Here is a 114442-nt window from a genome sequence, read left to right on the forward strand (position 1 = left end):
TTCACCGAGCAGGACTTCCTGGCCCGCTTCAAGGCTGCCGCCGACGCTGGTTTCAGCGGCGTCGAATACCTCTTCCCGTATGACTTCAGCGCCGCCGACATCAAGCAGCAGCTGGAGGCCAACGGCCTGACCCAGGTGTTGTTCAACCTGCCGGCCGGCGACTGGGCCAAAGGCGAGCGTGGCATCGCCTGCCACCCGGACCGCGTCGCGGAATTCCGCGCCGGGGTCGACAAAGCCATCGAATACGCCAAGGTGCTGGGCAACACGCAGGTCAACTGCCTGGCCGGCATCCGCCCGCAAGGCTTGCAGTGCGCCGATGTGCGCAAGACCTTCGTCGACAACCTGAAGTTTGCCGCTGACAAACTGAAAGCCGCCGGCATCCGCCTGGTCATGGAAATGATCAACACCCGCGACATTCCGGGCTTCTACCTGAACACCACCCAGCAAGCCCTGGATATCCAGGCCGAGGTGGGCAGCGACAACCTGTTCCTGCAATACGACATCTATCACATGCAGATCATGGAAGGTGACCTGGCGCGGACCATGGAAGCCAACCTGAAGCTGATCAACCACATTCAGCTGGCCGACAACCCGGGCCGCAACGAGCCCGGCACCGGCGAGATCAACTACCGCTTCCTGTTCGAGCACCTGGACCGCATCGGCTACCAAGGCTGGGTGGGCGCGGAGTACAAGCCGCTGACCACTACCGAAGCGGGTCTGGGCTGGCTGAAAACGCATGTGGGAGCGGGCTTGCCCCGCGAAAGCGCCCGCAAAGACACCACCACTGCCTGAGCTATCGCATTCGCGGGACAAGCCCGTTCCCACAGGGCAGGCCCGCAGTCAGGTTAAACAAATACAAAGAGGCACATTGTCATGGCTAAAATCGGTTTCCTCGGCACCGGCATCATGGGCAAGCCCATGGCGCAGAACCTGCAGAAAGCAGGTCACAGCATCTTCGTTTCCACCCACCACGACGCGGCCCCGGCCGACCTGATCGCCGCTGGCGCAGTAGCCCTGGCCAACCCGAAGGAAGTGGCCCAGGAAGCCGAGTTCATCATCATCATGGTGCCGGACACCCCCCAGGTCGAAAGCGTCCTGTTCGGTGAGAACGGCGTGGCCGAAGGCGTAGGCCCGAACAAGGTAGTGATCGACATGAGCTCGATCTCGCCGACCGCGACCAAAGCCTTCGCCGAGAAGATCAAGGCCACTGGCGCTGCCTACCTGGACGCCCCGGTGTCCGGTGGTGAAGTGGGTGCCAAGGCCGCGACCCTGAGCATCATGGTCGGTGGCTGCCCGAAGGCCTTCGAGCGCACCCTGCCGCTGTTCGAAGCCATGGGCAAGAACATCACCCGCGTAGGTGGCAACGGCGACGGCCAGACTGCCAAGGTGGCCAACCAGATCATCGTTGCCCTGAACATCCAGGCCGTGGCCGAAGCCCTGCTGTTCGCCGCCAGGAACGGCGCCGACCCTGCCAAGGTGCGTGAAGCGCTGATGGGTGGCTTCGCCTCGTCGAAGATCCTCGAAGTGCATGCCGAGCGCATGATCAAGGGCACCTTCGACCCAGGCTTCCGCATCAACCTGCACCAGAAGGACCTCAACCTGGCCCTGCAAGGCGCCAAGGAACTGGGCATCAACCTGCCCAACACCTCCAATGCCCAGCAAGTGTTCAACACCTGCCAGGCCCTGGGCGGCGGCAACTGGGACCACTCGGCGCTGATCAAAGGCCTGGAGCACATGGCCAACTTCTCGATCCGCGACGACCAGTAAGACCTTACCGGCCTCTTCGCGGGTAAACCCGCGAAGAAGCCAACGCCGATGAACCTGCGACCACAGGTTCATGGGTGAAGCCGAGCAACACCCGCCCCTGGTTCGGCCTGCACGGAGGCAGTTCCAGGGGCGTTCTTGATTGTGCAGAACAACAATAAACTGGGAGCCTGCCATGTCGGTCGATCCGCAACAACTTCTCCGCGAGCTGTTCGACACAGCCATCGCCGCCGCCCACCCGCGCCAAGTTCTCGAACCCTGCCTGCCCGCCGACCGTAGCGGCCGGGTCATCGTCATCGGCGCCGGCAAGGCCGCCGCTGCCATGGCCGAAGTGGTCGAGAAAAGCTGGCAGGGCGAAGTCTCCGGCCTGGTCGTCACCCGTTACGGCCATGGCGCCAACTGCCAGAAGATCGAAGTGGTCGAAGCGGCCCACCCGGTCCCCGATGCCGCCGGCCTGGCCGTGGCCAAGCGCGTGCTGGACCTGGTCAGTAACCTCGGCGAAGACGACCGTGTCATCTTCCTGCTGTCTGGCGGTGGTTCAGCGTTGCTGGCCCTGCCTGCCGAGGGCCTGACCCTGGCCGACAAGCAGCAGATCAACAAGGCGCTGCTCAAGTCCGGCGCCACCATCGGCGAGATGAACTGCGTGCGCAAGCACCTCTCGGCGATCAAGGGCGGCCGCCTGGCCAAGGCCTGCTGGCCAGCTACGGTCTATACCTATGCCATTTCCGATGTACCCGGCGACCTCGCCACGGTGATTGCGTCCGGCCCCACCGTGGCCGACCCGAGCACCTCGGCCGATGCCCTGGCCATCCTCAAGCGCTACAACATCGAGGCCCCCAAAGCGGTCATCGACTGGCTCAACAACCCGGCCTCGGAAACCGTCAAGGCCGATGACCCGGCCTTGGCCCGCAGCCACTTCCAGCTGATCGCCAAGCCCCAGCAGTCGCTCGAAGCCGCTGCGGTCAAGGCGCGCCAGGCCGGGTTCAGCCCGCTGATCCTCGGCGACCTGGAAGGCGAGTCGCGCGAAGTGGCCAAGGTGCATGCCGGCATCACCCGGCAGATCGTCCAGCATGGCCAGCCGCTGAAGGCGCCATGCGTGATCCTCTCCGGCGGCGAGACCACCGTCACCGTACGCGGCAACGGCCGTGGCGGGCGCAACGCCGAATTCCTGCTCAGCCTGACCGAAAACCTCAAGGGCCTGCCAGGGGTGTATGCCCTGGCCGGCGATACCGACGGCATCGATGGCTCGGAAGAAAACGCCGGCGCCTTCATGACCCCAGGCAGCTATGCCCGCGCCGAAGCGCTGGGCCTGTCGGCCAGCGACGAGCTGGACAACAACAACGGCTACGGCTACTTCGCCGCGCTGGATGCGCTGATCGTCACCGAGCCAACCCGCACCAACGTCAACGACTTCCGCGCCATCCTGATTCTCGAGACTGCCCAATCATGACGCCTGATAAGAAAGTGAAGATCCTCGCCACCCTCGGCCCTGCGATCAAAGGCATCGACGACATCCGCCAACTGGTCAAAGCCGGGGTCAACATCTTCCGCCTCAACTTCAGCCACGGCGAACACGCCGACCACGCGCTGCGCTACCAGTGGATTCGCGAAGTCGAGCAGCAACTGAACTACCCGCTGGGCATTCTCATGGACTTGCAAGGGCCGAAGCTGCGCGTCGGCCGCTTTGCCGAAGGCAAGGTCCAGCTGCAGCGCGGCCAGGCCCTGCGCCTGGACCTGGACAAGGCCCCGGGCGACAGCCGCCGGGTGAACCTGCCGCACCCCGAAATCATCGCTGCCCTCGAGCCAGGCATGGACCTGCTGCTCGACGACGGCAAGCTGCGCCTGCGCGTCACCGCCAAACACAGCGACGCCATCGACACCGAAGTGCTGGCCGGTGGCGAGCTGTCCGACCGCAAAGGGGTCAACGTGCCACAAGCGGTACTCGACCTTTCGCCGCTCACCGAGAAAGACCGCCGCGACCTGGCCTTCGGCCTGGAACTGGGCGTGGACTGGGTGGCCCTGTCGTTCGTCCAGCGCCCGCAAGACATCACTGAAGCACGCCAACTGATTGGTGACCGCGCCTACCTGATGGCGAAGATAGAGAAGCCCTCGGCGGTCGAGCAACTGCAAGCCATCGCCGAGCTGTCGGACGCGATCATGGTGGCCCGTGGCGACCTCGGCGTGGAAGTGCCGGCGGAAAGCGTGCCGCAGATCCAGAAGCGCATCATCGGCACCTGCCGCCAGCTGGGCAAACCGGTGGTGGTCGCCACGCAGATGCTCGAATCCATGCGTTTCTCGCCAGCGCCGACCCGTGCCGAAGTCACCGACGTGGCCAACGCGGTGGCCGAGGGTGCCGATGCGGTGATGCTTTCGGCCGAGACCGCTTCCGGTGATTACCCGCTGGAAGCCGTGCAGATGATGAGCAAGATCATCCGCCAGGTGGAGAATGGCCCGGACTACCAGGCCCAGCTCGACGTGGGCCGGCCGAAGGCCGAAGCCACCGTGTCGGACGCCATCAGCTGCGCGATCCGCCGGATCAGCGGCATCCTGCCGGTGGCGGTGCTGGTCAACTACAGCGAGTCGGGCGCCTCGACCTTGCGAGCTGCGCGCGAGCGGCCGCGGGCACCGATCCTCAACCTGACACCGAACCTGAACACCGCACGCCGCCTGAGCGTGGCGTGGGGGGTGCACTCGGTGGTCAACGATCGCCTGCGCCAGGTGGACGAGGTGGTTTCCACTGCCCTGGAGATTGCCCAGGCGCAAGGCATGGCCAGCCGTGGCGACACGTTGCTGATTACCGCTGGTGTGCCGTTCGGCAAGCCGGGGTCGACTAATACGCTGCGGATCGAAACCTTGATCTGAGAGTTTTGGGGGCGCTTTGCGCCCCTTTCGCGGCACAAGGCCGCTCCTACAGGGATCACGCAAGCCTGAAGGTGTCGCGGTCCCTCTAGGAGCGGCCTTGCGCCGCGATCGGAGGGCGCAGCCCTCCCCAACACCGAAATACCTGACCGGCGGAAAACCCGAGGCCCAAAGAGGCCCACCGCGCCCCATCAACCTCACTGACTGCCCCGATGTACACCAAAAATTTCGTCAACCCGTGCCCCGACTGGGCCACGGCGCTGCTCAACGGCTTCAGCCAGGTGCTGCTGCTGCGCAACCCCCTGTGCGGCCTGTGCTGCCTGCTGGCCATCCTGCTGACCGCCCCAGACCTGGTCGGTGGCGCCTTGCTCGGCGCCCTCGCTGGCCTGCTCACCGCCCAGGCACGCGGCTACGACCGTGCCGACCGCCAGGCCGGCCTGTACAGCTACAACGGCGTGCTGATCGGCATCCTGATCAGCGCCGTGCTGCCCTGGTCGGCCATCCTGCCACCACTGATCATCGCCGCCGGTGGCCTGTCCAGCATCATCACCCACCAATGGCGCAAGCGTGGCGGCAAGCTGCTGGTGGCCTATACCGCCCCCTTCGTGCTGCTCGGCTGGGCCACCCTGCTGATCGCCAGCCCCGCGCCCGGCGGTTTCGTCGAAGCCGACCCGCTGCACGCCCTGACACGCGGGGTGGGGCAGATCTTCCTGCTCGACCGACCGCTGGCCGGCCTGCTGATCATCGTCGGCATGTTCATTGCCAACCCCTATGCCGCCCTGTGGGCAGTGCTCGGTTCGGCCATCGGCGGCGGCCTGGCGCTGCTCACCGACCAGGCACAGGCTGCGTGGCTGGGCCTTTACGGCTTCAACGCTGCACTGGCAGCACTGGCCTTCAGCAGGCAAGGCGAAAAGCCCTGGGTGACGTTGCTGGCAATCGTCCTGGCCCTGTTGATGCAACCCCTGTTCAATTGGCTGCCGCTGCCCGGCCTGACCGCGCCCTTTGTCACCGCCTGCTGGCTGATGCACCTGGGCAGCCACCTGGCCCAACCCAGGCAACGCAACGCCAGCCGCTTGCACAGCTGAAAGGCAACCCCTAGGCTCAGCCCATCGCAATTTTGGAACGAGCCCATGAACAACCCCGCGAGCCTGCGCGAGCGGCTCTTCGTCATCGTCTTCCAGACCGACACCGTGGCTGGAAGACGCTTCGACAAGATCCTCCTGCTGATCATCCTGGCCAGCCTGGTCACGGTCATCCTCGACAGCATCGACGAAGTCCACCAGGGCTACGCCGGCCTGCTGGCCGCTATCGAATGGGGCTTCACCGCGATCTTCCTGGCCGAGTACCTCACACGCCTGTACTGCTCGCCCAGGCCGCTGCGCTATGCCTTCAGCTTCTACGGCCTGGTCGACCTGCTGGCGATCGTGCCGGGGATCATCGCCCTGTACTACAGCGACGCCCAGTACCTGCTGATCATCCGCGTGATCCGGATGCTGCGGATCTTCCGTGTGCTCAAGCTCAGCCCGTACCTCAAGCAGGCGCATTACCTGATCGATGCACTGCGCGGCAGCAAGCAGAAGATCATCGTGTTCCTGGTCACCGTCTCCACCCTGGTGACTGTGTTCGGCACCCTGATGTACGTGATCGAAGGGCCGCAGCACGGTTTCACCAGCATTCCCAAAGGTATCTACTGGGCCATCGTCACCCTGACCACCGTGGGCTTTGGCGATATCGTGCCGAAGACACCGCTGGGGCAGGTGATTTCGTCGCTGGTGATGATCATTGGTTATTCGATCATTGCCGTGCCGACCGGGATATTCACCGCCGAACTGGCCAATGCCATGCGCGGTGAGCAGCTGCAACACGACTGCCCTGTCTGCAGCAAGAAAAACCATGAACCGGCGGCGGCGTTCTGTTCCCGCTGTGGCAATGCGCTGTTTACCAAACAATGATGGTGGCTGTTCCGGCCCTGGCGGCAGAGCAGCAGAAGCATAACCAAAGTGTTTTTTGTTCTTTATCCGCCGCGGAGCTGCCCGCTATAGTCGCAGGCAAATTGCCAACACCTTCTCGATAACAAGGAAGCCACGTGAAAAAACTCTTCACCGCCTCGCTGCTCGCCGCAGGCCTGGCCCTGGGCAACCTGGCCCACGCCGCCCCCACCCTGCTCAACGTTTCCTACGACGTGATGCGCGACTTCTACAAGGATTACAACCCGGCCTTCCAGAAGCACTGGGAAGCCGAGCACAACGAGAAGGTCAATGTGCAGATGTCCTTCGGCGGCTCGAGCAAACAGGCGCGTGCAGTGATCGACGGGCTGCCCGCCGACGTCATCACCATGAACATGGCCACCGACATCAACGCCCTGGCCGACAACGGCAAGCTGGTGCCGGACAACTGGGTCAGCCGCCTGCCGAACAACAGCGCGCCGTTCACCTCGGCCACCGTGTTCATCGTGCGCAAAGGCAACCCGAAAGCCCTGAAGGACTGGCCCGACCTGCTCAAGGACGGCGTGCAGGTGATCGTGCCCAACCCGAAGACGTCGGGTAACGGCCGTTACACCTACCTGTCGGCCTGGGGCTATGTGCTCAAGCAGGGCGGCGACGAGAACAAGGCCAAGGCATTCGTCGGCAAGCTGTTCAAGCAGGCTCCTGTGCTCGACACCGGCGGCCGCGCCGCGACCACCACGTTCATGACCAACCAGATCGGTGACGTGCTGGTGACCTTCGAGAACGAAGCCGAGATGATCGCCCGCGAATTCGGCCGCGACCAATTCGAAGTGGTCTACCCGAGCGTATCGGCCGAAGCCGAGCCGCCGGTGAGCGTGGTCGACAAGGTAGTGGCGCGCAAAGGTACCCAGGCAGTGGCCGAGGAATACCTGAAATACCTCTGGTCGCCAGCGGCCCAGGAAATTGCCGCGCAGAACTACCTGCGCCCGCGTGATGCAACGGTACTGGCCAAGTACACTGACCGCTTCCCGAAAGTGGACTTCCTGTCGGTGGAGAAGACCTTTGGCGACTGGCGCACAGTACAGAAGACCCACTTCAATGATGGTGGGGTGTTCGACCAGATCTACACCAATCAGTAATTGATGCAGGCCTGGCCGGCCCTGCCGCCGGCCAGTGCAGGCAACCTCACATCTGGCGGAACACCAAGGCCTTCAGCCCACCCGCCGGGTCCACATCAGGAAACTCGGGTGGGTTCTCCAGCCGCTCGACAAATGCCAGCGACGGCGCCTGCTCCGCCATGCCCTCGATCAGGAACTCGGGCCCGATCCCTGGGTCATTCACGCAAGCCAGCACCGTCCCGCCCTGGTTCAACAGCTCCGGCAAACGCCGCAGGACCTTCGCGTAGTCCTGGGTCAGCACGAAGCTGCCGCGCTGGAAGGTCGGTGGGTCGATGATGATCAGGTCATACGGCCCGTACTTGCGCACCTTGCCCCACGACTTGAACAACTCGTGCCCCAGGTACGCCACGCGCGACGCGTCATGGCCATTCAGCCGATGGTTGTCGCGCCCGCGCGACAGTGCCGACTTGGCCATGTCCAGGTTCACCACCTGCTCGGCGCCCCCGGCAATTGCCGCCACCGAAAAGCCGCAGGTATAGGCGAACAGGTTCAGCACGCGCTTGCCCGCCGCCTGCTCGCGCACCCAACGCCGGCCGTAGCGCATGTCGAGGAACAGGCCGTTGTTCTGCCGTACGCCCAAGTCCAGCAGGTAGGTCAGGCCGTCTTCGATCACTTCGCGTTGCTGGCACGGCTCGCCCAACAGCCACTGGCCCGGGCTGTCTGGCAGGTAACGGTGCTGGATGAGAATGGCCTGGCCGGTCCACTGTGGGCGCTCGGCGAGGCTGCGCAGCATGGCTTCCAGTTCGGCCAGCTGGCCTGCGGGCGGCTCGCGGAACAGAGCCACCGACAGTACCCCCTGCAGCCAGTCGACCGTGACCTGCTCCAAGCCTGGCCAGCAGCGGCCACGGCCGTGGAACAGGCGGCGGGTTTCCTGCGGGGCAGGGTCGAAGGCGGTGAGCAGCTGTTGCTCAAGAGTGTGGATTGGCGAAGTCATCGGGGGTCGCAAGCTGGCAAAAGCGGAATTCTACCCCCTTAGGGCGCTTTGCGTACGGGGCCTGAACCACCAGCCCTGCTGCATCCCCGCCGCCGCCAGCAGGATCAGCGCCACCCCCAGCCATTGCAGCGGCGCCAGACGATGGCCAAAGGCCACCCAGTCGACCAATATCGCCGCAATCGGGTAGATGAACGACAGCGCCCCGGTCAACGCCGTGGGCAAACGCTGGATGGCGCTGTACAGCAACACATACATCAAGCCGGTGTGCACCATGCCCAAGGTCAGCAGGCTGGCCAGCGCCGGCACTTCGCCCGGCAGCCCGCCCAGCTCGACCCAGGGCGCCAGCAACAGCACGCCGGTAGCCACCTGGATCAATGCAATCAGGTGCGGTGGGGTGCCGCTCAGGCGTTTGATGATCAGTGCCGCGATGGCATACAGGAAGGCCGCCCCCAGCGCCAGGGCAATGCCCAGCAGATAGTCGTCGCCACCGCCCTGCCCGCTGCCATGGGCACTGACGATCGCCAGCATGCCGAGGAACGCCACGCTGAGCCAGGTGACCTTGGCCAGGGTGATCCTTTCGCCCAGGAACACGGCCGCCAGCCCCACCAGCATGAATGGCTGCACGTTGTACACCGCCGTGCCGATGGCAATCGATGCCCGCGAATACGACGCGAACAACAGCACCCAGTTGCCGACGATGGCCACACCGCTGGCAATCGCCAGCAGAAATGCCGTGCGGCTGATCACGCCCGACCGCAAGAAGCCAAAGCCTGCGCAAATGACCAGCAAAGTCACTGCACCGAACACGCAACGCCAGAACACCACTTCCAGGACCGGCTGGCCAGACACCAGCACGAACCAGCCGATGGTCCCGGAAATCAGCATGGCGCCGACCATTTCCAGCGAACCACGGCGCAACGAACTGTCCATCTCACACCTCCTGACGATAATGGCAACAGTATGCAAACGTTTCCGGGTCGCCTTCCAGCGGATATCGAAGGTAGATTTGCTCAGCCACCTTTACTATCAAGGCAAATCATCCGAACGACCTTATGAGGTGAGTATGACCGATGCCATCGACCAATTGCTGATCAATGCACTGATGGAAGACTCACGCCGTTCGCTCAAGGCCCTGGCGCAGATCAGCGGGTTGTCAGCGCCCAGCGTCAGTGAACGCTTGCGCCGCCTGGAGCAGCGCGGTGTGTTGCGCGGTTACACCGTGGAGGTCGACCCGCGCGCGTTTGGCTACCAGTTGCAAGCGATCGTGCGCATCCGCCCACTGCCCGGGCAACTGCAGGAGGTGGAGCGGCAGATCATTGCCATCCCCGAGTTCACCGAGTGCGACAAGGTCACCGGCGAGGATTGCTTCATCGCTCGGCTGCATGTGCGCTCGATGGAGCAGCTCGATACCCTCCTTGACCGTCTGAATACGTTGGCCGAAACCAATACCGCAATCATCAAGAAAAGCCCGGTGAAGCGGCGCTTGCCGCCGATGAATTGAGCCAAGTCGGAGCCGGCCTCTGCGCAAGCAAACCGGCGACGGGGCCAACTCAGATAAAAGCTGACTATTTTTTTGTACACAGGAATGTCACCATAAGTGCCATTTTTGTGTGCACTTTTCTATTCAACGCCCCGATACGTTACACGAAACCCACCTAAAAGCTTGACCAATCGATCAACTAAGCAGTCCGAAAAAAATTTAAACCTGTTCAATTGGTCAAATTATATTTTTCGTATTTCATAAAGTTATCCGCAATAGCGCCTGATTCAAGATAATGGCACCTGCCTGGTTGGTTTTCATGTGGCACGGAACTCGCTTTTGTGTGTTCGTGTTTTGTATACAAGTTGAACAAAACATAAATACACAAGAACCCGCGACGCCGCCCCAATAGCGGCCGCCGCGCCCTGAACCCAGTGATGCCAACGCTGCACCGACGAGATGGCGAGCCCGTGCGCATGCCCGCTCATCGCAGTCCACGTGCATCAGGAGCCCGCCGGAATGAGTACCAGCCTCGACCTAGCCCCTGAACTATCCGTCGCCAGCACCCACCCTGCCTCGCCACTCGCCGACAGCCAGCCGACACTGGCCCTGAGCCCACGCCTGCATAATCGCGACCTCGCCCCGACGCGCCTCCACGGCCGCCGCTGGGGCCGCTACAGCATCTTTGCGCTGTGGACCAACGATGTGCACAACATTGCCAACTATTCGTTCGCCATGGGCTTGTTCGCCCTCGGCCTGGGCGGCTGGCAGATATTGCTGGCGTTGGCCATCGGTGCAGCGCTGGTGTACTTCTTCATGAACCTGTCCGGCTACATGGGGCAGAAAACCGGCGTGCCATTTCCGGTCATCAGCCGTATCGCCTTCGGCATCCACGGCGCGCAGATTCCAGCGCTGATCCGCGCGATCATCGCCATCGCCTGGTTCGGCATCCAGACCTTCCTGGCATCGGTGGTGCTGCGGGTGCTGCTCACTGCCGTGTGGCCGCACCTGGCTGCCTACGATCACGACAGCATCCTCGGCCTGTCGAGCCTGGGCTGGGTGTGCTTCGTGGCGATCTGGCTGGTGCAACTGGTGATCCTGGCCTATGGCATGGAGATGGTGCGCCGCTACGAGGCCTTCGCCGGCCCGGTGATCCTGCTGACGGTTGCCGCCCTGGCGGTATTCATGTACGTCCAGGCCGACGCCCGCATCGCCTGGTCAGTGGCCGCGCCGCTGAGCGGCTACGAGATGTGGCGCAACATCTTTGCCGGCGGTGCCTTGTGGCTGGCCATCTACGGCACCCTGGTACTGAACTTCTGCGACTTCGCCCGCTCTTCGCCCTGCCGCAAGACCATTCGCGTGGGTAATTTCTGGGGCCTGCCGGTGAATATCCTGGTGTTTGCCATCATCACTGTGGTGTTGTGCGGTGCGCAGTTCCAGATCAACGGCCAGGTCATCGACAGCCCGACGCAGATCGTCGCCAGCATCCCCAGCACACCCTTCCTGGTGCTTGGCTGCGTGGCATTCCTAATCGTCACCGTGGCGGTGAACATCATGGCCAACTTCGTCGCGCCAGCCTTTGTGCTCAGCAACCTGGCGCCGCGCCACCTGAACTTCCGCCGTGCCGGGCTGATCAGTGCCACCCTGGCGGTGCTGATCCTGCCGTGGAACCTGTACAACAGCCCGCTGGTGATCGTGTACTTCCTGTCCGGCCTGGGCGCGCTGCTCGGCCCGTTGTACGGGGTGATCATGGCCGACTACTGGTTGCTGCGCAAAGGCCGCATCAACGTGCCGGAGTTGTACACCGAGCACCCGGCCGGGGCCTACCACTACAGTAAGGGCATCAACCTGCGCGCCGTGGCCGCCTTCGTGCCGGCCGCATTGCTGGCCATCGTCCTGGCCCTGGTGCCCAACTTCCATGGCATCGCGCCGTTCTCCTGGCTGATCGGCGCCGGCATCGCCGCTGCGGTGTACCTGCTGATCGCGCCGCGCAACCGCCAATACCACGATGTCAGCGGCGAATGCATCGCCGTCGACCACAGCAGCCACTGACCAGGGAGGGCTACACATGCGTATCCTGATTGCCAACGTCAATACTACCGAAGCCATCACCGAAGCCATCGCCGAACAGGCCCGCAGCGTGGCCGCGCCCGGTACCGAAATCATCGGCCTGACCCCATGGTTCGGCGCCGAATCGGTGGAAGGCAATTTCGAAAGCTACCTGGCCGCCATCGCCGTGATGGACCGGGTGCTGGCCTATGAGGGCCGCTACGATGCGGTGATCCAGGCCGGCTATGGCGAACATGGCCGCGAGGGCCTGCAGGAGTTGCTGGACGTGCCGGTGGTGGACATCACCGACGCTGCCGCCAGCACCGCAATGTACCTGGGCCACGCCTATTCGGTGGTCACCACCCTGGACCGCACCGTGCCGCTGATCGAAGACCGCCTGAAGCTGTCCGGGCTGTATGAGCGCTGCGCCTCGGTGCGCGCCAGTGGCCTGGCGGTGCTGGAACTGGAAGCCGACCCGCAGCGCGCCGTGGCGGCGATCGTCGAGCAGGCCGAACGCGCCGTGCGTGACGACAAGGCCGAGGTGATCTGCCTGGGTTGCGGCGGCATGGCCGGGCTGGACGAGCAGATCCGCCTGCGCACGGGCGTGCCGGTGGTGGATGGCGTCAGCGCGGCGGTCACCGTTGCCGAAGCACTGGTGCGCATGCGCCTGAGTACCTCCAAGGTGCGTACCTATGCCACGCCGCGGGCGAAAAAGGTGCTGGGTTGGCCGATGCGCTGCGGTCGTTGAGCTGGCTTGCCTGTACCGGCCTGTTCGCGGGCAGGCCGCGAACCGGCCGGTACGGTCAGCCCACCACTTGCGGCTCAGGTCGGGCAGCCACGATCCCGACCATCCAGCCCCTGGCGCACGTTGCGGCTGAGCAGGCTGGCCTTGCCGTCGCGCCAGGTCAGCTTGAGCACGTAGAGGGTATCGAAATCGTCACCGTGCCAGTCCTCGGTGATCACCCGCTGGTCGCCCAGGGCCTTGCCGGCCACAGTGTTGATCAGTTCGGGGAGGTAGCCGTGCGACCAGGCGGTGTAGACGGTCGCGTTGCGGTACTTGTTGCGCAGCAGCTCGTCGGCAAGCGCTTCGGTGTCGTTGGCGCCGTAATCGATGTTCACCGGCAGGCCCAGGCGAATGGCGCTGGGGGTGATGGTCATCAGCGGGCGGATGTAGCTGTAGCTTTCCTCCTTGCTACCTTCCTCGACATGTCGCGAAGGGTTGGCGGCAAACACGTAGTCGGCCTTGCCAAAGCGTTCGGGCAGCACGCTGGCCAGATCCAGCGCTCGGTTGAGGCCCTGGCAGTTCAATTGGCCCAGGCCCTCTTCCGGCTTCTCGGCGTGGCGCAGGAACACCAGGGTTTGCGTGCCATTTGCCGGTTGCGCGCGGCTTTCGACAGCCTCCAGCACCAGCGGCACGGTGGCGGCGCTAAGCACCAGGCCCAGCAGCGGATGACGATGACGGTAAAAGAACCTAGGCAACTTGATCAAGGCGAGACACCCTTTGTAGTGGGTGCCATCCTTGGCAACGAGTGAGGGTCAGAGTGCCCTGAACCCGTTTGGTTCCTCCTTGAAGTCAGGTGCCGTCCCTGGGCTAGGCCATATTAGGAAATGGGTGTTGCCGAATTGTGTAGAGCAAAAGAACCTGCGGTTGCATGCGCCTGGCCGGTAGCCGAGTGCTTTCAGTCATCTCGCGTCAGCACTTCCAACAACTCGATCTCGAAGGTCAGGTCCGAATGCGGCGGGATCGCGCCCACGCTGCGTTCGCCGTAGGCCAACTGCGCCGGCACCTGCAGCCTGCGCTTGCCACCCACGCGCATGCCCATAAGGCCTTGGTCCCAGCCTTTGATGACCCGGCCGGTGCCGATCACGCACTGGAACGGCTTGCCACGCGACCAGGACGAGTCGAACTCGCTGCCATCGGCCAGCCAGCCGGTGTACTGGGTGATGATCAGGGCGCCTTTGACGACGGCCTTGCCGTCGCCTTCGACGAGGTCGGTGATCTGCAGTTCTTGGCTCACGGGGCACTCTCCAACACTGGAAACAAAGCCGCCCTTTTCTCAGGAATGCGCCGGTTTGGCAAGTTCGCATGGCATCGATGTCAGCGCCCCCGCTGCCACAAGCGTGGATCAGCCGAGCTGCTCGAAGGCCTGCTGCCCGGTCAATTCCCTGGTTTGGTTGGCGAAGCAATACCAGGCGGGTTTCTGTTCGACAAAAATCTGCAGGTCGAACGCCCATTCCTGGTCACCGTCAAGCAGGCCGACCGGCACCGCATGGAAGTCGTTGGCCTTGAGCCGGTAATACAGATGTGTGCCGCACTGACCGCAGAAACCGCGCTGAGCCCAATCGGACGAATCGTAAACACTGGGCGCACGCCCTTCGATTACCGGTGGCTGGCTGCAGTGCACCACCAGCAGCGGGCCGCCGGTCCACTTGCGGCACATGCTGCAATGGCAGGCGCTGATGTGGGTGCTTTCGACGATAGCGGTGAGCCGGGTGGCGCCGCACAGGCAGGTGCCGTGTTTTTCCAGGGACATGGCTGGCTCCTTCAGCTGAAGATGGGCCAGCAATTATAGACGCCTGTGCCGGCCACATCGCTGACACAGGCAGTGCAAGGCGGATGCCAGGGTCAGATGTACACCGTACCACGCAGGTACAATGCTGCCCGCCCGCTGATGATGACCCTGCCGTTGCCCGGTACCTCGCATTGCAGGTGCCCTTTGCGCGCACCACCCTGCTCGCAGCTGAGCAGCTGCTTGCCCAGGCGCTCGGCCCATATCGGCGCCAGAGAGGTGTGCGCCGACCCGGTCACCGGGTCTTCGTTGACGCCCACTCGCGGGCCGAACCAGCGGGTAACGAAATCAAAGCCGCGGCCTGCCGCCGTCACTGCGATGCCGCGCACGTCGAAGCGCGCCAGGGCGACGAAGTCCGGCTTCAAGCGATCGAGCAACAAGGCATCATCGATTACCACCACATAGTCATCGCTACGGAACACTGCCTGCGCCTGGCTCAGCCCAAGCGCCTGCAGCAGGCCCGCGGGAAGGTCTACGGCAACCGGCTGCCTGGCTGGAAAGTCCATGGCCAGCAGACCGTTGGCGCTGCGGCTGACCCGCAGTTCGCCACTGCGGGTGTTGAAGCGCAGCACCTGCGCCTGCTCACCCAACTGCTCGAACAGCACATAGGCCGACGCCAGGGTGGCATGGCCGCACAGGTCGACTTCGACCGTGGGGGTGAACCATCGCAGGTCGAAGGTTTCACCGTTACGCACGAAATAGGCAGTTTCCGACAGGTTGTTCTCTTCTGCGATGCGCTGCAGTACCTCGTCCGGCAACCAGCTTTCCAGCGGAATCACAGCGGCCGGGTTGCCACCGAAGGGCTCGGCGGAAAAAGCATCGACCTGGAAAATCTCGAGTTGCATGCAAACGCTCCTTATGGGCCGGGCAGTGCCGGAGGTATCGAATGGGTCAAGGTAGGACGGGGGTGAGCACCGGCTCACCGGCAAAGAACGCCTGCAAGTTGCGCAGCACCAAGGTTACCGTGTCGCGTGCCGCCTCTGGCGACTGGCCGGCCACATGGGGCGTGAGCACGGTATTGGCAAGGGCCTTGAGCGCATCCGGCACCTGTGGCTCGTCATCGAACACATCGAGCGCGGCACCGGCCAGTCGGCCCTGCTGCAGCGCGACAAGCAGCGCCTGGGTGTCGACTACGCTGGCGCGGGCGATGTTGACCAGGTAGCCCTTGGCGCCCAGTGCATCGAGCACCCGGGCATCGACCAGATGGCGGGTATCGGCACCGCCGGGGGTGGCCACCAGCAGGATGTCGACGGCCTCGGCCAGGTGCAGCGGGCTGTCGTACCAGGTGTAGGGCAGATCCTGGCGTGGCGTGCGGCTGTGGTAGCTGATGGGCATGTCGAAGCCCTGATGGGCGCGCCTGGCGATGGCCTGCCCGACCGCACCGAGGCCGAGGATGCCCAGGCGTTTGCCGGTCACCGAGGGGCTGATCACTCGGTTCCATTCGCCGTGGCGGATACTGGCATCGGCGCGGGGAATGTCACGCAGCAGCGCCAACAGCAAAGCCATGGCATGGTCAGCGACCGCGCTGGCATTGGCCCCGGCACCATTGGTGACAGTGATGCCGCGAGCGGCCGCGGCGGCCAGATCGACCTGCTCGTAGCCGGCGCCGATCACACAGATGATCTGTAATCTGGGCAGGGTCTGGATTTCGGCGGCAGTCAGGCCCAGCGGGCCGCGGGTGAGCACGGCATCGATTTCATTGGCGTGGTGTCGAATGGCTTCGGCGCGCAGTTGCGGTGAGGGGGCACGAATCAATTGGTAGCCAGCCTGCTCCAGCAGGGGCAGGTAATCGTCGACGGTTTCTACCAGAACCAGGACTGTCTTGCGCATGCCACCTCCGGATCAGTTCGAAGTGGCATTATGCGGAATCACTGACCAGTACAGTCAACCGAAATAATCAGGCACAACTGCACTGTTCTGCTCAGCACGGCTTCCTGCTCTTGCTTCTGCTCTACTGGGCGAATGCGCGCCCCAAACCACCCGGTACACCACTGCTGTCCGTTTCCTGCCATGGCCCGTTCGGGCTCAGCGACCAGCTCCAGCCGTTATCGTAGCGATAATAGGTACGCTGGCGGTAGAAGGTATTAGGTTGCTTCTCGAGCACGTATACACCCAGTTTCGGGTCCCAGTGGCTCGCTCCACCAGGCGGTGGCGCAAAGCTGGCCGAAGTGCGCGGCATCGGTTTGGGGATGGCCGCCGGCTTGCCTGGCGCAGTGGACGGTTGCCCACCCGGCGCCGGCTTGACCACCGGCCCCTGCTGCGGCAACCGCTCGATCGGCGGCTCCGGCTGCTCGTACGGCTCATGCACCGTACACGCAGACAAACCCAGGGCCAGGGTGATCAGGGTCAGGCGGACGGTGCTGTGCATGGCATTGCTCTCTTACGGGTCGGGGCTGTCGATGGTCAGGTGCTGGGTGGCCTGCGTGGCGCTGGGCAGTGGCACGCCCTGGCCAATCCACTCGCCATGGGTAGGCTGGCCTGCACGCGAGACCCGTGCAACCAGTTGGACTTCGGCAAAGTCGGACAGTTTCATCTGCGGCAGCATCGCGTCAGCATCGGACAACTCCACCTCGATCGGCAACTGCGCCACCGTCACCCGCTTGGCCGCCAATGGCATCGGCGGCCCGTTGCTGGCGCGGGCAAAGATGAACACCGTGTCGTCCGCCCTGACCTTGTCTTTCAACGCCGCCGCCAGCTCCACCCGCACCTTCAGACGCGCCGCCACCGGCGCAGGTTGCGCAGCCTGCCCCGACGAGCCGCCCAGGCGCTCGGCAGCGCGATTGATACCGCCCTGCAACGCCTCACGCGATGCGTCACCTTCCGGCAACTGGGCCAGCAAGCGCTTCCAGTAATCGATGGCCTCCTGGTAACGCTCGCCCTCGAAAGCGGCGATGCCACGCAGCCCCAGGCTGGTCACTTCATTGGGGTCGGTTTTCAGTGCCTCGTCAGTCAGCGCTTGCAACTGCGGGTTCCATTGCTTGCCTGCAGCGAAGTACAGCGCCTGGGCCCACTGCCCCAGCAGCTCGGGCTGGCGCCCGGCCAGGGCCACGGCGCGCTCGAAGGTGCGTGCCGCATCGGCAGGACGCTGTTCGGCCATGTAGGAACGCCCCAGGTAATACACCGCCTCGGCCGAGTCCGGCTGGGCTTGCACCACCCGTTCCAGGCGTGCCGTCATCTCCTCCATCGACTTGGGCGCCTCGGCGAACTCCTGGGTCAGTTCCACCCTGTCCGCCGCACCAAAATGCAAGTACAGCCCCAGTGCCATCAGTGGCACCAGCACCGCCGCCAATACTGGCAGGGCTTTGCCCAGGTGGCCCTGGCGGGCGACTTCGGCACCTTCGGTATCCGCCAGCAACTCGCGCGCGGCTTCGTCGCGGCCCTTGGCCATCTGCGCCTCGTCAAGCACGCCAGCGGCCTGCTGCGCCGCCAGTTCGTCGACACGCTCCTGGTACAGCGCCACGTTGAGGGCGGTGCGGTCTTCTTCCTGCTGCTGGCGCCGGCCACGCAGGATAGGGATCAGCAGGAAACCAAGGGCAGCGAGCAACAGCAGGCCCGCACTAAGCCAGAATTCAGTCATGGGTCTGTTCTTTTTCCAGCAGTTTGGCGAGACGCTCGCGTTCTTCGAGGGATAGCTCTGGCGCAGCCTGGGTGGCCGAGCCACGACGACGGCGGACGATCAGCGCCAACACCACGAAACCGCCGACCAGCAGAATCCCGGGGCCGAACCACAGCAACCAGGTGCGGCCACTGAGGGCCGGCTTGTAGCGCACGAAGTCGCCATAGCGGTCGACCATGAAGTCGACGATCTGCTGGTTGCTCTTGCCTTCGCCGAGCATGCGGAAGATTTCGCGGCGCAGGTCGGCGGCGATCGGTGCGTTGGAGTCGGCGATGTCCTGGTTCTGGCACTTGGGGCAGCGCAGCTCCTTGGTCAGTTGCTGATAACGCTCACGCTCGGCGTCGTCGCGGAACTGGTAGGTATCGATGGCCGCCTTGGCCACACCGGCCAGGCTGATGCCGAGCACGGCTGCTGCCAACCAGCGCTTCATGGCCTGGCCTCGTCAACCAGGCCCTGGTACAGCGGGGCGAGCTGCTGACGCCAGACATTGGCGTCGACGATGCCGACGTGCTTGTAGCGGATGATGCCCTTGGCGTCGATCAGGAAGGTCTCCGGCGCGCCGTAAACGCCCAGGTCCAGGCCCAGGCTCCCCTGCTCGTCACGGATATCCACCTGGTACGGGTTGTGGAATTCCGCCAGCCATTTCTGTGCGGCGGCATTGTCGTCCTTGTAGTTGATGCCGTGGATCACCACGCCCTGCTCGGCCAGCTGGTTGAGGTAAGGGTGCTCGACCTTGCACGACGGGCACCAGGTCGCCCACACGTTGACCAGTGCCGGGCGGCCCTGCAGGTCGGCCTGGGTCAGGGTGCGGTCGCCCTGGGTCGAGGCCAGGGAAAACGCCGGGAACGGCTTGCCGATCATTGCCGACGGCAGTTCGTCGGGCTTGAGGAACAGCCCCTTGTAGAGCACAACTGCCATCAGCAGGAACACCACCAATGGCACCACCATGATCCAACGCTTCATGCAGCTGCTCCAGACACGCCCAGGGCTTCACGCACCCGGGTCTTGACCTTGACGCGGTAACGCCGGTCGAGGGCCGCCAGCAATCCGCCCAGGCCGGTCAGCAGACCGCCCAGCCAGATCCAGCGGACATATGGCTTGATATGCACGCGCACTGCCCAGGCGCCGTTTTCCAGTGGCTCGCCAAGGGCGACGTACAGGTCGCGGGTGAAGCCGGCGTCGATGCCGGCTTCGGTCATCATCGACTGCTGCACGGTGTAGAGGCGCTTTTCCGGGTGCAGGGTGGTCACCTCACGGCCATCGCGGCTGACCACGATGGTGCCCTTGTCGGAGATGAAGTTAGGCCCTTCGAAGTGCCTCGCACCTTCGAACAGGAAGTGATAACCGCCAAGCTCGACGCTTTCGCCCGGGGCCATGCGCAGGTCGCGTTCGGCGCTGTTGTTGCTCGACAGCACCACGCCCAGCGCGCACACCGCCAGGCCCAGGTGCGCCAGCTGCATGCCCCAGTAGCTGCGCGAAAGGCCCAGCACGCCTTTGACCAAGCCCTTGTGGCGGGTCTTGTCGAAGATGTCGCGCAACCCGCCGAGCACCACCCAGGCAGCCAGGGCGAAGGCGCTCAGCGAGGGCCAGTCGAAATCATCGACGATGAAGCCGGCGACCGGCGCCAGCACTGCGCTGCCGATCAGTACCGGGGTCAGCATGCTCGCCAGCCATTTGCCGGGGGTGTCTTTCCAGCGCACCACCACGCCCACGCCCAGCACCACCATCAGCAGTGCCATCAACGGCAGGAACAAGGCATCGAAGTAAGGCGGGCCGACCGACAGCTTGGCCCCGCTGAGGGCGTCGAGTACCAACGGGTACAAGGTGCCGAGCAGGATCATCGAAGCAGCCACCACCAGGATCAGGTTGTTGGCCAGCAGCAAGGTTTCCCGCGACCACAGGGCAAAGCCGACCTGGCTCTTGACCACCGGCGCACGCACGGCGAACAAGGTCAGCGAACCGCCAACCACGAACAGCAGGAAGATCAGGATGAACACACCACGCGCCGGGTCGGCGGCGAACGCGTGCACCGAGGTCAACACGCCGGAACGGACCAGGAAAGTGCCCAGCAGGCTCAGCGAGAACGCGGCAATTGCCAGCAGCACCGTCCAGCTCTTGAACACCCCGCGCTTTTCCGTCACTGCCAGCGAGTGGATCAGCGCGGTGCCCACCAGCCAGGGCATGAACGAGGCGTTCTCGACCGGGTCCCAGAACCACCAGCCGCCCCAGCCCAGTTCGTAGTAGGCCCACCACGAGCCCAGGGTGATCCCGACGCCGAGGAAGGCCCAGGCGACGATGGTCCACGGCCGCGACCAGCGCGCCCAGGCGGCGTCCAGGCGCCCGCCGAGCAGTGCGGCGATGGCGAAGGCAAAGGCCACCGAGAAACCGACGTAGCCCATGTACAGCATCGGCGGGTGCACGATCAGGCCGAAGTCCTGCAGCAGCGGGTTGAGGTCGCGGCCATCGGTCGGTACCTGAGGCAGCAGGCGCTGGAACGGGTTGGAGGTGATGATCAGGAAGCTCAGGAAACCGACGCTGATCATGCCCATCACCGCCAGCACACGGGCCAGCATCGGCTGTGGTAGCTGGCGCGAGAAGATCGACACGGCGAAGGTCCAGCCGCCGAGGATCAGCGCCCAGAGCAACAACGAGCCTTCATGGGCGCCCCAGACGGCGCTGAACTTGTAATACCACGGCAAGGCGCTGTTGGAGTTGCTGGCCACATAGGCGACCGAGAAGTTGTCGCTCATGAAGGCGTGGGTCAGGCAGGCGAAGGCGAAGGCCAGGAAGGCGAACTGGCCCCAGGCCGCCGGGCGCGCCAGGCTCATCCACAGGCTGTCGTTACGCCAGGCGCCGAGCAGCGGCAACGTAGCCTGCACGGCAGCAAAGCAGATCGCCAGGATCATGGCCAGCTGGCCGAGCTCGGGTATCATCAGCGCCGCGTTCATGGCCTGGCCTCCATGCCGCCAGCCGCCTGGCCGCTTTCCTTCAGCGCCTTGGTGACCTCGGGCGGCATGTACTTCTCGTCGTGCTTGGCCAGCACTTCATCGGCCACCACCACGCCGTCGCCATTGAGCTTGCCGAGGGCGACGATCCCCTGCCCTTCACGGAACAGGTCCGGGAGGATGCCGCGGTAGGTGATCGGCACGGACTTGTTGAAGTCGGTGACCACGAAGCGCACGTCGAGCGAATCGGCAGAACGTTGCACCGAGCCCTTCTCGACCATGCCGCCAGCGCGAATGCGCGTGTCCAGCGGTGCCTCGCCGTTGGCGATCTGGGTCGGGGTGTAGAACAGGTTGATGTTCTGCTGCAGTGCGCTCAAGGCAAAGCCGACGGCAACCCCGACGCCGACCAGCAGGCCGACGATGAGCAACAGGCGTTTCTTGCGCTGCGGATTCACTGGTTGTTCTCCCGGCGCAAACGGCGCGCCTCATCTTGCAGGTAGCGACGGCGGGCCAGCACGGGGGCGGCAACATTCAGCCCCAGCACTGCCAGGCAGATGCCATAGGCCGTCCACACGTACAGGCCATGGTGGCCCATGGCGAGAAAGTCACCGAAGGTGGCAAAACTCATCGTGCGGCCCTCTGCCCCAGGCTGTTCAATACTTCCTCCTTGACCCAACTGGCGCGGGCCTCGCGCTTGAGCACTTCGAGGCGCATGCGCAGCAGCAGCACCGCACCAAAGAAGCAGTAGAAGCCCAGCGCCGTGCACAGCAACGGCAGCCACATTTCTGCAGGCATCGCCGGTTTTTCCGTGAGGGTGAAGGTGGCGCCCTGGTGCAGGGTATTCCACCACTCCACCGAATACTTGATGATCGGGATGTTTACCACGCCGACAATCGCCAGCACCGCACAGGCCTTGGCCGCACTGTCACGATTACTGATCGCCTGGCCCAGCGCAATAATGCCGAAGTACAGGAACAACAGTATGAGCATGGACGTGAGGCGGGCATCCCAGACCCACCAGCTGCCCCAGGTCGGCTTGCCCCAGATGGCGCCAGTGACCAGCGCCACGGCGGTCATCCAGGCGCCGATGGGCGCGGCGCACTGCAGGGCGACGTCGGCCAGTTTCATCTTCCACACCAGCCCCACCACCCCGGCCACGGCCAGCAGCACGTAGCAGGATTGCGCCAGCATTGCCGCCGGCACATGGATGTAGATGATGCGGAAGCTGTTGCCCTGCTGGTAATCCTGCGGGGCGAAGGCCAGGCCCCAGGTGATGCCGACCAGCAGCAGCAGCACGGCAGCCCCTGCAAGCCACGGCAGCATGCGGCCGCTGATGGCATAGAACCATTTTGGGGAGCCCAGCTTGTGGAACCACGTCCAGCTCATTTTCATCAGGGTACATCCAGGGTATTGGCCGGGCTTGAAAGCCCGGGACTCGTTATTCGCCGACGCTGATCTTCAGGCCGGCCGCTATCGCAAAGGGTGCCAGGGTCACGGCCAGCGCCGTGAGGCTGGCCAGCCAGAGCAGGTGGCCGGTTGCCGGCATATTCTGCAACGCCGCTTGCAACGCACCACTGCCCAGGATCAATACAGGGATATACAACGGCAGAATCAGCAATGCCAGCAGCAAACCACCGCGCTTCAGCCCTACTGTCAGCGCCGCACCTACCGCGCCCAGCAGGCTCAGTACCGGCGTGCCCAGCAGCAACGAACCGAGCAGCACCGGCAGGCAATGACTCGGCAGGCCCAGCATCAGCGCCAGCAACGGCGCCAACAATACCAGCGCCAGCCCGGAAAAGATCCAGTGCGCCAGCACCTTGGCCAGCACCAGCAAGGCCAGTGGATGCGGCGACAGCACCCATTGCTCCAGCGAGCCGTCCTCGAAATCGCTGCGGAACAGGCCGTCCAGCGACAACAGTACCGCGAGCAGTGCCGCCACCCAGACCAGCCCTGGCGACAAGGTTTGCAACAATTGGCTTTCCGGGCCGACCGCCAGCGGGAACAACGCCACCACGATGGCAAAGAACACCAACGGGTTGGCCAGCTCGGCCGGGCGGCGGAACAGCAGCCGCGCTTCGCGGCGCAACAACAGGATGAATACGCTCATGCCGCCCATTGCCCCAGGTTCAGTTCACGGTAACCGGAGGGCTTGCGTACCAGGGTATGGTGGGTGGTCAGCACCACCGTACCGCCCTGCTCGCAGTGCGCCGCCAGGTGGGCTTCAAGCTGCGCCACGCCTTGCTTGTCCAGGGCGGTGAAGGGTTCGTCGAGAATCCATAGTGGCGGGCTGGCCAGGTACAGCCGGGCCAGCGCCACGCGGCGCTGCTGGCCAGCCGACAGGGTGTGGCAGGACACGTCTTCGAAACCGCGCAGACCCACCGCTGCGAGTGCCGCCCAGATGGCATCGGGGGTGGCCGGCTGATGCAGCGCGCCGAGCCAGCTGAGGTTCTCCTCGGCGGTGAGCAGGTCCTTGATGCCCGCCGCATGGCCGATCCACAACAGGATGCTGGCCAGAGCATGGCGCTGCTCGCCGAGCGGCTGCCCGCCCAGCAGAATCTGCCCGGCGGTGGGCTGCATCAGCCCGGCCAACAGGCGCAGCAGGCTGGTCTTGCCACTGCCGTTTGGGCCGCTGATCTGCAGCATGTCGCCGGGGCGTAGCTCGAAATCGAGGTGCTCGAACAGCAGGCGCAAGTCGCGCTCGCAGGCCAGGCCCACGGCTTGGAGGTGAAGGGTCACGGATTCGCCTTATCTAGATGCTTCTCAAGTCGCCCCCCTTGCTGCCGTTATACTGGCTATGGCGGGCGACCTGCATTATTGCATGTGCGGCCACGCTGCCAAGAGGGCGGGCTCCACAGGTTGTATACAATCATGACTGAAATCAATAGTCTTGGCGCACAAACTGCGGTCAATGCGCAGGCACTCAAGGCCCAGATGACCGCCGCACTGCTCGACCTGGCCCAGCCCCAGCCGGGCCTGCTCAAGCCCGGCGAAACCGCTCAGGCCGAGGTATTGTCGATGCGCCAGAGCGGAACTGCCTTCCAGCTGGTGCTGCAGGTGATCCAGGCCAACGGCAGCCAGACCCAGCTCCAGGCTACCACCAGCCAGCCGATTCCGCAGGGTAGCCAGGTCACGGTCAGCCAGCCTGAAAGCAATCGCCTGGCCATCCTCTTGCAACAGGCCAGCGCCAGCAATGTCGCCACCCTGACCCGGCTCGACACCAGCCAGGTGGCAGTCGGTACCCTGCTGCAAGGCAAGGTGCTGACCAACCAGCCACTGCCGGTGCACCCCGGCGAAACGGCCAGCTTCCGCTCACTGGTCAGCCTGCTCAACAGCGCCCAGGCCGGTGCCATCCTGACCATCGACAGCCCGCGCCCGCTGCCGATCGGCAGCCTGCTCAGCGCCGTGGTCCAGGGTGACCAGTCACTGCGCTTCGTACCGCTGAGCGGTCGCCAGGAACAATTGAACATCGCCCAGCAACTGCTTACCCAGCAAGGCCGCCAGGCGTCCCTGCCCGGCCTGCTGAACGCCTTGCAACAGATTGCCAACGGCCAGGGCAGCGACAGCGCGCTGCGCAGCACCGCCAATAACCTGCTCGCCAGCCTGGCGGATGCCCGCCAGCTCAGTGACGGCAAAGCGCTTGCCCAGGCCATCAACAACAGCGGTACCTTCCTCGAGGCCAAGCTGCTCGGCGGCCTGAGCGCGAGCGTCGCCACCGACCTCAAGGCGCAACTGGTGCGGCTGGTAGCCCAGGCATCGGTCAATGCCCCGGCCAACCCGGTAATCGCCACAACGTCCCTGGCCCAGGCATTGCCGGCCATGGCTCGCAGCGCGTTGGGCATGCTCGACCGGGTCAGCCCACGGACACCGCCGGGTGCCTTCCCGCTGCCATCGCGTTTGCTCCAGGCCATGGAGAACGAAGGCGACCTGCAACAATTGCTGCGCCTGGCCGCTGCTGCCATCTCGCGACTGCAGAGCCACGCGCTGAGCAGCCTGCAACAATCCGGTACGTTGGAAAACGGCAACCTGCAGACTACCTGGCAGACCGAAGTCCCGGTCCGCCACGGTCAGGAGTTCATCCCCCTGCAAGTGAAGCTGCAGCGCGAAGAAACCCCGGAGCAACAGGCCGAACGCCAGCAGCGTGAACAGCCCGACCCGCTGCAGGCACTATGGCGGGTGGACCTGGCCTTCGACCTGGCCCCGCTGGGCCCGCTGCAGGTCCAGGCGCAGTTGGCACAGGGACGCCTCTCTGGCCAGTTGTGGGCCGAGCGTGAACAGACCGCGCGGCTGATCGAGAGCCAGCTCGGCGACTTGCGCGCCCGCCTGCTGGCACGTGGCCTGGAGGTCGGCGACCTGGAGTGCCAGCCGGGCATCCCGCCACAAGGCCCGCACACGCGGATAGAACAGCGCTGGGTAGACGAAACCGCATGATCGACAGACAACCGCGCCAAGCCATCGCCTTGAGCTACGACGGCGAGCGAGCCCCGACCCTGACCGCCAAGGGTGACGACGACCTGGCCGAGGCCATCCTGGCGCTTGCCCGCGAACATGAAGTGCCGATCTACGAAAACGCCGAACTGGTACAACTGCTGGCGCGCCTGGAGTTGGGCGAGCAGATTCCCGAGGCCCTGTACCTGACCATTGCCGAGATCATCGCTTTCGCCTGGCAGTTACGCGGCAAAGTACCCGCCGGCTTCAGCGACGAACCCGGCGCGCCCCGTGACATCACCCCGGTAGCCGCCCTGTTGCCTGCTGATCAGCGCCGGTAGTTATCTACCACCTCTGCCGGCGCCAGCCGTTCAGCCTTGCCGTTCTTTCCAACGAGCAAGGCGAATAGCATGCCCACCAGCCGCATCAACACCGCCGGCGTGAACTACGTCCGCGAGCATCTCAACCACATCCCCCGCCCGGACCGCGAAGCCAACCGGGCAATCCGTCAATGGCTCAAGCAGCAAGGCCATGACGTCGACCCCGAACAGGTCGATGTCGTGACCCTGCACTACCGCCCCGATGCCAGCGGCGGCCACCTGGCGGCCATTACCCAGTGCCTCGGCTTGCCGCAAGCATTGTTGAGCAATTGGCAAGGGGAGTCCGACAACGACCTGTTCGGTGCCCTGCTTGGCGCCCCTTGGGCTGGCAGGCTGCCCGAGGGCCCGCTGCAGCTGGTCGACACGCTGCCTGCGCCCGGCATCAATCACTATGGCGCCGCCTACTCGGTGTTCAATGGCCTGTTCCGCCGCACCAAGCCACAACGTTATGACGCCTCGACGCACCTGCCGATCGCGGCCGAAGCCTTTCAGCGCTTCATCCACGACCTGGATTTCCATGCGCCGTTCAAGGCGCAGCTCGACCGCTACTGGCGCGACCACTTGCCCGATCACCGCCTGGTCAGCAAGCTCAACTTCATTGCCGCCTGCAACAAGCAGGTCGCCGAAGGCAGCCTGAGCGAAGCGGCCAGGAAACTGGCATGGCAAGCCGCAGGGCTGATGCCGCGCAGCGAAAAGCTGCGCCTGAGCACCCTGAGCATCTATGGCTACGCCGCTACCGACATCCTCTATCTGAATGCCAGGGCCAGCGACCTGACCCTGTTGTACATTCCCGGCAACAGCTCACCGCTGCTGGAATTCGCCAGCGAAAATGCCATGAAGGACTGGGTCGGACAACAATGCAAGGAGCCCGCCAGGCGGTTGGCCCTGAAGCAGCACTTTCGCCTGGCCGACTGCCCGCAAGGCCTTGACTTCAGCGGGCTGGATACCGCCCTGGAAGGCCTGGCGGAATACCCCGCCAGCCATCGGCTGCCACCCGAGCACGGCTATTTCAACGACGACGGCACCTGGCCACCACGAACCTACGTCAACTACCGCCCTCGCAAGTACAACCCGAGGATTACCGGCGACCTGTTCCAGGCGTTGGCCGAACGCCAACGCCAGCGCAGTTACGATGATGCCGACTTCCTCATCACCCGTGATAGCCAGGTCAGCAAGGCCCGATGGCTCGGTTACCTGACCACTACGCTCAATCTGCTGGCACCGCTGTGCCTGGTAGTGCCAGGCCTGGCACCGCTGTTGGCCGTGGGTGGCATCGCGCAGCTGGGCCTGGGGTTGGACCAGGCAATCAACGGCAAGTCGCTGAAGGACCAGGAAGCCGGTGTCGGCAACATCACCTGGGGCCTGTTCAATGCCGTGCCGCTGGCCATCGCCGGTGCCAGCAGGGCCAAGGCACTGTTCGAATTCAAGACCGACGGTTTCGTACCGCCAGTACGGCTGAACGAGCAGATCGGTTACCCATTGAGCCCAGTCTCGCCACCCCGGTTCCCCGAGCCTGAAGGGGCGCGCTACTTCCATACCCCTGAGCCCATCGCGCCATTGCCGGGAGGCGACCAGGCCATCGCCGATTCGGTTATCCGCACGCCGCTCTACACCGGTGATGTCGATAATTTCGATGCCAGTATCGATACCTATAATGCACGGGTGGTCTACGACCTGGAGCGCGATGTATTCATTCGCGAGGAGGATCTGAATGAGGTCGAGCCAGTCGGCTACATAGCAACGGTTGGACAGCGGGACCTGCAGCCTGTGCGCAGCCCTCGTACAGTCACCCACGCCATGCGCAGCCGCAGCCTGCGCGCACTGGGCATTGACCTGGCACTGCCCGTGGAGATCCCGAGCTTGGCCAGCGCAAGCCAGGCGATTCCCAAGCAGGTTAGCTGCCTCTGGGTCGGCGACAAGGTCATCGCCCCGGAACTGCTGGCCAACCTGGGCAAGAATGCAGCCAGGATCAGAAACAGCGAGTACACCCTGCGCCTGTTTCTTTCCAGTGCCGTGCCTGAAACCTATGCCGAAAACCTGCGCCTGCTGGCTGAGCAAGCCCCGGATCTGCAAGTACTGCCACTGGAAGAGCAAGCGTTTTTCCGGGCGTTTCGCCAAAGCCGGTACTACGCCCAGTACGACGCTGCGCTGGATGGCAACGGGGGCATTGCCAGCAACTACTCATCTGCCTCCGACGTTCTACGCTACCCGATGCTGCATCACGAAGGGGGGCTGTACATGGATGTCGACGACACGCTGTTGGACACTGGCGAAACCATCGACCAGGTCGAACTGCGCACCACCCAAGACGGCTTGCTGCTGGCCCCCCCGATGTCCAACGAGAAAATGGGCATGAATTGCCTGTACAACACCAGCCTGATCGGCAGCCACGCCGGCAACCCGACCCTGGAAGCCATCTCCGAGGAAATGCTTGCACGGTACCAGCTCAACCAGGATTTCTACGACAGCAGGCCCAGCCTGGCCGATGACCCGGCGAACTTCTACCGGTATGCCAACCGCCTCAGTCACATGACCGGCCCGGCCATGCTCAGCGATGTGGTCGATCGCCATCTGCCGGCGCTACGCACCTTGCGCCAGGTCGTCAACCTGTATGGCATGCCGCGGATCAACGCCTACCGCTTCGTCGACCTGCCGCAAAGCCAGGCGGCAATGCGCACGCTGCTACCGCTCAACCGCTTCGCCGAGGTGGGTGGCAATCATTCGTGGAGCAGGCCGTAATCGTGAAAAAACGGGCGGCTTGCGTCGCCCGCCTCATCAACCGTTGCGGTGCAGCTTGCTCATCAGCTCGGCCTCGGCCTGCGTCAGGCCACAGCTTTCAGTCAGTTCGGCGACGCTGGCGCCCATGCCCACCAGCTTGGCGGCCTGGGTGAAGGTGACGTTACCGGGGTCGCGTTGCTCAAGCTGCTGGATCCGGTCCGGCAGCGGGGCCACCGACAGGCTCAACGCATGCAGCGCCTCACCCATGCGCACGGTACCGTTCTGGTAATCGTCCAGGCGCTTGGCCAGGTCCTTGATGCGCTGGTCACGCAGCGCATCACCCACGGCCTGCTGCGCGGCAAGCTCGCGTTGGCGCTTGCTGTAGTTGAGGAAAAACCACAGGCTCACAGCCCAGACCAGCGCCAGGAAGATGACAGCAACCTCTAGGATCAACTCAGATATTCTCCAGCTCGGACCACTCTTCCTCGGTCATCATCTTGTCCAGTTCAACCAGGATCAGCAGCTCACCGTTCTTGTTGCACACGCCCTGGATGAACTTGGCCGACTCCTCATTGCCCACGTTCGGCGCGGTCTCGATCTCGGACTGGCGCAGGTACACCACCTCGGCCACGCTGTCGACCAGGATACCGACCACTTGCTTGTCGGCCTCGATGATGACGATGCGGGTGTTGTCGGTGACTTCGGTTGGCATCAGGCCAAAGCGCTGACGGGTATCGATCACCGTTACCACGTTGCCGCGCAGGTTGATGATACCCAGCACGTAGCTTGGCGCACCCGGCACCGGGGCGATCTCGGTATAGCGCAACACTTCCTGCACCTGCATCACGTTGATGCCGTAGGACTCATTGTCCAGACGGAAGGTAACCCACTGCAGGATCGGATCTTCGGAACCTTGTGCAGACGACTTTTTCATTCCCCTACCCTCAAAATCCGCCACTGGCGGTGTGTTCGGTGTCATTGCTGTTTTGCGTGCAGCTGCTTGACCGCGCCGCTGGCGATCAACTCTGCCAGTGCGGCGACGTCAAGCAGTGCACACATGTGTTCGATAACCGTGCCGGCCAGCCACGGGCGCTGGCCGCGCTGGCTGCGCCACTTGATCTCCGACGGGTCCAGGCGCAGCGAGCGGCTGACCTGGTGCACGGCCAGCCCCCATTCGTAGCCCTGCACGGAGATCACGTACTGCAGGCCCTGGCGAAAATCGTCGCGGTAGCGGTCAGGCATCACCCAACGCGCCGTGTCCAGCACCTTCAGGTTGCCGGCCTGGCAGGTCAGGATGCCCAGGAACCACTCAGGCTGGCCGAACAAGGGCGTCAGCTCCTGGCCGGCCAGCGAGTAGATCGAGCCCAGGCATACCAGTGGCACCGCCAGGGTCAGGCCGGCGACATCGAACAACAGGCATTCGAATGGCTCGGCGGCCCAGGCCGGGCGGCCATCGACGCTGGCCGGCGGCACGGGCGGGTTGGGCGCCGGCAGGTGCACATCCACCAGTGGCATCGCCACCGCGGGATGCTCTTCGACCAGTACCGGGATGCTGGCCTCGACCAAGATCTCACGCTCGACCACCGACACCACCGGGGGCTCCACCGGTACCACGCTGGGCAACACCGCTGGCGCAGGCTCGGCGAACGGCCGTTGCGCGGGGTTTGCAGCAGCCTCGACCAACACAGGCCTGACCTGCTGGCGGGCATCGCGCGCCTGTTCTTCCCGCACCGCTGCAGCGAACTCGTCTGCCGCTGCTGGTGCAGCGAACAGTTCTTCGGCCTCGGTGGCGTCCTGCAGCAGGCCGTCAAGGTAGGATTGCAGGGCCATCTGTGGCCGGCTGCTGGTTTGCCGTGTCTCGCTCATCAGGCCACCTGCGCCGCAGTCTTGTAGGTAAGCAGGTGCTTGAGCAGCGCCCGGTAAGCCACCAGACCGCGACTCTTGCTGTCGAATTGCGAGGGCGTGACGCCCTTGCGGCTGGCATCGCGCAGGCGTGTGTCCACCGGGATATAGCCCGGCCACACATGCTGGCCGTAGCTGTCACGCAGTTGCTTGAGCGTACCCAGCGAGGCCTGGGTACGGCGGTCGAACAGGGTCGGCACAATCTGGTACGGCAACGCCTGCTTGCGGGAGCGATTGACCATGGCCAGGGTGCCGACCATGCGCTCCAGGCCCTTGACTGCGAGAAACTCGGTCTGCACCGGAATCACCAGCTGCTGGCTGGCAGCCAACGCGTTGACCATCAGCACGCCGAGCAAGGGCGGGCTGTCGATCAGGGCGAAGTCGAAATCCTGCCACAGCTGCGCCAGACTCTTGGCGATTACCAGGCCGAGGCCGTTCTGCCCCGGCGACTGGCGTTCCAGCACGGCCAGCGCGGTGCTCGACGGCAACAGCGAAATGCGCTCGTCACTGGTGGGCAACAGCAATTGCCCGGGCAGGCCCTCGGGCACCGCGCCCTTGTGCAGGAACAAGTCGTAGCAGCTGTGTTCCAGGGCATCCGGGTTGTGCCCGAAGTAACTGGTCATCGAGCCGTGCGGGTCGAGGTCGACGACGACCACACGCTTGCCGGCCTCGGCCAGCAGGCCGGCCAGGGCGATGGTAGTGGTGGTCTTGCCGACGCCACCTTTTTGATTGGCTACTGCCCAGACTCTCATAGGACAACTTCTATCTCGTTGATTTTGCAAGCGGCTGTGGGAGCGGTACCCGTTAACACCGGCCTGGCCGGTGCCATGCACCGTGCAGCCGTTTTCGCGGGTGAACCCGCTCCCACAGCGGCGGCAATTTCGCGAACCTGTTTACAGTGACAGAGAATTGACGAGTTACTGCCCCGCCACCGTTGCTGGCGTTGAAGGTGCACTTTGTGTGCCAGCCCGGCGCAATGCCGCATCCGGCTTGGCATTGGCGCTACCCGAGCCGGTCAGGCTGCGGCGCACTTCGAGGTTGCGGGAAATCACCAGCACCACCCGGCGGTTGCGCGCGCGGCCTTCAGCCGTGTCGTTGCTGGCCACCGGCTGGTACTCGCCGTAGCCCACCGAAGCCATGCGCGCCGGGTCGACGCCTTCCATGGCCAGCAGGCGCACGATGCTCGCCGCCCGTGCCGACGACAGCTCCCAGTTGGTCGGGTACTGCGCGGTGCGAATCGGCAGATTGTCGGTAAAGCCTTCGACGTGCACCGGGTTGGCGAACGGTTTGAGAATGCCGGCCACCTTCTCGATGATGGCGAATGCCTGATCGCTGGGCATGGCATCGCCGCTGCCGAACAGCAACGAGGAATTGAGCTCGATCTCGATCCACAATTCATTGCCGCGTACGGTCATCTGGTCGCTGCTGATCAGGTCGCCAAAGGCATCGCGCACGTCATCGCTGATGGTCTTCAGCGGGTCGCTGCTGGTCGCCGCCAGGCCCGCTTCGGTCTGTTCGCTGTCCTTGACCAACGGCTCGGCCGGGCGAACGCTCAGCGGCCGCTCGTCGCCAATGGGGATCGGCTTCATGCTGCGCTCGGGGTCGTTGAAGACGCCGAGCAAGGCCTGGGAAATGACCTTGTACTTGCCCTCGTTGATCGAGGAGATCGAGTACATCACCACGAAGAAGGCGAACAGCAAGGTGATGAAGTCGGCGTACGACACCAGCCAGCGTTCGTGGTTTTCGTGTTCCTCGGCATGACGACGGCGACGCATGGTTTACTCCATGAAGCCTTGCAGCTTCAGCTCGATAGAGCGCGGGTTCTCACCTTCGGCAATCGACAGCAAGCCTTCGAGCAGCATCTCACGGTAACGCGACTGGCGCATGACGGTAGCCTTCAGCTTGCTGGCGACCGGCAGCAACACAAGGTTGGCGCTGGCCACGCCGTAGATGGTGGCGACGAAGGCCACGGCAATGCCGTTGCCCAGTTGCGACGGGTCCGCCAGGTTGCCCATCACGTGGATCAGGCCCATCACCGCACCGATGATGCCGATGGTCGGTGCATAGCCCCCCATGCTCTCGAACACCTTGGCGGCCTGGATATCACGGCTTTCCTGGGTCAGGAAATCGACTTCGAGGATGCTGCGGATGGCCTCCGGTTCAGCGCCGTCCACCAGCAGCTGCAGGCCCTTGCGGGCATACGGGTCGGGTTCGGCATCGGCCACCCCTTCCAGCCCCAGCAGGCCTTCCTTGCGTGCGGTCAGGCTCCAGTTGACCACGCGGTCGATGCCGCCGGCCAGGTCGACCCGTGGCGGGAACAGGATCCAGCGCAGGATCTGCAAGGCGCGCTTGAACGATGCCAACGGCGACTGCAGCAAGGCCGCCGCCAGGGTGCCGCCCAGCACGATCAGCGCCGCCGGGCCATTGATCAGCGCGCCGACATGGCCGCCTTCGAGGAAGTTGCCACCAACGATGGCAACAAAAGCGAGGATCAGGCCGATCAGGCTCAGCACGTCCATCAGACGCACGCCTCCACCAGTTGCTTGCCGATTTCGTCCAGGCTGTACACCGCGTCGGCAAGGTTGGCCTTGACGATGGCCATGGGCATGCCATAGATCACGCAGCTGGCTTCATCCTGGGCCCAAACCGTGCTGCCGCCCTGTTTGAGCAGGCGCGCACCTTCACGGCCATCGGCGCCCATGCCGGTGAGCACCACCGACAGCACCTTGTCGCCATACGACTTGGCCGCCGAGCCAAAGGTGATGTCCACGCACGGCTTGTAGTTCAGGCGCTCGTCGCCGGGCAGGATCTTCACCGCGCCACGGCCGTCGATCATCATCTGCTTGCCACCCGGCGCCAGCAGTGCCAGGCCGGGGCGCAGCAGGTCGCCGTCCTCGGCTTCCTTGACGCTGATGCGGCACAGCTTGTCCAGGCGTTCGGCAAAGGCCTTGGTGAACGCCGCAGGCATGTGCTGGATCAGCACGATCGGGGCCGGGAAATTGGCGGGCAGCTGGGTCAGCACACGCTGCAGGGCAACCGGGCCACCAGTGGAAGTACCAATGGCCACCAGCTTGTAAGGCTTGCGCTTGGGCGCCGGTGAATGCGCTGATGCCGCAGCCGGGGCGGTCACCCGGGCAGGCACGGGAGTGCGCGCCGGGGCCGGGCTGGCGAAGCTGCTGGCAGGCGTCGGCGTAGCCACTGGCGCTGGGCTGGCGTAGCTGCCAAAGCGGCGGTTGCTGCGGGAAATGGTATGCACCTTCTCGCACAGCAGTTGCTTGACCTTGTCGGGGTTGCGCGAGATGTCCTCGAAGTTTTTCGGCAGGTAATCGACCGCGCCGGCGTCCAACGCATCGAGGGTGACACGGGCGCCTTCATGGGTCAGCGACGAGAACATCAACACCGGTGTCGGGCAGCGCTGCATGATGTGCCGCACCGCCGTGATGCCGTCCATCATGGGCATTTCGTAGTCCATGGTGATGACATCGGGCTTGAGCGCCAGCGCCTGGTCGATTGCTTCCCTGCCGTTGGTCGCGGTACCCACCACCTGGATCGTTGGATCCGCCGCGAGGATTTCCGAGACGCGGCGGCGGAAGAAACCGGAATCATCCACCACCAGGACCTTGACTGCCATAAACACTCCGTTAGGCGGCGCAACCGGCCAGGGTGCGCCACCGAAATCAAATACGCCGTGCGGCGTAACGCTTGAGCATGCTCGGGACGTCGAGAATCAACGCGATGCGACCGTCGCCGGTGATGGTGGCCCCGGACATGCCCGGGGTGCCCTGCAGCATCTTGCCCAGCGGCTTGATTACCACTTCTTCCTGGCCAACCAGTTGATCGACGACAAAGCCGATGCGCTGGGTGCCGACCGAGAGGATCACCACATGGCCTTCGTGCTGCTCTTCGTGCACCTGGCCCTGGACCAGCCAGCGCTTGAGGTAGAACAGCGGCAATGCCTTGTCGCGCACGATCACCACTTCCTGGCCGTCGACCACATTGGTGCGCGACAGGTCGAGATGGAAGATCTCGTTGACGTTGACCAGCGGGAAGGCGAACGCCTGGTTGCCCAGCATCACCATCAGGGTGGGCATGATCGCCAGGGTCAGCGGCACCTTGATGACGATCTTCGAACCCTGGCCCTTGGCCGAGAAGATGTTGATCGAGCCGTTGAGCTGGGAGATCTTGGTCTTCACCACGTCCATGCCGACACCACGGCCGGACACATCGGAAATCTCCGTCTTGGTCGAGAAGCCCGGGGCGAAGATCAGGTTGTAGCAGTCCGACTCGCTCAGGCGCTCGGCGGCGTCCTTGTCCATCAGGCCCTTCTCCACGGCCTTGGCACGCAGGATGTTGGGGTCCATGCCCTTGCCGTCGTCGGAAATCGACAACAGGATGTGGTCGCCTTCCTGTTCGGCCGACAGCACCACCCGGCCAGTACGCGGCTTGCCAGCGGCCTCGCGCTCCTCAGGCATTTCCACGCCATGGTCGACCGCGTTGCGCACCAAGTGCACCAGCGGGTCGGCCAGGGCTTCGACCAGGTTCTTGTCGAGGTCGGTATCCTCCCCGACCAGCTCCAGGTTGATCTCTTTCTTCAGCTGCCGGGCCAGGTCACGCACCAGGCGCGGGAAGCGGCCGAAGACTTTCTTGATCGGCTGCATGCGGGTTTTCATCACCGCGGTCTGCAGGTCGGCGGTGACCACGTCGAGGTTGGACACGGCCTTGGACATGGCCTCGTCGCCGCTGTTCAGGCCCAGGCGCACCAGGCGGTTACGCACCAGCACCAGTTCGCCGACCATGTTCATGATCTCGTCCAGGCGCGCGGTGTCGACCCGCACAGTGGTTTCCGCTTCGCTGGCAGCGTGCTTGTCGGCAGCCGGGGCCGCAGCGCGTGGCGCCGCGGCAGGCTTGCTGGCGGGCGCAGGTGCGGCAGCTGCAGCAGGCTTGGCCACCGGCTGGCTGTCAGCCTTGGGCGCAGCCGGCGCCTGCACCTTGGCTGCGGCAGGGGCTTCGGCAGCGGCCACCTCGCCGCTGAACTTGCCCTTGCCGTGCAACTGGTCCAGCAGCGCCTCGAACTCGTGCTCGCTGATTTCGTCGCCACCGGCAGCGGGCTCGGCAGCGGCAGGCGCAGGGGCCTTGGCCGCCGGCAAGGCATCGGCCTGGAACGTGCCCTTGCCATGCAGCTGGTCGAGCAGCGATTCGAATTCGGCGTCGGTAATTTCGTCGCCGGCCGCTTCCGGCGCGCTGGCGACCGCTGGCGCGGCAAGTTCGGCACTGAACTGGCCTTTGCCGTGCAACTGGTCGAGCAACGATTCGAACTCGGCATCGGTGATTTCGTCACCTTCAGCGCTGACGGTCTCGCCGTGCAGCTGCTCGTCGGCCGCTGCCTGGGCCTTGACCGCATCGAGCGAATCGAGCAACTGCTCGAACTCGCTGTCGGTGATGTCCTGCTCCGCGGCGGCAGCCTCGACCACCGGCTCCGGCGTCGCCGCAGCAGGCGCTTGGGCTTCTTGCGCAGCGCCCGGCTCGGCCAGACGCGACAAAGCCGCCAGCAACTCGGGGGTGGCCGGGGTCACTTCGCTGCGCTCGCGCACCTGGCCAAACATGCTGTTGACCGTATCCAGTGCCTCGAGCACCACGTCCATCAGTTCCGCATCGACCCGGCGCTCACCCTTGCGCAGGATGTCGAAGACGTTCTCGGCGATATGGCAGCACTCCACCAGCTCGTTCAGCTGGAGGAAGCCGGCGCCCCCTTTAACAGTGTGGAAACCGCGAAAGATCGCATTGAGCAGGTCGGCATCGTCGGGTCGGCTTTCCAGCTCGACCAGTTGCTCGGACAGTTGCTCAAGAATTTCGCCGGCTTCTACCAGGAAATCCTGGAGGATTTCTTCATCGGCGCCGAAGCTCATCAAAGGTGCTCCTTAAAAACCCAGGCTGGACAGCAGATCATCGACATCGTCCTGACCGGACACGACGTCTTCACGCTTATCGGCATGAATCTGCGGACCTTCACCCCGAGTCGGATGTTTTTCTCGATCTTTTTCTGCGCGCAGTTGATCGTGGTCATGCTGGATGCCGGCAAAGCGGTCGACCTGGCTGGCCATCAGCACCAGTTTCAGCAGGTTGCTTTCCACCTCGGTCACCAGCGCGGTGACACGTTTGATCACCTGGCCGGTCAGGTCCTGATAGTCCTGGGCCAGCAGAATGTCGTTGAGGTGGCCGGCGACCTTGCGGTTACCTTCCGCGCTGTGCGTCAGGAAACTGTCAACGCGTTTCACCAGGTCACGGAACTCCGGCGCAGCGACCTCGCGACGCATGAAGCGTTGCCAGTCACTACTCAGGGCCGTGGCCTCGCTGGCCAGGTCGTTGAGCACAGGCGTGCTTTCCTCGACCAGGTCCATGGTGCGGTTGGCCGCGCCTTCGGTAAGCCTGACCACGTAGGACAGGCGCTCGGTGGCGTCGGTTATCTGCGACACCTCCTCGGCCTGCGGCATGGTCGGGTCGATCTGGAAACTGACGATGGCGCTGTGCAACTCGCGGGTAAGCTTGCCGACTTCCTGGTACAGGCCACGGTCGCGGGTCTGGTTCAGTTCGTGGATCAGCTGTACCGCCTCGCCGAAACGGCCGTGCTCGAGGCTCGCGACCAATTCCTGGGCATGCTTCTTCAGGGTCGATTCGAACTCGCCCAAAGACGTTTGTGATGAATCCATGGCGCCCCCCTGACGTGACTCAGCCGTTGACGCGTTCGAAGATCTTCTCGATCTTCTCTTTGAGCACCTGGGCGGTGAACGGCTTGACCACATAGCCATTGACGCCGGCCTGGGCCGCTTCAATGATCTGGTCGCGCTTGGCCTCGGCGGTCACCATCAGTACCGGCATGGCTTTCAGTTTGTCGCTGGCACGGACTTTACGCAGCAGGTCGATGCCGGACATGCCGGGCATGTTCCAGTCGGTCACCAGGAAGTCGTAATGGCCGTTTTCCAGCATCGGCAGCGCCGTGGTGCCGTCATCGGCTTCTTCGGTGTTGGTGAAGCCCAGATCACGCAACAGGTTCTTGATGATCCGCCGCATCGTCGAAAAGTCGTCAACGATGAGGATTTTCATGTCTTTGTTCAAGTAGACCTCCAAGCAGTCTCAAACACGCCCGGCTGCGAGCGCGCATTCAATCAAATCGGTGCAACATGGAAAACGCACGTGGAAAACGACTGCAACGACACCGGGTTCAACGCGCCCGCCATTCCCCAAGGCGGCTGCGCAGGCGCGCGGCACACTGGCTGTGCAACTGGCTGACCCGCGACTCGCTGACCCCAAGCACCTCACCGATCTCCTTGAGGTTCAGCTCTTCGTCGTAGTACAGCGCCAGCACCAGGCGCTCACGCTCCGGCAGGTTGGCAATGGCCTCGGTCAGGGCAGCCTGGAAGCGCTCGTCCTCCAGGCCACGTGCAGGCTCGACATGGCCGCTGGCGCCATCTTCATGCAGCCCTTCGTGCTCGCCGTCCTGCAACAGGTCGTCAAAGCTGAACAGGCGGCTGCCCAAGGTGTCGTTCAAGATCCCGTAGTAATCATCGAGACTCAACTGGAGTTCGGCAGCAACTTCATGATCTTTAGCGTCACGCCCGGTTCTGGCCTCCACGGCACGCATCGCGTCACTGACCATGCGCGTGTTGCGGTGCACCGAACGCGGTGCCCAGTCACCCTTGCGCACCTCGTCGAGCATGGCCCCGCGAATACGGATGCCGGCGTAGGTCTCGAAGCTGGCACCCTTGCTGGCGTCGTACTTGTTGGCCACTTCCAGCAGGCCGATCATGCCGGCCTGGATCAGGTCCTCGACCTGCACGTTGGCCGGCAAGCGCGCCAACAGGTGGTAGGCGATACGCTTGACCAGCGGGGCATAGCGCTCGATCAGCTCGTACTGGGCGTCTTTCGATGCTCGGCTGTACATCTTGAAACCACTCGCATTCATAACACAGGTCCCGCGCTGGTGGGCTGCACCAGGCGCTCGACAAAGAATTCCAGGTGACCACGCGGGTTGGCCGGCAGCGGCCAGCTGTCAACCTTCTGCGCAATCGCCTTGAATGCCAGGGCACACTTGGAGCGCGGGAAGGCTTCGTAGACGGCGCGCTGCTTCTGCACGGCCTTGCGCACGCATTCGTCATACGGCACGGCGCCCACGTACTGCAGGGCGACATCGAGGAAGCGGTCGGTGACCTTGGTCAGCTTGGCGAACAGGTTGCGCCCTTCCTGCGGGCTCTGCGCCATGTTTGCCAGCACCCGGAAGCGGTTCATGCCGTAGTCGCGGTTGAGCAGCTTGATCAGGGCGTAGGCATCGGTGATGGATGTGGGTTCGTCGCAGACCACCAACAGCACTTCCTGGGCGGCGCGGACGAAGCTGACTACCGAGTCACCGATACCGGCAGCGGTGTCGATGACCAGCACGTCGAGGTTGTCGCCAATTTCGCTGAACGCCTGGATCAGCCCGGCATGCTGGGCCGGCGCCAGGTGCACCATGCTCTGCGTGCCCGAGGCCGCCGGCACGATGCGCACGCCGCCAGGGCCCTGCAGCATCACGTCACGCAGCTCGCAGCGCCCTTCGATGACATCGGCCAGGGTCCGCTTGGGGGTGAGGCCAAGCAGCACGTCGACGTTGGCCAGGCCCAGGTCGGCGTCAAGCAGCATGACCCTGCGGCCAAGCTCGGCCAGCGCCAGGGACAGGTTCACTGAAACGTTAGTCTTGCCGACGCCACCTTTGCCACCGGTCACGGCGATCACCTGTACGGGATGCATGCTACCCATGTCTGTTATTTACCTTGTCTCGCTGGGACCCAGGCCACACGTGGGGCAATTCTGCGTACCCCTTGGCATAGCTACCTTGCACACGCTTCATCATCAACCCGCTCGTCGTGGGTTGTGATAGAGATCAGCGAACATTTCGGCCATGGCCTCTTCGCTGGGCTCGTCCTGCTGCTGCACATTGACCGCGCGAGTGACCAACTGGTGCCCGCGCGGCAGGTGCAGGTCGTCAGGAATGCGCGGCCCATCGGTCAGGTAGGCCACTGGCAGTTCATGACTGATGGCAAGGCTCAAGACGTCACCAAGGCTTGCCGTTTCATCGAGTTTGGTCAGGATGCAGCCGGCCAGGCCACAGCGCTTGTAGCTGTGGTAGGCGGCGGTCAGCACCTGCTTCTGGCTGGTGGTGGCCAGGACCAGGTAGTTCTTCGCGGCGATGCCGCGCCCGGCCAGGGTTTCCAGTTGCATGCGCAGGGCCGGGTCGCTGGCCTGCAGGCCGGCGGTATCGATCAGCACCACGCGCTTGCGCAGCAGCGGCTCCAGCGCTGCAGCCAGCGACTGGCCCGGGTCAACGTAAGTCACCGGCACGTTGAGGATGCGACCCAGCGTCTTGAGCTGCTCCTGAGCACCGATGCGGAAGCTGTCCATGCTCACCAACGCCAGGTTCTGCGCGCCGTACTTGAGCACGTAACGGGCGGCCAGCTTGGCCAGGGTGGTGGTCTTGCCCATCCCGGCAGGGCCGACCATGGCGATCACACCGCCCTCCTCGATCGGCTCGATCTCGGGGATTTCGATCATGCGCGCCAGGTGCGCCAGCAGCATGCGCCAGGCCTGGCGTGGCTCATCGATGCCAGCGGTCAGGTCCAGCAGTTCGCGGGCGATCGGGCCGGACAGGCCGATGCGCTGCAGGCGCCGCCAGAGGGTGGCCTGCTGTGGCTTGCTACCTTGCAGCTGGTTCCAGGCCAACGAGCCGAGCTGCACTTCCAGCAGCTCGCGCAGGCCGGACAGCTCGGAGCGCATGGCATCGACCAGGCGCGCATCGACCGGCGCCGCAGCCGGGGCTGCAGCAGCAGGCTCGGGGGCGTCGACGTGCGGTTCGATCAACGGTTCGGCAGCAGTCAGCGACTGCCCGGCGAACAATTGGCGGTTGTTGTCGCTGCTGTCCGGGCGCGGGTCGAGCTCGGCGCGGGCAGTGGCGATGCGCGTATGGGTCTTGCGCAGCTCTTCTTCCAGCTCGGCATTGGGCACCCGCGGGGCCAGGGCGGACAGCTTGTAGTCCAGCGCAGCCGTCAGCTCGACACCTCCGGCGATGCGGCGGTTGCCAATGATGGCGGCGTCAGCGCCCAGCTCATCGCGGACCAGCTTCATGGCCTGACGCATATCGGCGGCGAAAAATCGCTTAACTTGCATTATCCACTACCTCAGCCGTTAGGGCCCACGGTGGCAACGATGGTGACTTGCTTGTTGTCCGGTATTTCCTGATACGCCAACACATGCAAATTCGGTACGGCCAGGCGACCGAAACGCGACAGCATGGCGCGGATCGGGCCGGCCACCAGGAGGATGGCCGGCTGGCCCTGCATCTCCTGGCGCTGCGCCGCTTCGATCAACGAACGCTGCAGCTTCTCGGCCATGCTCGGCTCCAGAAGAACACCGTCTTCCTGACCTTGCCCGGCCCTTTGCAGACTATTGAGCAAGATCTGTTCCAACCTTGGCTCCAGGGTAATCACTGGCAGCTCCGACTCAATGCCGACAATGCTTTGCACGATGGCGCGACACAATCCGACGCGCACTGCCGCCACCAGCGCGGCGGTATCTTGACTCTTGCTGGCGTTGTTCGCGATCGCCTCGGCAATACTGCGAATATCACGCACCGGCACTTGTTCCGACAACAGCGCTTGCAGCACCTTGAGCAAGCCCGACAAGGAAATGACACCCGGCACCAGCTCTTCTGCAAGTTTAGGCGATGCCTTGGCCAGCACTTGCAGCAATTGCTGGACCTCTTCGTGGCCGATCAGTTCGTGGCAATGCTTCTGCAGGATCTGGTTGAGGTGGGTGGCCACCACGGTACTGGCATCGACCACGGTGTAGCCCAGCGACTGCGCCTGGGCGCGCTGGCCGACGTCGATCCATACCGCTTCCAGGCCAAACGCCGGGTCGCGCGCGGCGATCCCGTTGAGGGTGCCGAACACCTGCCCCGGGTTGATGGCCAGTTCGCGGTCCGGGTAGATCTCGGCCTCGGCCAGGATCACCCCCATGAGGGTCAGGCGATAGGCGCTGGGTTGCAGGTCGAGGTTGTCACGGATGTGCACGGTCGGCATGAGGAAGCCGAGGTCTTGCGAGAGCTTCTTGCGCACCCCCTTGATCCGCGCCAGCAACTGGCCACCCTGGTTGCGGTCGACCAGCGGGATCAGCCGGTAGCCGACCTCCAGGCCGATCATGTCGATGGGCGTGACGTCGTCCCAGCCCAGCTCCTTGGTCTCCAGCGCGCGCTGCGGCGAAGGCAGCAGGTCCTGCTGGCGCTGCGCCTCTTGTTGCGCTTCGAGCTTGGCCTTCTGCTGCTTCTTCCACACCAGGTAGGCGCCACCGCCGGCCAGCAGGCCAAGGCTGAGGAAGGCGATATGCGGCATGCCCGGCACCAGGCCCATGACGATCATCAGCGCGCCGGACACTGCCAGCGCCTTGGGCGAATCGAACATCTGCCGGTTGATCAGCTTGCCCATGTCCTCGGAACCCGAGGCGCGGGTGACCATGATCGCGGCGGCGGTGGACAACAGCAGCGAAGGCAGCTGCGCCACCAAACCGTCACCGATTGTCAGCAAGGCATACACCTTGCCAGCATCACCGAAGCTCATGCCGTGCTGCAGCATGCCGATCAGCATGCCGCCGATCAGGTTGATGAACAGAATCAACAGCCCGGCGATGGCATCACCGCGGACGAACTTGCTGGCGCCGTCCATCGAACCGTAGAACTCGGCTTCCTGCGCCACTTCGGCACGGCGGTGCTTGGCCTGGGCCTGGTCGATCAGGCCGGCGTTGAGATCGGCGTCGATCGCCATCTGCTTGCCGGGCATGGCATCCAGGGTGAACCGCGCGCTCACTTCCGAGATTCGCCCAGCGCCCTTGGTCACCACCACGAAGTTGATGATCATGAGAATGGCGAACACCACGGCACCGACCACGTAGTTACCGCCAATAACCACCTCGCCGAATGCCTGGATCACCTTGCCGGCAGCGCCGTGGCCTTCCTGGCCATGCAGCATTACCACGCGGGTGGAGGCCACGTTCAAGGCCAGGCGCAACAGCGTGGCCACCAGCAGGATGGTGGGGAACGCGGCGAAATCGAGTGGGCGCAGGGCGTATACGCACACCAGCAGCACCACGATCGACAAGGCGATGTTGAAGGTGAAGAATACGTCGAGCAGGAACGGTGGTATCGGCAACATCATCATTGCCAACATGACCAGCAACAACAGCGGTACACCCAGGTTGCCCCGACCGAGGCCGGCCAGGTTGTGACGGGCGTTGCTGATTAACTGAGTGCGATCCACCACGAGTCCTCTTGATGCAAAACTTTGACGCCCCGGGGGCGCCTGGGCGTGGCTTTGCAAGAAGCCTTCCAACTTTGCCCGGCTTCAGGCGCTAATGCTTCAAGACGGGCATCTGTCAGCTGTCACGCCGCAGGTCCGGCGGAATCGGCAGATCCTCCTTCAACGGCTCAGGCCGCTTGCCCTTGCCAGCCCGGTACTGGCGAATCTGGAACACATAGGCCAAGACCTGCGCCACCGCCAGGTACAAGCCGGCAGGAATTTCCTGCTCCAGCTCGGTGGAGTAGTAGATCGCCCGCGCCAAAGCCGGCGACTCAAGAATCTGGATCTTGTGCTCCACGCCAATTTCGCGAATCTTCAAGGCAATGAAATCGGTGCCCTTGGCCAGCAGCAAGGGCGCCGCCCCGCCCTTCTCCGGGTCATACTGCAAGGCCACCGCATAGTGCGTGGGGTTGGTGATGATCACGTCGGCCTGTGGCACCGCGGCCATCATCCGCCGCTGCGAAACTTCGCGCTGCAACTGGCGGATCCGCTGCTTGACCTCGGGCTTGCCTTCGCTGTCCTTGTACTCGTCCTTGACTTCCTGCTTGGTCATCTTCAGCTTGTTGTACGCCTGCCACAGCTGGTACGGCACGTCCGCCGCGGCAATCAGCAGCAGCCCGGCCGCCATCCACAACGCACTCCAGCCCACCACCTGCAGGCTGTGGATGATCGCCTGCTCCAGCGGCTCGTTGGCAATCGCCAGCAGAGCCTGGCGATCGTTCATCAACACCACTATTGCAATCACCAGGATGACGAAGAACTTGGCTAGCGCCTTGATCAGCTCGGTCAAGGCATTCATCGAGAACATCCGCTTGATCCCCGCCAGCGGGTTCATGCGACTGAACTTTGGCTGCAGCAGGCTGCCGGAAAACAGGAAGCCGCTCAGGGCAATAGGCGCTACGAACGAGACCACGAACAGCAGGATCAGCACCGGCTGCGTCGCCCACAGCGCCATCTTGCCCGAGGCCAGCAGCAGGGCGGTCATGGCCCGCTCGTCGACGATGGCGTCGCGGCTCAGGCTGAAGTTCATGCGCATGATCGCCAGCAGCGTTTCCGCCATGTAGCCACCAAATGCCAGCAGGCCACCGGCGCCAGCCAGGGTCACCGCCACTGTGTTCAGCTCCTTGGAGCGCGCTACTTCGCCTTTCTCGCGGGCATCGCGCTTGCGCTTGTCGGTGGGGTCTTCTGTCTTGTCCTGACCGCTTTCGCTTTCCGCCATGTTCAGCGCGCCCTTGCCAATTCACGCAGCCATTGCAGCGCTTCGCTGGCCAATGCCTGGTAGTGGGACAGGATATCGGCCAGGCCGATCCAGAAAATGCCCATGCCAAGCACCAGGGTCAGCGGGAAACCGATGGAGAAGATGTTCAATTGCGGCGCCGCACGGGTCATCACGCCAAAGGCGATGTTCACCACCAGCAACGCCGCGATCACCGGCAGGACCAACAGCAGCCCGGCGCCGAACACCCACCCCAGGCGCCCGGCCATTTCCCAGAACTGGTTGACTGCCAGCGCACTGCCCACCGGCAAGGTGGTGAAGCTTTCGGTGAGCACTTCGAACACCACCAGGTGGCCGTTCATCAACAGGAACAGCACGCTCACCAGCATGGTCATGAACTGGCTGATGACCGCGACGTTGACGCCGTTGGCCGGGTCGACCATCGACGCGAAGGCCATGCCCATCTGCACCGCTACCACCTGGCCGGCGATCACGAACGCCTGGAACAGCAGCTGCAGGGCGAAGCCGAACAGCGTCCCGACGATGATCTGCTCGGCGCACAACAGCAGGCCACGCAGGCTCAACGGGTCGAACTCGGGCAGCGGCGGCAGCGCCGGAACGATCACCACGGTAATCGCCACCGCCACATACAGGCGCACCCGCGCCGGCAACATGCGGGTACCGAGAATGGGCATGGTCATCAGCACCGCAGTCACCCTGAACAAGGGCAGGATGAAGGTGGCGACCCAGGTGCCAATCTGCGTGTCGGTCAATTCCAGCATCGCCGCCTCAACCGATCAGGTGCGGGATGTTGGTGTACAGGCCGGTGATGTACTCCATGAACTTCTGCACCAGCCACGGCCCGGCAATGATCAGCGTGACCAGCATCACCAGCAGGCGCGGCAGAAAGCTCAGGGTCTGTTCGTTGATCTGCGTGGCGGCCTGGAACATCGCCACCACCAGGCCCACCAGCAGGCTCGGTACCACCAGCACGGCCACCATCAGGGTGGTCAGCCACAAGGCATCGCGGAACAGGTCGACAGCTACTTCCGGGGTCATCGGCGGCTCTCCTTGACGGCGTCAGACGCCGCCGAAACTGCTGGCCAGGGTGCCCATGATCAGCGCCCAGCCATCGACCAGCACGAACAGCATGATCTTGAACGGCAACGAAATGATCAGCGGCGACAGCATCATCATGCCCATGGCCATCAGCACACTGGCCACCACCATGTCGATGATCAGGAACGGGATGAAGATCATGAAACCGATCTGAAACGCGGTCTTCAGCTCGGAGGTGACGAACGCCGGCACCAGGATCGCCAACGGGACCTGGTCCGGGCCGGCGATGTCGGTGCGCTTGGACAGGCGCATGAACAGGTCGAGGTCGCTTTGCCGGGTTTGCGCCAGCATGAAGTCCTTGAGCGGCCCCTGGGCCTTGTCGATGGCCTGCTGGGCGGTCATCTGTTCCTTCAGGTACGGCTGCAGCGCGTCCTGGTTCACCCGGTCGAACACCGGCGCCATGATGAACATGGTCAGGAACAGCGCCATGCCGGTTAGCAGCTGGTTCGACGGCGTCTGCTGCAGGCCCAGGGCCTGGCGCAGGATCGAGAACACAATGATGATGCGGGTGAAGCTGGTCATCAGGATGACGAACGCGGGAATGAAGCTGAGCGCCGTCATGATCAGCAGGATCTGCAGGCTGACCGAATACTCCTGCTGCCCGTCCGCGGTATTGGACAGGGTGATGGCCGGGATCGACAGCGGGTCGGCGGCCAGGGCCAGCGGCGCCGCCAGCAGCAGCGCCAGAATCAACAACAAACGCAGCGCGCCGCTCATCGCTTCTTGTCCTTAGGGTCCTTGCCCATCAGCTCCATCAGCCGCTGGGCGAACTCCGGCGTCGCCTGACGGGCGTTTTCCGGTACTTCCACGGGCTCGGCCAGCACATGCAGGGCCTCGATGCTGCCAGGGGTATGGCCGATCAGGATCTGCGCCTTGCCCACCTGCACCAGCAGCAGGCGGTCACGCGGGCCGATGGCCCGGCTGCCGACGATCTCGATCACCTGCCCGCCCTTCACGGCAGTTCCCTGCATGCGTCGCAACAGCCAGGCCAGGAAGAAAATCAGGCCGACCACCAGCAGCAGGCCGAAGACCATCTGCGCCAGTTGCCCGCCCAGGCTGCCAGGCGCAGCCGCAGGCGTTGACGTCGGCGTGGCCGCGGCCAAACAGGCCTGGCTGGCAAGCAGCGCGGCGAATGCCAGGCAGGCGCGCATCGTGCCCTTCACTCAGCGCAGCTTCTTGATACGTTCGCTGGGGCTGATCACGTCGGTCAGGCGGATGCCGAACTTCTCGTTGACCACCACCACTTCGCCATGGGCGATCAGCGTGCCGTTGACCAGCACATCGAGCGGCTCACCGGCCAGGCGGTCCAGCTCGATGACCGAACCCTGGTTGAGCTGCAGCAGGTTGCGGATATTGATCTCGGTGCTGCCCACTTCCATGGAAATGTTCACCGGGATGTCCAGGATCACGTCCAGGTTCGGGCCTTCCAGGCTGACGTTCTCGCTTGGCTTCGGCGAGCTGGCGAACTCTTCCATCGGCAAGCGGCCCAGGCCGCCAACGCTGCTACCGGTGTCGCCACCCAGCAGTGCATCGATGTCGGCCTGCCCGGCTGCACCGGTTTCCTCCAGTGCCGCAGCCCATTCATCGGCCAGCGCCTGGTCCTCTGGGGAGGTGATCTCGTTTTCGTTAGCCATGATTTCCTCGACAGGCATTCAATACGTTATGAGCGACCGGCACGCCGTCAGCGGCGTTCGATCGGATCGATGATCTGCAGCGCCAGGTTGCCCTTGTGCGAACCCAGGCGCGCCTTGAACGAAGGCACGCCGTTGGCGCGCAGCACCAGGTGTTCGGGCAGCTCCACCGGAATCACGTCGCCTGGCTGCATGTGCAGGATGTCGCGCAGCTTCAACTGGCGCCGGGCGACCGTGGCACTCACCGGCACGGCCACGTCCAGCACGTCCTCGCGCAAGGCCTTGACCCAGCGCTCGTCCTGGTCGTCCAGGTCGGACTGGAAGCCGGCATCGAGCATTTCCCGCACCGGCTCGATCATCGAGTACGGCATGGTCACGTGCAGGTCGCCGCCACCGCCGTCCAACTCGATGTGGAAGGTCGACACCACTACCGCCTCGCTGGGCCCGACGATGTTGGCCATGGCCGGGTTGACCTCCGAGTTCATGTACTCGAAAGTGACCGGCATGATCGCCTGCCAGGCTTCTCGCAGGTCAACGAAGCACTGGTCCAGAACCATGCGCACCACGCGTAGCTCGGTGGGGGTGAACTCGCGGCCTTCGATCTTGGCGTGACGACCGTCGCCGCCAAAGAAGTTGTCCACCAGCTTGAATACCAGCTTGGCATCGAGGATGAACAGCGAGGTGCCGCGCAGTGGCTTGATCTTGACCAGGTTGAGGCTGGTCGGGACGTACAGCGAATGCACGTATTCGCCGAACTTCATCACTTGCACGCCGCCTACCGCCACGTCGGCGGAGCGACGCAGCAGGTTGAACATGCTGATCCGGGTGTAACGGGCGAAGCGCTCGTTGATCATTTCCAGGGTCGGCATGCGACCCCGCACGATACGGTCCTGACTGGTCAGGTCATAGCTCTTGATGCTGCCAGGCTCGGTGGCACTCTCGGTCTGCACCAGACCGTCGTCGACGCCATGCAACAAGGCATCGATTTCATCCTGGGACAGCAGGTCCTGTACGGCCATTGCGGACTCCTACTGCAATACGAAATTGGTGAACAGCAACTGGTCGATGACCGGCTTGCCGACTTCCTTCTGCGCCACTTCCTGGACCACTGCGGTGGCCTTCTGGCGCAGCATCTCCTGCCCGACCGGGCTGCCAGCCAGGGTGTCGAAGCCCTGCCCGGAGAACATCATCACCAGGTTGTTGCGGATGACCGGCATGTGCACCTTGAGGGCGTCAAGGTCGGCCTGGTTGCGCGCCTGCAGGGTAATGCTCACCTGCATGTAGCGCTGGCGACCGTTCTGGTTGAAGTTGACCACGAAAGCCGGGGCCAGCGGCTCGTAGAGCGCCGCAGGCTTGACGTTGCCGGCCGTTGCCTCGGCGGCCGGGGCCGGCTCGCTCTTGTGCATGATGAACCAGGTGGCGCCGACCGATAGGCCAATCGCCAGCAACAGGCCGACGACCGCCAGCAGGATCAGCTTGAGTTTGCCTTTAGTGGCGGGGTCTTTGACTGCTTCGCTTTTCGCCATGCCAATAATCCGTCGTCCATCGGGGGTTCAAGGGAGGATGGCTTGGCTTGAGCAAGTGTTATGCCAGCTTTGGGCTTGATGGGCCTTGCGCCTGCGAATCGAGCGCCGCACAACCCAAGGCATACGCCCTGGCATCAGGCGTAGTAATCGACCGCACTGTCACCGATGACCAGCTGCTGCTCCACAGGTCGGCTGCTGTCGGCGCTCTCGGTACCGCCCTGCTCCGCCTGCCGCGCCGCCACCCCGGACAATTGGCTGCCCTGGGCCTGCGCCTGCTGTTGCTGCTGATGCTGCCCACGCGACTGATCGGCCACGTTGACGTCCGGCTGGGCCAGGCCCTGCTGGGTGAACAGTTCACGCAGGCGGTGCACCTGGCTGTCAAGGGCATCACGCACACCGGCGTGGCCACTGATGAAGGTGATCTGGGTCGACTGGTCCGTCGCAACATTGACGCGAATGTCCAGCCGACCAAGCTCTGCCGGCTCCAGCTGGATATCCGCCGACTTGAGGTTCTGGCTGGACAGGTACATGACCCGGTTGACCAGGCCCTCGGCCCAGGCGTTCTGGTTCATGGGCAGTGGCTGGTGCAACGGGCTGGCATTGACCGGCACGGCATTGGCGGTCTTGGCCGTGGCCGCCTGGGTCAGGTTGGCCAGACGGTTGGCGAAATCGTCGACGCGGGTGTCGCTGCTGGCGCTCTTGGTGTCCTTCAGGCCATCTTCGAGCAAGGCGCCGAAGGCCTTGTCGCCAGGCTCCCCACCGTCGGCTGCTGCACCATCGGCATTTTCCACCAGGCCCGCCAAGCTATTGACGGCCACGGACCCTTCTTCCGCCTGGGCTTGCGCCGGGTCAAGGGCATGGGCCGAGGTTGCTCCCTTGGCCTGGGCACTGTGCTCCAGCGCCAGGCGCAAGGTTGGCAGGTTGAACAACGGGTCGGCGTCAGGGTCGAAGCTTTCCTCATCTGCCGGCGCCTCGGGCAGCGCGGCCGGAACCTGCGCCGTGGCGGCCTGCAGCACCGGTGCCACGGTCTCGGCCTGGGCCTGGATCAGTTGTGCGCCAGGCTGGGCGTCGGTGACCTGGCCAGCGACCAGGCTGGCATCGCGCATGTCGGTATCGGCCTGGGTGTCGGCTGGCAATGGTTTGCCGTCATCGGCAACAGCGGACTTGTCAGCAGGATCGGTCTTGCCACCCTGCGCCGGCGCAGGTTTGTCCTTGGGCCTGGCCTGGGCGACCTTGTCGTTCTGCCCGACCGGCTTGTCCTGCCCCTGCCTGGCCATCACCTGGTCGAAGCCGGCGCCTTTGTCCGCCGGCGCCTGCAGCGGTTTTTCGGCCTGTGCGGGGGCCGACCGCGCGGGGTTGGCAATGGCGTTGGCTTGCAACAACGGATTGGGTGCGACAGGCATCGAGCGGTCTCCGCGCCGGGAACAAAAAAGACATCCAGGCAGTGGAAAGCAAGAGTCGCGCCAAGTTACCCATCAACCCGCCGAAATACGTTGCTGCTCGCCCCGGTAGAAACGCTGCACCTCGAAGAACTCCCGATCGATACGGGAGATCAGGTCTTCGATGCCATACAGCGGCGGCCGTCGCGCGCGCTCCTCCAGCTGCTGGCACAGGCTGGCCAACGCAACCGCGCCCATGTTGCTGCTGCTGCCCTTGAAGCTGTGCGCGGCCGAACCGAGCTCCTCGGCACTTCTGGCCGCGTGCAGCTGGCCCAGGCGCCGTTCGGAGTCTTCGAGGAATGTCTGCACCAGTTGCAGGTAGCCATCTTCCATGACTTCACGCAGGTCGCTGAGTACCTTATGGTCAATATGCATGTCAGTCACTTGTTCACTCCCTTGATCAAGCCAGATTATGCCCGAGCCAGCCCGTGGCTCACCAGACGAACTCCACCTGCGCGCAACGCCCGCCTTCGCTCCAGCGCGCGCTGCTGGCCAGCCGCCGGACCAGGTTCAGGCCGCGTCCGCTCAGCCCCTGCTCCGTTGCCGGCCGCGCCAGCACCTGCTGCACATCGAAGCCGGCGCCACTGTCGCGGACCTCGATCATGAGACGCCCGCCGTCGCCGTACGGTTCAACCTTGAAGTCGATGCGCACGTAACCGTCGGTCAGCTGCATCAGGCGCCGGGCGCGTTCCTGGTAATAGGCGGCAAAGCCCTGCACATCGCGCTTGAGCTGCGAGTCCAGGCCCAGTACACCATGTTCCAGGGCGTTGGAATACAGCTCGCTGAGCACACTGTGAAGGTTGCCGGTACGCGCGCGCAGGCCGTGAATTTCCTGCAACAACTGCACCAGGTAAGGTACCGGGTTGAAGCGCTCCAGACTCTCGCCACGCACTTCGAACCGCAGCGACCAGTGCAGCGGGCTGGAGCGACCGCTGTCCGAGTAGATAACCGGCACCGGCACCCGCTCCTCGGCGCTGAGCATACGAATGTCGCACAGGCTGATGTCATCGCGCGGGCGCCCACCGAAGCGCTCCAGGGCCTGCATCACTTCATCGAACAACTGCGCCGGGTCACGGTTTTCGGCCAGCACCTTGCGCAGGCGCCGAACACCGAACAGGCGCTCCTGGTCGTCAGCGGTATCGATCACCCCGTCCGACAGCAGCAGCAAGCGCTCGCCCGGCGCCAGCGGCAGCACTTCGGTACTGTCATCGAAACGCTCGGCAGCCAGAATGCCCAGTGGCAGGTGTTGCGAACTCAATACCGACAGCACCTGCCCCTCTACCGACAGGCGATAGCCATCAGGCATGCCGCCGTTCCAGACTTCCACCGAACCGCGCTGCGCATTGAGGTCGAGCAACAGCGCGCAACAGAACATGTCCACTGGCAGGATGCGCTTGAGCTTGGCATTCATCTCGCGCAGGATCTGCGCGATACCGTAGCCCTTGGCGGTCATGCCATAGAACACTTCGGCCAGCGGCATCGCCCCTACCGCCGCCGGCAGGCCGTGGCCGGTGAAATCACCGAGCAGCACACGCATGTCGCCGGACGGCGTGAAGGCGGCCAGCATCAGGTCGCCATTGAACAGCGCGTAAGGTGACTGCAGATAGCGGATGTTGGGTGCGGCCAGGCACCCGGAGTGGGCCACCTTGTCGAACACCGCCTTGGCCACCCGCTGTTCGTTCAGCAGATGATCATGATGCCGGGCAATCTGGTCGCGCTGCTCCAGCACGGTGGCCTGCAGGCGGCGCAAGCGGTCCATGGCGCGAATCTTGGCGCCGAGTATCACTGCGCTGTAAGGTTTGGCCATGAAGTCATCGCCACCGGCCTCCAGGCAGCGCACCAGGCCCTCTTCCTCGTTCAGCGAAGTCAGGAAAATGATCGGCACCAGCGCCTCGCCGGCCAGCGCCTTGATCTGCCGCGCCGCCTCGAAGCCATCCATCACCGGCATCAACGCATCCAGCAGCACCAGTTGCGGGCGCCGCTCGATGAACAGCGCCACCGCCTGCTCGCCGTTTTCCGCCGTGACCACCTGATGCCCCTGACGCCGGACGATCTGCGCCAGCAGCAGGCGGTCGGCGGCACCGTCCTCGGCGACCAGCACGGTCAACGCCTGCTCGGCCGGCATGTCGGCGCTCAACTGATATCGAAGAGTTTTTCGAAATTGGAGATGGCGAGGATCTTGCGAACATCGGAGCTGGCATGCACTACACGCACGTCCGAATGGTCACCACCGGCATGGTCGCGCAGCAACAGCAGCATGCCGAGCGCGGAACTGTCGAGGTACGTAGTATCCTTCAGGTCGACCACCACCGAATCGGGGCGGCTGGGCTGACGCTCGTAGGCGTCACGAAACTCCTGGTGCTTGCCGAAATCGAAGCGACCCTTGATCTTGATCGTCAGTTTTTTCCCGTCCTGCGAAAAATCAGTCTCGACTGCCATGCTAGCGATTCCTTCGATGATGGCGGATACGGCTGCTTAAAGGTTTAGCAGGCAACGGCGGGGGCTGCAAGCGATGCGGCTCGTGGATACAGGTTGCCTGTGCCGGCCACTTCGCGGATAAACCCGCCGCCAAAGGACCGTTAAAGCGGGGGCTGCCGTGGCAGGCGCTGGGACAGCTCATCGAGCAGACGCTGTTCGCGCTTGTCTTCCGCACGCCGGGCTTCTTCCTGGTAGCGCTGCACCAGCTTGCGCAAGCCCTCCACCCGGGCATAGGCCTGCTGCCAGGTGCCACGCGCGTTGTTGAGGTTGTTCTGGTGCCAGACCAGGCTTTGCCGCTGCTGGGTCATGACCGTTTCCAGTTGCCCGAGGAAACGCTGGTAGTTGACCAGCCAGCTGCCATTGACCCCCTGCCCGCCACGGTTGATCCACTGCAGCTGGTAATCCTCGCGGAACCGTTCGAGTTCAGCCAGCTTGGCCTGGGCCGTCGCCACCTGCTGCTGAAAATGCCCGAGGCGCTGGGCCGCCTTGCGCTCGGCCTCCTCGGCCATGTCCACCACCGGCGCCAGGCGCGCGGCACGTCCGGGCAGGGCCATGGCCTATCAGCTCGCCGGGGGCGTGAAGATCGCGCCCAACTGTTCGCGGCTTTGCGCCATGCCCACGTTCTCGTGCAGGCCCTGGCGCAGGAACTCGACCATCTGCGATTGCAAGGCGATAGCCAGGTCGGTTTCCGGATCGCCGCCGGCCACGTAGGCGCCCACGCTGATCAGGTCGCGGCTTTGCGAGAGGCGCGACCACAACTGCTTGAGCTTCTGCGCCTGGCGCAGATGGTCGGCATCGACCACCTGAGGCATGACGCGGCTGATCGAGGCCTCGATGTCGATGGCGGGATAATGGCCCTCCTCGGCCAGCCGGCGCGACAGCACGAAGTGGCCGTCGAGCACACCGCGCGCAGAGTCGGCGATCGGGTCCTGCTGGTCGTCACCCTCGGACAGCACGGTGTAGAACGCAGTGATCGACCCCCCGCCCGGCTCGCCGTTACCCGCCCGCTCCACCAGCTTGGGCAGCTTGGCGAATACCGACGGCGGGTAACCGCGGGTGGCCGGCGGCTCGCCGATGGCCAAGGCGATTTCCCGCTGGGCCTGGGCGAAACGGGTCAGCGAGTCCATCAGCAACAGCACGTTCTTGCCCTTGTCGCGGAAGTACTCGGCAATGCGCGTGCAGTACATGGCGGCGCGCAGGCGCATCAATGGCGCATCGTCGGCGGGCGAAGCGACCACCACCGAGCGCTTGAGGCCTTCTTCACCCAGGATATGTTCGATGAATTCCTTCACCTCGCGGCCACGCTCACCGATCAGGCCGACGACGATTATCTCGGCTTCGGTGAAGCGGGTCATCATGCCCAGCAGCACCGATTTACCCACGCCGGTACCCGCGAACAGGCCCAGGCGCTGGCCACGGCCCACCGTCAGCAACCCGTTGATGCTGCGAATACCTACGTCCAGCGGCTTGCTGATCGGGTCGCGGTTGAGCGGGTTGATCACCGGCCCGTCCATCGGCACCCAGTCCTCGGCCTTCATCCCGCCCTTGCCATCCAGCGGCCGGCCGGCACCGTCGAGTACCCGGCCAAGCATGCTCATGCCCATCGGCAGACGGCCACTGTCATCCAGCGGTACCACCCGGGCGCCCGGGGCGATGCCGACGATGCTGCCAACCGGCATCAGGAACACTTTGGTCCCGGCAAAGCCCATGACTTCGGCCTCGACCTGCACCGGGTGGTAGCTGTCGTCGTTGATCACCAGGCAGCGGGTACCGACCGCCGCGCGCAGGCCTTCTGCCTCCAGGGTGAGGCCGACCATGCGCAGCAGGCGGCCTTCCACCACCGGCTGGGCCGGCAGGTCGACAGCCTCGGCATAGCCGCCCAGCCGTTTGCCGAAGCTGGTGCGCTCAAGCTTCATCGGGGCGGGCCAGATCGACGGCGATATCGGCTGCCGCCGGATGCAGGGAATGGTCATGCAAGCGGTCGAACAGTTGCGCCACGGCTTTCTCGATGCGGGTTTCCATGGTGGCGTCGATACGGCTGTGGGCGGTCTCGATGCGACAGCCGCCCGGCAGCAGCGCACTGTCCTCCAGCAACCGCCAGTTCTCCTCATGGCGTTCGCGCAGCGCCTTGACCAGCTCGAAGTCCTGGGGGTTGAGGTGGATCCGGATGTTGTCCGCGCCCATGGGCAGCAGCTTGAGCGCCTCGCGCAGCACCTGGGTGATGTGGCTGGAATCGCCGCGCAGTTCGCGACCGATGACCTGGCGCGCCATGTGCGCCACCAGGTGGATCACCGATTTCTCGATCTGCGTATCCTGTTCGGCGATCGGCTCCATCAGGTTGGTCATCAGTCGCTCAAGGCTTTCCAGCTTGGCCTTCAGGGCTTCTTCGGCTTCCTGGCGCACCTTCAGCTGGGTGCTGTGGAAGCCCTCGCGCTCGCCGGTGGCGAAGCCTTCGTTGTAGGCCTCCTGGCGGATGGCTTCGAGTTCTTCCAGGGTCAGCGGCTGGACTTCCTCCAGCGGCACTTCCTCGACTTCTTCCTCGATGACCTCGGGCTCCGGCTCGGGTTCGGGCTCCGGCTGCGGGTCGAAGCTGGGCAGCGCCCACACATCCACGCCCTCGAGGTCGTGGGCGCGGATCAGGTCGCTGGGGTGACGTTCTTTGGTGGGCATGTTTTCAAGTACTCAATAGCCATCAGCAACCTACGCGCCCTGCTGGAGGCGCGGCGCCTGATCGACAGCGGAGCGCGTCGCCTGGTGGATCAGATCATTTCCTCGGCGCCCTTGCCGCCGAGCACGATCTCGCCGGCCTCGGCCATGCGTCGGGCGATGGTGAGGATTTCCTTCTGCGCCGTTTCCACGTCGCTGACCCGCACCGGTCCCTTGGCCTCCAGGTCGTCGCGCAGCAGCTCGGAAGCACGTTTGGACATGTTCTTGAAAATCTTGTCCTTGACCCGCTCGTCGGCGCCCTTGAGCGACACCACCAGCACATCCGACGACACTTCGCGCAGCAGCGCCTGGATGCCACGGTCGTCGACGTCGGCCAGGTTGTTGAAGACGAACATCAGGTCCTCGATCTGCTCCGACAGGTCGCTGTCGATTTCGCGGATCGCGTCCATCAGTGCACCTTCGACCGAACTGTCGAGGAAGTTCATGATGTCGGCCGCACGCTTGATACCGCCCAAGGTGGTGCGCGCCGCATTGGAGTTGCCCGAGAACTGCTTCTCGAGGATCTGGTTCAACTCTTTCAGCGCCGCCGGTTGCACGGTGTTCAGCGAGGAGACGCGCAAGACGATGTCCAGGCGCACCTTGTGGTCGAAATTGCTCAGCACTTCGCCAGCCTGGTCGGGGTCGAGGTAGGCCACCACGATGGCCTGGATCTGCGGGTGCTCGTAGCGGATCACGTCGGCCACGGCACGCGGCTCCATCCACTTGAGGCTGTCCAGGCCGCTGGTGTTGCCACCGAGCAGGATGCGGTCGACCAGGCCATTGGCCTTGTCCTCACCCAGGGCCTGGTTGAGCATCTTGCGGATGTACGCGTCGGAACCGACACCCAGGCTGGTCTGGTCGCCGACGATCTCGACGAACTCGCTCATCACCTGCTCGACCTGGTCGCGGTGCACATTGCCCATCTGCGCCATCGCCACACCGACCCGCTGCACTTCCTTGGGCCCCATGTGGCGCAGCACCTGGGCTGCATCGGTCTCGCCCAGCGAGAGCAGGAGGATCGCCGCTTTGTCGACGCGGCTCAGCTTGGCGGTAACGGCTCGGTTATCACTCATCGGCGTTGATCCACTCTTTCACGACCTGGGCCACACGGCCCGGGTCTTCGGCCACCAGGCCTTTGATTGCGTTGAGCTGTGCCTCGTAGCCCTCGGTCGGACTAGGCAGCAGAATGCTTGTCGGGCCACCCAGAGTGACGCGGTCGCTGGCCAGTTCGCCATCCAACCCCACCATGCCGCCCAGCTCCATGTCGCTATCCTGGGCAGCCTGCTTGCCGCCCCCGGTAATATTGTTCAACACCGGCCGCAGTACACCGAACACCAGCACCAGGATGAACACCACGCCCAGCACCTGTTTGACGATGTCCCAGAACCACGGCTGCTGGTAGAAGGCGATATCGGCGATTTCCTCGCCACGGTCGGCAGCGAACGGCACGTTGATCACCGTCACGCTGTCGCCACGGCTGGCATCGAAACCGACCGCGTCCTGCACCAGGCGGGTGAAGCGCGCCAGGTCCTCGGCGCCCCACGGCGCACGGGTGGTGTCACCGGTGGCCGGGTCGACCTTGACCTGGTCATCGACGACCACGGCCACCGACAGGCGGGTCATGCGCCCCTGCTGCTGGCGGGTATGGCTGATGGAGCGGTCCAGCTCGAAGTTCTTGGTGCTCTGCTGACGCTTGTCCGACGGGTACGGCGCCAGCATCGGCTGGCCGGTGGCCGGGTCCATGATCTGCTGGCCATTGGCGTCTACCAGCGGCTGGCCGGGCTGGATAGCCGCCGCCGGCGTGGCAGCGCCACCGGTGGTCTGCGGTGCCGAGGCCGGGCCTGGCGGCTGGTTGCTCAGCGCACCAGGCACGCCCTGCGGGCCCTGGCTGCTGGCACGTTGTTCGTCGACCGACTGCTCGCTGCGCAATGCCGGCTGGTCGGGGTTGAACTGCTCGGAGGTGGACTCGACCGCGCTGAAGTCCAGGTCGGCAGACACTTCGGCCTTGTAGCGGTCATTGCCCAGCACCGGTTGCAGGATGTTGTGCACGCGCTGGGTGAGCATGCTTTCCACCCGGCGGCTGTAGTCGAACTGCTTGCCAGCCTGGGTCAGGGCGGTGTCCTGGATCTGCTCGGACAGCAGGTTGCCTTTCTGGTCGACCACGGTGACCTGGGACTTGTCCAGTTCCGGCACGCTGGTCGCGACCAGGTTGACGATGGCCATCACCTGCCCGGCTTCCAGGGCACGGCCCGGATACAGCTCGACCAGCACCGAGGCGCTGGGCTTGCGCTCGTCACGCACGAACACCGAGCTTTTCGGAATCGCCAGGTGTACTCGCGCGCCCTTGACATTGTTCAGGCTGGACACGGTACGCGCCAGTTCACCCTCCAGGCTGCGACGATAACGGGTGGCCTCCATGAACTGGCTGGTGCCCAGCCCCTGCTCCTTGTCGAGCAGTTCGAAGCCGATATTGCCATCGCTCGGCGCCACGCCGGCCGCGGCCAGTTTCAGGCGCGCACGGGAGAGGTCGTCGGCCTTGACCAGCAGAGCGCCGGAATTGGGCTCGACGTTGTAGGGGATGTCGGCCGCGGCCAAAGTATCCATGACCTGCTTGGTATCCATGCCCGCCAGGCTGCCGTACAGCGGGCGGTAGTCCGGTTGTTGCGACCACAGCACCACGGCGAAGCCGATCGCCACGCTGGCGGCCAGGCCGACCAACAGGCCGATCTGACGCAGCATGGGCATCTGCGCGATGTTTTCCAGAAACGCCATGCCGAACAGCGGCGGCTTGGCCGCTGGCGGACCGCTTTTCACGGGGGCGTTGTCGACGACTGCTTCAGCCATGGATTATGTCCGTCCTCAAACCGGCATCTGCATGATGTCCTGGTACGCCTGGACCAGCTTGTTGCGTACCTGGGTCAGGGCCTGCATCGATACGCTGGCCTTTTGCGAAGCGATCATGACGTCAGTCAGGTCGACGCCGCTCTTGCCGATCTCGAAGGCGTTGGCCAGCTGGGTCGAAGCCTGCTGCGTCTCATGCACCTTGCCGATGGCCTGGCCGAGCATATCGGCAAAGGTACTCTGCCCCGGTGCCAGCTCGGGGGCTGCAGCCACCTTGGGCAGCGACATGGCGTCGGCCTGCATGGCCCGCATGTCCAACATCAGACGATTGAATTCAACACCTTGGCTCATGACCCTTCTCTCTCCTGCGGCCGCATTTTTTTGACGTGATGCGGCGGATAGCCTACCTAAAGCAACAAAGGTGCCAGCCTGCGACCAACCCGGTTTTTTATGCCCCCTGCAGGAGCGGCCTCGTGCGGTTCCGTAAGTTGTGTCAGCCGAACAGGCTGGCTTCGACGTCGAACCCGGCATCGCGCATCTGCGCCAGTTTGTAGCGCAAGGTGCGTGGGCTTATTCCCAGCCGTTCAGCCGCTTCTTTGCGGCGACCACGCTCGGCGCGCAGGGTGTCGATGATCATCTGGTACTCGTGGCGGCGCATGTCATCGCCCAACCCGCCCGCCTCGACAACCGCTTCAGGTGGTGGCTCGCTGCCAGCTGACAATGGAATGGCGCCCGCCAGACAAAAATCCGCCGCCTCGATCACGCCGCCCTGTTGCAGGATCAACGCGCGCTGCAGGGCGTTGTCCAGTTCGCGCACGTTGCCCGGCCAGGCATGCGCCTGCAGGCAGGCGCGAGCCTCGGACGACAGGCGCACCGGCGCATGCTTCATCTTGGCCACATGGCGGGCCAGCAGCCGCTCGGCCAGTTGCAGGATGTCGCCCGGGCGTTCGCGCAGCGGGCGCCAGGCCAGAGGGAACACCGACAGCCGGTAGAACAGGTCTTCGCGGAAACGCCCGGCCGCCACCTCGCCGGCCAGGTCACGGTTGGTGGTAGCCAGCACGCGGATATCCAGGCTGATCGGTTTGCGCCCGCCTACCCGCTCTACTTCACGCTCCTGCAGCACCCGCAGCAACTTGGCTTGCAGGGCCAGCGGCATTTCCGAAATCTCGTCGAGCAGCAAGGTGCCGCCGTCGGCCTGTTCGAACTTGCCGGCCTGGGCGGCGATGGCGCCGGTGAAGGCACCCTTCTCATGGCCGAACAAGGTGGCCTCGAGCATGTTATCGGGGATGGCCGCGCAATTGATTGCCACGAACGGTTGCGCGGCCCGCGGCGACTGCTGGTGGATGTAGCGCGCCAGCACTTCCTTGCCGGTGCCCGACTCACCCGAAATCAGCACGGTCGAGTCGCTGCGCGCCACACGCGCGGCCAACTCCAGCAATTGCCGGCTGGCCGGCTCGCAAGCGACCGGGCCGTCTTCCTCGGCCGCCCCCAGTCGCCCGGCAGCATGGCGCTCGACCAGACTGAGCAGGGCCTTGGGCTCGAATGGCTTGACCAGGTAATCAGCAGCGCCCTGGCGCATGGCCTCGACAGCGCGCTCCACGGCGGCATGCGCGGTCATCAGCAATACCGGCAACTGCGGCTGCTGGCGGCGCAACTGGGCCAACAGCTGGTGCCCGTCCATGCCGGGCATGTTGACATCGCTGACCACCAGGCTGAAGGCTTGTTGCTGCACCGCCACCAGGGCTTCCTCGGCACTACCTACCGCCTGGTAGGCGAAACCGCCGATGTCCAGGGTATCGCCCAGCGCCTGGCGCAATACCCGGTCGTCTTCCACCAGCAGCACCTTGATCGCCATTACGCGCCCTCCGCCAACTGCCCGTCGATCAACGGCAGCTCCACCCGCACGCAGGTACCCCGGCCAACCTTCGAGCGCAGGCTGAGCGAGCCCTGATGCGCACGCACCACGGCCTTGACCACGGCCAGACCCAGGCCGGTGCCGGTGGGCCTGGTGGTCAGGAACGGTTCGCCCAGGCGCCCGAGCAGGCCTGCCGCGATGCCACTGCCGGCGTCGCTCACGCACAGGTGCAAGGTACGCTGGCGGCGGAACAGATGCACCTTCAACCGCGCCGGGCTGTCGCTGGCCTGCAGGGCATTCTCGATCAGGTTGAGCAAGGCACCGACCAGGGTATCGCGGTTGCATAGCAGCTCACCGAGGTGGCTGTCGCACTGCCAGCGCACGGCGTGCCCCTGTACATGCACCTGGGCTGCCTGCTGCAACGCCTGGAACAATGCCTTCGGCGTTATCCGGTCACCCAGCGGCAATTCGCCACGGGCAAATACCAGCATGTCGCGCACCTGGTGCTCAAGCTCGTGCAGGCGCTCTTTCAGGGTACCGGCAAAACGCTGGCGGGTTTCCATACTCAGGTCTTGTTCGGGATCTGCCAGGTGGCTGGCGTAGAGCATGGCCGCCGACAGCGGCGTGCGGATCTGGTGGGCCAGCGAGGCGACCATGCGCCCCAGCGACGACAGCCGTTCATGGCGGGCCAGCTGGTCCTGCAGGCGACGGGTTTCAGTCAGGTCGTTGAGCAGCACCAACTGGCCTGGCTCGGCATCCAGCGAGCGGGTGGCAATAGACAGGCGGCGACCGTCGCGCAGCGAGACTTCGTGGCCGTCGTCCTTGCGTGGGGCAAAGCTGCGTGCGATCACCTGGCGCCACAGCTGGCCGATCAGCGGCTCTCCGAGCAGTTCACAGGCGGCCGGGTTGGCTTCACGCACCAGGCCCTGGCCATCGATCACGATCACCCCGCCTGGCAGCAGGTCCAGCAGATTCTGCAGGCGGTTGGCCAGGCGCTCCTTTTCGCTCAGCTCGGCAATGCGCTGGGCACTGACCACCGCCAGTTCACCCTTGAGTTCGCTGACCCGCGCCTCGAGCAGACTGTAGGACTGACTCAGTTGGCTGGACACCTGATTGAACAGGGCAAAGGCCTGTTCGACGCCCTGGCGGCTTTCCTGTTCGACCAGGGTTTGCCCCTGCGCAAAGGGGGCTCGGGATACGTGGGCGGCCTGGGGCATCGTGCTCTCTCGCGTGGCTGACCGTCATAAAAACGGTATGTTGCCAGCGGTGTAGCAATAGCCGTGCCGGAGCTGGGGATTTGTGCCGCCTGCACCCGCGAAGAGGCCGGTACAGGCGACCGCCAGGCGTCAATCCTCCGCCTGTTCCTCGCCACCCTGACGGCTCATGCCGTACTTGCGCATTTTCTCGACCAGGGTAGTGCGACGAATGCGCAACCGCTCGGCCGCACGCGCGACGATACCGTTGGCGTCGTCCAGGGCCTGCTGGATCAGACCCTGTTCCAGGCTGCCGAGGTAGTCCTTCAGGTCCAGGCCTTCAGGGGGCAGCATCGCGTGGTTGCTGAAGTTCGGCGCGTGGCCATTGATTGCCACGCGCTCTTCGAGGTCGCTGCGCAGGCTATCGACCATCTGCTCGTCTTCGTCATCGACGTAACGGAATTTCTTCGGCAGCTCGGATACGCCGATCACTCCATATGGATGCATGATCGCCATGCGCTCGACCAGGTTGGCCAGCTCACGCACGTTACCCGGCCAGCCATGACGACACAGCGACATGATCGCGGCAGAGTTGAAACGGATGGAACCGCGCTTCTCGTGCTCCATGCGCGAGATCAGCTCGTTCATCAGCAGCGGTATGTCCTCCACCCGCTCACGCAGCGGCGCCATCTCGATGGGGAACACGTTGAGGCGATAGTACAGGTCTTCGCGGAACGTGCCCTCCTCGATCATGGTCTCGAGGTTCTTGTGGGTCGCGGCGATGATGCGTACATCGATGCTCTGGGTCTTGTTGCTGCCCACGCGCTCGAATGTACGTTCCTGCAGTACGCGCAACAGCTTGACCTGCATCGGCAACGGCATGTCGCCGATTTCGTCGAGGAACAGGGTACCGCCGTTGGCCAGCTCGAAGCGCCCGGCACGGCTGGTGATGGCCCCGGTAAAGGCACCTTTCTCGTGGCCGAACAGTTCGCTTTCCAGCAGTTCGGCCGGGATCGCCCCGCAGTTGACCGGCACGAATGGCGCTTCGCGGCGCTTGGAATGGTAGTGGAGGTTGCGCGCCACCACTTCCTTGCCGGTGCCGGACTCGCCGAGGATCAGCACACTGGCATCGGTATCGGCCACCTGCTGCATCATCTGCCGCACATGCTGGATGGCACGGCTGGTGCCGACCAGGCTGCGGAACAGGTTCGGTTCGCGCTGGCGCCCACGCTCGCGTGCCTGGTCGTACATCTCGCGGTAGACCTGGGCACGGTGCAGCGAATCCAGCAACTGGCTGTAGCTCGGCGGCATTTCCAGATTGGAAAGCACCCGACGACGAAGGTCCTCCGGGAGCTCTGCAGAAGAAATTTCACCTAAAAGCAGAACGGGAAGGAACTCATCCCACCCTGCCACTGTCTTAACCAGCCCAAGGAGATTGCCCGGAGCATTCACAGCACCGATGAGCACGCACAGCACTTCACGACTGGAAGACAACGGCTCGACCATTTGCTGCCAGTCATGGCTGGAGCAAGCGAGGTTTTCTTCACCCAGGAAGTTGAGCACCACCGCGAGATCGCGGCGGCGTGCGCTGTCGTCATCGATCAGCAGAATCTTGGTTTCACGCCACATGCAATAGCAACTTCCCTAGTCATATCGGCGCCCAGCATGGGCGTGTTCGACATCATTCCGACTGAATGGTCAGTGTTCGGACGTCTGAAATTCGAAAACAGCCACTAGTAAAGTCAAAAATCACCAGCCAGTCAAATTAATGGCGCATGGCTTTTGGCAACATCTGTGGTCACGAGAACAGATGGTATACCTTCGCGGCGTTTTTCGCCTGACGGATTTTCGTCATTTCGTCGACCAGGGATTGACGCTCGCCACTTGCAACTTCAATTAGTTGGCGATAAACGCTCAATAATTGCTCAAGGCTGGCACTGACATCGGCCTCGTTGCCCTTTGCCTCGGTCAGCATGTCGCTGATGCGCAGGCGGCACTCCAGGTCCAATTGCCCTACTGCCTCCCAGTCACGGTTGGCCAGCGCCGCCAGCAGCAGCTCCCGGGTTTGCTCGATTCCGGCGATAACGTCGCTCATGTCAATGCTTGTCAGGCCGTCGGCGACTGATCGCCGATTGCGTCCCAACCCTCCTTCACAGTGATCAGCAGGCGCGCCACCTCATCGATGATGTCGGGGTCACCCTTGGCGTTGGCTTCGATCAGCCGACGACTCATGTAGGTATACAGGCTGTCCAGGTCGGCCAGGCTGTCGGCGTGGTTTTCCAGGTCCAGGCCTTCGCGCAAGCCGCCGATGATGTCGATGGCCTTGCCAATGAGAATGCCACGTTGCGCGATGTCATTGCGCGCTATGGCGCCCTTGGCCTGCGCCATGCGGTCAAGGCCACCCTGCATGAGCATCTGCACCAGACGGTGCGGGCTTGCTTCGGATGTCTGCGCCACGCCGTTGACTTTCTGATACTGCCGAAGGGCCAACATCGGGTTCATGGATCTACCTCGTTGCTGCGAAAAAGGTTGCTTGTACCCTGTGTATCGCCGGGACGTCAAAAAACTTTAGCGGAAAAGCCAAAAGCCCGGGACACCCTGGAGGGTGTCGCCGGGCTTCTGCCAGATTCGGGCTATCAGGACTTCTTGGCTTGGGCGTTGATGGCCTCGAAGATCGAAGTGATCTGGTCGGCTTGCGCCTTCATCTTGCCCAGCGCAGTGTCGAGCGCGACATACTGCTTGGTCAGCGACTCGGTCAGCGACTCGGTGCGGCGGTCCAGGGCTGCCTGCTGGGCGGCAAGCTGCGAAGCCGCCTTGTCGAGGTTGGCCTTGCGCGTGGCAAGGCTGCCATCGGTCTTGTTGTACGGGTCGATGGCCTTGTTCATCCGCTCGAAGATACCGTTGGTTCCGGTAAACAGCGTCTGCACTTCGACACCCAGCTTCTTGTCGTTCATCGCCGAGTTGAACTTGGTGCTGTTGAACTCCAGCGTGCCGTCCTTCTGGGTATTGATACCCAGCTGGCTGAGGGTGGTCAGGTTGTCACCTGCCCCGACCTCGCTCAACACCTTGCGGATGTCGCCCAGCAACGAACGCGTGGTGGGGTCGTTGGTGAGCGGGCCGAGCACCAGCTTGTCATTCGCGTCGCGGCTGGTGGAGGTCAGCGAAGTGATCGCCTTCTGCAGCGTGTTGTAGGCATCGACGAAGCTCTGCACCGACTTCTTCAAGCCGTCGTTATCCGCCGCCACCTTCACTGCAGTAGGGGTACCGCTCGTCGCGCCGCTGGGCCTGGCACTGACGCCGGTCAGTTCGAGGGTCATGCCGCTGATGGCATTGTCGACGGTATTGGAAGCACTCTTGACCTTCAGGCCATCGATGGTCAGTTCGGCGTCCTGGGCCAGGGCGTTGATATAGCCCGCTCCGGTACCTGACATCTGCGTGGTGCCATCGATGGTCAGCTCGGCAATGCCGCTCAGGGAAATATCGCTGCCGGCGCCGGTGGTGGTAGAGCTGAGTACCAGGCGCGAACCACCTTCCTCGTTGATGATGTTGGCGCTGATGCCGTTGGCGCTCATTTCCTTGTTGATCTGGTCACGCACACTCTGCAGAGTCGCGCCGCTGGCCACGTCCAGGTTGTAGGTCTTGCCACCCTGGCTGATGGTCAGCTGGCCAGCGCTGATCGCGCTGGTCGCGCCGCCGGCGAACTGCTGGCTGGCCACTTTCGAACTGGTGGCCAGCTTGTCGACCACGATGTCATAGCTACCCGCCACAGCGGAGTTGCTCGACTTGATCTTGACCACCGCTTCATTGGCAGAGGTGGCCGCATAGGCGTTGAACGAGGGCGCGTCCTTGTTGTTGAGCGCCTTCATGGCGTCCTGGAACGCTGTAAGGGCACTGCGCAGCGAGCCGATACCCGAGATCATTGCACTGTTGTTGCTGGTCTGCCGGGTAATCTGCGACTGCTTGGCAGTTGTATCGGCCTTGACCAACGCGCTCACGATCTCGGTGATATTGAGACCGGAGCCCAGGCCTGTACTGGAGGTAATCGGGCTTGCCATGCTGTTGTCCCTCTCGTCAACGTGTCACCCCGCTCCTGCAGGGCAGACAGGTATTACTTCATTAGTGTCCGCCGCCGGTCAAGCCTTGGCGTCGAACAGAACACTGTTGGCATCGCTCAAGCTCCGGGCAATCCGCAAGGCCTCTTCAGAGGGTAACTGGCGAATGACCTGACCACTGTCGGTCGCGATGACCTTGACTACTATCTTGCCGGATTCTTCATCCGTGGAAAATTCCAGGTTGCGTTGCGATGCTTTGAGGAACTTCTCGATTTCCGCAACGGCACTCTTGACCTTTTCGGCATCCTGCACTTCCTGGACCTCGCGCAGGTGTTTCTTCTCGTCGCCTGCCTTACCGGGCTCCGCTGGCCGGACGACCGGCTTTTCAGCACCCTGCTCGGCCGGACGTGCCGCCGCATGAGACAGGTTCAGCTTGACGCTCATGTCCATGGTCTACCACCTCGCAATGAAAAGGCGGGGAAGTGCCAGGCACTCCCCCGCCAGCAACCAGGCAGATTAGCCCAGCAGCTTCAGTACTGCCGACGGCAGCTGGTTGGCCTGGGCCAGAACCGAGGTGGAAGCTTGCTGCAGAGTCTGCTGCTTGGTCAGCTGGGCAGTTTCAGCAGCGAAGTCGGTGTCCTGTACACGGCCACGGGCAGCTTCGGCGTTCTCGTTGATGTTCTGCAGGTTGTTGATGGTGCTGGTCAGACGGTTCTGAGCGGCACCCAGGTCAGCACGGTTGCTGTTGATGGTCTGCAGAGCGGCGTCGATAGCCGAAACAGCGGCGCTGAAGTTGGCTTCGGCGGTGGTGGTGTCCGAACCCTGGATGTTGATGGCGCTGGTAACGCCCAGGTCGGAAGCGGTGAACTTGGCGCTCAGGTCGATGGTGATCTGGTTGGCCGAACCGGTGTTGGAGCCTACCTGGAAGGTCATGACCGAAGCCGAACCGTCCAGCAGGTTCTTGCCGTTCAGCTGGGTGCTGTTGGCGATACGGGTCAGTTCCGAAGCCATCGACTGGAACTCTTTGTCCAGTGCGACGCGGTCGTTGGTGCTGTTCGAGTCGTTTCGCGACTGAACGGCCAGTTCACGCATACGCTGCAGGATGTTGGTCTGCTCCTGCATCGCACCTTCAGCGGTCTGGGCGATGGAGATACCGTCGTTGGCGTTTTTGATCGCCATGGTCTGACCGCGGATCTGCGAGGTCATGCGGGTAGCGATCTGCAGGCCGGCGGCGTCGTCTTTGGCGCTGTTGATTTTCAGGCCGGAGGACAGACGGGTCATCGAAGTGCTCAGAGCATCGGAAGCACGGTTCAGGTTTTTCTGAACGCCCAGAGAGGTGGTGTTGGTGTTAACAGTCAAAGCCATGACGAATTCCTCGTTGGATTGGGTACTACGGCTTCCGGCCTTGGCAATTCGCCGGGTGTGGCACAGAGAACCTTCGTAATTGTTATCGTCGTCAGGGCGGGTTGCTTTAGGGCGATTTCTCAATTTTTTTACTGGCATCCTGCCACCCCAATGAAATCAAGGGTTTGACGTCAGAAATCCATCATTGAAAACGAAAGAAGCGCGACCCGAGGACGGGCCGCGCTTCCTTGTGACCACAGCGTTCGGTCAGTCGTTGCGCTCGATGATCGCCGAGCCCCACGACAGGCCTACACCGAAGCCACTGAGGGCAACGCGCTTATGCTGCGAGTTGAGCACGTGCTTTTCCAGCAGCAGCGGGATGCTCGATGACACGGTGTTGCCGGTTTCGACCATGTCCTTGACGAATTTCTCGCGCTGCTCGCCCTCATCGAAGCGCTGAGCCACTGCATCGACGATCGCCGCACTGCCTTGATGCAGGCAGTACAGGTCGATGTCCTCGGCGCGCAAGTGGCTGGCCTCGAGCAACTGCTGCAGGTGCGCTGGCACTTTGACCAAGGCGAAGTTGTAGACCTGACGACCGTTCATGAAGAATTTGCCGGCCGTCGTGCGCAGGTGCTCGGCACCCGCACCATCGCTGCCGAACAGCGACTTGCCGAGCTGCCAGGCTGCATCCTCGCCCATCCAGGTCGCGGTGGCCGCATCACCGAACAACATGGTGGTGTTGCGATCCTCGGGGTCGACAATCTTCGAATACGGGTCGGCGGTAATCAGCAGGCCATTCTTCAAGCCCGCCGCCTCCATGAAACCCTTCATCGCATACAGGCCATAGACGTAGCCGGAGCAGCCCAGGGAAATATCGAACGCCGCGACCTGGGTGGTCAGCCCCAGCTTGTGCTGGACGATCGCAGCCGTATGCGGCAGGCCTTCGGCATCGCCGTTCTGGGTGACCACGATCACCACCTCGATGGCCGCCGGGTCAAGCGAGGGATTGGCAGCGAACAACGTCCGGGCCGCCTCAACGCACAGGTCGGAGGTTTCCTGGGTCGCATCCTTGCGCGGCAGGAAGGTCGAACCGATCTTGCCGAAGATGAAATCCTGATCCTTGCCGAATTTCGCACCCTGAGCGTAGTTATCCACGCCTTCTACAGGTACGTAACTGGCGATGCTTTTGATGCCAATCATTGTGGCTTCCCGATGGAAATGGCAAAAATTCGCAGGTGCCGTGACCCTGAATGCAAAACCTGCACCCCACGCCAACGGGACTACCCACAGACTCAATAGATTAAAGATGCGCGTTTCGACTGCCAAGTCACGACTATACCGACAATCCGCCAAATGCTGATGGCGAACTGTTGGCCAGCTTTTTGCTAAACGACCTGTATCAATGCCTTCGCTGCCGTTTAACTGACGCGGCAGCGGTTCGATCGACGCTACCGGATTTACGCCGTCAAGCGTGGCAGCCCCATAGTCAGCGCGAGCACAGTCTCATATGGCAAAGCCTATAACCGTCACCAGCCCTCTGATGCCGCCTCTGGAGTCCTTTCTGCCTTACCTGGAGCAGATCTGGGACAGCCGGTTACTGACCAACTGCGGTCAGTTCCACCAGCAACTGGAGGAAGCGCTGGCTGAACACCTTGGGGTCAAGTACATCTCGCTGTTTTCCAATGGCACGCTAGCGCTGGTCACCGCGCTGCAGGCCTTGCGCATAACCGGCGAAGTGATCACCACGCCGTATTCGTTTGTCGCCACCGCCCACTCACTGCTTTGGAACAGCCTCAAACCTGTGTTCGTCGATATTGACCCACACAGCAACAACCTCGATCCGCAACGCATTGTAGAGGCAATCACCCCGGCAACCACCGCAATCATGCCGGTGCATTGCTATGGCATCCCCTGCGATGTGGAGGGCATACAGACGGTGGCCGACACCTATGGCCTGAAAGTCATCTACGATGCCGCCCATTCGTTTGGCGTACGCCTCAACGGGCAGAGCCTCCTCAACCATGGTGACCTTTCGGTACTGAGTTTCCACGCAACCAAGGTATTCAACACCTTCGAGGGCGGTGCGATCGTCTGTCAGGACGAGAAGACCAAGCGGCGCATCGATTACCTGAAGAACTTCGGTTTCGCCGACGAGGTCACGGTCATAGCCCCGGGCATCAACGGCAAGATGAATGAATTGCAGGCAGCATTCGGCCTGCTGCAGTTGCGTCATATAGATGGTGCGTTATCTCGCCGCCGCACGATCTACGAACGTTACTACGATCGCCTGGCAGCGGTACCAGGCATAAGCCTGATGAGCCCGCCCGCCAATGTCGAGTGGAATTACGCCTACTGCCCGATCATGGTCAACGGCGAGCGCTTTGGCATCAGCCGCGACGAACTGTACGAGCGCTTCCGCGCTGTCGACATTCTGGTACGTCGTTATTTCTATCCGCTGATCTGCGAATTCCCCATGTACCGCGGGCTGGAAAGCGCCAATCTGGACAAGCTGCGCATTGCCCAGCAAGTCTCGCGTCAGGTGCTTTGCCTGCCGATCTATCCAGATCTGGACGACGCGACCCAGGATCGCATCCTGTCCATCATCATCGAAGGACAAGGTGCCTGATCAATGGCCATCAATGTATTGGTATTTCCCTGCGGTTCGGAAAATGCTTCAGAGATACACCAGGCACTGATGCACTCTGTCCACGTCAAGCTGTTTGGTGCCTCCAGCGTCGACGACCATGGCCGCCAGCTTTTCGACACTTACAACGGCCAGCTGCCGCGCATTGATGACGAGCGCTTCGATCAGGCATTTTCCGCCTTGCTCGATGAATGGCAGATCGAACTGGTGTTTGCCACGCATGACACTATCCAGGCCTACCTCAGCGAACGCATCGAGCGCTTCGGTGTGGCACTGGTCAATGGCGACCCAGAAACCTGCGCGCTTGCCAGGCGCAAGTCATCGACCTACGCAGCGTTCGCTGACCAGCCTTGGGTACCTGCCGTCTATGCAAGCCCGGAAGACGTTGAGCAGTGGCCCGCAGTGGTCAAGCCAGATCTCGGCCAGGGCGGCCAGGGGTTCGAGCGGGTAGCCAACGCGCAAGATGCACGCGCCGCGCTTGAGCGAACTCACCTGCCGTTGTTGGTCGAATACCTACCAGGGGAGGAAATCACGGTTGATTGCTTCAGCGATTTCCAGCACGAACTGCGCTGGGTGGGGCCGCGCAACCGCGAGCGGGTGCGTGCCGGTATTTCCATGCGCAGCACATTTCCTGCCCCGGACCCGTCCATAGATGCCATCGCTGCAACCCTGAACAAGCGCCTGCGCCTTCGCGGCCCCTGGTTCTTCCAGCTCAAGCGCGACCGCCAGCAACGCTGGAAGCTGCTGGAAATAAGTTGCCGGGTGGCGGGGTCAATGGTGGCCCAGCGTGCCCGCGGTGTGAACCTGCCACTGATGGCTATCCATGACCACCTGGAACGCCGCGTCACGCCCTTGCCGCAAACCGCAGTCAACCTGATCGAACGGCGCATCCAGACTGTTGCGCAGCTGGACTGGCCCTTCGACACGGTCTACATCGACTTCGACGAAACCGTCATCCGCGACGGCCGCGCCATACCCTCGACGCTGTACTTCCTCTATCGCATGCAATGCAAAGGCAAGCGCCTGATCCTGCTTACCCGGCACGCGAGCGACCCACGCGATACCTTGCGCAAGGCCCGCATTGCCGTCGAACTGTTCGACGAGATCATTCATATCACTGACGGTCGAGCGAAATCCGAATTCATTCGCGGCAATTCGATCTTCATTGACAACCATTTCCCTGAGCGCCTGGATGTCGCCACCCACTGCGCCATACCCGTCTTCGATGTTGATGCTCTGGAGTTTCTTTCGTGAAAACCGTCAAGTCCGACCATAACCGCCGCCTGGTCATGCGCCACCTGCGGGACACCAGGATCGAGCCGCTGGACAAGGATTTTCCGCATTCGGCACTTATTTCCCGGGCGACCTATTCGCCATGGTATGCCGATGCCGCATTCATGGAGGTGTTCGAACGCATTCAGGGCCTTACGTTGGTCGATATCTATCGTTGCCATGAGTTGTGGGATCTGCTTCGGCAAACCGCCAACGTCGCAGGCGATGTCATCGAAGTCGGCGTGTGGAAAGGTGGCACCGGGCTGCTCGCCGCCAAGCGCCTGGCGCAACTTGAAAGCACCAAGCACCTGCTGCTCTGCGACACTTTCTGTGGCGTGGTGAAAGCCGGCGCCAACGACACGCTTTACCAAGGCGGCGAGCACGCCGACACCAGCCTGGAGAGCGTGGCCGCACTGCTCGAAGGTGAGCAACTGAAGGACCGCGCCACGCTGCTGCAAGGGATTTTCCCGGAGCAGACTGGCAGCGAGGCCGAGGAGCGTCGTTTCTCGTTCTGCCATATCGACGTGGACACCTACCAATCGGCCAAGGACATCTTCGAGTGGGTTACGCCGCGCCTGAACAGGCATGGCGTCATCGTCTTCGACGACTACGGTTTCTGGGGCTGCGAAGGCGTGGCCAGGCTGGTGGAAGACCTGGCTGACCACCCAGAATACTTCCTGTTGCGAAACCTCAATGGCCACGCCGTCATGCTCAAGCTGACCGAGGCGAGCCATGTTTGAGCTGCTGCATGCCGAACGCTTCCCCGCCCATTACCAGACCCTCGAAACGCGGAAAGTGAAACAACTTTTCGAGCAATGGAAATCTGGCAGTTCAGCACCTGTTTCGGTCCTGGACTATGGCATGGGCCATGGCAAGTACTTGCGCATGTTCCGTGAGCTGGGGTTGCAAGCCACCGGCGTGGATATCAACCCGCAATACATCGAACAAGCCCGGGGCGCCGGCTTCGAGGCCTTGCACGAGTCCGAGCTGGAAACGCTGGGCAAACGATTCGACGTCATTTTCCTCAGTCACCTGATCGAACACCTGGACCCCAACCAACTGCTGCACCTGCTCGACCGCCTGATCGCCCTGCTCGCACCACAGGGCCGGCTGGTCATGATCAGCCCGGTCCTGGGCGAACGCTTCTTTCACGATTTCTCCCATGTGCGCCCCTATTACCCGCAAAGCATTCGGCATGCCTTCGGCCAGTCCAGTTCGCCTCTGTCATTCGGCGCCCATGAGCGCATCGTGCTCAAGGACATTTACTTTTTCCGCGACCCTTGGCGCACGCGCTTGTGGCGTTCCTTCTATGTTCAGGACACCCCGCTCTCCCCGTTCACCCGTGTGCTGAACAAAGGCTTCGACCTCGCCTGGCGGCTTACCGATGGCCAACTGGGGGCTACCAGTTCCTGGCTGGGGGTCTATCACACGTGCTGACGACCCCCTCTCGCACGGGCCTGCCGCACGGCAAGCGGGTGGTGCTAATGCAGCCCTACTTTCTGCCTTATCTGGGTTACTACCAGCTATTGGGCGCAGCGGACCTGTTCATCAGCTACGACACCGCCCAGTTCATCAAGAACGGCTGGATCGAGCGCAACCGCTACCTGCTCGATGGCGAACCGAAGTGGTTCGGCGTTGCCTTGGAGAAGAGCAGCCATAAGCTGCCTATTCATGAAAAACGGATCAGCCAGGGCTTTCAGTGCCAGCAGGTGGTCGAAAAGCTCAAGCACGCTTACCGCACAGCACCGTATGTACACCAGGTGCTGCCATGGCTGGCACAACTGCTGGAACAGCCAGCAGCCAGCATCGCCGAACTCAACCTCAGCGTATTGCGGGCAAGCTGTGCATTGATCGGGCTCGACACCCCCATCATCGCAGCCAGCGCACTTCCAGCGGGCGCAGGCGTCGGCGGCCAGGCAAGAGTGCTTGAACTGATGGCGGCCACAGGGGCGACCCACTACCTGAATCCGGCCGCAGGCGCTTTTCTGTACGAGGCCGGGGCATTCGCCAAAGCCGGTATCGAGCTGGAACTGCTGCACGCCGAGTTAATGCCCTACCCTCAGCAAGGGCGAGAATTCGTACCAGGCTTGTCGCTGCTCGATGCGCTGATGTTCAACCCGCCCGAAGTGCTCGGCGAGTGGGCCAGACGAGGGAGAGTGATGCATGCCTGACGCTATTGGCGGCTACTTCGAACTGGAGCTGCGCCAGGGCTACAGCCTGTATCCGCAGGCACTGGGCTTCAACTCCGCGCGCTCCGCACTCAAGGTCCTGTTGCGCAACATCGGGGCGCGGCGCCTGCACCTGCCTCATTACATTTGCCATGCAGTACCTGACGCTGCACACGCCGCTGGCGCGGACGTAGCGCGCTATGCAATCAACCTGCAGCTTGAGCTGGAACAACTTCCGGAACTGCCACCTGACGAGCTGTTGTTGTACGTGAACTACTTCGGTCTGAAGGATCGCTACATCAGTGATGTGCTGGCACCGCATTACCGTGACCGACTGGTGGTCGACAACTCACAAGGGCTGTTCAGCGCGCCGCTACCTGACATCAAGACCCTCTACTCACCACGCAAGTTCGTCGGTGTACCCGACGGCGGTTGGCTGGCCAACGCACCGCCCGGCGAGTGGCAGTTGCCGCAGGGTCAGTCGACGGCGCATTTCGGTGCCCTGCTGGGGCGGCTCGAAGGCGCGCCCGAGCAGCATTACGCGGCGTTCCAGAATGTTGAAACGCAGCTTGATCATGCCCCTGCAACCGCCATGTCGAACAGCACACGGCGCGTGCTCGACAGCCTGGATTATCCCGCGATCAGCGCCCGCCGCGAGGCCAACCTGGCCTTGCTGCAACAATCGCTGGGCTCGCGCAACCAGCTGGATATCCTGCCAGCCATGCCGACAGCAGCGCTCTGCTACCCCTTGCTCCTGGGTACACCCGCTCAGGCCCAGGCCATCCGCCAACGCTTGCTGGCCGAGAGAATCTTCATCCCCTGCTACTGGCAGGAAGTGGTTGGTGAGCCACACAGCCCGAACATAGAGAGGCAACTGGCGAGCTGCCTGCTGCCCTTGCCGATCGACCAACGCTACGACGCAACGCACATGGAACGGCTCGCCGACCGAGTGAGCAGTTTCCTGGCCACAACCTGAAGACCCGAACATTCACCTTGCACGGCGCCGGCTATCACATGCAGGCGGGCCGCACCCGGGAAATACACATGAAGACGTCATCGTTGCATGGGAAGACAAACAACCCTTACTACCTCTATGCGCCCGACTACCGCGACACCTCGTCAGGTGTATGTGTCATGCACTACCTCTGCCATGCCCTCAACATCAGTGGCCAGGAAGCCTATGTCATCGGCTGCAAGGTAACCAATCCGAAACTGCGCACCCCAGTGCTGACGGATGCGGTCATCCAGTTGCACAAGACCATGGGTGCAGCACCGATCGCGGTATATCCGGAAGTGCTCAGCGGCAACCCGCTGAATTGCCCGGTTGTGGTCCGTTACATGCTCAACCGGGACGGTTTCATCAACGGCCTGCACGTGGCTGCGCAAGAAAGCGACTTGTTCTTCTACTACGCTCACGACTTCGGTGAGGGCAAACGCCGGAAAGACATGCTCACGCTGCCGATGATCGACTCCAGCCTGTTTGCGCCGCGCCCGGAGCCGGTGGTTCGCAGCGGCAATTATCTCTACCTGCATCGTTTCGACGCCGACCAGGTGGACTACGGCCTGCTGCCGCCCGATATTCAGGTACTGAGCCTGAGCAATCCACGCACGCTGCCGCAACTGGCCGAACTCTTCCAGACCGCAGAGGCGCTGTACTCCTACGAGATTTCGGCAACCTGCACCATGGCGTTGCTGTGTGGCTGCCCGGTGGTATACCTCAGTGGCGGGCACGTAAAGACTCTGCCCTTCACCGAGCACATCGGCGATGCCGGCACGACGATGCTTGAAGAACCGGGCGGCCTCGAACGGGCTCGGCAGTCGGTCGGGCTGGCTCGTCAACGCCTACTGCACATGGAAGATGAATTCTGGCCGCAGCTGGAGCATTTCATCCAACGTACTCAGCGCAGCGCCGCCGACTATCTCGACGCCAATCGACATCCCAGTGTGCGCGACTGGCTGTTGAACCGCATGTTGACGCCGGTCCAGCAAAGGTTGGCCGAGGAACGCCGCGTGGCATTGCGCAATCAAACCAGCCTGGCCATTGTGGTAACCGACCACCAAGGCGATGCACAGGCATTGTCCTTCACGCTTGAAAGCCTGTTGCTGTGGAGTGCCAACAGCCCACTTGGGCTACGTACCTACGTTGTCAGCCAACAACCGCCCCAGACCAGTCTGCCCAGCAACGTACACTGGCTGAACTCCACACCGGGCACAGCGATACTCAACCAGATCATCCAGCAGGACGACAGCGACTGGTTGCTGCTGCTTGCTGCCGGTGATGAAATCCTGCCCAGCGGTAGCCTGATGGTCGATCTGGAGCTACCGGGTGCACAAGCATGCCGAATGCTCTACTGCGACGAGTATTATCGCGCCGCGTCAGGCTCGAGCCCGATCTTCCGCCCTGATATGAACCTCGACTACCTGTTGTCGCTCCCCGTGATAATGGGGCGCCACTGGTTACTGCGTCGCGAGCTTGTACTCGCCGCTGGCGGTTTCGACAGTCAATTCCCCGGGGCGGTCGAACTGGACATGATCCTGCGCCTGATCGAAGCGCAAGGCCTCGATGGCATCGGCCATCTGGACGAACCCCTGGTGATCTGCGACAGCCCGGACATGGCCAGCAATCCCGACGAGCTGGCCGTTATCGAACGCCACCTGTCAGCGCGCGGCTATACCCAAGCACAGGTACGTGAGGAACCGACCCGGCATTACCAGATAGACTATGGCCACCAGCAACAGCCTTCTGTTTCTATCGTGATTCCCGTGCAGGATCAGTTGGAGTTGGTGCAGCGCTGTGTCGAAAGTGTGCTTTCCAAAACCAGCTATGCCTTCTTCGAGTTGCTGCTGGTCGATCACGCCAGCAGCAACCCGGCCTTGCTGGAGTGGCTGGAGCAGTTGGTAATCGCGGGCGAAGGAACGATCAAAGTCCTGCGCGACGACCGCCCATTGAACCTGAGTGCCATGTATAACCTGGCTGCCGCTCAGGCTGTTGGCGACTTCCTCGTGCTGCTCGACAACGACACAGTGATTTTCCAGGAGGATTGGCTCCAGCGCCTGCTCAACCACGCCCAGCGGCCCGAGGTGGGAGTCGTAGGCGCAAAGCAACTGGATATCAACGGCAACATCGCCCACGCTGGCTGGGTGCTGGGCCTCGCTGGCACAGCTGCGAGCCCGGCTGCCGGGTTGCCGAACAGCGATTCAGGTTACCTGCAATGCCTGCGCGTGGACCGTGACGTAAGCGCCATCAGCAGGGCCTGCCTGATGATCCGCAGGGAGCTTTACCTAGGGCTGGGTGGGTTGGATGAAGGTGCCTTCGCGTTGCGTCACGCCGACATCGACTTGTGCCTGCGCGTGTCTGCCGAAGGTCTGCTGAACGTCTGGGCTGCTCATGCGCTGGTGGCCAACGAGCAGGGCAAAGGCTGGGGCAATGTAATGCGTGCCCCCGCCCAGCAGCAGCGCGTCCAGCAGGATGAGCAGAACCTCTACAGCAAATGGCTCGACGCCCTGACCCGTGATCCCGCCTACAACAAGAACCTTTCGCTGCGCGGCCGCGGTCATGAGCTGCCAGCATTGCATGGCCTGACCTGGCGCCCGTTGAACTGGCGCCCGCTGCCGGTCGTGCTGGTACATCCCGATCGGGAAAATCCCGAGCGCTGCACGGCTGCCTTCCAGCAATTGCTGGAACACGCACGGATCGACGGCTACTTGAGCAACGCCTTGCTCACGCCTGTGGAACTCAATCGCTTGCAACCCGATGCGATCATCTTCCAGCACGTAGCCGATCCGCTGCGCATTCAGGCCATGGCACAGCACTATCGCCTCAGCCAAGCCTTCAAGGTGCTGGAGGTAGTTGACCTGCCCGTTGGCCAAAGGGCATGGGAACTGCTGCATGACGCCATCGCCTGCGTCGACCGGGTCGTCGTCGCCAGCGCAGAACTGGCAGCAGCGCTAGACGGGCTGCATGGCGACATCCGTGTCAGAGAATCCCGACTGACCATGGAGTGGCAAGCGCTACCGACACCGGTAACGGCGAACGCCAAACCGCGCATCGGGTGCCACCTCAGTCTCGAGACCCTGCACATCATCGACCCGCTGCTGCGCGCCCGTGCCAATCAGGCTGACTGGATATTGTGGGGAGAGGTCCCCCCCCACCTCGCGGCGCTGGCCACGGAAGTCTACTGCCGTGACCTCGGCTCAGCGCCCGATGTGCTATCGGGGCTTGGCCTGAACATTGCGCTGCATCCGACAAGCACGGTGGGGAATACGGGCGACGGCCTTGCGCCTGTGCGCTACGCCGCATGCGGTTATGCTGTCATCAGCAACGACCATCAGGTTCGCTTCGAAGAATGGCCAATGACGAAGGTGGACGACACACCTGACCAGTGGCTAACAGCCCTGGACGATTGTCTCGCCAGCATCGAAAGCGCAGCGGTAAAAGGTCAACGGTTACGTGAACAGGCAGAGAGCTCAAGCTTCATGGATGCCGATTACAGAGAAACCTGTCTCGCCAGCTGGTTACCCGCCTGACGGCCGGGTTCCTGAAGGTTGATATACCTCAGCGATGCTGAGGAACGAGAGATCACCGGAAGCTGTGGACCCGAGGCCGAATCTGGCATCGGGTCCAGCCAGAGGGCTGGCGGCTGCGGTACTACGCGCTACCTATGAAGGCAACCTTGGGCAATTGCCGATTGGGGGTTTGCCGAAAAGGATCTACCAGCCTCTGTCCACGTATGCCGTTTACCTACAAAACCAATGGAATCTTCGCATGAACGTAGTGAAGCGAAGCACAGGCTCCGCTTGCGTCCTGGAGATTAGCTGGCTTGACCGGAGCATGGCGGCGCACTAGCCACGGGCAGGGCTCAGCGCATCACTGGGCCATCTGCTGCTGAATGCGGCCGGCCAACGCGCCTGCAACACTTCGAGGGCAGCCTGATCGACCACACGAGGTGGATCGACAAACAACTGCGCCACCGGTGTCCAGAGCACCATCAAGCCCGCTGTCGCTGCCGACAGACATATGTCCAGGTCGAACGCTTGCAACTGCTGAAGGCCGCCGCAGTGGTCGAACAGCTCACGACGCAGCAACATGCAGTCCGCGGACACTGCGGCGCAACTGCGCACCGCCATCGGCCAACGTGCCTTGATGCACTCTCCTGCCGACATGCCCTGCCAAGGCTGGTACGCCACCGGCCCCTGCAACAGGTCAAAGCCCGCATGCACGACCTTGCCCTCACGGGCGACCAGACGGGCACCGACCACCCCTACTTCCGGCCTGAGCCCCTCGTTGAGCAAGCCTTCGATCCAGGCTGGCGAAATCACTTCGCAATGCTCGCCGAGCAGCAGCAGGTACTCACCGCAAGCCTGCTCCGCCGCCAGGTTGAGCAACGCGTCACGCCCGCTCACAGCGCCTGCCACCAACACAACCCGCTGGCCAAACCCTTGCAGCGCGGCAGCGGTGGTTTCGGCGTGCTCGGTATTGCAGGCAACCCGCAACTCGTAGCGCGGGTAACGGGTGCGCTGCAGGACGCTGGTCAGGCACGCCTGCAGACGCTGCGGGTTACCTTCGGCGGCTACCAGGATGCTGACCAGGGGTGTTGCCGAGTGGCGGAAATCCACCACCAGGCCAGCCTCGCCCTGATCATGCACTTCACCGCGATAACCCAGCAGTGTCAGGTGCCGCTTGAGCGTCAGCACTGCGTCGGCCTGCAGCGCCGATGTCGCCTGGCTGCCCACCACCAGGTACTCGTCCATGTGTGCCAGGCCGCCCTGCCCATGCTGCTCCACCAGGCGCAACAGCAAATCGAACTCCAGCGCATGGCGACAGGTTTCGCTGTAACCACCCAACCCCACCACAGTCTCGCGGCGCAGGCACCAATGCCGTGACATCAGCCCTGGCTGTGCACGCAACAGGTCCAGGTTGCTGCCTGGGCGGACCACGCCATGCAGGCGGCCCTCGCTGTCACGTTGCACTTCGTTTGCACACACCGCCTGACAGCCCGCCGCCTCGGCCAGCTCCTGCTGCAGACGCAACAAGCCACCGCTGACCAAGGTATCGCCCGCTTGCAGCAACATCAGCCAATCGCTGTCGAGCTGCCGCACTTGCTGGTTGAGGTGCGTGACCCAGTTGCTTTCGTTGACCTGGACGAAATGCAGGGTGTCGCGTGCGGTCGTGATCGCCGGCGGCTTGCCGCCCTTGAGCACCACTAGCTTGAACTGGCGCAGCCCACTGGCCAGCAGGCTGTCGAAGGTGGCCTGCAAGGCCAGGTCATCGTCGGCGAGGTCGGTCACCATGAAGGTGATCTGCGCCTTCGAACGCTTGTTCAGCTGAGCCGACAGGCGCTGCTGGGTAGCCTGGTCCGGTGTGGCATTGGCCAGCGCCTCAAGCACCTGGCCGGAAACCGTGCTGCGCAGCCAGCCGGCGCCATCGATACCGGGTACTGCCTCCAGGCGCGCGAGCCAGGCACCCAGTTCGCGGGCGCGCTCTCCGTCATCCTTGCCGGTGAGGGTCGGCACCAGGCGCTGGCAGACCTCCAGGTTGAACAGGCCCAGGGCCAAGGCTTTCCAGTAACGCTGCTGCAAGGTTTCGGCGGTGTCATTGGGATGTACCTGCAACAATTCACGCTGGCGTACCCAGGTTCCCTCCAATGCCTCGCGGTGGGCTTGCCCGGTTGGCCAGGCATGGCAGAGGAATTCCAGAGCGGTCAGGCACGCGAACAGCGCACCATTGTAATAAGGCAACTCGACATACTGCCGCGGTTCGAAGACGCGCTCCGGCTCGCCGATCACGGTGCCCCATGGCGAGGTGAACAGCAAGGGGGCGTCGCCCTGGTCGTAAGTCGCCCGCACAAAGCGATTGAGCACGGCAAAACCGGCATCGTCACTGCCTAGTTCGCCATTCCATTCACGCAGCAGGCGCACGGTACGGGTCAACTGCTCGTCGCGGGCCACCGGGGTCAGCGCGCTCGGTGCGAACTCACAGATCACAGCAGTCTGCGTCAATTGCGCGATGTCGCCAGCGGCGACCAGGGCATAGGACAGGGCCACGCGCCAAGCAGCGAAGTCCAGCTCGCCGGGCAAGGTATCGAGCAGTGCCTGCAGCGCCCCGACCCGCAGCACCGCGCGCCAGGCCTGCTGCCCGGCCATGGCGTACTGACGCAAGCGTGCACGTGGATGGGAATCGGCTGCGGCCTCGAAAGCCGAGCCGATCTTGTGGTAGGCCATCTGCGCATTACCCGGTGCATAGGCTAACGCATAACCCTGAGCTCCCTGCACCTGGGGCTGCGCGTGCAAGCAGGCAGCGGCCTGCTGCAAGGCCGACGCCAGCACGAAATCGGCATCCAGAGCCAAGGTCACGAACGGCGTGGCAACCTGCTGCAAGGCCAGGGCCAGGCGCGCACTGCACTGTTCGCCCGACGTGCCTGCCCGCAGCGGCTCAATGGCCAGGCAGGGAATGCCAGCCTGGCGATAGTAGTAGACGGCACGGGCACGGTGGTCCGGCTGTTCATGCCCGAGCAGGACGACGGTCACTTGGTCGTGCGACCCGATTGCGGTTTCGGCCATAGGGCACCTGTTCATGTTGTTGGTCTGAAGCCCACCAATGGCAAGCGACAGGTTGTTCAGTCCGCGAGCCAGGCGTTAGCCCATTGTTGCAAGTGCTGTGGCATCAGCACGTAGTCACGCAGTACCGCTTCGCGCAGGGCGTCGCCCTGGCGGTAGCTGGCCTGGGGGTCGGCCAGGTGCATGCGAATCGCCTCCAGCCACTGTTCGGAGGTGTTGTTGCGTACCCGGGTGCACGGCAGGTAGCCGTCATAGGCCTTGGTATCGGTGCAGATCACCGGGAAGCCGCAGGCTCCGTACTCAAGCAGGCGCAGGTTGCTCTTGCAGTCGTTGAACAGGTTCTGCTCGAGCGGTGCCAATGCCAGGTCGAGGTTGAGGCTGGCCAGCTTCTGCGGATACAACGCCAAGGGCACGCCTTTGTGGAACTCTTTCACGTAGGGCTGCAGGACATCCGGGCACATGCCGAAGAACACCCAGTCGACCTCGTCGGCCAGTGCCTTGACCACGTCCAGCAATAGCTCCAGATCGCCCCGATGGCTGGTCCCGCCTGCCCACCCCACGCGCGGCCGCGCGCTGCTCTGACGCTCGCTGGCAAGCCCGGCCCACAGCCTTGCGGCGAGCATGTTGGGCACTACCCGGATATCGTGGTGCATGCCCGACAAGGCATCGGCTAGCGGCTGGGTCGACACCACTACCCGGTCACACAGGGCAATACCCTGGGTGACCAGCTCACGCATGTTGGCCGGCATGTTCCGTGAATGGGCGTTCTTTTTCGGCACGTCGATGATGTAGTCATCGATCTCGTAGATGCGCCGGGCGCTCGACAGGCGCTTGAAGCGCGCCATTTCATCGATCGAGTTGATCGTGTAGCGGCACTGCAAGATCATCACGTCGGGCTTCTCTCGCTCGATCTCAATCATCTCGGGAGTACTGAAATCAAGCCGCCCCTGGATCCAGCCAGCGCGCTCCAGTTCGGTAAACGGCTGTGCGACCCGGTAGTGTCCGACCGCAGAGGTGTTGATCGGCAATGCCAGGACCGACGGCAGTACACGGCTGATGAACGGGTCCCAGCCACGGCGTTGCCCGGCGTCGAGGTTGAAGCTGGCCATTTTCAGGCTCAGGTTACGGTTGTAGGCCGGGTCACGGGCAACCTTGGCCAGCCAGCGTTCATGGAAGATGTCTTTGTCCAGCATCTTGCGCTGGCTGTCCACCGCTACATCGCGGGTCGAAGCGAAGCGGCCGAGTACCGCATAGGGTGTCCACACCGCCAAGTAGCCTTGTTCGCGGATGCGCAGGCAGAGGTCGGCGTCCTGTAGGCCCCCCTTGAGGCCCTGCACATCGAAACCACCCAGCGTAGCGAACAGATCGCGGCGCACCAGCAGGCAGTCGAGACTCAGCGCACTCCAGTTCTGCACGGCGTTGAGCCGGAGCATGTAGCCACCACTGTCAGCCGGCATGCCGACGAACGGGCTGCTGACGCCACCATGCAGCCCCAGCACCAGCCCGGCGCCAAAGACTTCACCGGTGTGGGTGCACAACTTGGGTGCAACCACGCCGACCTCCGGGCGCTGGGCGTGGGCCATCATTTCGTCCAGCCAAGGGCGGTCGAAGGCGATGCAGGCACTGTCGAGCATCAGCAAATAATCGCCACGAGCAGCCTCGCTGGCCTGGTTCAACTGCAGCACCTGGCTGCCGCTTGCAACCTCGATGACACGCAACTGATCGCTGCCAAGTCCCTGCATGGCCTCTAGCCACTGGCGCAGGTCGGCCGGCGTATCCGGCGAGGCAATCAGCAGCACTTCGAAGTGACCATACTGGGTGTGTTCGAACAGCGACTCGACACAACGCATTGCCGTGCCAAGGTGGTCACCGAGCACCACCAGGATCGAAACGCTGGATTGCACCGGGTGCTGGTACGTCACCCGGCACAATGGCACACCTTCGGCACCGACCACCTCGGCTTCGATACCCAGCCGCCGCAGGTGGGCCTGCACCAAGCGTGGCGCCTGCTGCACGCAGCGCGGGTCGTGCAGCCACTGGCCATAGTCCCATTGGCAGTGCACCAGCAGTTCGTCGATGTGTTCGATTGCCTGCAAGCCCTGGCTTTCGGCCAGGCGCCAGAGCAAATCGTGGGGCGCGAGCAGGTCGAAGTCAGGGTCGAAGCCACCGACTTGGCGCAGCGCTTCACAGTTGAAGGCCAGTACACGCCCGACATAGGGCAGGCTGCGCATCAGGTCGAGGTTGAAGTCTGGCTTGAAGATGGGCGTTGTCGGGCGCAGGCTGTCGTGGCTGCCTTCGTCGACATAGATACAGGCACGTTCGCGCAGCGCCATGCGCTCACCCATGATCGCCAGGGCATGTGGCACCAGACGGTCGCCAGCGCGCAACAGCAAGACCCAGTCAGCATCATCGGCACGCGCCAGGCGCGCCTGCAACTGGGCCAGCCCATTGCCCTGCACGAGCATGCGTTCGACCCCGATCGCGTCAGCCAGCTCCAGCGCCGCAGGCGCCAGCAGCCAGCTGCGGGCCGCGCCATAGGACTGCGCGGCGAGGCTGTCGAGGGTCGCGCGCAAGGCCTGTTCTTCCCCCGCTTCAACCCAGATCACCGGGACGATGCGCGGCTGCCAGCCCCATTGCTCGATGCGCTTGGGCAGCGCCCGCTGCTGGGCCTCGGACAAGCTGCGGCATTCCAGCCATTGGGCATACACCTCTTCAAAAGACAGGCAATCGGTGCCCACCTGCTGCCCCTGGCGTGCCTGCTGCGCGCTATAGAGCCGGTTCAGCTCGTATTCTTCCCATTGCGCACCGGCCTCACCCTGGTAACGCTCCAGCGGCAGGTAGCGTACCCAGCCACTGGCCGGCGCGGCCTCGCTCGCCCGTGCCGCCAGCATCGCCTTGAGCCAGTCGGTCTCGATGGGGAACGCCATGGTCATGCCTGCCTGGTAACTCAGGCGCGCAGGGTGCAGGCGCTCCATGCTGAGGAAACGTGACAGGTGGCCGAGGTTGCCACGACGCATGAGGCAGATGTACAGGGCCATGTCCAGGCGCGCGACGAAGCCGCTGCCATCCTGCACCAGGGCCGGCAGGAATTCGGCCACCAGGTCGCGGCGCAGCAGCGCGTGGCTCAGCCCGCCGAACAGGTTGGGCGCGTTGGTCTCCAGCGCTTCGAGCAGGTCGCTGCCCTTGACCACCGCGTCCTCCGGGCACATCACCGCGTTGAGCATGCGCGGCGGCAACAAGGCGTCGTCTGCCGCGCACAGCATGCGCTGGCAGATGGTCATGCTGACATCGGCATGCTGCGCCATGAGCCTGGCCTGCAAGCCGACGCATTCGGGGAACAGGCGGTCATCATCACAGAGGAACTTGAGCAACGGCCCCCGGGCATGCTCCAGGCACACCATCAGGTTACGGGCGAAGCCCAGGGTTTGCGGGTTGCGCACGTAGCGCACCGGCTTGCCGGTCTCGCTCATCACCGCATCGACGATTGCCGCGATTTCCGGGCCGCGGCTGTCATCACAGACCAGCACCTCGAGCATCGGGTAATCCTGCTCCAGCGCGCTGAGCAGGGTTGCGCGAAAGAACTCGGGGTTGAAGGCCGGGATGGCGATGCTGACGAGGGGCTGTTGGCTCACGGTAATGACCTTGAAGAACGGCGTGGCCAGCACCGTCAGGGCTGGCCCGCAGATGACGCCAGGAGAGGTATCAGATGTAATTGACCAAGGACAGCCCGGCGACCTTGGCATAGGCCTGCAACGAAGCCTGCAGCATGTTGGTCTGCATCTGCAGGCGCAGCATCACCTCGGCCGGGTCGCTTTCGCGAATCGAACTCTGTGTCTTGGCATTTTCGGTACTCAGCGCTTCGTTGGTTTCGGACTGCACGTCCAGTGCCTGGCCACGGCCACCAATGGCGCTGACCGACGCCGACACCTGGTTGGTGGCACTGGCAATGTTGCCGATGGCTGCATCCAGGGAAGCCCGGAACTGCTGGCGGGCCACCGGGTCGCCATCCACCGGGCTGTTCAGCGCGGCGCGCAGCTTGCCGATGGTATCCAGCACATTCTGGGTCTGATGGGTGTCGACCTTGATCGCGAACGAATCTCCGGCGCTCGGCGCGCCCGACAACTCGAAGCTGACACCCGCCGCTGTCGCAGTGGTACCACCTGCCCCACCGAGGACACCGGAGGCCACCGGCCGGCTATCGGCAGTCACGGGTGCCGCATACAGCTCGAAGCTATTGGTGCCGGTGAACTTGAGTACCGCACCACCGGAAGGAAATGCCGCATCGTAGGCAGCCTGATCGGTGATCGTCGCGCCGGTAACCTGCTCGGAAGAGCTGTTGCCCGGGCTGCGGGTCCCGGACACTTCATCCGCACGGGAGCCCAGGGTGAAGGTGTGACCGGCGATGACTGCGTCTTCGTTACCCTTGTCGCCATCCTGGAAAGTAATGTCCAGACGCAGGTCGACGCCACGGAAACTGATGGTGGTGTTGTCGCCGTTGGGGTCGAACTTGCCGCCCTGGCTGGCTTCGAGCGTGACGTCATTGTTGTTGGCGTCAGTGATCTTGTATTCAGTGCTGCTGATGAACTCGATCGTGTACGGCTCGCCGCCACGGAACCGGTCGTTGTAAGTCGCGCTGCCCGACACCTGGCCGTTGGACAGGCTGACCCGGCCATCATCGGTGGCTGGCGCAGTCAGCGTCGTCTGGCTGCGGCTGGTATTGAGCGCCTGCTCGAAGGCGTCGTAGCCTGTCTCGTTGGCTGCCAGGGTGAGCATGTCGCCAACCTGCAGGTTCAGCTTGCCCTGGTCGCCCTGGTAGCTGTAGGTGCCATCTGCATTGCGCACGTAGGGCGGCGTATCGCCTTTGGAACCGGAGAAGATGTACTTGCCATTCTCGTCCCTGCTATTCATCAGGGTGAACAGCTGGTCTTCGAGCGAGGCGAGTTCGTCGGCATTGGCCTTGCGATCGGCGTCGGTCATCGAGCCGTTGCCGGAGCTTACCGCCAACTCGTTGACCCGCTGCAGGATGGTACCGATCGAGTTCAGTGTACTTTCGGCAGTGCCCAGCGCGTTGCGCACGCTGGTGATGTTGCCCGAGTATTGCTTCAGCAGGTTCTGCTGCTGCTCCAGCTGCAGCAGGCGAGCTGCGCCAACCGGGTCGTCCTTGGCCGAACGCACGCGAATGCCATCGGAGGCTTCCTGCTGGGTCTTCACCGCGTTGGAGAAGTTGCGCTGGTAATTGGCCTGGTTGGTGTTGTAGAACTGCGAAGTGGAGATGCGTACGCTCACGATCTACGGCTCCTTAAAGACTGTTGATCAGGGTGGCGAAGGTTTCCTGGGCCGCCTTGATGATCTGCGACGACGCGGTGTAGTACTGCTGGAACTTGATCAGGTTGCCGGTCTCTTCGTCGACCGACACTCCCGACAGGCCGTTGCGGCTGTCCAGTGCAGAGGTATGCAACGCCGAGGTGGCATCACTGTCCATCTGTGCCTGGCCAGCCTTGCCGCCGACGTTGGACACCAGCTTGGCGTAGGCATCGGTGAAGCTTATGCCCTTGCCGTTGGCACCGACCTCCACCGTGGACTTGGTCTGCAGGTCGAGTACCGACTGGCCATTGCGGTTGTCCGCCGAGCCCGCGCCAGTCAGCGCTACGGTGTAGCTGTCACCGTTTTTCGGGGCGCCGGAAACACTCATCTCGAAGTTGAAGCTGGCGCCCAGCGAATTGCCGCTGCCATCGACCATCGGCACCGACAACTGCAGCTTGTTTTCCTGGCCGGGGATGATCGTACCGCTGCCGATGCTGTTGCCCTTGGCGTCGTACAGGGTATAGGCCTGCGGCGAGGTGCCTTCGTCACCGAACACCAGCTTGACCGGGGTCGAATACTTCAACCCGGTCTGCAGCTGCGAGCGCTGGGTAGCGTCGTAGATGTCCATTTCCGAGGTCAGGGTCGGCTGGGTAATCACGCCGGTGCCCTTGTTACCCGCCCCGCTGGTGGCAGTCAGCGGCGCGGCCAGGGCCAGGCGCTTGGGGTCGGTGAGCACGGTGTCGATGCCTGCCGCAGCGTTGCGGGTCGGGGTGATCTTGAAGCTGTCGCCGGCACTCAGGCCGCCACCGTTGAGCGACAGGGTGAAGCCGTCGATGACCGGCGGCGGCGTGTCGTCGAGGTCGAAGCTGCCCATGTCGGTGCCTTCCGGCAACTTGCGCACGCTGTAGCCAGTGGCGCTGGTGAAGGTCACCTGGTAATCGCTGGTGGACAGTTTGCCGGTGTCCTTGATGGTCACGTCAAGGTTGCCGGAGCCGGCGCTGTTGCCAGCCTTGGCAATGCTGCGCTGGCTGATGGCCGCAGCGCTGTTGATGTCGCCGAACAGGGTAGCGCCGAAGCTACCGTTCTTGTCGATACCCTGGGCCAGTTGGCTGTTGATTGCATCCGCCACCACCAGGGCCACGCGGCCCAGCTCGTTGAGGGCGGGATCCAGGGTTTCCTTGCGGTAGCGGATCAGGCCACCCAGCTCGCCACCGCTGGTGGTGCCGGTGATGTCCATCTTGGTCGAGCCACGGTTGAGGATCAGGCTCATCCGGGTCGGGTCGGTCGCGCTCGGCTCAACGCCCAAGGTCTGGGTGGTCTTGCCGAGGACCAGGGCCTGGCCATTCTTCAGGTAGACATCGTAATTGCCGTCGCGCTCCACCACATCGGCACCGATCAGTTTGCTCAGCTGGCGCACAGCGCCATCGCGCTGGTCGAGCAGGTCGTTGGGCTGGCCGGAGATGGACGTGACGCGAGAAATCTGGTCGTTGAGGTCTGCAATGCTCTTGGTCAGGTTGTTCACCTGATCGGCGAGCGACGTCATGTTGGCGTTGATGTCGCTGTTCTGCTGGTTGAATTGTGCCGACAGGGTGTTGAAACGCTTGGCCAGCGACTGCGCGCTGGTCAGCAGCAGTTGCCGCGAGGCGTCCTCGGTCGGCTTGGCCGAGGCATCCTGCAGGGCACCGAAGAAGCTTTGCAGCGCAGCGGTGATGCCGGTATCGCTGCTGGACAGGGCGGTATCCAGCGGCGTGATCTGGTTCAGGTACGAAGAAGCATCGCTGCTCAACGAAGTGGTGCTGCGCAGCTGGTTTTCCAGAAATGCGTTGTACACCCGGCGCACATCGGCCAGCGTGGTGCCGGTACCGATGAAGACCTGGCCGACTTGCTGCCCGCCCTTGGTCTTCTGCACGTTCTGCTGGCGTGAGTAGCTTTCGACATCGGCGTTGGCAATGTTGTTACCGAGGGTGTACATCCCCGATTGCGCGGCGCCAAGCCCCGACATACCAATGTTGATCAGACTCGCCATGGTTCCATGCCCTTAAAGTTTCGTTGCAGTACCGAGCATTGCGTAGTGCTCGTACGACTTCATCTGTTTTGCGATCTGCGAGATCTTGCTGGCGTAGTTCGGGTCGGTGGCGTACCCGGCCTTCTGCAGTTCGCGCGCGAATTGTTCTGGGTTATCGGCAGATTTCACCGCATCTTGATAGCGGGCATTGTTCTGCAACAGGCTGACCAGGTCGTGGAAGCTGTCCTGGTAGGAGTCGTAGGAACGGAACGCCGCCGTTTCCTTGACGAACTGGCCATCGCGGAACTCGCTGGTGATCGCCCGCGCCGAGTCGCCTTCCCAGTTGCCGCTGGCCTTGATGCCGAACAGGTTGTGGCTGCTGCTGCCATCGCTGTTGCGCATGACCGATTTGCCCCAGCCGGTTTCCAGCGCCGCCTGCGCCACCAGATAGCGCGGGTCGATACCAATGCGCTTGGCTGCTTGTTCGGCCATCGGCAGCATGGTGGCAATGAATTCGTCGCTGTCGGCGAAGGCCTTTTTCGGTGCCAATGGGGGCTGCGCCACCGCACGCCCGAGGATGCGCAGGCCGTTGTCCGGCACGGCAAAGGTCTCGGCCACCTGCTGGCCGTCACGCGCCGGCACGGCAGCGCTGTTGGCGCTGGCGACCGACGGCACGATGCCAGCCAGCAGGCGATCGGTAAGCCTGCTCGGCAGCGCCAGACGCCGTGAATTGAGCGCGGCCACGTCGTTGCGGCTGGCGGTCGCCTGGGTGGCATGCACCGGCTCGGCCACCCTGCTGCCCCACAGCGCCGGGGCGCTGCCCTCGATGCGCGGGAACGGGCTGGTGTTGGCCGGCGCGCTCTTGTTCTTGGAGAGCTGGCGCACCAGCACGTCCTGCAGCCCGATACCGCCGCCTTCACGAGACATGCTTACGGCCAGCTGCTGGTCGTACATGTCACGGTACTGCTTCACCGTCTCGGTGTTCATCGGGTTGTCGTCGGCCAGCACGTCACTGGCCTTGCGCGAAGCCTTGAGCATTTCGCTGATGAACAGCGACTCGAATTCCTGGGCCACCTTGCGCACGTTGGCGTCGCTGTCGCGGTCGCCGTGCTTGAGCGAACTCAGGCGGTTGAGGTCGGTATAGGCACCACTGTCGGCGCTGCCGGAAACCAGGCTTTTACTGTTCATCCGCGCCGTCCTCAGATCACGATCAGGTCGGCCTGCAAGGCGCCGGCCTGTTTCAGGGCTTCGAGAATCGCCATCAGGTCGCTGGGCGCAGCCCCTACCTGGTTAACCGCGCGGACGATTTCATCCAGCGTGGTGCCCGGGCCGAACTTGAACATCGGCTTGGCTTCCTGCTCGGCATTGACCCTAGAACGCGGCACCACAGCGGTCTGGCCATTGGAGAACGGCCCCGGCTGGCTGACGATCGGGTCTTCGGTGATGGTCACGGTCAGGCTGCCGTGGGTCACCGCCGCCGGCGAAACCTTGACGTTCTGGCCGATGACGATGGTGCCGGTACGCGAGTTGATGATGACCTTGGCCACGGCCTGGCCTGGGTCGATCTCGAGGTTTTCCAGGATCGACAGGTAGTCGACGCGCTGGCTCGGGTCCATCGGCGCGGTGACCCGCACCGAGCCGCCGTCCACGGCCTGGGCCACGCCAGGGCCAAGCAGGTCGTTGACCTTGTCGACAATGCGCTTGGCAGTGGTGAAGTCCGGGCGGTTGAGGTTCAGGGTCAGGCTGTTGCCTTGGTTGAAGCCGCTCGGCACCGCCCGTTCGACGGTGGCGCCACCGGGAATGCGCCCGGCCGACGGAACGTTGACGGTGATCTTGGAACCGTCACGGCCTTCGGCGTCGAAGCCACCGACCACCAGGTTACCCTGGGCGATCGCATAGACGTTACCGTCGATACCCTTGAGCGGGGTCATCAGCAGGCTGCCGCCGCGCAGGCTCTTGGAGTTACCGATGGAGGACACGGTAATGTCCACCACCTGGCCCGGCTTGGCGAACGCTGGCAAGTCGGCATGCACCGACACCGCCGCGACGTTCTTCAGCTGCACGTTGCCGGAGCCGGCCGGGACCTTGATGCCGAACTGCGACAGCATGTTGTTGAAGGTCTGCAGGGTGAACGGCGTCTGGGTAGTCTGGTCACCCGTGCCGTTGAGCCCCACCACCAGGCCATAGCCGATCAACTGGTTGGAACGCACGCCAGAAATGCTGGCGATGTCCTTGAGGCGCTCGGCTTGGGCACCGAACGCGCAGGACAGGAGCAGGGTCGCGGCAATCAGCTGCCTTACGTTGAACATGTTCATCCGTACTCAGAAGGGCCAAAGCGGGCTCATGAAGAAGCGATCCAGCCAACCGGGCTGGCTGGCATCGGCGAACGAGCCGGTGCCCGAATAAGTGATGCGCGCATCGGCCACGCGGGTGGACGGTACGGTGTTGTCGGTAGCGATATCGTCCGCACGGATCAGGCCGGCGATACGCACCAGCTCCTCGCCGGTGTTCAGGGTCATCCACTTCTCGCCGCGCACGGCGACGATGCCATTGGGCAGCACCTCGGCCACGGTCACGGTGATGGAGCCGGTCAGGGTGTTGCCCTGGGTGGCCTTGCTGTCGCCTTTGGTGGTGCGCTCGCCGTTATAGCCGGCTTCCAGCGACAGGTCGCCACCGCCAAACGGGTTATTGGTGTTCGGCGTGCTGCCGAACAACGAGGTAAGGCCGATGTTGGCGTTGCTGTTCTTCTGGATCTGCGACCCTGCGTTCTTGCTCGCCGAAGTGCGCTCGTTGAGGGTGATGGTGATGATGTCACCCACGCGGAACGCCTTGCGGTCGGTGTACAGGCTCTGCTCGAAACCGGCCTGGTAGATCGAACCGTTGTTGGCTGCAGCCGGCAGCGGGGTGCGCGGCAGCACCGGCGCATAATACGGGTCGTTCGGCTTGGGCGTCGGCGCGACGCAACCTGCCAGCACGACCGCCCCCCCCAGGGCGAACACAGACAACAAACGCTTCATGACACTTACCTCACGGTGTAACGGGAGTGGAACCTGCACTAGGGCTTAGAGCTGCTGGGTAACGAACGACAGCATCTGGTCGGCGGTGGAGATGACCTTGGAGTTCATCTCGTAGGCACGCTGGGTGGTGATCATGTTCACCAGTTCTTCCACGGTACTGACGTTGGAGTTCTCCAGGGTCTGTTGCAGCGTGGTACCGAAACCGTTGAGGCCCGGGGTGCCGACTTGCGGCGCGCCACTGGCTGCGGTCTCCAGGAACAGGTTGTCGCCAATCGCCTGCAGGCCGGCCGGGTTGATGAAGTCGGCGGTCTGGATATTGCCGATCACCTGTGCTGCCGGGTTGCCGGCGGTGGTGATCGACACGGTGCCGTCCTGGCCGACGGTGAAGGTCTGGGCGTCATTCGGCACCACGATCGCAGGCTCCAGGGCAAAACCCTGGGCGGTGACGATCTGGCCATCGGAGTTCAGGTGGAAAGTACCGTCACGGGTATACGAAACCGTGCCATCGGGCTGCAACACCTGGAAGAAGCCACGGCCGTTGACCGCCATGTCCAGCGGGTTTTCCGTGGTCTGCAAGCTGCCGGTCTGGAAGTTCTTCTGCGTGCCGACGATGCGCACACCGGTACCGACCTGCAGCCCGGAAGGCAGTTCGCTGTCCTGGGTGGACTGCGCACCTGGCTGGCGCTTGATCTGGTACAGCAAGTCCTGGAACTCGGCGCGATCACGCTTGAAGCCGGTGGTCGAGACGTTGGCCAGGTTGTTGGAGATGACCGTCAGGTTGGTGTCCTGGGCGGACAGGCCGGTTTTTGCGACCCAAAGAGCCGGAAGCATGTAAGTTCTCCTCGTGCGCCTGTTTTACGGCACCCGTTCAAAAGTGATTAGCCGATTTGCAAAACACGCGCCATGGCTTCGTCGCCTTCCTTGGCCGCGTTCATCATCTTGACGTGCAGTTCGAATTGACGGGACAGCGCCAGCACCGAGGTCATTTCTTCCACGGCGTTGACGTTGCTGCCCTCCAGGAAGCCTGACACCACCCGCACATTGACGTCGGCGGCGGCTGGCTGGCCATCCTTGGTGTGGATCAGCCCGTCCAGGCCCTTGGTCAGGCCCTTGCTGTCCGGGTTGACCAGCTTGATACGGTCGACCTCGGCCATCACCCGCGGGTCTTCACCCATGGAGCGGATGCTGATGGTGCCGTCGGCGCCGACTTCAACCTTCTGCTCTGGCGGAATGGCGATGGGGCCGCCATTACCGATCACCGGCATGCCGTTGCCGGCACGCAGCACACCCAGGGCGTCGATGTTCAGGCTGCCGGTACGCACATAGGCTTCGCTGCCATCGGGTGCCTGCACGGCAATGAAACCTTTGCCGGTCACCGTCACGTCCAGGTCGCGCCCGGTTTCGATCATCGGGCCTTCGCTGAAGTCGGTGGCCGGGCGCTCGGTCATGGCGAAGGCCCGCGCCGGAAAGCTGTCGCCGAACACCGGCATCGAGCGTGCCTGCTCCAGGTCACGCTGAAAACCGTTGGTGGAAATGTTCGCCAGGTTGTTGGCATGGGCCTTCTGCGCCAGCGCGTTCTGGCTGGCGCCGGTCATGGCCACGTAAAGCATCTTGTCCACAGTCATCCTCCGCTGCACTGGCGACCGTTTGCCGCTCGCCGTTGCTGTACAGGCTCTAAAGCAAGTTCCGAACCAACTTTCTGAAATCGTTGAAAAGCCCGGGAATACGGGCTTTTGCGGGGGTTCGCCGAAGCGCGGACGCCGGTTATCCGGCGCCGGGTTGCCGAAGGCGGCAATCCGCAGCAACGTCTTCGCGGGCACACCCGCGAAGAGGCCGGCCAGCCAGTCAAGGCTCGCGGCAAGCACCATTGGTGAAGGGTCCGGCGAATTTTTTCCAGCCCTCCCCCGGCGGCCATTGCGAACAGACCAGGCGCCCATCCACCTGGCTTTCCCAGCGCCACCACGGCGCGGTCCCGGCCTGGGCCTGGTACAGGCACGCTGCAGCAACCAGTGCGACAAGCAGTTTTTTCATGATGCCCCCTGCAAAAACGACGAACCCCTTCACGACAAAGGGGTTCGTCCTGACACGCTCAGCCAGCGACCATCAGGTCATCTGGATGATGGTCTGCATGATGGTGCTTTCGGTGGAGATGGTCTTGGCGTTCGCCTGGTAATTGCTCTGCGCCTTGATCAGCTCGACCAGTTCCTGGGTCAGGTTGACGTTGGAGGCTTCCAGCGAGTTGGACTCGACGCTGCCCAGGGTACCGGTCTTCGGCGCATCGATGCCCGGAATGCCGGAGGTGTAGGTCTCGGTCCAGCGGGTACCGCCGATCTGCTGCAGGCCCTGCTCGTTGGCGAAGCTGGCCAGCGCAACCTGGCCAATGGCACGCGACTGCTGGTTGCTGAAGCTGGCGAACAGTACGCCGGTCGAGTCGATGCTCAGGCTCGACAGGATGCCAGTCGCATAACCATCCTGGGACTGCGACATGCGCGCGGTCTCGGTGTTGTAGGAGGTGGTGCTGTTCATCGACAGGCGCATGCCGTCGGCATTGCCTGCGGCACCATTGGCGATCCAGTTACCCGCCGAGTCTTCCACCGCAGGCACCCAACCAGTCATGGTGAAGGTGTTGTTTGTAACGGTGAAGGACGAGCCCGCCGGGTGACCGGTGTTGTCAGCCGTCATGCCCTTGACCGAGCCATCGCTGTTGAAGCTGATGGTGCCGGTCAGCGGTGCAGTGGAGGACGGGTCGAACGGGTTGCGCCCGTCAACCAGGGTATACATGGTCCACTCATTGGTGCCGGTCTTGCGATAGAACTGCTCCATGGTGTGCTCGTTACCCTGGCTGTCGTACACCTTGGTCGGGAACGACTTGCTGTAGGTCTTCTGGTCAGAAGGGTCGAACGGCAGGTTCGGCACCATCGCACCGGTACCATCGTCGACTTCCAGCGGGATGTCGGCAGCCGAAGAATTCAGGTTGATGCCCTGGTCGATCAGGGAAGTGGCCCTGGGCTGCAGTGCCGAGGTATCGATTTGCAGATCGGTCAGCACGCCCTTCTGGATCTTGCCGGTCGAATCTGCGGCATAGCCTTGCAGGCGCAGGCCGTCCGCGGTAACCACGAAGTTGTCCTTGCTGGCCTGGAATGCCCCGGCGCGGGTGTAGACGCGCGAGCCGTTATCGGACAGCACGAAGAAGCCCTGCCCCTGGATCCCCATATCCAGCACGTTGCCCGTGGTGTTCACGTCGCCCTGGGTGAACTGCTGGGAAACGGCCGCCAGGCGCACACCATTACCCACCTGGTTCTTGCCCACGCCCAGGCGGTTGGAGCCGGCATAGACATCGGCGAACTCGGCGCGCGACGACTTGAAACCGTTGGTATTGACGTTGGCAATGTTGTTGCCGGTGACATCCAGCTGCTTGTTTGCTGCGTACAGACCGCTAAGGCCGATATTGAAAGACATGAATTCGCTCCTTTTGCCGCACTAGCGGGCCTTAGATACCGATGGTTTGCACGTCGGAGAGGGAAACTTTGCCAACACCAGCGAGGTTGAGCACCATTTCGCCGGCAGAACTGAAGCTGACGCTGGTCACCTTGGCCGGCAACAGCGTGTTCATCTGCACCGCCTTGCCATCCACCATGGTGCTGGCGGTGAAGGTGTAGGTACCCGGGTCGACTTTCGCGCCGCTATTGTTGGTACCGTCCCAGATGAAGTCGGCGTAACCAGCCTTCTGCTCACCCAGTTCGATGGTCTTGACGGTGTTGCCGTCCTTGTCCTTGATGGTGATCTTCGCTTCGCCGATGGCTTGCGGCACCACGAACTGTGCGTTGAAGCTTTCGCTGGTATCGACGATAGCCTTGTCGTTCTGCACCACCACCGAGCGGCCGACCAGCGACGACGCCTGCAGCGCCTGGGACGAGGCCATGGCGCTGGTGATGGAACTGACCGATTCGTTCAGCGAGGTGATCCCTTCCAGGCTGCTGAACTGTGCCAACTGCGCGACGAATTCACCGTTGTCCTGCGGGTCCAGCGGGTTCTGGTGCTGCATCTGGGTCACCAGCAACTGCAGGAATGCATCCTTGCCGAGCGAGTCAGTGCCGGTCTTGGACGCGGTGTCCGCAGTCTTTTTGGTGTTGGTCCCCACACCCGACGCCGCGAGCACTTCGTTGAGGTTCACGCCGGTAGTATCAATTGCCATGGTCTGGTTTCCTTATCACTGACCAAGGGTCAGGACTTTCTGCATCATGCTCTTGGCCGTGTTCATCAGCTCGGCGTTGGTCTGGAACGCCCGGCTGGCGGAAATCATGTCGGCCATTTCCTCGACCACGTTGACGTTCGGGTAGTAGACATAGCCGTCCTTGTTCGCCGCCGGGTGGTTCGGCTCGTAGCGGGCTTCGAGGTTGCTCTGGTCCTCGACGATGCCTTTTACCTGCACGCCTTGCCCGGCTTCGCCCTGGTCTTCGAACAGCGACTGGCTGCTGCCGGCCTGGGCATCCTGGAAGGTAGTGGCGAACACCGGGTGGCGAGCGCGGTAGGTCTGCTCGATACTCGAAGACACGGTCTCGGCGTTGGCAATGTTCGAAGCTACGGTGTTCAGGCGCGTGTTCTGCGCACTCATGCCGCTACCGGCAATGTTGAAGACACTGGAAAGGGACATGGTCATTCTCCCCGCAGGGCCGATACCAGCCCTTTGAATTTACTGTTGAGCAAAGTGAAGCTGGCCTGGAAGCCGACCGCGTTTTCGGTGTAGTTCGATTGCTCGATCTGCGCGTCCACGGTGTTCTGGTCGATCGACGGCTGCAGGGGCGTGCGGTACTTCAGGGTATCGTCCGCCATGGCCAGGCCTTCAGCCTCGATGTGCCGGCTGTTGGTGCGGTCGAGACTGAATCGGCCGCTCTGCTGCTTGTCGCTTTCGGCGGCGAGCACCGAGGCGAAGTCCATGTCACGCGCCTTGTAGTTGGGCGTGTCGGCGTTGGCGATGTTGTTGGCCAGCACTTCGGCGCGCTGGGCGCGGAAGCCCAGGGCCTTTTCATGGATGCCAAGCGCCTTGTCGAAACTGATGCTCATGTCGGGGAAACCTTCGAAGGTTGACCGGAATATCGTTGGCCAAGCTATAGCAAGGGCTGTGCCAACCAACTGAAAGCCTGCAAATACGGGCTTCCAGGGTGAAGTGCTGTCAGAGTAATGCCAGAAAAGCGGCAAAGGCCTTCCGCCCGGAGCGGCGAAAGCGGCAATTGCCAGGCGGCAAAAGCGGCAAAACAAAAAATTGACGTCAGCATTTGCTGCTCCGGCCTTCTCGCCGGCGCGCCCGCGAAGAGGCCGGAGCAGACAAACAAAAAAGCCGGCAACTTTCGCTGCCGGCCTTTCGTGTCTACTTGGCCTGGTAGATGATCCCCGGGCTGCACTGCACCATCTGGTAATGGTCCGGCAGGCCGTTCAGCGCCTCGGAAGCGCCAAGGAACAGGTAGCCACCCGGCTTCAGGGTGGCATGAATGCGCATCAGGATGTCCTTCTTGACCTGCGCCGAGAAGTAGATCAGCACGTTACGGCAGAACACCACGTCGAACTTGCCCAGGCTGGCATAGCTGTCGAGCAGGTTGAACGAGCGGAACTCGACACGGCTGCGAATCGCCGGCTTGACCGCCCAGCGCCCGGGCCCCTTGCTGTCGAAGTAACGCTGCAGGCGCTCCGGGGACAACCCGCGGGCAATCGCCAGGCTGTCGTACTCGCCCGTCTTGCAGTTGGTCAGCATGCTGCCGGACAAGTCGGTGGCGACGATCTGCGCGCCCATCTTCAGCTGGCCTAGGTTGCTGCGCTCGAACTCGTCGATGGCCATCGAGATGGAATACGGCTCCTGCCCCGAGGAACAAGCCGCCGACCACATGCGCAGGCGCTGGCCGGGGTTGTTGCGGATGAACTCCGGAATCACCTTGTTCTTCAGCACTTCGAACGGGTAGGTGTCGCGAAACCACAGGGTCTCGTTGGTGGTCATGGCATCCACCACCTGCTCGCGCAAGCCACCGCGCGGCTGGGCCTGGATGCGCTGCACCAGCTCGCCCAGGCTCTTGATGCCCTGTTGTTCCATCAGCTTGTTGAGACGGCTGGAAACCAGGTACTGCTTGTTATCCCCCAGCAGGATGCCACAGGCTTTCTCCAGGAAGCCCCGGAACTGTTCGAAATCCAAATTACCCGTAGACACTTCTGCCGCCTCTTTTTCAATCACTGGTGCCGGAGGGCTGCCCCCGGCGCTTTCAATGTGCTGCCTTGATCCGGTCGACCACCCGCTGGGCCAGGTCGTCCGGCTTGAACTTGGCCAGGAAGTCATCAGCCCCGACCTTCTTCACCATCGCCTGGTTGAACACCCCGGAAAGCGAAGTATGCAGGCAGATATGCAGTTTTTGCATGCGTGGGTCACTGCGTATTTCCGCGGTCAGCGTGTAACCATCCATTTCCGGCATTTCAATGTCCGAGATCATCATCAGGAACTCTTCCTCCGGCTTCTTGCCTTCGTCCACCAGCTGACGCAGGTAGTTCAGGGCCTGACGACCATCATTGAGCGCCACCACCTCTACCCCTACCGTCTGCAGGCAGCGGCTGACCTGCTTGCGCGCCACCGACGAGTCGTCGACGGTGAGCACCCGCAGCAGCACGGCCTTGTCCTGCACCTCGGCATCGACTACCCCGGCCGACACCGACTCGGACGATGGCGCCACTTCGGCCAGCACCTTCTCCACGTCGATGATCTCGACCATGCGGTTGTCCACCCTGGTGACTGCGGTCAGGTAGTGATCGCGGCCGGTGCCCTTGGGTGGCGGGTGGATTTCTTCCCAGTTCATGTTGACGATACGTTCCACCGAATGCACCAGGAAGCCCTGGGTCTTGGTGTTGTACTCGGTAATGATCACGAAGCTGTTGCGCGTGTCTTCCTGCAGCGGCCGCAGCCCGGTGGCCATCGACAGGTCAAGGATCGGGATGGTCGCCCCGCGAATATTGGCAACGCCGCGCACCACCGGGTGCGCCCTGGGCAGCAGGGTCAGCGCAGGGCATTGCAGCACTTCTCTGACTTTGAACACGTTGATGCCGTAAAGCTGTTCGCCATTGAGGCGGAACAGCAGCAATTCCAGGCGGTTCTGCCCGACCAGCTGCGTGCGCTGGTTGACCGAATCCATAACACCTGCCATGCCAGTCTCCTCTACCTTTAAGCCTTTCGTTGCCACTCACCAAGGAAGTCGGCACGGGCTTTGCTTTTTTGAGCGTCATGTACACGAAAACGACATTTTCCCGACGATTGACGCGCCTGCTGACTGGCTCGCTGGCCGTGCTGTGCCTGCTGATGCCTGGCGTTCGCACGGTAGCGGACGCGTTTACCTTGCCTGAACAGCTTATCGGTGTCACCCAAGGGTTTCTTGAATTCAGCGTCGAAGATTACCTGGCCACCACCCAGACCGCCGACCGCTACGAAATCCAGGTCAACCCGCTGGACCCGCGCCTGCGCATGCCGCTGTGCAGCCAGCCGCTGGACGCCTCGCTGGAGAGCCCGGCGCAACCGCTGGGCCGCGTTACAGTGAAGGTGCGTTGCGACAGTGCAGCGCCATGGACCGTGTTCGTACCAGCCAGCGTGCGGCTGTTCCGCGAAGTCGTGGTAGCGACCCGCCCGCTGAAGCGCGACAACGTGGTGAGCGAAGGCGACGTGGCCTTGCGCGAACGCGATGTCGGCACGCTGGGGCAAGGCTTCCTGACCGAGCTGGACCAGGCAGTCGGCATGAAGATGCTGCGCCCCACGGTGATCGACCAGGTGCTCACCCCGCAACACCTGGAACAGGCCGAAGTGGTGCGCAAGGGCGACCACGTGGTGATCATTGCCCGCAGCGGCAGCCTGAGCGTACGCATGCCCGGTGAAGCGCTGAGCAAGGGCGGCCTGAGCGAGCAGATCCGGGTGCGTAACCTCAATTCCAAGCGGGTAGTCAAGGCCAGGGTCACCGGCCCTGGCCAGGTCGAGGTGAGTATGTAGCCAGCCGACATTGCGCTGGCGGTGAGGAACCGCTGCTCCTAAACTGTGTCAGAAAACGGGTTCGCAAGCTTGCCGACAGGCGGCTACGCATTTGTGCCTAAAGTTTCTTTCGGGTTGGCCGAAAACAAGGCAAGCGTCCAAATACCCAGAGGTTTCTGATCATGGTCATCGACTTCAGTCGTGTAAATAATTCTCCGTCCGTCACGGGCGGCGTGCGCGGCAACAGCGCATCCGGCAGCGCCGAAAAACCGGCAGCCAGCCAGGAAGCCACTACCAGCGCCAGCGGAGAAGCGGTACACCTCAGCCAGGAGGCACAGCAGTTGCAGAAGATCAGCGACAAGCTGCGCGACGAGCCGGTGGTCAACAGCGCCCGTGTGGCCCAGTTGAAACAGGCGATCGCCGACGGCAGCTACCAGGTCGATGCCGGCCGGGTCGCCAGTAAACTGCTCGATTTCGAAGCCCAGCGCTGACCGTTCGGCGCGCTGACTTCACGGACGCTAGAAAAGCCAAGAGTTAGCCATGCACGACACCACCTTGCTGCAACTGATCGAAGATGACATCGCACCGATGCAGGAACTGCTCGACCTCTTGCAGAAGGAGGCCGTGGCACTGCATGGGCGCGACATGGCGTTGCTGGAAACCATCCTCGCCCGCAAGCAGTCCTTGATCGTGCTGCTGGAGCAGCAAGGTGCGCGGCGCAACAACCTGCTCACCAGCCTGGGCCTGAGCGCCAATCGCGCCGGGGTGGAGGCGGTGGCGGCACAATCACCGAACGGTGAACTGCTGCTGCAGCAACTCGACGTCATCAGCCAGTTGATGCAAGCTTGCCAGCAACTCAACGAGACCAACGGGCGGATCATCCAGGTGCAGCAAAACGTCACCAACAACCAGATCCGCATTCTCATGGGGGGCGACTCTCCGTCGCTCTACGACAGCCGCGGCAGCACTTCGCCGCTGGTCAAGCCACGGGCGCTCAGCCAGGTTTGATTTTTTCTATCAAGGCACGGAACATACTGGCAAAATGCCGTTAATTGCGTGTGTCGCTTTTGCCTGGAGAAACATAAAGCCGTGTTCAATGAATCCGATGCCCCGCAGCCGCCAAAGGTACTGAACACCCCTTTGGAGATTGCGGCCAACTTGCGGCAGCTGCAGGAAAGCCATGACCCTCTGATCATCACCTTCCCTGACCGCAGCCAGCGCTTCCAGAGCTATGTGGTGCATGTGGACCGTGAGAGCAATACCCTGGCGCTGGACGAAATGATCCCCCGCGACGGCGAGAAATACATCGAGAACGGCGAGCACTTCCGCGTCGAAGGTTTTCACGATGGCGTGCGCATTGCCTGGGAGTGCAACCACGCGCTGCGGATCAGCGAGGTCGATGGCCACCGCTGCTACCGGGGCGCCATGCCCCTGGAAATGACCTATCACCAACGCCGCAACGCTTTCCGCGCAGCCCTGAAACTGTCGCAGCTGGTCGACATCATCCTCGATGGCGCCCACCTCAAGGGCAATGGCGCCCTGCGCGGCAAGCTGCTGGATATTTCTGCCACCGGCTGCAAACTGCGCTTCGACGGCAATGTCGAGGATCGCCTGCAACTTGGCCAGGTGTACGAGCGCTTCAAGGCAGGCAACCCGCTGGGCCTGGTCGATACCATGGTCGAGCTGCGCCACCTGCATTATGAGGAGCGGATCAATACCACCTTCGCCGGCGTGCGCTTCCATAACCTCAGCGGCCAGGCGCAACGCAAGGTCGAAAGTTTCGTGTACCAGTTGCAGCGTGAGGCGCGGCGGTTCGACAAGGACGATTACTGAACCAATACCAGGCTACCCTTGCTGACAAACGGGGCTGCATCATGCAGCCCCGTTTGTATTTTGGGGCCGGCCAACGGACACAGGAATGCTTGCCCGGTTACCGCTGGCCTGCTGGCCGCTTAGGGTGCCAGACACCCGAAGCAAGGGCCGCCAGGAGCCAGTCCACATGATTACTTCCACGTTCACCGCCGAACTGCATTGTCAGCATGGACGAATAGGGGTTGTCGAGACCCCCATCTAAGTTCATCCCATCTTCTCCCTGGACCAGGACGGCTGGTTATGCACCGAAGACCAGCGCGGAGAAACGCCGAGCTTTCTGCCGATTACCTTCCAGTTCCACTTCGTCAAACAAAGCGGAGACCGGCACTATTACACGATCAATGGCGCCGATACCTGGAAGTACTTTGGCTCCCGCATGCAGAGCAACAGGAACGGCTGGCTCGGCCTTTACGCCAGCCACATCGTGGGGCGAATCATTGACTGGTCTCCAACCGCACTGATCGGTCGGGCGGTCAGCGGGCAACAGGAATGGAAAATTCAAATGCTCGACGCCTGGGACGGCACCGTGGAGGGCGCCGAACAGGTCCGTTTCTGCTTGCGCGACAGCCAGGGCTACAGGGTCGCGCTGGCCAAGGAAATCTATACCAGGGACAAGGTAAAGCGGCATTTCTGGTTCTTGAACGCAAGTGATAAAGCGGGAGAAATCCTGGTGTTCACCTTCAAGAATATCGAGCTTATCTGATCAGGATCGCGCTCGCCGCAGGCTAGTCGCTGGCGGCGGGCCGACACTCACACCGACGATTTCACCTCGGCTTCAGGGTTGGCCTGGCCCTGCTTCTGGGGAGGATCCTCTTCGGTATCCTCGGCGGCCACCGGCGCCTGCATCACGTCCTGCACAGTCTGCTCGTCCACCCGCGGGTCAAGCGCTGCCGACAACGGCGAACCCGCCGCCGGCATCGCCACGTGGCCCAACGGCGCGTCCTGAACCTGGTGCAGACCGGTGACCGCTTTTGGCCGGATGCGCCATACCAGTACCAGCGCGAAGAACACGAAGAAGGCGTACAGCATCTGCGCCCCCAGCACCTTCATCAGCACACCCGCCGCCAACGGGCCGATGCACGCGCCCACGCCATAGGTCACCAGCAGCATCGCGGTCAGCGACACCCGTCGCTCGCTCTCCACATGGTCGTTGGAAAACGCCACCGCCAGCGGGTACAGGCAGAACTGCAGCAACGAGATCAGGAAGCCCACACCAAACAGCAACTCCAGCGGCACGCTGGGCAGTATCGCCAGCGGCGCCGATGCCAGCGCCAGGCCCACTGCCACGCTACGGATCAGTACCGCCCGGTCGTAACGGTCCGACAGCCAGCCCAGCGGCCACTGCACCAGCAGACCGGCGAAAATGCAGCTACCCATGAACAGACCGATCTGCTCGGTGCTCAGCCCCTGGCTCGAAGCATACAAAGGCGCCAGGCCATAGAACGAACCGACGATCAGACCCGAGCCCAGCACCGTGCTGAGCGACTGCGGCACCCGCTTGAGGAAGAACTTCGGCTCCATCGGTGCCGGGCGCAAGGGCGCCGGGTGGATACGCCGGGTCATCGCCACCGGCACCAGGCACAGGGCGAAACACATGGCCACCAGCATCAGCAGTTCGGGGCCCAGTTGCGGGTGCACCACCAGGATCAGCTGGCCAAGCACCAGGCCCAGGTAAGAGGCAATCATGTAGCCGCTGAACACCGCGCCACGGTGCTTCACATCGGCCTGCTCGTTGAGCCAGCTCTCGATGACCATGTACTGGCACATCATGCCCAGGCCGACGATCATGCGCAGGCCGACCCAGGCCGGCAACCAGTTGGTCAGGCCATGGCCGAGCACCGCCGCACCGACGATACCGGCGCAGGTGGCATAGGCCCGGATGTGCCCGACCCGGCCAATCAGGCGGTGGCCGACCTTGCCGCCGACCGCCAGGCCAAAGTAGTTGGCCGCCATCAACGCACCTACCCACAAACTGTCGACATGGTCAGCCGCCAGGCGCAGGGCCAGGTAGGTACTGAGCAGGCCCGAGCCGATCAACATCATCAGCGCGGCGAAATACAACGACTGAAATGGCTTCCATATATTTCGCATACGTCGTGTGTGGCTCCCTGGTCAGGTGACGGTTGGGTGCTAGAAGCATAAGGGCAAAAACTGCCTGGCGCAGGCCCCTATAGGGATTTTGCCGCTACGAGGCGTGTCCAGTGTCGGTTGTGTCGCGATCAGGCCTGTGCCGCCAGTACCCGGCGCTCCCACGGCGTGATTTCGTCGAGGAAATCGGTCAGCTCCAGCGTCTTGCTGGCGATGTAGCCTTCGATGAACTCGCTGCCGAACAGTTCCCGCGCCAACGCGCTGCGCTTGAGCCGCTCCAGCGCCGCATGCAAGGTGCACGGCAGGGCCAGGTGCTCCGGCACCTCGAACTCGCCCTGGATAGCTGGCGCTGGTTGCAGGCGCTGCTGGATGCCATGCAGCCCGGCGGCCAGGCTGGCGGCGATGGCCAGGTACGGGTTGGCATCGGCGCCGGGCAGGCGGTTTTCCACCCGCCGCGCTGCCGGTGCGCTGGCCGGAATGCGCAGGCCTGCGGCACGGTTGTCTTCGGACCAGCAGGCATTGTTCGGCGAAGCGTAGGGGTGACACAGACGCTGGTAGGAATTGACGTTGGGCGCGAACAGCGCGGTGAAGTCGGCCATGCACGCCTGCAGGCCGCCAATGAAGTGGTGAAAGGTTGCGCTGGGCAGGCCTTGCTCATCGCTGAACACGTTACGCCCGCTGGCCACCTCCACCAGGCTCTGGTGAATATGCATGGAACTGCCCGGCGTGCGCGCCAGCGGCTTGGCCATGCATACCACGGTCAGGCCGTGCTTGAGCGCCACCTCCTTGAGCAGGTGCTTGAACAGCAAGGTCTGGTCGGCCAGCAACAACGGGTCGCCGTGCAGCAGGTTGATCTCGAACTGGCTGACGCCCATTTCGTGCATGAAGGTGTCACGCGGCAGGCCCAGCGCGACCATGCACTGGCCCACCTCCTTGAAGAACGGGCGCAGGCCGTTGTTGGAACTGACACTGAATGCCGAATGGCCAAGCTCGCGGCGACCATCGCTGCCGATCGGTGGCTGGAACGGCTGCTGCGGATCCGGGTTGGCAGCGAAGACGAAGAATTCGAGCTCAGTCGCCACCACCGGCGCCAGGCCCAGCGCTGCGTAGCGGGCGAGCACTGCCTTGAGCTGGCCGCGAGTGGACAATGCCGAAGGGCGACCGTCGAGTTCGTCGGCATCGCAGATGGCAAGGGCGCGGCCATCGTCGCTCCACGGCAGGCGGTGGACCTGGCTGGGGTCGGCCACCAGCACCAGGTCGCCATCGTCGCTGCCATAGTACCTGGCCGGCGGGTAGCCACCCATGATGCACTGCAACAACACCCCCCGAGCCAGCTGCAGGCGGCGGCCTTCAAGAAAGCCCTCGGCGGTCATTACCTTGCCGCGCGGAACGCCGTTGAGGTCGGGGGTGACGCATTCGATTTCGTCGATGCCGTGCAGTTGCTCGGTGGTCATGACGCAGGTCCTTGTCGTTGGTGGCTGACACCAACATAGGCCCGGGGTGTTTAAAATATCAAGCACCTGCCTTCAACAGTGCATGCGCCTCTGCGCGGGAACGGGCGAGCCCGCGCAGAGGCCGGGCCGGGCAACCACTATTCACGCAGGGTCATGCCATTGGCCGGCAGCGGCAAGGCGGTCTTGTAGCGTACCTGCTTGAGGGCAAAACTCGACCGTATGTTGGCCACGCCGGGCAAGCGCGTCAGGTAATCGAGAAACCGCTCCAGCGCCTGGATGCTCGGCAACAGCACGCGCAGCAGGTAGTCCGGGTCACCGGTCATCAGGTAGCACTCCATCACCTCGGGCCGTTCGGCAATTTCTTCCTCGAAGCGGTGCAACGCCTGTTCTACCTGCTTTTCCAGGCTGACATGGATGAACACGTTGACGTCCAGCCCCAACACCTCGGGCGACAGCAAAGTCACCTGCTGGCGGATCACCCCCAGTTCTTCCATTGCCCGTACCCGGTTGAAACAGGGGGTCGGCGACAGGTTCACCGAGCGCGCCAGTTCGGCGTTGGTAATGCGGGCGTTTTCCTGCAGGCTGTTGAGGATGCCGATATCGGTACGATCGAGTTTGCGCATGAGACAAAATCACCGGTTTTTTGTGTTTATGCGGAATGTTTATCTCCCCTGCCTGGCAAAGGCAATCAACTTGAGAGAAAAATTCTCCTGCCGGACCACTAAGATGTAGAGGACGCTGACCTACCAGTCACAAGCCGGTACTCAGCGGCGGCCGCTTCAGAGCTCACAAAAACAAATACCCGAGCGAGCGTAAAAAGCATGAACGAGTACGCCCCCCTGCGTTTGCATGTGCCCGAGCCTACCGGCCGGCCAGGCTGCCAGACCGATTTTTCCTACCTGCGCCTGAACGATGCAGGTCAAGTCCGTAAACCGCCTGTCGATGTCGACGCTGCCGACACCGCCGACCTGTCCTATAGCCTGATCCGCGTGCTCGATGAGCAAGGCAACGCGCAAGGCCCGTGGGCTGAAGACATCGACCCGCAGATCCTCCGTCAGGGCATGCGCGCCATGCTCAAGACGCGGATCTTCGACAGCCGCATGGTGGTTGCCCAGCGCCAGAAGAAAATGTCCTTCTACATGCAGAGCCTGGGTGAAGAAGCCATCGGCAGCGCCCAGGCCCTGGCGCTGAACCGCACCGACATGTGCTTCCCCACCTACCGCCAGCAAAGCATCCTGATGGCCCGCGACGTGTCGCTGGTAGAAATGATCTGCCAGCTGCTGTCCAACGAGCGCGACCCGCTCAAGGGCCGCCAGCTGCCGATCATGTACTCGGTGCGCGACGCCGGTTTCTTCACCATCAGCGGCAACCTGGCGACCCAGTTCGTGCAGGCGGTCGGCTGGGCCATGGCCTCGGCCATCAAGGGCGACACCAAGATCGCATCGGCATGGATCGGCGACGGCGCCACCGCCGAGTCGGACTTCCACACCGCCCTGACCTTCGCTCACGTATACCGCGCCCCGGTGATCCTCAACGTGGTCAACAACCAGTGGGCGATCTCCACCTTCCAGGCCATTGCCGGTGGCGAGTCGACCACCTTCGCCGGACGTGGCGTAGGCTGTGGCATCGCCTCGCTGCGGGTGGACGGCAACGACTTCGTCGCCGTCTATGCCGCCTCGCGCTGGGCCGCCGAACGTGCCCGCCGAGGCCTCGGCCCGAGCCTGATCGAGTGGGTCACCTACCGCGCCGGCCCGCACTCGACCTCGGACGACCCGTCCAAGTACCGCCCCGCCGATGACTGGAACCACTTCCCGCTGGGTGACCCGATCGCCCGCCTGAAGCAGCACCTGATCAAGATCGGCCACTGGTCCGAAGAAGAACACCAGGCCACCACCGCCGAACTCGAAGCCGCGGTCATCGCCGCGCAGAAAGAAGCCGAGCAGTACGGCACCCTGGCCAACGGTCACATCCCCAGTGCCGCCTCGATGTTCGAGGACGTGTACAAGGAAATGCCCGACCACCTGCGCCGTCAGCGCCAGGAACTGGGGGTTTGAGATGAACGACCATAACAACAGCATCAAACCGGAAACCGCCATGGCCACCACTACCATGACCATGATCCAGGCCCTGCGCTCGGCCATGGATGTCATGCTCGAGCGCGACGACAATGTGGTGATCTATGGCCAGGACGTCGGCTACTTCGGCGGGGTGTTCCGTTGCACCGAAGGCCTGCAGAACAAATACGGCAAGTCCCGTGTGTTCGACGCGCCGATCTCCGAAAGCGGCATCGTCGGCACCGCCGTGGGCATGGGTGCCTACGGCCTGCGCCCGGTGGTGGAAATCCAGTTCGCCGACTATTTCTACCCGGCCTCCGACCAGATCGTCTCGGAAATGGCGCGCCTGCGTTACCGCTCGGCTGGCGAGTTCATCGCCCCGCTGACCCTGCGCATGCCCTGCGGTGGCGGCATCTATGGCGGCCAGACCCACAGCCAGAGCCCTGAAGCGATGTTCACTCAGGTGTGCGGCCTGCGCACCGTGATGCCGTCCAACCCCTATGACGCCAAAGGTCTGCTGATCGCCTCGATCGAATGCGACGACCCGGTGATCTTCCTCGAGCCCAAACGCCTGTACAACGGCCCGTTCGACGGCCACCACGACCGCCCTGTAACCCCCTGGTCGAAACACCCGCAAAGCGCCGTGCCCGATGGTTACTACACCGTGCCGCTGGACAAGGCCGCCATTACCCGCCCCGGCAACGACGTGACCGTGCTGACCTATGGCACCACGGTGTACGTGGCCCAGGTGGCCGCCGAAGAAACCGGCGTCGATGCCGAAGTGATCGACCTGCGCAGCCTGTGGCCGCTGGACCTGGACACCATCGTCGAGTCGGTGAAGAAGACCGGCCGCTGCGTGGTGGTACACGAGGCCACCCGCACCTGTGGCTTCGGTGCCGAACTGGTGTCGCTGGTGCAGGAACACTGCTTCCACCACCTGGAGGCGCCGATCGAGCGCGTCACCGGTTGGGACACCCCCTACCCTCACGCGCAGGAATGGGCTTACTTCCCAGGGCCCTCGCGGGTAGGTGCGGCATTGAAAAAGGTCATGGAGGTCTGAATGGGCACGCACGTCATCAAGATGCCGGACATTGGCGAAGGCATCGCGCAGGTCGAGCTGGTGGAATGGTTCGTCAAAGTCGGTGACATGATCACCGAGGACCAGGTGGTGGCCGACGTCATGACCGACAAGGCCACGGTGGAAATTCCCTCGCCGGTCAGCGGCAAGGTACTGGCCCTGGGCGGCCAGCCGGGCGAAGTGATGGCGGTCGGAAGCGAGCTGATCCGCATCGAGGTGGAAGGCAGCGGCAACCATGTGGATGTGCCGCAGGCGAAACCGCTCGAGGCACCCGCCGCGCCAGTGGCCAGCAAACCGGAACCCCAGCAGCAAGCAGCACCGGCAGCGTATCAGGCGCCCGTCCATCACGAGGCAGCCCCGATCGTGCCGCGCCTGCCTGGCGACAAGCCGCTGGCCTCGCCGGCCGTGCGCAAGCGCGCCCTGGACGCCGGTATCGAACTGCGTTATGTGCATGGCAGCGGCCCGGCCGGGCGCATCCTGCACGAAGACCTCGATGCCTTCATGAGCAAACCGCAAAGCGCTGCCGGGCAAGCGCCGAATGGCTATGCAAGGCGCACCGACAGCGAACAGGTACCGGTGATCGGCCTGCGCCGCAAGATCGCCCAGCGCATGCAGGACGCCAAGCGCCGCGTCGCGCACTTCAGTTATGTGGAAGAAATCGACGTCACCGCGCTGGAAGCCCTGCGCCAGCAACTCAACAGCAAGCATGGCGACAGCCGTGGCAAGCTGACCCTGCTGCCGTTCCTGGTGCGCGCGCTGGTCGTGGCGCTGCGCGACTTCCCGCAGATCAACGCCACCTATGACGACGAAGCCCAGGTCATCACCCGCCATGGCGCGGTGCATGTGGGCATTGCCACCCAGGGCGACAACGGCCTGATGGTACCGGTGCTGCGCCATGCCGAAGCGGGCAGCCTGTGGGCCAATGCCAGCGAAATTTCGCGCCTGGCCAACGCTGCGCGCAACAACAAGGCCAGCCGCGAGGAGCTGTCGGGCTCGACCATCACCCTGACCAGCCTGGGCGCCCTCGGCGGCATCGTCAGCACACCGGTGGTGAACACCCCGGAAGTGGCGATTGTCGGCGTCAACCGCATGGTCGAGCGGCCGGTGGTGATCGACGGCCAGATCGTCGTGCGCAAGATGATGAACCTGTCCAGCTCGTTCGACCACCGCGTGGTCGATGGCATGGACGCCGCGCTGTTCATCCAGGCCGTGCGCGGCCTGCTCGAACAACCCGCCTGCCTGTTCGTGGAGTGAGCATGCAACAGACTATCCAGACTACCCTGTTGATCATCGGCGGCGGCCCTGGCGGCTACGTGGCTGCCATCCGCGCCGGGCAACTGGGCATCCCCACCGTGCTGGTGGAAGGCCAGGCGCTGGGCGGTACCTGCCTGAACATCGGCTGCATCCCGTCCAAGGCGTTGATTCATGTAGCCGAACAGTTTCACCAGACCTCACGCTTCGCCGGGCCTTCGGAACTGGGCATCAGCGTCACATCGCCACGCCTGGACATCAGCCAGAGCGTGGCCTGGAAGGACGGCATCGTCGACCGCCTGACCACGGGTGTGGCCGCCCTGCTGAAGAAGCACGGAGTCAAGGTGATCCACGGCTGGGCGAAGGTCCTCGACGGCAAGCAGGTAGAGGTCGATGGCCAGCGTATCCAGTGCGAACACCTGCTGCTGGCCACCGGTTCCAGCAGCGTCGAACTGCCAATGCTGCCGCTGGGCGGGCCGATCATTTCTTCGACCGAGGCCCTGGCACCGAAAGCCCTGCCGCAGCACCTGGTGGTGGTAGGCGGTGGCTATATCGGCCTGGAACTGGGCATTGCCTACCGCAAGCTGGGCGCTCGGGTCAGCGTGGTGGAAGCGCGCGAGCGCATCCTCCCGAGCTACGACAGCGAGTTGACTGCGCCGGTTGCCGAGTCGCTGAAGAAGCTGGGCATCGCGTTGCACCTGGGCCATAGCGTCGAGGGCTACGAAGGCGGCTGCCTGCTGGCCGGGGATGGCCAGGGCGGGCAACTGCGCCTGGAGACCGACCAGGTGCTGGTGGCCGTTGGCCGCCGACCGCGCACCCAGGGTTTCAACCTCGAATGCCTGGACCTGAAGATGAACGGCGCTGCCATCGCCATTGACGAGCGCTGCCAGACCAGCATGCGCAACGTCTGGGCCATCGGTGACGTGGCGGGCGAACCGATGCTGGCGCACCGGGCCATGGCCCAGGGCGAGATGGTCGCCGAAATCATTGCCGGCAAGACCCGTCGCTTCGAGCCCAGCGCGATAGCCGCGGTGTGCTTCACCGACCCGGAAGTGGTGGTGGTTGGCAAGACCCCGGAGCAGGCCAGCCAGCAAGGGCTGGACTGCATCGTCGCGCAGTTCCCGTTTGCCGCCAATGGCCGGGCCATGAGCCTGGAAGCGAAAAGCGGCTTCGTGCGCGTGGTCGCGCGGCGCGACAACCACCTGATCCTCGGTTGGCAGGCCGTTGGCGTGGCGGTATCCGAGTTGTCCACCGCCTTTGCCCAGTCGCTGGAGATGGGCGCCTGCCTGGAGGATGTAGCCGGTACCATCCATGCCCACCCAACGCTGGGCGAAGCGGTACAGGAAGCGGCATTGCGCGCCCTGGGCCACGCCCTGCACATCTGACACTGAAACGGCCGATGCCGACTTGGCCCGCTGCGCCCCAAGGCGCCGCGGGCCCTTTTCATCTGACGCTGATCCTGAGCCCGGCGCGGCGGGTGCGGGAGTGCCTGCCTATTCGGCTATGGCGTTCTTGCCGGCATCCTTGGCCCGGTACAGCGCCTGATCGGCGCGGGCCAACAGGGCATGCGGGTCTTCTCCCTGTCGCCACTGCACCACGCCATAGCTCATGGTCAGCCGGCACTCGCCCACCGGCTCTACCTCAGCCATCACCTGGCGCAATCGCGTAGCCACCTCCAGCGCTTCAACCAGCGAGGTCTGCGGCAGCACCAGGACGAACTCGTCACCACCCAGGCGCGCCAGCAGGTCCGGCTCACGCAGGCAGGTGGACAGGTTGTCGGCGACCCGCACCAGTGCTGCATCGCCCTGGGCATGGCCGTAGCGGTCATTGATCGGCTTGAAGTCGTCCAGGTCCATGGCAATCAGCGCCAACGGCTGGCGGAAACGCTGTGCGCGCTCGCATTCCAGCTGCAAGGCCTTCTCCAGCCGGTAACGGTTGGCAATGCGCGTCAACGCATCGCGCTCTGCCAACTCACGGTTTTCCTCCAGCTGGCGCTGCAACTGCTCGTTCACCCAGGAGAGCTCGCGGGTGCGTTCGGCCACCTGGCTTTCCAGCGACAGGTTCTTCTGCTGCAACTGCGCCACCAGGCGCTTGCCGGCATCGATGTTGCGGTGCGCGCCAAGCATGCGCGCCACCGAGCCGTCTTCGTTACGGGCAATGATGTAGCCCCTGTCTTCGATCCACAGGTAGCTGCCATCGTGGCAGCGGCAGCGGTATTCAACCAGATAACGCTCGTGGCGCTGGTTGAGGTAGGCCTCGAAATGCGCCATTACCCGAGGGTAGTCTTCAGGGTGAATCACGCTTTCCCAGGTGAATACCGAATTGGCCAGCGAATGGCTGGGGTAGCCGAGCATGGCGTACCAGCCCGGGTTGCGATAGACGTAGCCGGTGTTGGCGTTCCAGTCCCAGATACCGTCGCTGATCAGCTCGAACAAGGTATGCAGTTGCTGTTCACTGAAGCCGGCGGGTACCGGCGCGATTTGCTGACTCATGGACCCTCTCCCTGATGCCCAGCAACTGCGCTCCGAACAAGGGGCTGCCGACAAGGTGGTAGATGCCGCAGGCGGCAAGATCATTTCCTGACGGGCAAGCATATGCCCAGCGTGCCGCCATCGGAATAGCGGCCAGGCTCATTTTTTCGGTGCTGACAATTGGCATACCCGTCAGCGGAAGACGGGGCGGGAGACATGAAAGTGGAGAAATGGCGTCCCAGGCAGGAATTGAACCTGCAACCTTCCCCTTAGGAGGGGGATGCTCTATCCAATTGAGCTACTGAGACGCAAGCGCCGACAGCGAGCGCTGCACAGCGGGACGGCCAGCATGTTAACCAGCATGCTTGCGTTTGTCATGCCTCAACCAGGCTTTTTCGCGTAATCCTTTTCTGCCAATGCTACACCTGCGCCAACACACCTTCATCACGCAGCAATGCGAACAGGCCCTCGACCGCTGTCTCCAGGGTCGTGGAGTTGTCCAGCACGTGCACCGCCGGGTCGGCCATCGCCTGCAAGTGGTCGTTACGGGCCAGGCGCTGCTCGATTTCGTCCGCGGTTTCCCGGCCACGTGCGTGCAAACGTTGGCGCAGTACCTCGGGCCTGACCTGGACCCGCACCGCCAGAAGATCGGGGTAGCGCTTGCGCGCTTCGGACAGATAAGCCCGCGAGCCATTCACCAGCACTGCCCTGCCCTCCGCCAGCCATTGATCAATCTGCCGGGGAATGCCGTAATCCAGGCCATTGGCACGCCAGTGCATGGCAAATGCACCGTGCGCACGCAGCGCCTCGAACTGTTCGGCCGTGACGCCTTGGGCAGCTTCGCCCTTGGCTTCGGCCGAGCGGGTAATCACGCGACGGGCAATTTCCACCCCGGCGGCTGCAAGTCGCTCACGTGAAGCGTCGATCAGGGAATCTTTCCCGGAACCCGACGGTCCTACCAGGTATATCAACCGGCCTGTCCCTGATCGGCGGTCGCTTGCGTCATGTTGCATAGCCACTATGCTCTATGGAAGGAAACCGGCGCATTCTAGGGCTTTTCTCTGACTTTTGCTGCTTATTGCCCGTTTTTGACAGCATAAGACTGACAGTCCCAACAGCCGGCGCATGTAAAACTTTTCAAACCAGTGCTCATTTCTGATAATTGGTACTGGCAAAAAGCCTTTATTCGGATCACTATTTGTCACAGAATTGACGCCAAGGAAACGGCGACCATGAGGCAAGATGAACATCCATTTTTCACTGGCGGTTGAACATTTTGTCGTCGCCACGGTCGTACTACCACCCCGTGCGGCCAATTTGAGAACCGCTTCCCCTGAACCAAAATCCGGTCAATTTATATGCGCCCAATGAAACAGGCTATTTATTCGAGCCGCACTGCTGACAAGTTCGTCGTCCGCCTGCCAGACGGGATGCGTGAGCGCATTGCCGAGGTAGCGCGCAACCATCACCGCAGCATGAACTCCGAGATCATCGCGCGCCTGGAGCAGAGCCTTATCCAGGAAGGTGCGTTGGGTGACGAGCTGAGCATGCGCATGGACAGCCCTGAACTGTCCCTGCATGAGCGCGAGCTGCTGCAACGCTTCCGCCAGCTGTCCCACCGCCAGCAGAACGCACTGGTCGCCCTCATCGCTCACGATGTGGAAATGGCCGCCGACGCCTCCTGAGGCACTCGGCGAACATGACAAAGCCAGCGCAAGCTGGCTTTTTTGTGGGCGGATGGTCCTGCAACAGACGCGTTCCCTGGTAGGAGCGGCCCCTCGCGAACAGGATCGCGCAGGCCGCAGAGACCGGGTTACAGCAGGAACAGAGTGGCCAGGCCGAGGAAGATGAAGAACCCGCCACTATCGGTAACCGCAGTGATCATCACGCTGGAGCCCATTGCCGGGTCGCGGCCCAAACGCGTCAAGGTCATCGGAATCAATACCCCCATCAAGGCCGCCAGCAGCAGGTTCAAGGTCATTGCCGCAGTCATCACCAGGCCCAGCGACCAACTGCCATACAGCCAGAACGCCACCACCCCGATCACCCCACCCCAGATCAGGCCATTGAGCAGCGATACCGCCAGCTCCTTGCGCATCAGGCGGCTGGTGTTGCCTGGCGACACCTGGTCCAGCGCCATGGCACGCACGATCATGGTGATGGTCTGGTTGCCGGAGTTGCCACCGATACCCGCCACGATCGGCATCAGGGCGGCCAGGGCCACCAGCTTCTCGATCGACCCTTCGAACAGGCCGATCACCCGCGAAGCGACAAAAGCGGTAATCAGGTTGATGGCCAGCCATGCCCAGCGGTTGCGCAGCGAACGCCAGACCGAGGCGAAGATGTCTTCCTCCTCGCGCAAACCAGCCATGTTCAGCACTTCGCTTTCGCTTTCTTCACGAATCAGGTCGACCATTTCGTCGATGGTCAGACGGCCGATCAGGCGCTCGTTCTTGTCCACCACCGGCGCAGACACCAGGTCATAACGTTCGAAGGCTTGCGCAGCATCATAGGCATCTTCCTCAGGGTGGAAGGACACCGGGTCGGTCGCCATGACCTCCGCGACCTTCTTCTCCGGGTCGTTGACCAGCAGGCGCTTGATCGGCAACACGCCCTTGAGAATGCCGTCATAGTCGACCACGAACAGCTTGTCGGTGTGGTTCGGCAGTTCTTTCAGGCGACGCAGGTAGCGCAACACCACTTCCAGGCTGACGTCTTCGCGGATGGTGACCATCTCGAAGTCCATCAACGCACCGACCTGCTCCTCGTCGTAGCTCAACGCCGATCGCACGCGCTCGCGCTGCTGGGCATCGAGGGTTTCCATCAACTCATGGATAACGTCACGTGGCAGCTCGGGCGCCAGGTCGGCCAGCTCGTCGGCGTCCATTTCCTTGGCGGCGGCGAGCAGCTCGTGATCGTCCATGTCGGCGATCAGCGATTGCCGAACTGCGTCGGAAACTTCCAGGAGGATGTCGCCATCGCGATCCGAGCGCACCAGCTGCCAGACCGTCAGGCGGTCTTCCAGGGGCAAGGCTTCGAGGATGTAGGCGATGTCGGCGGGGTGCAGGTCATCCAGCTTGCGCTGCAGCTCGACAAGGTTCTGGCGGTGGACCAGGTTTTCCACCAGGTCGTGGTGGGCACCTTCCTGACGGTGCGTCAGGTCTTCGACCACGCGCTGGCGTTGCAGCAGTTCGACCACCTGGGCCAGGCGATCTTGCAGGCTTTCTTGCGCTTTTTTTACTTCTACTTCAGTCATAGGCGAACTCCACTCCCAGCAGCGGAGCACGCCGGGAGAATCAATCGGTCAGATCTTTCTGTACGAAACCTGTTAGCGAGTAACTACTGGGTAAGTCCATGGTGGTTTTCCACAAGCCCCGGCGGGGCTGACGGGCGCAATCATACACTGCTGGAGCGGTCAGATCGCTGAAAATTTTGGCCAGAACAATCGTTTGCGTAATAAAGCTGGGACAACGCTCGAAGCTATCAGTGCGACGGCGGGTCTGGCGGTTAAAGCACATTTGTTGTGCCTGGATGTGCATGCCTGACGGGTTCGATCTCGGGCCCTACCGCACCCCCAAAGGCCAAACGCCAAACGCAACATCTACAGGAGAGCTTAGATCGACATCACCGACAATTCATTGGCGAAGAAAACAAAAAGCCCGCTCAATTGAGCGGGC

Annotated in this window: 110 protein-coding genes and 1 tRNA gene (1 of these 111 running past the window's edge); 30 read left to right on the top strand and 81 right to left on the bottom strand. The window is 63.1% G+C overall.

Translation table 11 applies throughout. The features are described from left to right. The 7 genes from hyi to B4L76_RS07200 all read left to right on the top strand — a co-directional run. Positions 1 to 792, top strand: the 3' portion of a protein-coding gene (gene hyi, locus B4L76_RS07170) for a hydroxypyruvate isomerase (protein WP_296231458.1). It extends 33 nt beyond the left edge of the window; only the last 792 of its 825 coding nucleotides appear in the window; its start codon lies beyond the left edge, outside the window; it ends in the stop codon at positions 790 to 792. 81 nt (positions 793 to 873) lie between these two features. Further along, positions 874 to 1767 carry a 2-hydroxy-3-oxopropionate reductase gene (locus B4L76_RS07175; RefSeq protein WP_296231460.1) on the top strand — a complete coding sequence of 298 codons (894 nt, stop codon included), beginning with the start codon at positions 874 to 876 and terminating at the stop codon, positions 1765 to 1767. Positions 1768 to 1939: 172 nt separating this feature from the next. Then, complete coding sequence (locus B4L76_RS07180) at positions 1940 to 3214, top strand: glycerate kinase type-2 family protein (RefSeq protein ID WP_296231462.1); 1275 nt, start codon at positions 1940 to 1942, stop codon at positions 3212 to 3214. Further along, the gene (gene pyk, locus B4L76_RS07185) at positions 3211 to 4626 is read left to right on the top strand and encodes a pyruvate kinase (RefSeq protein ID WP_296231464.1); all 1416 of its coding nucleotides are present in this window, start codon (positions 3211 to 3213) and stop codon (positions 4624 to 4626) included. The genes B4L76_RS07180 and pyk overlap by 4 nt, the downstream gene beginning before the upstream one ends. Before the next feature lie 209 nt (positions 4627 to 4835). Then, positions 4836 to 5708: an urea transporter gene (locus tag B4L76_RS07190; RefSeq protein ID WP_296231466.1), complete on the top strand. Its 873-nt coding sequence runs from the start codon at positions 4836 to 4838 to the stop codon at positions 5706 to 5708. Positions 5709 to 5753: 45 nt separating this feature from the next. Further along, positions 5754 to 6575, top strand: a complete 822-nt coding sequence (locus tag B4L76_RS07195) for an ion transporter (RefSeq protein WP_296231468.1) — start codon at positions 5754 to 5756, stop codon at positions 6573 to 6575. A 134-nt stretch (positions 6576 to 6709) separates the two neighbouring features. Continuing rightward, positions 6710 to 7708: a sulfate ABC transporter substrate-binding protein gene (locus B4L76_RS07200; protein WP_296231470.1), complete on the top strand. Its 999-nt coding sequence runs from the start codon at positions 6710 to 6712 to the stop codon at positions 7706 to 7708. Between the two features lie 46 nt (positions 7709 to 7754). Here B4L76_RS07200 and B4L76_RS07205 read toward each other — a convergent pair whose 3' ends face one another. Both B4L76_RS07205 and B4L76_RS07210 read right to left on the bottom strand, forming a co-directional pair. Beyond that, positions 7755 to 8681: a class I SAM-dependent methyltransferase gene (locus B4L76_RS07205; RefSeq protein WP_296231471.1), complete on the bottom strand. Its 927-nt coding sequence runs from the start codon at positions 8679 to 8681 to the stop codon at positions 7755 to 7757. A 30-nt stretch (positions 8682 to 8711) separates the two neighbouring features. Continuing rightward, positions 8712 to 9611, bottom strand: a complete 900-nt coding sequence (locus B4L76_RS07210; RefSeq protein WP_296231473.1) for a DMT family transporter — start codon at positions 9609 to 9611, stop codon at positions 8712 to 8714. 133 nt (positions 9612 to 9744) lie between these two features. Here B4L76_RS07210 and B4L76_RS07215 point away from each other — a divergent pair, with 133 nt between their 5' ends. The 3 genes from B4L76_RS07215 to B4L76_RS07225 all read left to right on the top strand — a co-directional run bounded on the left by B4L76_RS07215 (position 9745) and on the right by B4L76_RS07225 (position 12958). Beyond that, positions 9745 to 10182: an Lrp/AsnC family transcriptional regulator gene (locus tag B4L76_RS07215; RefSeq protein WP_296231475.1), complete on the top strand. Its 438-nt coding sequence runs from the start codon at positions 9745 to 9747 to the stop codon at positions 10180 to 10182. 498 nt (positions 10183 to 10680) lie between these two features. Further along, positions 10681 to 12213, top strand: a complete 1533-nt coding sequence (locus B4L76_RS07220; protein ID WP_296231478.1) for an NCS1 family nucleobase:cation symporter-1 — start codon at positions 10681 to 10683, stop codon at positions 12211 to 12213. A 16-nt stretch (positions 12214 to 12229) separates the two neighbouring features. Next, complete coding sequence (locus B4L76_RS07225; RefSeq protein WP_296231479.1) at positions 12230 to 12958, top strand: aspartate/glutamate racemase family protein; 729 nt, start codon at positions 12230 to 12232, stop codon at positions 12956 to 12958. A 74-nt stretch (positions 12959 to 13032) separates the two neighbouring features. Here the strand turns inward: B4L76_RS07225 and B4L76_RS07230 are convergent, their stop codons facing one another. From B4L76_RS07230 to ccmA, 15 genes are all read right to left on the bottom strand, one after another. Next, positions 13033 to 13695: a histidine phosphatase family protein gene (locus B4L76_RS07230; RefSeq protein ID WP_296231636.1), complete on the bottom strand. Its 663-nt coding sequence runs from the start codon at positions 13693 to 13695 to the stop codon at positions 13033 to 13035. 194 nt (positions 13696 to 13889) lie between these two features. Beyond that, entirely contained in the window at positions 13890 to 14228 is a 339-nt protein-coding gene (locus tag B4L76_RS07235; RefSeq protein ID WP_296231480.1) for an FKBP-type peptidyl-prolyl cis-trans isomerase, read from the bottom strand. 108 nt (positions 14229 to 14336) lie between these two features. After that, positions 14337 to 14744: a GFA family protein gene (locus B4L76_RS07240; protein WP_296231481.1), complete on the bottom strand. Its 408-nt coding sequence runs from the start codon at positions 14742 to 14744 to the stop codon at positions 14337 to 14339. 92 nt (positions 14745 to 14836) lie between these two features. Continuing rightward, positions 14837 to 15625, bottom strand: coding sequence for a PhzF family phenazine biosynthesis protein (locus tag B4L76_RS07245; protein ID WP_296231483.1), 789 nt, complete (start codon positions 15623 to 15625; stop codon positions 14837 to 14839). Between the two features lie 46 nt (positions 15626 to 15671). Then, positions 15672 to 16610, bottom strand: coding sequence for a 2-hydroxyacid dehydrogenase (locus B4L76_RS07250; RefSeq protein ID WP_296231486.1), 939 nt, complete (start codon positions 16608 to 16610; stop codon positions 15672 to 15674). A gap of 121 nt (positions 16611 to 16731) precedes the next feature. Continuing rightward, complete coding sequence (locus B4L76_RS07255; protein ID WP_296231488.1) at positions 16732 to 17148, bottom strand: hypothetical protein; 417 nt, start codon at positions 17146 to 17148, stop codon at positions 16732 to 16734. Between the two features lie 12 nt (positions 17149 to 17160). Further along, positions 17161 to 18357 carry a c-type cytochrome biogenesis protein CcmI gene (ccmI, locus tag B4L76_RS07260; RefSeq protein WP_296231490.1) on the bottom strand — a complete coding sequence of 399 codons (1197 nt, stop codon included), beginning with the start codon at positions 18355 to 18357 and terminating at the stop codon, positions 17161 to 17163. Beyond that, positions 18350 to 18826: a cytochrome c-type biogenesis protein gene (locus B4L76_RS07265; protein ID WP_296231491.1), complete on the bottom strand. Its 477-nt coding sequence runs from the start codon at positions 18824 to 18826 to the stop codon at positions 18350 to 18352. The genes ccmI and B4L76_RS07265 overlap by 8 nt, the downstream gene beginning before the upstream one ends. After that, positions 18823 to 19359 carry a DsbE family thiol:disulfide interchange protein gene (locus tag B4L76_RS07270; protein WP_296231493.1) on the bottom strand — a complete coding sequence of 179 codons (537 nt, stop codon included), beginning with the start codon at positions 19357 to 19359 and terminating at the stop codon, positions 18823 to 18825. Before B4L76_RS07270 ends, B4L76_RS07265 begins: the two co-directional genes overlap by 4 nt. Then, positions 19356 to 21329, bottom strand: coding sequence for a heme lyase CcmF/NrfE family subunit (locus tag B4L76_RS07275; RefSeq protein WP_296231638.1), 1974 nt, complete (start codon positions 21327 to 21329; stop codon positions 19356 to 19358). Before B4L76_RS07275 ends, B4L76_RS07270 begins: the two co-directional genes overlap by 4 nt. Before the next feature lie 11 nt (positions 21330 to 21340). Further along, complete coding sequence (ccmE, locus tag B4L76_RS07280) at positions 21341 to 21796, bottom strand: cytochrome c maturation protein CcmE (RefSeq protein ID WP_170031058.1); 456 nt, start codon at positions 21794 to 21796, stop codon at positions 21341 to 21343. Further along, positions 21793 to 21969 (bottom strand): heme exporter protein CcmD, encoded by a 177-nt coding sequence (ccmD, locus tag B4L76_RS07285; protein WP_225778653.1) that lies wholly within the window; start codon positions 21967 to 21969, stop codon positions 21793 to 21795. The genes ccmE and ccmD overlap by 4 nt, the downstream gene beginning before the upstream one ends. Further along, on the bottom strand, positions 21966 to 22733 hold the full coding sequence (locus tag B4L76_RS07290) for a heme ABC transporter permease (protein ID WP_296231497.1): 768 nt from the start codon (positions 22731 to 22733) through the stop codon (positions 21966 to 21968). The genes ccmD and B4L76_RS07290 overlap by 4 nt, the downstream gene beginning before the upstream one ends. Before the next feature lie 46 nt (positions 22734 to 22779). Next, positions 22780 to 23457 carry a heme exporter protein CcmB gene (gene ccmB / locus B4L76_RS07295; protein ID WP_013973563.1) on the bottom strand — a complete coding sequence of 226 codons (678 nt, stop codon included), beginning with the start codon at positions 23455 to 23457 and terminating at the stop codon, positions 22780 to 22782. Then, positions 23445 to 24077, bottom strand: a complete 633-nt coding sequence (gene ccmA, locus B4L76_RS07300) for a cytochrome c biogenesis heme-transporting ATPase CcmA (RefSeq protein ID WP_296231500.1) — start codon at positions 24075 to 24077, stop codon at positions 23445 to 23447. Before ccmA ends, ccmB begins: the two co-directional genes overlap by 13 nt. A 132-nt stretch (positions 24078 to 24209) precedes the next feature. On the opposite strand from ccmA, the gene B4L76_RS07305 reads away from it, so the two are divergent. The 3 genes from B4L76_RS07305 to B4L76_RS07315 all read left to right on the top strand — a co-directional run bounded on the left by B4L76_RS07305 (position 24210) and on the right by B4L76_RS07315 (position 28885). Further along, positions 24210 to 25769 (top strand): flagellar hook-length control protein FliK, encoded by a 1560-nt coding sequence (locus B4L76_RS07305; protein ID WP_296231502.1) that lies wholly within the window; start codon positions 24210 to 24212, stop codon positions 25767 to 25769. After that, positions 25766 to 26107, top strand: a complete 342-nt coding sequence (locus tag B4L76_RS07310; protein WP_296231503.1) for an EscU/YscU/HrcU family type III secretion system export apparatus switch protein — start codon at positions 25766 to 25768, stop codon at positions 26105 to 26107. The genes B4L76_RS07305 and B4L76_RS07310 overlap by 4 nt, the downstream gene beginning before the upstream one ends. A 69-nt stretch (positions 26108 to 26176) precedes the next feature. Continuing rightward, on the top strand, positions 26177 to 28885 hold the full coding sequence (locus B4L76_RS07315; protein ID WP_296231505.1) for a dermonecrotic toxin domain-containing protein: 2709 nt from the start codon (positions 26177 to 26179) through the stop codon (positions 28883 to 28885). 36 nt (positions 28886 to 28921) lie between these two features. Here B4L76_RS07315 and B4L76_RS07320 read toward each other — a convergent pair whose 3' ends face one another. From B4L76_RS07320 to B4L76_RS07520, 41 genes are all read right to left on the bottom strand, one after another. Continuing rightward, positions 28922 to 29317 (bottom strand): DUF2802 domain-containing protein, encoded by a 396-nt coding sequence (locus tag B4L76_RS07320; protein WP_296231507.1) that lies wholly within the window; start codon positions 29315 to 29317, stop codon positions 28922 to 28924. Between the two features lies 1 nt (position 29318). Continuing rightward, a complete protein-coding gene (locus B4L76_RS07325) occupies positions 29319 to 29798 on the bottom strand; it encodes a chemotaxis protein CheW (RefSeq protein ID WP_003254393.1) in 480 nt (159 codons plus the stop codon). A gap of 41 nt (positions 29799 to 29839) precedes the next feature. Beyond that, entirely contained in the window at positions 29840 to 30730 is an 891-nt protein-coding gene (locus B4L76_RS07330; RefSeq protein ID WP_296231527.1) for a CheW domain-containing protein, read from the bottom strand. Then, a complete protein-coding gene (locus tag B4L76_RS07335) occupies positions 30730 to 31518 on the bottom strand; it encodes a ParA family protein (protein ID WP_296231529.1) in 789 nt (262 codons plus the stop codon). Before B4L76_RS07335 ends, B4L76_RS07330 begins: the two co-directional genes overlap by 1 nt. Positions 31519 to 31683: 165 nt before the next feature. After that, positions 31684 to 32541, bottom strand: coding sequence for a flagellar motor protein MotD (gene motD / locus B4L76_RS07340; protein ID WP_296231530.1), 858 nt, complete (start codon positions 32539 to 32541; stop codon positions 31684 to 31686). Positions 32542 to 32544: 3 nt separating this feature from the next. Then, positions 32545 to 33285: a flagellar motor protein gene (locus tag B4L76_RS07345; RefSeq protein WP_225778662.1), complete on the bottom strand. Its 741-nt coding sequence runs from the start codon at positions 33283 to 33285 to the stop codon at positions 32545 to 32547. Continuing rightward, on the bottom strand, positions 33285 to 34397 hold the full coding sequence (locus B4L76_RS07350; protein ID WP_296231532.1) for a protein-glutamate methylesterase/protein-glutamine glutaminase: 1113 nt from the start codon (positions 34395 to 34397) through the stop codon (positions 33285 to 33287). The genes B4L76_RS07345 and B4L76_RS07350 overlap by 1 nt, the downstream gene beginning before the upstream one ends. Before the next feature lie 46 nt (positions 34398 to 34443). After that, positions 34444 to 36672: a chemotaxis protein CheA gene (locus tag B4L76_RS07355; protein WP_296231534.1), complete on the bottom strand. Its 2229-nt coding sequence runs from the start codon at positions 36670 to 36672 to the stop codon at positions 34444 to 34446. Positions 36673 to 36684: 12 nt separating this feature from the next. Continuing rightward, positions 36685 to 37473: a protein phosphatase CheZ gene (locus B4L76_RS07360; protein WP_296231536.1), complete on the bottom strand. Its 789-nt coding sequence runs from the start codon at positions 37471 to 37473 to the stop codon at positions 36685 to 36687. 19 nt (positions 37474 to 37492) lie between these two features. Continuing rightward, positions 37493 to 37867 carry a chemotaxis response regulator CheY gene (locus tag B4L76_RS07365; protein WP_225778666.1) on the bottom strand — a complete coding sequence of 125 codons (375 nt, stop codon included), beginning with the start codon at positions 37865 to 37867 and terminating at the stop codon, positions 37493 to 37495. 118 nt (positions 37868 to 37985) lie between these two features. Then, positions 37986 to 38726 (bottom strand): RNA polymerase sigma factor FliA, encoded by a 741-nt coding sequence (fliA, locus tag B4L76_RS07370; protein WP_225778667.1) that lies wholly within the window; start codon positions 38724 to 38726, stop codon positions 37986 to 37988. After that, the gene (fleN, locus tag B4L76_RS07375; protein ID WP_170034241.1) at positions 38723 to 39565 is read right to left on the bottom strand and encodes a flagellar synthesis regulator FleN; all 843 of its coding nucleotides are present in this window, start codon (positions 39563 to 39565) and stop codon (positions 38723 to 38725) included. Before fleN ends, fliA begins: the two co-directional genes overlap by 4 nt. A gap of 84 nt (positions 39566 to 39649) precedes the next feature. After that, a complete protein-coding gene (flhF, locus tag B4L76_RS07380) occupies positions 39650 to 40960 on the bottom strand; it encodes a flagellar biosynthesis protein FlhF (protein ID WP_296231539.1) in 1311 nt (436 codons plus the stop codon). Positions 40961 to 40971: 11 nt separating this feature from the next. Then, a complete protein-coding gene (flhA, locus tag B4L76_RS07385; RefSeq protein WP_296231642.1) occupies positions 40972 to 43101 on the bottom strand; it encodes a flagellar biosynthesis protein FlhA in 2130 nt (709 codons plus the stop codon). A 115-nt stretch (positions 43102 to 43216) separates the two neighbouring features. Continuing rightward, complete coding sequence (gene flhB, locus B4L76_RS07390; protein WP_296231540.1) at positions 43217 to 44359, bottom strand: flagellar biosynthesis protein FlhB; 1143 nt, start codon at positions 44357 to 44359, stop codon at positions 43217 to 43219. A 2-nt stretch (positions 44360 to 44361) separates the two neighbouring features. After that, positions 44362 to 45138 (bottom strand): flagellar biosynthetic protein FliR, encoded by a 777-nt coding sequence (fliR, locus tag B4L76_RS07395; protein ID WP_296231542.1) that lies wholly within the window; start codon positions 45136 to 45138, stop codon positions 44362 to 44364. A gap of 7 nt (positions 45139 to 45145) precedes the next feature. Continuing rightward, positions 45146 to 45415, bottom strand: a complete 270-nt coding sequence (gene fliQ / locus B4L76_RS07400; RefSeq protein WP_289130925.1) for a flagellar biosynthesis protein FliQ — start codon at positions 45413 to 45415, stop codon at positions 45146 to 45148. A 21-nt stretch (positions 45416 to 45436) separates the two neighbouring features. Next, positions 45437 to 46192 (bottom strand): flagellar type III secretion system pore protein FliP, encoded by a 756-nt coding sequence (gene fliP / locus B4L76_RS07405; protein ID WP_296231546.1) that lies wholly within the window; start codon positions 46190 to 46192, stop codon positions 45437 to 45439. Next, a complete protein-coding gene (gene fliO / locus B4L76_RS07410) occupies positions 46189 to 46626 on the bottom strand; it encodes a flagellar biosynthetic protein FliO (RefSeq protein ID WP_414707175.1) in 438 nt (145 codons plus the stop codon). Before fliO ends, fliP begins: the two co-directional genes overlap by 4 nt. A 12-nt stretch (positions 46627 to 46638) precedes the next feature. Continuing rightward, positions 46639 to 47109, bottom strand: coding sequence for a flagellar motor switch protein FliN (fliN, locus tag B4L76_RS07415; protein WP_296231550.1), 471 nt, complete (start codon positions 47107 to 47109; stop codon positions 46639 to 46641). Positions 47110 to 47156: 47 nt separating this feature from the next. Continuing rightward, complete coding sequence (gene fliM, locus B4L76_RS07420; RefSeq protein WP_186679733.1) at positions 47157 to 48125, bottom strand: flagellar motor switch protein FliM; 969 nt, start codon at positions 48123 to 48125, stop codon at positions 47157 to 47159. Between the two features lie 9 nt (positions 48126 to 48134). Then, entirely contained in the window at positions 48135 to 48632 is a 498-nt protein-coding gene (fliL, locus tag B4L76_RS07425; protein ID WP_296231554.1) for a flagellar basal body-associated protein FliL, read from the bottom strand. Between the two features lie 134 nt (positions 48633 to 48766). Further along, complete coding sequence (locus B4L76_RS07430) at positions 48767 to 50035, bottom strand: flagellar hook-length control protein FliK (protein WP_296231556.1); 1269 nt, start codon at positions 50033 to 50035, stop codon at positions 48767 to 48769. Positions 50036 to 50107: 72 nt separating this feature from the next. Continuing rightward, on the bottom strand, positions 50108 to 50455 hold the full coding sequence (locus B4L76_RS07435) for an Hpt domain-containing protein (RefSeq protein ID WP_296231558.1): 348 nt from the start codon (positions 50453 to 50455) through the stop codon (positions 50108 to 50110). A gap of 49 nt (positions 50456 to 50504) precedes the next feature. Beyond that, a complete protein-coding gene (locus tag B4L76_RS07440; RefSeq protein WP_296231559.1) occupies positions 50505 to 52196 on the bottom strand; it encodes a fused response regulator/phosphatase in 1692 nt (563 codons plus the stop codon). 8 nt (positions 52197 to 52204) lie between these two features. Further along, positions 52205 to 52510 carry an STAS domain-containing protein gene (locus tag B4L76_RS07445; RefSeq protein ID WP_296231560.1) on the bottom strand — a complete coding sequence of 102 codons (306 nt, stop codon included), beginning with the start codon at positions 52508 to 52510 and terminating at the stop codon, positions 52205 to 52207. A 140-nt stretch (positions 52511 to 52650) separates the two neighbouring features. After that, positions 52651 to 53103: a flagellar export protein FliJ gene (gene fliJ / locus B4L76_RS07450; protein ID WP_296231562.1), complete on the bottom strand. Its 453-nt coding sequence runs from the start codon at positions 53101 to 53103 to the stop codon at positions 52651 to 52653. A 6-nt stretch (positions 53104 to 53109) separates the two neighbouring features. After that, positions 53110 to 54465 carry a flagellar protein export ATPase FliI gene (gene fliI / locus B4L76_RS07455; protein WP_296231563.1) on the bottom strand — a complete coding sequence of 452 codons (1356 nt, stop codon included), beginning with the start codon at positions 54463 to 54465 and terminating at the stop codon, positions 53110 to 53112. Further along, entirely contained in the window at positions 54455 to 55219 is a 765-nt protein-coding gene (gene fliH / locus B4L76_RS07460) for a flagellar assembly protein FliH (RefSeq protein ID WP_296231565.1), read from the bottom strand. Before fliH ends, fliI begins: the two co-directional genes overlap by 11 nt. Before the next feature lie 89 nt (positions 55220 to 55308). Continuing rightward, a complete protein-coding gene (fliG, locus tag B4L76_RS07465) occupies positions 55309 to 56328 on the bottom strand; it encodes a flagellar motor switch protein FliG (protein ID WP_013973604.1) in 1020 nt (339 codons plus the stop codon). Beyond that, a complete protein-coding gene (gene fliF, locus B4L76_RS07470) occupies positions 56321 to 58099 on the bottom strand; it encodes a flagellar basal-body MS-ring/collar protein FliF (protein ID WP_296231568.1) in 1779 nt (592 codons plus the stop codon). The genes fliG and fliF overlap by 8 nt, the downstream gene beginning before the upstream one ends. Before the next feature lie 15 nt (positions 58100 to 58114). After that, positions 58115 to 58447 (bottom strand): flagellar hook-basal body complex protein FliE, encoded by a 333-nt coding sequence (gene fliE, locus B4L76_RS07475; protein ID WP_013973606.1) that lies wholly within the window; start codon positions 58445 to 58447, stop codon positions 58115 to 58117. Between the two features lie 142 nt (positions 58448 to 58589). Further along, complete coding sequence (locus B4L76_RS07480; RefSeq protein ID WP_296231569.1) at positions 58590 to 59951, bottom strand: sigma-54-dependent transcriptional regulator; 1362 nt, start codon at positions 59949 to 59951, stop codon at positions 58590 to 58592. After that, positions 59951 to 61168 (bottom strand): sensor histidine kinase, encoded by a 1218-nt coding sequence (locus tag B4L76_RS07485; protein ID WP_296231570.1) that lies wholly within the window; start codon positions 61166 to 61168, stop codon positions 59951 to 59953. Before B4L76_RS07485 ends, B4L76_RS07480 begins: the two co-directional genes overlap by 1 nt. A gap of 129 nt (positions 61169 to 61297) precedes the next feature. Beyond that, positions 61298 to 62773: a transcriptional regulator FleQ gene (fleQ, locus tag B4L76_RS07490; RefSeq protein ID WP_296231571.1), complete on the bottom strand. Its 1476-nt coding sequence runs from the start codon at positions 62771 to 62773 to the stop codon at positions 61298 to 61300. Positions 62774 to 62942: 169 nt separating this feature from the next. Further along, positions 62943 to 63239, bottom strand: coding sequence for a flagellar protein FliT (locus B4L76_RS07495; protein WP_296231573.1), 297 nt, complete (start codon positions 63237 to 63239; stop codon positions 62943 to 62945). Positions 63240 to 63250: 11 nt separating this feature from the next. After that, positions 63251 to 63646: a flagellar export chaperone FliS gene (gene fliS / locus B4L76_RS07500; RefSeq protein ID WP_296231574.1), complete on the bottom strand. Its 396-nt coding sequence runs from the start codon at positions 63644 to 63646 to the stop codon at positions 63251 to 63253. A gap of 134 nt (positions 63647 to 63780) precedes the next feature. Further along, positions 63781 to 65199, bottom strand: a complete 1419-nt coding sequence (gene fliD / locus B4L76_RS07505) for a flagellar filament capping protein FliD (protein ID WP_296231575.1) — start codon at positions 65197 to 65199, stop codon at positions 63781 to 63783. A gap of 78 nt (positions 65200 to 65277) precedes the next feature. Next, entirely contained in the window at positions 65278 to 65646 is a 369-nt protein-coding gene (locus tag B4L76_RS07510) for a flagellar protein FlaG (protein ID WP_296231576.1), read from the bottom strand. A 66-nt stretch (positions 65647 to 65712) separates the two neighbouring features. Then, positions 65713 to 66561, bottom strand: a complete 849-nt coding sequence (locus B4L76_RS07515; protein ID WP_289130941.1) for a flagellin domain-containing protein — start codon at positions 66559 to 66561, stop codon at positions 65713 to 65715. 246 nt (positions 66562 to 66807) lie between these two features. Then, positions 66808 to 67743 carry a ketoacyl-ACP synthase III gene (locus tag B4L76_RS07520; protein WP_296231577.1) on the bottom strand — a complete coding sequence of 312 codons (936 nt, stop codon included), beginning with the start codon at positions 67741 to 67743 and terminating at the stop codon, positions 66808 to 66810. A gap of 307 nt (positions 67744 to 68050) precedes the next feature. Here B4L76_RS07520 and vioA point away from each other — a divergent pair, with 307 nt between their 5' ends. The 7 genes from vioA (at position 68051) to B4L76_RS07555 (ending at position 77154) form a co-directional block, all read left to right on the top strand. Beyond that, positions 68051 to 69169 carry a dTDP-4-amino-4,6-dideoxy-D-glucose aminotransferase VioA gene (gene vioA, locus B4L76_RS07525; RefSeq protein WP_296231578.1) on the top strand — a complete coding sequence of 373 codons (1119 nt, stop codon included), beginning with the start codon at positions 68051 to 68053 and terminating at the stop codon, positions 69167 to 69169. Positions 69170 to 69238: 69 nt separating this feature from the next. Continuing rightward, positions 69239 to 70441 carry an ATP-grasp domain-containing protein gene (locus B4L76_RS07530; RefSeq protein ID WP_296231579.1) on the top strand — a complete coding sequence of 401 codons (1203 nt, stop codon included), beginning with the start codon at positions 69239 to 69241 and terminating at the stop codon, positions 70439 to 70441. Beyond that, on the top strand, positions 70438 to 71199 hold the full coding sequence (locus tag B4L76_RS07535; protein ID WP_296231581.1) for a TylF/MycF/NovP-related O-methyltransferase: 762 nt from the start codon (positions 70438 to 70440) through the stop codon (positions 71197 to 71199). Before B4L76_RS07530 ends, B4L76_RS07535 begins: the two co-directional genes overlap by 4 nt. Continuing rightward, positions 71192 to 71896: a class I SAM-dependent methyltransferase gene (locus B4L76_RS07540; protein ID WP_296231582.1), complete on the top strand. Its 705-nt coding sequence runs from the start codon at positions 71192 to 71194 to the stop codon at positions 71894 to 71896. The genes B4L76_RS07535 and B4L76_RS07540 overlap by 8 nt, the downstream gene beginning before the upstream one ends. A gap of 47 nt (positions 71897 to 71943) precedes the next feature. Beyond that, complete coding sequence (locus B4L76_RS07545; protein WP_296231584.1) at positions 71944 to 72630, top strand: WbqC family protein; 687 nt, start codon at positions 71944 to 71946, stop codon at positions 72628 to 72630. Next, on the top strand, positions 72623 to 73603 hold the full coding sequence (locus B4L76_RS07550; RefSeq protein ID WP_296231586.1) for a hypothetical protein: 981 nt from the start codon (positions 72623 to 72625) through the stop codon (positions 73601 to 73603). The genes B4L76_RS07545 and B4L76_RS07550 overlap by 8 nt, the downstream gene beginning before the upstream one ends. A 68-nt stretch (positions 73604 to 73671) precedes the next feature. Then, the gene (locus B4L76_RS07555) at positions 73672 to 77154 is read left to right on the top strand and encodes a glycosyltransferase family 2 protein (protein WP_296231588.1); all 3483 of its coding nucleotides are present in this window, start codon (positions 73672 to 73674) and stop codon (positions 77152 to 77154) included. A 315-nt stretch (positions 77155 to 77469) separates the two neighbouring features. Here the strand turns inward: B4L76_RS07555 and B4L76_RS07560 are convergent, their stop codons facing one another. The 16 genes from B4L76_RS07560 to B4L76_RS07635 form a co-directional block, all read right to left on the bottom strand. Further along, a complete protein-coding gene (locus B4L76_RS07560) occupies positions 77470 to 80187 on the bottom strand; it encodes a glycosyltransferase (RefSeq protein ID WP_296231590.1) in 2718 nt (905 codons plus the stop codon). Between the two features lie 56 nt (positions 80188 to 80243). After that, positions 80244 to 83816 (bottom strand): glycosyltransferase, encoded by a 3573-nt coding sequence (locus B4L76_RS07565; protein WP_296231592.1) that lies wholly within the window; start codon positions 83814 to 83816, stop codon positions 80244 to 80246. Positions 83817 to 83886: 70 nt separating this feature from the next. Further along, positions 83887 to 85470: a flagellar hook-associated protein 3 gene (locus B4L76_RS07570; RefSeq protein ID WP_296231593.1), complete on the bottom strand. Its 1584-nt coding sequence runs from the start codon at positions 85468 to 85470 to the stop codon at positions 83887 to 83889. Between the two features lie 13 nt (positions 85471 to 85483). Next, a complete protein-coding gene (gene flgK, locus B4L76_RS07575; protein WP_296231595.1) occupies positions 85484 to 87514 on the bottom strand; it encodes a flagellar hook-associated protein FlgK in 2031 nt (676 codons plus the stop codon). Between the two features lie 12 nt (positions 87515 to 87526). Continuing rightward, positions 87527 to 88681 carry a flagellar assembly peptidoglycan hydrolase FlgJ gene (flgJ, locus tag B4L76_RS07580; protein WP_296231597.1) on the bottom strand — a complete coding sequence of 385 codons (1155 nt, stop codon included), beginning with the start codon at positions 88679 to 88681 and terminating at the stop codon, positions 87527 to 87529. An 11-nt stretch (positions 88682 to 88692) separates the two neighbouring features. Beyond that, positions 88693 to 89802, bottom strand: a complete 1110-nt coding sequence (locus tag B4L76_RS07585; RefSeq protein WP_296231599.1) for a flagellar basal body P-ring protein FlgI — start codon at positions 89800 to 89802, stop codon at positions 88693 to 88695. Between the two features lie 12 nt (positions 89803 to 89814). Then, positions 89815 to 90510, bottom strand: a complete 696-nt coding sequence (flgH, locus tag B4L76_RS07590; RefSeq protein WP_289130956.1) for a flagellar basal body L-ring protein FlgH — start codon at positions 90508 to 90510, stop codon at positions 89815 to 89817. Between the two features lie 45 nt (positions 90511 to 90555). Continuing rightward, a complete protein-coding gene (flgG, locus tag B4L76_RS07595; protein ID WP_170031158.1) occupies positions 90556 to 91341 on the bottom strand; it encodes a flagellar basal-body rod protein FlgG in 786 nt (261 codons plus the stop codon). A gap of 47 nt (positions 91342 to 91388) precedes the next feature. Next, positions 91389 to 92129 carry a flagellar basal body rod protein FlgF gene (locus B4L76_RS07600; protein ID WP_296231604.1) on the bottom strand — a complete coding sequence of 247 codons (741 nt, stop codon included), beginning with the start codon at positions 92127 to 92129 and terminating at the stop codon, positions 91389 to 91391. Positions 92130 to 92355: 226 nt separating this feature from the next. Beyond that, complete coding sequence (locus B4L76_RS07605; RefSeq protein ID WP_289130957.1) at positions 92356 to 92541, bottom strand: hypothetical protein; 186 nt, start codon at positions 92539 to 92541, stop codon at positions 92356 to 92358. A gap of 72 nt (positions 92542 to 92613) precedes the next feature. After that, positions 92614 to 93969: a flagellar hook protein FlgE gene (gene flgE, locus B4L76_RS07610; RefSeq protein WP_296231605.1), complete on the bottom strand. Its 1356-nt coding sequence runs from the start codon at positions 93967 to 93969 to the stop codon at positions 92614 to 92616. A gap of 31 nt (positions 93970 to 94000) precedes the next feature. Then, positions 94001 to 94705: a flagellar hook assembly protein FlgD gene (gene flgD / locus B4L76_RS07615; RefSeq protein WP_296231606.1), complete on the bottom strand. Its 705-nt coding sequence runs from the start codon at positions 94703 to 94705 to the stop codon at positions 94001 to 94003. Between the two features lie 15 nt (positions 94706 to 94720). After that, positions 94721 to 95164, bottom strand: a complete 444-nt coding sequence (gene flgC / locus B4L76_RS07620) for a flagellar basal body rod protein FlgC (RefSeq protein ID WP_296231607.1) — start codon at positions 95162 to 95164, stop codon at positions 94721 to 94723. A gap of 2 nt (positions 95165 to 95166) precedes the next feature. Then, complete coding sequence (flgB, locus tag B4L76_RS07625; protein ID WP_225778706.1) at positions 95167 to 95574, bottom strand: flagellar basal body rod protein FlgB; 408 nt, start codon at positions 95572 to 95574, stop codon at positions 95167 to 95169. 304 nt (positions 95575 to 95878) lie between these two features. Further along, positions 95879 to 96706 (bottom strand): protein-glutamate O-methyltransferase CheR, encoded by an 828-nt coding sequence (gene cheR / locus B4L76_RS07630; RefSeq protein ID WP_296231608.1) that lies wholly within the window; start codon positions 96704 to 96706, stop codon positions 95879 to 95881. Positions 96707 to 96758: 52 nt separating this feature from the next. Further along, positions 96759 to 97688: a chemotaxis protein CheV gene (locus B4L76_RS07635; RefSeq protein ID WP_225778708.1), complete on the bottom strand. Its 930-nt coding sequence runs from the start codon at positions 97686 to 97688 to the stop codon at positions 96759 to 96761. A gap of 77 nt (positions 97689 to 97765) precedes the next feature. Between B4L76_RS07635 and flgA the strand changes: the two genes are divergently transcribed. From flgA to B4L76_RS07660, 5 genes are all read left to right on the top strand, one after another. Then, a complete protein-coding gene (gene flgA, locus B4L76_RS07640) occupies positions 97766 to 98518 on the top strand; it encodes a flagellar basal body P-ring formation chaperone FlgA (protein ID WP_296231609.1) in 753 nt (250 codons plus the stop codon). A gap of 161 nt (positions 98519 to 98679) precedes the next feature. Then, complete coding sequence (flgM, locus tag B4L76_RS07645) at positions 98680 to 98988, top strand: flagellar biosynthesis anti-sigma factor FlgM (protein ID WP_225778710.1); 309 nt, start codon at positions 98680 to 98682, stop codon at positions 98986 to 98988. Between the two features lie 49 nt (positions 98989 to 99037). Further along, on the top strand, positions 99038 to 99505 hold the full coding sequence (locus B4L76_RS07650) for a flagella synthesis protein FlgN (RefSeq protein WP_296231610.1): 468 nt from the start codon (positions 99038 to 99040) through the stop codon (positions 99503 to 99505). An 81-nt stretch (positions 99506 to 99586) separates the two neighbouring features. Further along, positions 99587 to 100330, top strand: coding sequence for a flagellar brake protein (locus tag B4L76_RS07655; RefSeq protein ID WP_296231611.1), 744 nt, complete (start codon positions 99587 to 99589; stop codon positions 100328 to 100330). A gap of 415 nt (positions 100331 to 100745) precedes the next feature. Beyond that, a complete protein-coding gene (locus B4L76_RS07660) occupies positions 100746 to 101072 on the top strand; it encodes a hypothetical protein (protein ID WP_296231612.1) in 327 nt (108 codons plus the stop codon). Between the two features lie 47 nt (positions 101073 to 101119). Here the strand turns inward: B4L76_RS07660 and B4L76_RS07665 are convergent, their stop codons facing one another. The 3 genes from B4L76_RS07665 to bkdR form a co-directional block, all read right to left on the bottom strand. Continuing rightward, a complete protein-coding gene (locus B4L76_RS07665) occupies positions 101120 to 102460 on the bottom strand; it encodes an MFS transporter (protein ID WP_296231614.1) in 1341 nt (446 codons plus the stop codon). Between the two features lie 128 nt (positions 102461 to 102588). Then, on the bottom strand, positions 102589 to 103830 hold the full coding sequence (locus B4L76_RS07670) for a glutamine synthetase family protein (RefSeq protein WP_296231643.1): 1242 nt from the start codon (positions 103828 to 103830) through the stop codon (positions 102589 to 102591). A 218-nt stretch (positions 103831 to 104048) separates the two neighbouring features. Next, positions 104049 to 104534: a Bkd operon transcriptional regulator BkdR gene (gene bkdR / locus B4L76_RS07675; RefSeq protein ID WP_170031184.1), complete on the bottom strand. Its 486-nt coding sequence runs from the start codon at positions 104532 to 104534 to the stop codon at positions 104049 to 104051. A 198-nt stretch (positions 104535 to 104732) separates the two neighbouring features. Here bkdR and B4L76_RS07680 point away from each other — a divergent pair, with 198 nt between their 5' ends. The 4 genes from B4L76_RS07680 to lpdA are packed head-to-tail and all read left to right on the top strand — an operon-like array spanning position 104733 to position 109679. Beyond that, positions 104733 to 105965: a 3-methyl-2-oxobutanoate dehydrogenase (2-methylpropanoyl-transferring) subunit alpha gene (locus B4L76_RS07680; RefSeq protein ID WP_296231618.1), complete on the top strand. Its 1233-nt coding sequence runs from the start codon at positions 104733 to 104735 to the stop codon at positions 105963 to 105965. Position 105966: 1 nt separating this feature from the next. Further along, positions 105967 to 107025, top strand: coding sequence for an alpha-ketoacid dehydrogenase subunit beta (locus B4L76_RS07685; RefSeq protein WP_186679606.1), 1059 nt, complete (start codon positions 105967 to 105969; stop codon positions 107023 to 107025). Then, positions 107026 to 108297, top strand: coding sequence for a dihydrolipoamide acetyltransferase family protein (locus tag B4L76_RS07690; protein ID WP_296231623.1), 1272 nt, complete (start codon positions 107026 to 107028; stop codon positions 108295 to 108297). 2 nt (positions 108298 to 108299) lie between these two features. Further along, positions 108300 to 109679: a dihydrolipoyl dehydrogenase gene (lpdA, locus tag B4L76_RS07695; protein ID WP_296231625.1), complete on the top strand. Its 1380-nt coding sequence runs from the start codon at positions 108300 to 108302 to the stop codon at positions 109677 to 109679. Positions 109680 to 109787: 108 nt separating this feature from the next. Here the strand turns inward: lpdA and B4L76_RS07700 are convergent, their stop codons facing one another. The 3 genes from B4L76_RS07700 to phnN all read right to left on the bottom strand — a co-directional run bounded on the left by B4L76_RS07700 (position 109788) and on the right by phnN (position 111778). Beyond that, the gene (locus B4L76_RS07700) at positions 109788 to 110786 is read right to left on the bottom strand and encodes a sensor domain-containing diguanylate cyclase (RefSeq protein WP_296231627.1); all 999 of its coding nucleotides are present in this window, start codon (positions 110784 to 110786) and stop codon (positions 109788 to 109790) included. Between the two features lie 210 nt (positions 110787 to 110996). Continuing rightward, a tRNA-Arg gene (locus tag B4L76_RS07705) sits at positions 110997 to 111073 on the bottom strand. A gap of 111 nt (positions 111074 to 111184) precedes the next feature. Further along, positions 111185 to 111778 (bottom strand): phosphonate metabolism protein/1,5-bisphosphokinase (PRPP-forming) PhnN, encoded by a 594-nt coding sequence (gene phnN, locus B4L76_RS07710; protein ID WP_296231628.1) that lies wholly within the window; start codon positions 111776 to 111778, stop codon positions 111185 to 111187. A gap of 345 nt (positions 111779 to 112123) precedes the next feature. On the opposite strand from phnN, the gene B4L76_RS07715 reads away from it, so the two are divergent. Continuing rightward, a complete protein-coding gene (locus B4L76_RS07715) occupies positions 112124 to 112450 on the top strand; it encodes an Arc family DNA-binding protein (RefSeq protein ID WP_060480503.1) in 327 nt (108 codons plus the stop codon). Positions 112451 to 112578: 128 nt separating this feature from the next. Here the strand turns inward: B4L76_RS07715 and mgtE are convergent, their stop codons facing one another. Next, positions 112579 to 114021, bottom strand: coding sequence for a magnesium transporter (gene mgtE, locus B4L76_RS07720; protein ID WP_170031207.1), 1443 nt, complete (start codon positions 114019 to 114021; stop codon positions 112579 to 112581). Between the last annotated feature and the right edge of the window lie 421 nt (positions 114022 to 114442).

Source organism: Pseudomonas sp. UBA4617 (assembly GCF_002386445.1).
Classification (GTDB): domain Bacteria; phylum Pseudomonadota; class Gammaproteobacteria; order Pseudomonadales; family Pseudomonadaceae; genus Aquipseudomonas.

Coding starts and splice junctions, on each gene's coding strand:
- B4L76_RS07175 (WP_296231460.1), top strand. CDS start 874: ATGGCTAAAATCGGTTTCCTCGGCACCGGCATCATGGGCAAGCCCATG.
- B4L76_RS07180 (WP_296231462.1), top strand. CDS start 1,940: ATGTCGGTCGATCCGCAACAACTTCTCCGCGAGCTGTTCGACACAGCC.
- pyk (WP_296231464.1), top strand. CDS start 3,211: ATGACGCCTGATAAGAAAGTGAAGATCCTCGCCACCCTCGGCCCTGCG.
- B4L76_RS07190 (WP_296231466.1), top strand. CDS start 4,836: ATGTACACCAAAAATTTCGTCAACCCGTGCCCCGACTGGGCCACGGCG.
- B4L76_RS07195 (WP_296231468.1), top strand. CDS start 5,754: ATGAACAACCCCGCGAGCCTGCGCGAGCGGCTCTTCGTCATCGTCTTC.
- B4L76_RS07205 (WP_296231471.1), bottom strand. CDS start 8,681: ATGACTTCGCCAATCCACACTCTTGAGCAACAGCTGCTCACCGCCTTC.
- B4L76_RS07210 (WP_296231473.1), bottom strand. CDS start 9,611: ATGGACAGTTCGTTGCGCCGTGGTTCGCTGGAAATGGTCGGCGCCATG.
- B4L76_RS07215 (WP_296231475.1), top strand. CDS start 9,745: ATGACCGATGCCATCGACCAATTGCTGATCAATGCACTGATGGAAGAC.
- B4L76_RS07220 (WP_296231478.1), top strand. CDS start 10,681: ATGAGTACCAGCCTCGACCTAGCCCCTGAACTATCCGTCGCCAGCACC.
- B4L76_RS07225 (WP_296231479.1), top strand. CDS start 12,230: ATGCGTATCCTGATTGCCAACGTCAATACTACCGAAGCCATCACCGAA.
- B4L76_RS07240 (WP_296231481.1), bottom strand. CDS start 14,744: ATGTCCCTGGAAAAACACGGCACCTGCCTGTGCGGCGCCACCCGGCTC.
- B4L76_RS07245 (WP_296231483.1), bottom strand. CDS start 15,625: ATGCAACTCGAGATTTTCCAGGTCGATGCTTTTTCCGCCGAGCCCTTC.
- B4L76_RS07250 (WP_296231486.1), bottom strand. CDS start 16,610: ATGCGCAAGACAGTCCTGGTTCTGGTAGAAACCGTCGACGATTACCTG.
- B4L76_RS07255 (WP_296231488.1), bottom strand. CDS start 17,148: ATGCACAGCACCGTCCGCCTGACCCTGATCACCCTGGCCCTGGGTTTG.
- ccmI (WP_296231490.1), bottom strand. CDS start 18,357: ATGACTGAATTCTGGCTTAGTGCGGGCCTGCTGTTGCTCGCTGCCCTT.
- B4L76_RS07265 (WP_296231491.1), bottom strand. CDS start 18,826: ATGAAGCGCTGGTTGGCAGCAGCCGTGCTCGGCATCAGCCTGGCCGGT.
- B4L76_RS07270 (WP_296231493.1), bottom strand. CDS start 19,359: ATGAAGCGTTGGATCATGGTGGTGCCATTGGTGGTGTTCCTGCTGATG.
- B4L76_RS07275 (WP_296231638.1), bottom strand. CDS start 21,329: ATGATACCCGAGCTCGGCCAGCTGGCCATGATCCTGGCGATCTGCTTT.
- ccmD (WP_225778653.1), bottom strand. CDS start 21,969: ATGAGTTTTGCCACCTTCGGTGACTTTCTCGCCATGGGCCACCATGGC.
- B4L76_RS07290 (WP_296231497.1), bottom strand. CDS start 22,733: ATGAAAATGAGCTGGACGTGGTTCCACAAGCTGGGCTCCCCAAAATGG.
- ccmB (WP_013973563.1), bottom strand. CDS start 23,457: ATGGGCGGCATGAGCGTATTCATCCTGTTGTTGCGCCGCGAAGCGCGG.
- B4L76_RS07305 (WP_296231502.1), top strand. CDS start 24,210: ATGACTGAAATCAATAGTCTTGGCGCACAAACTGCGGTCAATGCGCAG.
- B4L76_RS07310 (WP_296231503.1), top strand. CDS start 25,766: ATGATCGACAGACAACCGCGCCAAGCCATCGCCTTGAGCTACGACGGC.
- B4L76_RS07315 (WP_296231505.1), top strand. CDS start 26,177: ATGCCCACCAGCCGCATCAACACCGCCGGCGTGAACTACGTCCGCGAG.
- B4L76_RS07325 (WP_003254393.1), bottom strand. CDS start 29,798: ATGAAAAAGTCGTCTGCACAAGGTTCCGAAGATCCGATCCTGCAGTGG.
- B4L76_RS07330 (WP_296231527.1), bottom strand. CDS start 30,730: ATGAGCGAGACACGGCAAACCAGCAGCCGGCCACAGATGGCCCTGCAA.
- B4L76_RS07335 (WP_296231529.1), bottom strand. CDS start 31,518: ATGAGAGTCTGGGCAGTAGCCAATCAAAAAGGTGGCGTCGGCAAGACC.
- motD (WP_296231530.1), bottom strand. CDS start 32,541: ATGCGTCGCCGTCGTCATGCCGAGGAACACGAAAACCACGAACGCTGG.
- B4L76_RS07345 (WP_225778662.1), bottom strand. CDS start 33,285: ATGGACGTGCTGAGCCTGATCGGCCTGATCCTCGCTTTTGTTGCCATC.
- B4L76_RS07350 (WP_296231532.1), bottom strand. CDS start 34,397: ATGGCAGTCAAGGTCCTGGTGGTGGATGATTCCGGTTTCTTCCGCCGC.
- B4L76_RS07355 (WP_296231534.1), bottom strand. CDS start 36,672: ATGAGCTTCGGCGCCGATGAAGAAATCCTCCAGGATTTCCTGGTAGAA.
- B4L76_RS07360 (WP_296231536.1), bottom strand. CDS start 37,473: ATGGATTCATCACAAACGTCTTTGGGCGAGTTCGAATCGACCCTGAAG.
- B4L76_RS07365 (WP_225778666.1), bottom strand. CDS start 37,867: ATGAAAATCCTCATCGTTGACGACTTTTCGACGATGCGGCGGATCATC.
- fliA (WP_225778667.1), bottom strand. CDS start 38,726: ATGAATGCGAGTGGTTTCAAGATGTACAGCCGAGCATCGAAAGACGCC.
- flhF (WP_296231539.1), bottom strand. CDS start 40,960: ATGCAAGTTAAGCGATTTTTCGCCGCCGATATGCGTCAGGCCATGAAG.
- flhB (WP_296231540.1), bottom strand. CDS start 44,359: ATGGCGGAAAGCGAAAGCGGTCAGGACAAGACAGAAGACCCCACCGAC.
- fliR (WP_296231542.1), bottom strand. CDS start 45,138: ATGCTGGAATTGACCGACACGCAGATTGGCACCTGGGTCGCCACCTTC.
- fliQ (WP_289130925.1), bottom strand. CDS start 45,415: ATGACCCCGGAAGTAGCTGTCGACCTGTTCCGCGATGCCTTGTGGCTG.
- fliP (WP_296231546.1), bottom strand. CDS start 46,192: ATGAGCGGCGCGCTGCGTTTGTTGTTGATTCTGGCGCTGCTGCTGGCG.
- fliO (WP_414707175.1), bottom strand. CDS start 46,626: ATGCGCGCCTGCCTGGCATTCGCCGCGCTGCTTGCCAGCCAGGCCTGT.
- fliN (WP_296231550.1), bottom strand. CDS start 47,109: ATGGCTAACGAAAACGAGATCACCTCCCCAGAGGACCAGGCGCTGGCC.
- fliM (WP_186679733.1), bottom strand. CDS start 48,125: ATGGCCGTACAGGACCTGCTGTCCCAGGATGAAATCGATGCCTTGTTG.
- fliL (WP_296231554.1), bottom strand. CDS start 48,632: ATGGCGAAAAGCGAAGCAGTCAAAGACCCCGCCACTAAAGGCAAACTC.
- B4L76_RS07430 (WP_296231556.1), bottom strand. CDS start 50,035: ATGCCTGTCGCACCCAATCCGTTGTTGCAAGCCAACGCCATTGCCAAC.
- B4L76_RS07440 (WP_296231559.1), bottom strand. CDS start 52,196: ATGCCGGCCGAGCAGGCGTTGACCGTGCTGGTCGCCGAGGACGGTGCC.
- B4L76_RS07445 (WP_296231560.1), bottom strand. CDS start 52,510: ATGGCAGTCGAGACTGATTTTTCGCAGGACGGGAAAAAACTGACGATC.
- fliJ (WP_296231562.1), bottom strand. CDS start 53,103: ATGGCCCTGCCCGGACGTGCCGCGCGCCTGGCGCCGGTGGTGGACATG.
- fliI (WP_296231563.1), bottom strand. CDS start 54,465: ATGAAGCTTGAGCGCACCAGCTTCGGCAAACGGCTGGGCGGCTATGCC.
- fliH (WP_296231565.1), bottom strand. CDS start 55,219: ATGCCCACCAAAGAACGTCACCCCAGCGACCTGATCCGCGCCCACGAC.
- fliG (WP_013973604.1), bottom strand. CDS start 56,328: ATGAGTGATAACCGAGCCGTTACCGCCAAGCTGAGCCGCGTCGACAAA.
- fliF (WP_296231568.1), bottom strand. CDS start 58,099: ATGGCTGAAGCAGTCGTCGACAACGCCCCCGTGAAAAGCGGTCCGCCA.
- fliE (WP_013973606.1), bottom strand. CDS start 58,447: ATGAGCCAAGGTGTTGAATTCAATCGTCTGATGTTGGACATGCGGGCC.
- B4L76_RS07480 (WP_296231569.1), bottom strand. CDS start 59,951: ATGGCGATCAAGGTGCTGCTGGTGGAAGACGACCGGGTATTGCGCCAG.
- B4L76_RS07485 (WP_296231570.1), bottom strand. CDS start 61,168: ATGCCCCAGGCCGCCCACGTATCCCGAGCCCCCTTTGCGCAGGGGCAA.
- fleQ (WP_296231571.1), bottom strand. CDS start 62,773: ATGTGGCGTGAAACCAAGATTCTGCTGATCGATGACGACAGCGCACGC.
- B4L76_RS07495 (WP_296231573.1), bottom strand. CDS start 63,239: ATGAGCGACGTTATCGCCGGAATCGAGCAAACCCGGGAGCTGCTGCTG.
- fliS (WP_296231574.1), bottom strand. CDS start 63,646: ATGAACCCGATGTTGGCCCTTCGGCAGTATCAGAAAGTCAACGGCGTG.
- fliD (WP_296231575.1), bottom strand. CDS start 65,199: ATGGCAAGCCCGATTACCTCCAGTACAGGCCTGGGCTCCGGTCTCAAT.
- B4L76_RS07510 (WP_296231576.1), bottom strand. CDS start 65,646: ATGGACATGAGCGTCAAGCTGAACCTGTCTCATGCGGCGGCACGTCCG.
- B4L76_RS07515 (WP_289130941.1), bottom strand. CDS start 66,561: ATGGCTTTGACTGTTAACACCAACACCACCTCTCTGGGCGTTCAGAAA.
- B4L76_RS07520 (WP_296231577.1), bottom strand. CDS start 67,743: ATGATTGGCATCAAAAGCATCGCCAGTTACGTACCTGTAGAAGGCGTG.
- vioA (WP_296231578.1), top strand. CDS start 68,051: ATGGCAAAGCCTATAACCGTCACCAGCCCTCTGATGCCGCCTCTGGAG.
- B4L76_RS07530 (WP_296231579.1), top strand. CDS start 69,239: ATGCACTCTGTCCACGTCAAGCTGTTTGGTGCCTCCAGCGTCGACGAC.
- B4L76_RS07540 (WP_296231582.1), top strand. CDS start 71,192: ATGTTTGAGCTGCTGCATGCCGAACGCTTCCCCGCCCATTACCAGACC.
- B4L76_RS07545 (WP_296231584.1), top strand. CDS start 71,944: ATGCAGCCCTACTTTCTGCCTTATCTGGGTTACTACCAGCTATTGGGC.
- B4L76_RS07550 (WP_296231586.1), top strand. CDS start 72,623: ATGCCTGACGCTATTGGCGGCTACTTCGAACTGGAGCTGCGCCAGGGC.
- B4L76_RS07555 (WP_296231588.1), top strand. CDS start 73,672: ATGAAGACGTCATCGTTGCATGGGAAGACAAACAACCCTTACTACCTC.
- B4L76_RS07560 (WP_296231590.1), bottom strand. CDS start 80,187: ATGGCCGAAACCGCAATCGGGTCGCACGACCAAGTGACCGTCGTCCTG.
- flgK (WP_296231595.1), bottom strand. CDS start 87,514: ATGGCGAGTCTGATCAACATTGGTATGTCGGGGCTTGGCGCCGCGCAA.
- flgJ (WP_296231597.1), bottom strand. CDS start 88,681: ATGAACAGTAAAAGCCTGGTTTCCGGCAGCGCCGACAGTGGTGCCTAT.
- B4L76_RS07585 (WP_296231599.1), bottom strand. CDS start 89,802: ATGTTCAACGTAAGGCAGCTGATTGCCGCGACCCTGCTCCTGTCCTGC.
- flgH (WP_289130956.1), bottom strand. CDS start 90,510: ATGAAGCGTTTGTTGTCTGTGTTCGCCCTGGGGGGGGCGGTCGTGCTG.
- flgG (WP_170031158.1), bottom strand. CDS start 91,341: ATGCTTCCGGCTCTTTGGGTCGCAAAAACCGGCCTGTCCGCCCAGGAC.
- B4L76_RS07605 (WP_289130957.1), bottom strand. CDS start 92,541: ATGAAAAAACTGCTTGTCGCACTGGTTGCTGCAGCGTGCCTGTACCAG.
- flgE (WP_296231605.1), bottom strand. CDS start 93,969: ATGTCTTTCAATATCGGCCTTAGCGGTCTGTACGCAGCAAACAAGCAG.
- flgD (WP_296231606.1), bottom strand. CDS start 94,705: ATGGCAATTGATACTACCGGCGTGAACCTCAACGAAGTGCTCGCGGCG.
- flgC (WP_296231607.1), bottom strand. CDS start 95,164: ATGTCCCTTTCCAGTGTCTTCAACATTGCCGGTAGCGGCATGAGTGCG.
- flgB (WP_225778706.1), bottom strand. CDS start 95,574: ATGAGCATCAGTTTCGACAAGGCGCTTGGCATCCATGAAAAGGCCCTG.
- B4L76_RS07635 (WP_225778708.1), bottom strand. CDS start 97,688: ATGGCAGGTGTTATGGATTCGGTCAACCAGCGCACGCAGCTGGTCGGG.
- flgA (WP_296231609.1), top strand. CDS start 97,766: ATGTACACGAAAACGACATTTTCCCGACGATTGACGCGCCTGCTGACT.
- flgM (WP_225778710.1), top strand. CDS start 98,680: ATGGTCATCGACTTCAGTCGTGTAAATAATTCTCCGTCCGTCACGGGC.
- B4L76_RS07650 (WP_296231610.1), top strand. CDS start 99,038: ATGCACGACACCACCTTGCTGCAACTGATCGAAGATGACATCGCACCG.
- B4L76_RS07660 (WP_296231612.1), top strand. CDS start 100,746: ATGCAGAGCAACAGGAACGGCTGGCTCGGCCTTTACGCCAGCCACATC.
- B4L76_RS07665 (WP_296231614.1), bottom strand. CDS start 102,460: ATGCGAAATATATGGAAGCCATTTCAGTCGTTGTATTTCGCCGCGCTG.
- B4L76_RS07670 (WP_296231643.1), bottom strand. CDS start 103,830: ATGACCGCCGAGGGCTTTCTTGAAGGCCGCCGCCTGCAGCTGGCTCGG.
- bkdR (WP_170031184.1), bottom strand. CDS start 104,534: ATGCGCAAACTCGATCGTACCGATATCGGCATCCTCAACAGCCTGCAG.
- B4L76_RS07680 (WP_296231618.1), top strand. CDS start 104,733: ATGAACGAGTACGCCCCCCTGCGTTTGCATGTGCCCGAGCCTACCGGC.
- B4L76_RS07685 (WP_186679606.1), top strand. CDS start 105,967: ATGAACGACCATAACAACAGCATCAAACCGGAAACCGCCATGGCCACC.
- B4L76_RS07690 (WP_296231623.1), top strand. CDS start 107,026: ATGGGCACGCACGTCATCAAGATGCCGGACATTGGCGAAGGCATCGCG.
- lpdA (WP_296231625.1), top strand. CDS start 108,300: ATGCAACAGACTATCCAGACTACCCTGTTGATCATCGGCGGCGGCCCT.
- B4L76_RS07700 (WP_296231627.1), bottom strand. CDS start 110,786: ATGAGTCAGCAAATCGCGCCGGTACCCGCCGGCTTCAGTGAACAGCAA.
- phnN (WP_296231628.1), bottom strand. CDS start 111,778: ATGCAACATGACGCAAGCGACCGCCGATCAGGGACAGGCCGGTTGATA.
- B4L76_RS07715 (WP_060480503.1), top strand. CDS start 112,124: ATGCGCCCAATGAAACAGGCTATTTATTCGAGCCGCACTGCTGACAAG.
- mgtE (WP_170031207.1), bottom strand. CDS start 114,021: ATGACTGAAGTAGAAGTAAAAAAAGCGCAAGAAAGCCTGCAAGATCGC.